The organism is Acetobacter tropicalis (assembly GCF_030644465.1).
Lineage (GTDB): Bacteria > Pseudomonadota > Alphaproteobacteria > Acetobacterales > Acetobacteraceae > Acetobacter > Acetobacter tropicalis.
The window spans coordinates 918,455-1,033,797 of sequence record NZ_JAUYUW010000001.1; the positions used below are offsets into that span (position 1 = coordinate 918,455).

The window sequence follows — 115,343 nt, forward strand, 5'->3', positions numbered from 1 at the left end:
AGAGTCTTGCCAAGGCGGAAGCGCAATGGTCCGCCTATGAGGTGGCACAGAGTGAAGCTGCAAAAGGAGGATCCTCGGCGGCACTGTCCTTTGACACTCTGACGGCCGCTCAGTCTGCCCAGTTGCTCAGCATGCGGGATGTCTCCGCCCAGTTTCGGGCTGGGCAGATTACGGTGCAGGACTATCGCGCGGCACTGCGTGACATTGCAGCCTCGTACGCCACACTTGGCACTGCCGCTGAGGCAGCAACCCATCAGATGGCCTCTGGCCTCCGGTCGCACATTGACAACCTGACCGGTGTGTCATCCGGCTCGGCCGACACATCGGATAAACAGGCTGATTTTGAAGCGGCCGCTGAAGCTGCTGACAAACTGCGTGCCAAATGGGTGCCATTGGCCCGTGCGGAACAGGATTATGCAAAATCCCAGCAGGAACTGAATACACTCCTGCGTGCGGGCATTCTCGATATGGGCGAATATGAAGCCTCCATGGCGCGGATCACGTCCGCCTATCAGGCTCAGAAAACGGCCATTGTCTCCACCGCCCAGGCGCAGCAGGATGCGCTCCGCACGCAGAACGAAACCACTGCCGCAGGTGCTCAGGGCAAGATCAATGCCTGGGCTGGTGTGTCCACACCCGAATATGGTCAGTCCGATGCGCGGCAGGCCGATTTTGAGGCGGCCGCGCAGGACGCAGAAAAACTGCGTGCCCAACTGGTGCCGCTGGCGGCCGCCCAGCAGGAGTATGCAGAGGCGCAGGAGAAAGCGGGCGCGGCCCTGGCAGCCAACATCATCTCCCAGCAGGAGTATGATGCCTATGTCGGCAAGGCCAGAACCACGCTGGACCGGCAGACGGCGTCTCTGTCCAGCAATGCTGGTGCCGCAAAACTGACCGCGTTTGAGCTTGGTATCCTAGCTGATGAAGCGCACAAGTTTTTTGACCAAGTCCTCGCTGGTGGAAACGCCATGCAGGCAGCCTTTTACCAGGTACCCAACATGGTGCAGATCATGGGCGGGTTCAGGGCATCCCTGACACGGGTTACAAGCGCCCTGATCGGCCCAGGCGCGCTGGTGGCTGGTCTGGGTGCCGGTGTGGCGGCCATCGCCGCCCTGGGCTACGCCTCGGAGAGCGAGCAGCAGCAGCTTGCCCAACTGAGCACCCACCTACGCGCCACCCGCACGGATTACGCGGACATGGCGACGGCTGCGGAAAAAGCCGCCCGCAGTCTGCATGAGTCTGATAGTGACCTCTCCCTGTCAGACAGCCGCACGGCCGTGCAGACCATTGTCTCCGTGCCAACCGTGGATAGCAGCCAGATTGAGCGTTACATGACGGACGCCCGCAATCTGGCCGCCGTCATGGGGCAGACTGTGCCAGAGGCCGCCAAAACCATGGCGTCCGCCTTGCAGGATCCTGCCAAGGCGGCTGAAGAGTTTGCCCAGCAGGGCATGCCCGGTTTCAACGCTGGTCTGGTGCTCATGGTCCAGCATATGGAGCAGGCAGGCAACCGCACGGGTGCTCTGAATACCGTTCTTAAAGTGCTTGAACAGACCACGAAAAATGCGGAAGAGCAGGCGCTTACACCGTTTCAGGCATCCCTGAAAGCCCTGAAAGACGAAACCGGCGGCGTGGGAGACGCCGTAGTCTATTCCTTCCAGCATATGGGCGATGGCATTGTTGGCATGGCCACGGCCGGGATCAATGCCCTGACGGACCTTATCGGTCTGGTGGAGCAGATCCCTGGCAAAGTTGAATCTGTTGCAAGCGGGATATGGGACACGGTCAAGGAGGGCGGCTCGTGGCTGGAAAATGGAGTGGAACGTGGTCTTGATACTGTCGGGGCCACCGGTCTGTCGTCCCTTATGGACCGGGGTTATTCTTCTGATCCTGTCTTTTCTATGCCCACCAATACCAACGCCACAGGTGTATCTGGTGGCAGTCAGACATCGGCAACAACGGCTGCGGTAGAGGCCCAGACGGCAGCGACCACAAAAAACACCGCAGCCTGGGAGGAAAACAGGAAGGAAATTGACGCCATGGCTGGAACGGATTCCAGTCTGGGCGGCCAGATTTCCGATCACCAGCGCAAAATTCAGGGCCTTACGACTGCTATCTCCAAGCTGAAGGCGATGGGGCCGATGCAGTATGATCCTAAAAACCCTGAAGCCTACAATGCCACACTGAAAAACCTGACCGGCCAGCTTCAGGCTGAGCAGGTTGCCCTTGGTGGGTTGCGTGGGCCGTTTGCGGATCTGATTGAACAGCAGGACCGCGCTGCCCAGTCTGCGGCAGCTCTGACGGGCTATGACAGGGCCATGGTGGAGGCATCCCAGCAGGCGGACGATGCTGCACGCCAGCTTTCGGGAGGTCTGGCCTCAGCCAGCGAAAAAGCACTGGTGCAGGCTGCTGCTGCCCGCACTCTGGCAGCAGAATACACAACCGGCACGGCCGTCATGCAGCGCAATACGTCCCTTCAGGGGCAGATTTCTGATGCCTGGTCCAGAGGTGGTGCTGCTGCGGAGCATGCGACCAATTATGTGCAGGCATATACGGATGCGCTGGATCATTACAAGGAGGGTAGTACCGCCTTTGCGGAAGCTGTTGGGAAACGGACAAAAGCCCTTGATGAGCAGTATTCTGCTGCACAAAAGGTTCAGTTGGCACAACAGACTTATGCAAATGACAATCAGGTCAAACTGTTTGAGGCAGAGACCGACACGATCGGCATGAATGCGGATGCCCGCACCAAACTCATCAACCGCATGCAGGCCGAACAGGAGCAACTGCAAAAAGGCAATTCCCTTCAGGACGAGTCCGTGCAGAAATATCTGGAAAGTGTTGACGCACTTTCAGATGCCACGGCTGCTTACCAGCACCATCAGCAGGTGGTTCAGGATGTTACCGGCAGCCTAGAGAATATGACCGATCAACTGACAGATGGTGTCACGCAGGGATTCTTGCAGGGTACATCCAGCGGCATGTCTTTTAAGTCTGTCCTCAAAGGAATTGAGGTGCAGATTGCGGCCATGATCGTAAAAATGGCCCTGATTAACCCGCTTCTTAATAAGATTGACGGTGGCACTCGCACCACTCTGGATGACGTCAATCAAATGTTTGGGCAGCAGAGCGCTGGGTCTGGTGGTGGCCTTAGCAATGATCAAGTCCAGCAATATCTGAGTGATAACGGATCCTCCAAAACTGGGGACTCCGGCATGTCATCCAGTGATGAGATGAGCTTGTTTGGCAACACAGAAAGTCATGCCGGTCTCTCCTCATCGGGTCAGGCTACAGCCTCAAATGGCATGAGTGTCAGTGATATTCAGAATCTTTTCGGGTCTGGCTCATCCTCGTCTGCCAATGCGTCTTCCGGCTTTGGCTCCGTGTCAGATATGTTTTCCGGCAATGGCGGCCTGATGTCGGATAGTGGGCAGGATACAGCCAGCACCGCAGGAGGGGTAATGTCTCTGGCCGGGGGAGTGATCGGCGGTCTGGCCGCAGGGTATGGCCTTGGCAAAAAGGCATCCAATCTCACCGGCGGCGGTCAGGGTGGCAAAATCGGTGCGGCAGTGGGTGCTGGTATTGGCACTGCCGTTGGCACCGTATTTGGTGGGCCTGTTGGCGGCATGATCGGGGGCACTGTCCTGGGCGCAATCGGCGGTATCATCGGTGGCCTGTTTAACAAAACCCACCGTATATACGATAGCGTTATCGGGTCAGATGGTCAGCTTGCCATTGGTGGCACGCGCTCCAAACATGCAAAAGACGATGTGACCGCAGGCCTCACAACGGATCTTGCCAGCGTCAATGCCACATATGCCGATGCCGGGATTACCGTGTCTGATGGCAGTTATGGGGAGGTGGGGCACTACCACAAAGGGAAAAAACACCGCTCCACGGCTCTGACAGACCTGCTGCCCAACATCACACTGCAAAGCGATGATGCCAACGAGAACCTTGCTCTCCAGCAGTTGATGCCCAAAAGCTTTGACAGTGTCAGCAGCTATACGCAGGCCATTGATAGCATCAAGCAACTGGCGGATACGCTGGATGCCCTGCATGTGTCTGTCGCCAAATTTGACGATCAGACGCATATCACCGTTGGTCACATCAGTGGCTACACGGGGGACCTGGGCAAGGTGCTTGCCGGGTTTGATGGCAAAACCATCTCAACCGATGCTCTGCAAACCCAGATCAGCACCCTCAAGGAGCTGCTGGATATCACCAATAACGGGGCACAGAGCCTTGTTGGCCAGGTGGCGGATCTGCGGGATAAATACCAGCAGGCAGCAGACCAGGCCAAGGCCTACGGGCTGGATTATCAGGTGATCCTGGACAAGGGCAACGCCGTGGCCCAGCAGATGCTGGACGCGGAAAACACCAAACTGACCCAGTCTGACCAGTCCGTGCAGGGCAGATACCTTGCCGCGGTCGGGGATCAGGAGGGTGCGGATCTGGTCAATTTTGACGTGTCAGCCGATCAGCAGCGCCAGAGCCTGCGGGATGAGTGGCGCAGTTATCTGGGGGACAGCTATGCTGACAGCCAGACCTATGCTGCCCAGATGGCAGACCTGGACAAGACGCTGGCGGCCGAGCGCCTCAAGATCCAGACCACCTATGCCGATCAGGCGCTTGCTGCCCAGCAGCAGGCGGCACAGGCAGCAGCGGAAAAGCAGGCGGAATATCTCTCCGAGGCACAATCCTCGGTGGCGTCTGCCTTTTCCAGCCTTGCGGATTATGTGCAGGGTCTGGGCACGTCCGATGCCTCGCCGCTGTCCGTGCAGGATCAGTACAAACTGGCCAATGATAATTTTGACACGGATTATCAGGCAGCCATGGGCGGGGATTACGATGCGCTGACGCGCCTCCAGTCAGAGTCCCAGACAGCTCTGTCCGTCGATAAGCAATGGCTGGGCTCCGGCACGGATTACAGCAAGGCCTATCAGGACATGCTGACCAAATTGCAGGACATCGGCAATCTGGGCGCTGACACCTTTACGGCCAGCCTCGCCAAGCAACTGGCGGAAAAACAGGTGGACACAATGCTCCAGGTCAAAGCCGAAATCAAAACTATGAACGCGACCCTGCAACAGTTGATCCGGATGCAGGCCGTGGGCGCAAGGCAACAAAAGGCAGCATAAAATGGCAGTTATCCGCACGGTAGAGCTGGACATTGTCCAGCCTGCCGCTGGCACGCTTGCGGCCACCTATGGCCACGGCACGCGGGCACATGGCACATTGCGCCGTCATGCTCATAATCCAGAGGCCACGGACACCATCCGCTACTCCGATTGTGGGTATGTGGATGAGGCTGGCATACCGTATCCGCCTTATGTGACGGATGCGTTTGCGCTGGACCGGGGCCTGACCCTGACGGCGGATGCCATGGGCGGTGCGCTCTCGGCCGGGTCCATCACGCTGGCCAATCCGGGTGGCGTGATGGACAGCCTGCTGACCACCCGCGTCAATGATCATCTGCCGGTACGGATCCACACCGGCAGCAAGATCTGGGATGGCGTGCGGCGGGTTTGGAAAGATCCTGCCAGCACCAGCCTGCGGCCTGTGTTTGCCGGTCTGGGCAAGAGCTGGCGGCCGGACCGCACATCTGTGGTGATTGACCTGCTGGACGCCACCTACTGGCTGGAGGGCAGCATGCCGGTCTCCGTCTATGGCGGGGCAGGCAAACTGGATGGAGACAGTAACGTGGCAGGCAAGGGCATGCCACGGATCCGGGGAACCGTGTGCAATATCACGCCCGTGCTGATTGATAGCGTCAATTATGTCTATCAGATCTCGGATGGCCCGGCCTCCATCACGGCGCTGTATGAGGGCGGGTATCCGGGTGGCATCGCCTCGGCTGGTACGGTGGCGGATATCTATGCCTCCAGCCCCAGCCCAGGCACCTACACCGTGCAGACCGGGTCCGCTGGCACCTGGCTGCGGCTGGGCACCAAGCCTGTGTATGGCATCACGGTGGATGCGGTAGGCAAATTCCGCTCCGGGGCCGCACCTGCCAACGTGCTGGATATCCTGCGGCAGATGCTGCTGGAGGATCTGGTCATGCCTGCGGCGTATCTTGATGCGGCATGGCCGGCCACGTCCTCGATCGCGCCCTGGCCGGGTGGGTGGTATTGGGATGGGTCAGCAACCATTACCGGCAAGCAGGCGGTCAGCACGCTACTCAGCGGGCTGTGCATCACCCTGGTGCCAACCCGCACCGGCACGCTGCGGCCCATCCTGCTGACAGCGCCGGATCCATCTGCCACGCCGGTGGCGGAGCTTAATGCGGATCTGATCACGGAGATTGCCGCCGCAACACTGGACAGCTCGCTGGACCCGCCAACATGGCGCTGGCGCATTGGCTGGCAGCACAATTTTACCACTCAGACCACGGGCTCCAATCTGCACCCGCAGGCCCCGGCCGCGCGGCAGGCCATCATCGCGGTGGCGGATCGGGCGGCCATCTGGTGGTCTCCAGACATCAAGGCATACTGGCGGGTACCCAATGACCCGGCACTCGTCACCACGGCTCTGGCCCGCCAGACGGATGCCACCCTCATTGCGCAACGCCATGGAGCGCTCTGGGGCAAGCAGAGGCGTCTCTGGGCGGTCACCATCCCGCAGGATCTCGCCTGGGGAATTGATCTGGGCTCTGTGGTTGGCATTTCGGCCCCGGCACCGGGGCTGGAAGACAGGCAGCTAGGGCGAGTAGTGAGCGAGCAGATCCGCTCAACCGAGCAGACCGTCACCTTTCAAATACTGGTTTAAACTCAATGGAAAATTGTGGACTGGGCTGGGAGAACCGCGTGCTCGACGCGGCGCTCACGGCCTCTGCGCAGGTCTCGGCGTTGCCGGTGGAAAACCTGCGCAACCAGCAGGGGGCGGCAAGCCTTGGCTGGCGTGTGCCAGGCACAACGGCAAAGCTGACCATCAGCCACCCGCCTGCTGGCCCCTGGCGAGCCTTTGGGCTGTTTCGTACGAACCTGACGGCCGGGGCCAGCATGACTGTCTCCGTTCTGTCCGGCGGCAATACGGTCTGGCAGGGCACGGCGCAGGCGGTGGCCAATGGCCAGATCCTGCTGGTGGCACCCACGGCCGTCACGGGTGATACGGCCACTATCATTATTAATGATAGTGGCAATCCAGACGGGTTTTTATCCGTGCCACTGGCCTACGCTGGCCCCATCTGGCAGCCAGTGCGCAATTACAGCACGGAGAGCACGGCAGACCGCACGCTGGGGCAGGACAGTGTCACAACCCTGGGTGGCGCTGAGTTTGTCTCGGCCCGCTGGTATCAGCGCAAGCTGAGCATTGCCCACCAATCTTATGGCGATGCGGACACCGTTGTCCTGGACAGGATCCTGCGTGTGGCGGCCACCGGGCAAAACATCCTGTTTTTGCCGGACCCATCCGCCACTCCGGCTGATCTTGCGGCAAAGGCGCTGTTTGGCCGCCTGAGTGGCAATGATCTGTCCAATCCCTTTGGCGCTGCTGACCGGCATGCCCTGACTTTAACCCTCACGGAGCGCCTGTAATGGCACCACAGCTTGGCAACTATGTCCTGGAGACAGCCACAGCGCCCGGCACGGGCAGCTTTACCCTCAATGGTCCAGCCACCGCCAGACGCAGTTTTTCGGCCGCCTTTCCGGGGGGCGGATCTGTCTTTTACTTTGCCGACGATGGGTCCAGTGCCGAATGGGGTATCGGCACACTCACAATCGGTACGCCCAGCACGCTCTCGCGCACCACCATCATTGGTACCACAAGCGGGGGCACATCAGCTCTGAACTTTGCCGGTGGCGTTGAGGTCTATAACGAAATTCCTTCTGAATATCTGCCAATTTTCGGTCAGGATGGCTCTCTTATTTTACAAAAAAGCCTCACCGTAGTCGGCCCGGTGCATGTCGGGTATGGCTCCGGTTGGTTCGGCGGGACCAATACAGGTGATTTCCGTTGGACGGCTGCCCTGACTGTTGGCAATCCGTCCAATAGCGCGAATTCCGCATTTACTTGCGGGATGCAGATCACGGACGTGATTGGAGATCCAGATAATAACCGCTCCGGGATGAATTTCCTGGGCTATAATTATCAGGGCAAACGCTATGATGTGTATGTTGCATGGAACGGAAACATCACGACTGTTAAAGGGCCTGTTGCTTTTCAGTCAGATGTCGCCAATGTCCAGGGCAATCTCACCAATGCCCAGTCCAGTCTGCAAGCCAATATAGATGGCAAGGTCAGCAAGGGCGGGGATGCCATGTCAGGGGGGCTTACCATCAATGCCTCCGCTGGCCTGACTGTCAACAATGGCTATATGACCGGATATGGCACATGGGGCGGCAATCTTGGCACTGCGGGCAATAATCCGTGGGCTGGGCAGTTCATATCCAAATACAATGATTCGTATTCCGGCGCATCCATCTTCTGCCACCGCACGTTGGTCGGATCGTACGAATACGCCTCATTGCAGGTTAAGGGGGCAGATGGAAATTGGCATGAATTGCAGTTCCGCTCCAGCGATAACCGTCTCTATACTGCCAGCGGCAATGTGTTTGCCCTGACATCAGAGATCCCGACGGATATTTATTCGGGCACATCATTCAATCATGATTTTTCCACCAGTGATGACCGGATCATCAACCTGCCATATGGCAATATCCTCCAGTGCTTCCGGGTGGATAACGTCTCATCCGGTCGCATCAGCTTCCCGCAGGCGTTTTCCGGTGCGCCACAATCCATTCAGGTGCAGGCCGTCACAGGCGGCGTGATCGCGCATTATCACTGCGTCTGGGAGCCTGATGCATCGGGTTTCACGCTCAATCTCTACGGCTCTTATGATGCCATTTATGTTCAGGCAAAAGGCAAAAGATAATCATGACAGAAACAGCTTTGACGGGTGCGGCCCTGATCGCCTCTGCCTATCCGGCCCGCTACTATGCACAGTATGACAGGGCAGCCACCGGCATCACGCTTGTGACCAGTCTTGTTGATACGCAGGCTGATGATGCCCGGATCAACGCCCTGCCAGCAGCAGCCGATATGATCGCTCTCACGCCAGCGCAGTGGTCTCTGGCGCGGGGTGCCCCGTCTATCCATGTGCAGGATGGCAAACTGCTGCATCCGGCACGCTATTATGCCAGTTTTGATCTCTCGGCCGCACAACCCACGCCGGTGCTGGGCTGGTACGATACCTGGGCCATGAGCAACGTTGCCAGTGTGCCCGCGGCCACAGACATGATTGCAGTCTCTGCCGGGGATTGGGCAGATATTACCACATTCCGGAAACCGAATGGCCGGGGCGTGCAGGATGGCGAGATCGTCGACTACACGCCACCCATTCCGCTTTCGGTCCAGGCGCAGACAGAGCTGGCTTGGATCCAGCAGCAGGAATCCCGCGCGTTTGTCCGGGGCCAGAAATTCACGGCCGAGATGCTGGCATATGCTGATACGATTGAGGTCATTGCTGATGGCACGGACACCACCAGCACAAAACTGCCGGACAGGCCGGCAAATATCATGAGCTGATACAGCGTCCTGCTGTTGTTTCTGCCGCCCGGTGAGGCGGCTTTTTTTATGCCTGCGGAAAGGGCACAGATGCCTGATACCAATTATCCGCCCGGTGATCTGATCGGCCGGGGTGAGTTTGCCATGATGGATGGTCGCATGCGGACCCTTGAGAGCGACATGGCTCTGGTCAAGGCCAAACAAGACGAAGCAAAATCAGACGTTGCCAGCATCAAAAGCGGCATCGCCACCATTCAGGCGGAGCTTAAAACCATGCGCGGCTGGAGGCAGTTTTTGATCACCGGCGGCATTGGTGTCGGCTGGGGGCTTGTCCAGGGCATCATGCATCTGCTCGGCTGGGGCAGCGCTCCATAACTTGCGAGTTTGCGCACGTTCGCAAATTGCCCTGCTGACAACCAGCAATGGCCCATCTGTAAACCAGACCTCCAAAACTCGCCCAGATACTATGCAATATAAAATGGCAGTTTTCTGAGGGCATTTTGCATTGGCGGACTAATCCTAGCCTTACCGCCTGTAAACTCGTCCACCCCGGCCGCCACTGAGCGGCCTTTTTTATACCTGGAAATCAAAATGAATGACTCTATCGCTCTCGCGGCTGCACTGGCGCGCGAATACGAGGGCCTGTCCCTGCGTCCGTACATCTGTCCGGCCGGTTACTGGACCATCGGCTACGGCAACCGCTGCCTGGCCGACGGGTCCGCCGTCACGGCGCGCACGCGGCCGATTGCCAAACAGCAGGCGGAGGATCTGCTGCTGTTTACCCTCGCAGGCCTGCGGACAAAATTACGCGCCCTGATCCATGTGCGGATCACGCCCAATCAGGAGGCAGCGCTCCTGGACTGGCAATACAATCTGGGCACCTCGGCCATTGCCGGATCCACGCTGCTGCGGCTGCTCAACTCCGGGCAGACCATCGCGGCCGGAGAGCAGTTGCTGCTGTGGGATCACATGCACCGCAACGGCCATCTAATCCGCGAGCCTGGTCTGACCAGGCGCAGGCTGGCCGAGTGGCATCTGTATGTCGGCGCAACTGGTGCCGGATCCTCAGCACCGTCCAGCCCTACTCCCTCCAATCCCACTGATGATCTCAACGCGGCCGAGCTCGGCCGCCTGAAAGAAAACGCATGAAACTCTCAAAAATCGGCGCTTATCTGCGCCAGCCTACCACCCTCATTGCCATGGCTCTTGTCATTGGCACGGGTATCGCTGATTGGTTTGGCGAGCTGCCAGAGGGCACATCCATTGCCTTGCTGGGCGCAGCCCTGCCTCTGCTGGCTATCTCTGACACCAGTGGCATCCTGGCCAAGCTCTCAGCAGATCGGGACGGTCTGGCTGCCATTGTGCATGCGCTGACCACCCATAAGGATATCGGCCCGGCCGCCATCAAGGTGGCATCCGATACCGTGCCAGGTGGGGCGCTCCTTGCGGCCGCTGCCGCCGTAGTCCAGCAGCAGGCTGCCACTGCTGCCCCAACAAAAAAGGCCAGCGGAATCGGCGGCGGTGCTGCTGGTCTGCTCCTGCTTGTTGGCCTGTCCGGCAGCCTGGTGGCATGCAGCGGGGATCAGCTCATCCAGCGCAAGCAGGCAGTCTATAGCCTGAGCCTGTCTTACTCAGCCGCAGCCCAGATGGCGGCCGACTATGAGCACAACGTGGCGGCTGATCCTGCCGTGGTCGCCAAGATCAAGCCAGCGTTTCAGCGGGCACATGATCTGATTGCTCCGCTGGATGATGCGGCCGCCAAGGGTGATCCGCTGCCGCAGGCTGCCGTTGAGGCAGCGCAGGCCGCGCTCGATGCGGCCCGCAAGCTGCTGCCGTCTACCACTAACTGACCATTTTCCCGGCGTCGGGAAAATGGTTGTAAAGGGTGTCCACAGTATGGACCCCCTTTTTACAAGCCGCGAAAACTGGCAGAAAACCAAGGAAAACAGAAGATGAACTATACTCAGATCGCCATCTCGGCCGTAGAAGCTCTGGTCCAAAACGGCCCCACGATTGTGGAGGATATTACCGCCCTGCTGCGCCCGATCAAAGAGGGGCGGGAACCAACTGCTGATGAATGGGCGTTTGCCCGGCAGCAGTTGGATGCAGCTAATGAGGCCGTGCAGGCTACTTGAGTTTAAGGGCCGCATTAAATGCGGCCCACGTCTCTACTTTTTTTGAGAAATAGCCTCTGCAAAGGCCGAGAAGGCGAATTTTATCTCAAACTCTGGTCCATTGCGAGGCCGGTTCCCTACAAAAGCCATTGCAACACCCTTAAGATCAAGAAATAGAATTCCGTTCAATTCATTTTTCGATAAGAAAATCAGATCATCAGATAGGTGTTGATCTACTATTATACTTTGAAAGCAAAAATTTTGTGGCTTATTTGGAAGTGATGACGCTAATTTAACTTCCGAACGTATTCTTTCAATATCATTTTCATTTAATCCCATTAACTTTAATGCTTTTATAATATTATAATTCTTAGTATAATTATTTTCAAATATCGATATTTTTCCAATAAGTGCATTTATATCAGTTTTGAGACTTCCTCTTCCTCCAACGGCCGCCTGCAAAGATTTCAGCGCAAAACTTAGCCCTGCTGGTTCATTTGCTCTAACTGCATTGAGGCTACATAAAGGCATCGGCAATCTGGAGGGATCCATACCGGAGTGACATATAGGAAGCGTGGGTATTTCGATATCGCCATTTCTCACATTAATTGCATTCCGAATCCAGATCGCGCCTAATTCAAAATTTATCCAATTTTTATTCACAGACTTCGGGCTAATTAGGTAAATAGCCCCAACACAGTTGATTAAGCCATTTTCAATTTTTTGTAGGAAATTAGTTCCGGCAGGAATACTCGTGCCATCAGACGAAACGAATACGTCAACAAAGCCACCAAACTCATCTTCAATAGCCTGCTTAATGTATAAAGCTATCTCCTGCTCTTCATGTATATGGGATAAAAATATGCTTTTCTGACTCATACCATTTCTTTCCTTTTATATTGCGATAGATAAATTATGCTGTATTGGTTAATTTTTCCACCAAATACCAACATATAATACTTTTAATTTCTCCATTTCTGCAAAATCAATAAACATGTTCCTCCTAATACATCCTTACGCTTATCCCATCTTTTTCATCGGGAAGCCAGTGTTCGTCCTAAATCGCCTATAACAGTTGGTTACTGCCACAACCAAAAGTTTGATCCAGATTGCTTGGCCTCATCCTACGGACTTATTAGGACTCCAGCATACTGGCTGTATGATTCGCTGAGTCTACTTACGGTCTTCTGATGATGTTGCACCGTTGGCTGTCGCAGCGGCGTAACAATGGATGACATCAAGATTGCACAAAAACATTTAAGCTGAAGACTGGTTCAGTGCCTCTATCTGAGTTTTACAAAGCTTACATAAGTTATTGATAAATATAGCTTCACTTTTGTGGAGATTTACACTCTACCCATTTGATATAATTGAATTATTCCACTCCCCTCAGCTCCACCATCGCCTGTCTTAATTCTTTGATTTAAAACGTTTTCCCTGAAAAATTGTAAACTTGACCGTCGTGTTTTTAGTGATGCCCAAGTTCTTTGGCTTTTTAGGTGACTTCATTTTAATGGGGATTATAGTGCCGCTTAGAAGCGAAGGGACTGCCCTTACTTTAATTTCGAAATAAACGAATAAGCAGGGCTCTGTTCTCGTGCGCGTTGAGATGTTGAGATGTTGAGATGTTGAGATTAAGAACAGGCTCGAAACCACCTGCTATAAAAAATGCCTGCATGGGCGGTCCCATACAGGCATGATGTCAGCCCGTTTCAGCAGGCCACCTGAAAAACAAATTCAGGCCTGTTCAATATTGTCTTGCTTCACGCCGTGTCCTGCATAGGCCCCCATAATAATGCCGGGCAACACGAATGCGGCTGTGAAAGCAGCAAAACTGATATCATGCAGCCCCAAGCCGAACAGAATAAGATCCACCCCGAAAAAAATGATAGCGCCGTACAAGCCCATATCCATGCCTCCAATGTGCGCCAGTGGGAAAAGCGGCTTTTTTCACCAGCCTTTTTGGCCACAGGCAGCATAAAAAACATGAAGTTTCCGCGCCTCCATCTATGCAGGAAACGCAGTAACCTCTGTTTTTGGAGGCTACTCTTTTTTCTTGATACGTCAATTCTGTATTTTATACCTGAAGTAACAGAACAAATTTGGTCTTGTTTTATATCACACTATATTGATTTATTTTATTTTTAAATAATTCCTATTTATTCGTTTTTTGGATTAAATTCTGTTTTTTTAGCCGTTTTCCTTCCAGATCAGGCGGGAGCATCATTTTATCGCTTCCTCCACAAATGCGCCATTTTATCACCACATATCCCTTCCTATCATGGCTCTATGGAAAGGTGCCTGCACGGTGCCTCTCCCTTTGATGACGACATAAGGCATTTGGAATGAAAAAAGCTTTGCTGGCCACGGCCCTTACTTTTGGAATGTTCACGGCGGCAGGCTCTTTGGCCCGGGCTGATGAAACTTCCGCGCCGCCGCCACCTCCGCCGCACCATGGCATGTGCCACCCGCACGGCCACATCCTCTCTCTGGATGGCGTTAAGCTGACATCTTCTCAGAAAAAGAAGATCAAGGCGATCATGGAAGCAAACCGTCCAGACCCCAAAGCGGATATGGAACAGGAACACGCCATTCATGAACAGATCCGCACACTACTGACCACACCAGGTCAGGTTGATACCAACCAGCTCACAGCGCTTACGCAGCAGTTGGATACCCTGCGCACCAACCGCGAAACCCAGCACCTGCAAAAAGAAGTGCAAATTCATGATGTGCTGACCAAAAAGCAGCTTGCTCAGATTGCTGCCAAGAAAGAAGAAGCACCCTGCCTTCCGCCGCCCCCGCCGCCTGCCCCTACTGCCCCCGCAGCGGACAAGTAAAACCACAAGAAAGGCTGCCTCTCGGGGCAGCCTTTTTAATGGCACGCAGGTTTTCTCCGCTCCACGGTATCGGCGCGAACCAGACTAGCGCGTCTCTTCCATATGAATATCCTCCGCATGCAGATCGGGCATATCGTCTTCTTCCGGCCTGCAGGGAATAGTTTTAACGTTTCTCTGGCTCTGCGCGGCGTCCTCCTCATCCTCAGTAGGCGGTTTGTGCCGATCAAAGCCATTCTGACGGAACCCATCATCCTGCCCCAGGGAATGACCGGGACCGCCTGTAAAGCCACCCATGGCCTGCTGCATACCCATACCGGCAAGGCCACCCGCCACACCCCCTACACCGGGTATGGCATTCAGGGCCATTGGCATGGCACCCCCCACTGTTTTTCCTACACTGCTGAGAAATGTGCCGTGCATGCCATGACGGGCCTGGCCTGATGGCCCTTGCTGGCAGACACTCTGTGCGTCATCATGCCGATGAGAGGCGCATCCCGCCAGAAACAGGCAGACACACGCAAGGCCCACGGCCGGATTTTTGATCATTCACACGCCTGACAGTTCGTTTTTGTACCAGATCGACGTGCGGGAGCATTGTGACGAAAACAGGGCTCTTTCTGTCAGACTACGCTACAAGACGCACATATTTGCCGCAGGAGTATCTCCCCCATGCCAGAAGAGAACTGGACCGAAGAAAACCCCGAAGATGCCGAAGCGGATGCGCGGGCAGATGCCATTTTCCGCGAGGCAGGTATTCCCGCACCCCAGCCAACAAACCGGAGTTTTCTGGTGGCGGTGATCCTCCCCGTTATTGTGACAGGCGTTTTGCTGATTGCCGGATTATGGATGTTTGCTGGCCCGCTTGGCCTTTATAATTGACGTGGGCTTCCTGATTTTTTCATCCCGGCCTTTATTGCCTCTGGTTCTGCCATAAATTTTTCGTTGTCCTACCGGATGCTTCTTTTCTCATACGCTTTTTGGAGATGTTATTCGTGAAACCGAAAGCCCTCACTGCCCTTTCTGCTCTTCTGGCAACGTGTACTCTGGCCGCCTGCATGCCTCCGCCCCCTGGAGGCGACAGAATGGGTGGTCCTGGTGGCCCCGGCGGAGGGGGAAATGGTGGCAGACATGGCGGACATTACAGTGGCCGGGAAGGCGGCGGCCCTGGTGGCGGCTACGGAAACCAGCAGGGCGGCAGACAGTCTGGCCCCTATGGCAGCATGGGCGGCGGCGGTTACTGAAGCAGTATTTCCACAAAAAAGCCTGCCCTCCAGCACGGAGTGGCAGGCTTTTCCACACGATTTTCAGGCTAGCGCAGCCGTATCAACGCCCTGCCTTTTTATCCGGATCTTCCTGTGATGGCGGATCACTGGCCGGAAAACTTTCTTTCAGAGACTCATCAAGTTCACGCTCTTTCTTTGATGGTTTCTTCTCTTTTTCAGTTTTCGTCATAATGATACCTCCCGCGTTTTTAACGCACGGAAAGTCATCCTGCTCCACATTAGCGCGTACACACTTTTGCGAGGCCTTTTTACCTCCCCCTGAAACAACCCTCACAAAACGGGCGCTCTTACGTCATAAAGCAACGTACATGCCCCATTCTGTCCAAACAAGCCTCATCAGGCCGATGTGTGTAACGTAAATATGTCTGCCCTCCCGGCCTATAATCATAATTACACCATGGTTCATTTTCTGGTTTTCAAAACATCCTTTGTGAATAGATGATATTTTCATCCATCCCTTTATTAAAATCATCCTGATCCATAACGTCCGCCTGAACGCTGGCAAACAAATTGGCCAGCGGAAAGGATATTACGAGATGAAAAAAGCACTTATCCTCGCTGCGGCCTTTGGGCTTGCCCTGCCTGCCATGGCACAGGCTCAGGATGACTCTTCCTATCAGTCCCAAAACGGTCATTTCTCCCATAATGGTGAATCTGGTGAACGCGGGCATGGCACTGGCAGCCAGTATGGTGACCGGGGCCCGATGAGCGGCATGCAGGATATGCAAAGCATGGGGAGCAATTCTGATAATCGGCGGGGCGGCAACATGGAGCGTATGGGCAACATGCGCGGTAACCGTGAAGAGGGAGACAGTAACGGTGGCAGCCACCGGAAGAACAGGAGAGAACGGGGTAGCCACAACCACCAGTCTCGCAGCGATAACGACCAGCAGGACGGCAACCAGCAGAACTGATCTACTCCTCCAGAGTTTCCCTCAAGAAAGGCGGCTTTACGGGGCCGTCTTTTTTAAAATGTGATTTGTATCAAAACAGATACACCGCAATCAGACCGATACGCGGCAAATACCAAACGCAAAACATGCGCTTAGGGCTCACAAAAACACCCACCGAAGGCAGCGACACCTATCCTTCTATGTTGGAGGAACTCCATGCTGCAACGCCACAATACAGCCTCAAAAACAGGCCACCGTTTGCATGAGGGCATTTTCCCCCTGCACGACAGAATGCTCCCTTATGCGAAGGAAAAACGGGTGAAAACACAGTCTATTGCGGCATTTCTGGCAACCGGCATCCTGATGCTTGGTTCGCCTGCTTTGGCGCAGCAGTTTGGTCCAGGTAACCAGCGCGGAGGCTTCTATCAACAAGGCGGCCGAGACATGCGCGCTACTCCCCCGCCCCCACCGCGTGGTGGACCGGGCGGCCAGATGAGGCATGGCCCCAGAGGCGGCCGAGGCGATAACTTTGATAATTATGACATGAACCGCAGATGGCAGCGCGGGGACCGTTATGACGGCCCATACAGTGACCGCTGGGTTGTTAATAACTGGCGCGGGCGGCCCGGTCTGTGGGCTCCACCTTCCGGTTACCGCTGGCTCCAGTATGGCAATCAGTTCCTGCTGACCAGCATTGCCACGGGTGTTATTGCGGGGGTGGTGAGCGGAGCCATTGCGTCTTCCATGGCTCCTTAATTTTTTCTCTCCCACAAAGGCTACCCGCTCCGCGCGGGTGGCCTTTGCATCATGGCCTGTAAAAGCAGGAAATAAAAAAATCCTTACATATCCTGGTGTGTCAGGCTACCGCCTTCACCAACCAATTTCATATGTCATCTTCTACTGTGCGTTGTTTTTGTAATTCTGAGATCATTTGAAGATGCTGTTTATACTCCTCATAATGCTCAGGGGCCGCGTGGACAAAATGCGGGTCATCCATATGCGGCACACGCCCATGATGCCCGAAATTGACCAACCGTGCTTCCATAAGATGAATTTTGCCCAATATATCCGCCTGAATGGCGATAACAGCAAGAGAAGACCCGATAAAAGGGCCTAGCAGATAAATCCACAAGCCATTCCAGTTACCTGCAAACAGATCTGGTCCGAACGAACGCGCAAAATTGGCACTGTTGCCGGAAATCCAGGCGGTAAGTGGATTCATCACAAAAAAGAAGATCCCTCCAATCCAAGGGGTGATCCACTTGAAACGCGGATGCGCCGCCAACCAGTATAGTGTGGCAATCAACAGACCCGTAACCAGTATTTCAGAACCAAGCGCAAACCAGACAGGCACGCCCGTATAAGGCACGGTCGCGCCGTAATGCACGGCCAGCGCATGCACTTTCCATGAAGAGAGAAAATATCCTGCGCCATAAACAAGCGCTGTTCCCAAAACAGCACCGATAATCTGAGAAATGATGTAACCCAGCGCATCAATCCACACGATTTTTTTTGAGAGCATGAAAGCCAGTGTGACTGATGGATTAAGATGCGCCCCGCTGACCTTGCCAAAGGGGGTCATTGCCGCGACTGTTCCAGCCAGCCCGAAACATAATCCGCACAATGCCGCCTGAATGGCAGGATGCAGAGCGAGATGATCCCCTATCCATGAATGGGGTGCTGAGAGCAGAATAACGCAGGCAAGCCCGACCACCATGAGCACCGCAGTGGCAACCATCTCACACCCATAAAGCCGCCAGTGAAAGGGGCGTTCAGGATGCGGCTCCCCCGCCAGCGGTCGATCATGAAAATGAATGTGGAAATGCGGCCAGTGAATGTGGGGTAATCGGATATGTGGAAGGTGGAAGTGCGGCAAATGAAGATGCGGCAGAACGTGGGACCAATCTCTTTTCTTCTCGTCTTGTGGCATCTTGCATTCCAGTAATATTCATACAATACGCACATTCTGAATATCTGCGCTGTGTGCGTCATGATTGATAGAGAATATGGTTATTATAATCATAAATTTCAACATAACGTTTTCTTGATAAACATTATGATTACAATACTTATTTACTATTATTATTGATATAAATCCGCCGTGATTATTTTGCCCCCCTGTTTTCGAGACATACCTTGCTCTGAACTCTTCATGCACGCTTATGCGGCCCACGTTGGCAGCCTGACATTCACGTGGAGGGTTTGCAGCCCGTATCCCGGCTTTTCTACCCGCAGCCATATTAATAAGTTGTGATGCTGATGTTACTTAAAAAGGAACGCCTTTAGAGCCCTCCAGATTGATGCAGCTTTTATCTTGGCTTCCGTCTTCATTCCAACCCTCCAACCAATCTGGGTAGGCGAAGTAAGCCTGACAGCACCTTACAGGAAGACGTTTCCTATCTCTCCCGGTACCGCTATCCTCACCGGCATTTAACAGGAGGTGAATTTGAAGCGTTTAATGCCGATTTTCTTTACTATTGCGGTTGCAAGCTGTGCGACCTTACCAAGCCCTGTTTGGGCGCAGGGAGCGAAATTAGATACCCCGAAACGTATCTATAATGGCCCTGTCTACCCAGAGAAACTGATCAAGAAAAATGCGATGGGTCACGTTGAGATCATGTCTGATATTGACACAACAGGGCGCAACGTAAATTGCCATGTGGTTTCCAGCACAAACTCCGACTTCAACGAAAGTGCTCTAGAATACTGTCGGCGCGAGAGATACGCGCCAGCAACCAAGGCCGGTGTTCCTATTGTTGAACGGAATCATCGCATGATTATGAATTTCAAGTTAGATAATTAGTTCAGGCTTTTTGGATAGGCGTCTTCCATGAACGATGCGGATTTGAAAAAGTGGATAGCGAAGAGTGTCCATTGAACATTGCGACACCCCTTCGTATTTCAGTGAGATGATGAATCGTTATGGCGTACATGGAACCATGGAACGTCTGGTTTTCCTCGCATGAAGCTTTTGGGATGGGCCTCCGAATGGTGCCAAGAAGCTAGGGTGTGTCGTCAGTTAATTCCAATGATGGCGGAGACGAATTGCACGGCTGCGAGGAAAGTTGACTTCAGCTTGTCATATCGTGTTGCAATACCCCTGAACTGTTTAAGTCTGGCGAAGAAGAGTTCGATGATGTTTCGTTTTTTATAAAGCGAGAAGAGGATTTTCCGTGGATTGCGTCGGTTTTTCTTTGACGGAATAACCGGTGTGATCCCCCGCTCTTCAAGCTTTTCGATGAGGGGATCGGCATCATAAGCCTTGTCGGCGATGAAGACCTCGGGATCGACTTCATCGAGCAATGGCTCTGCTTCTGTGATGTCGGCCCTTTGTCCGGGCGTCAGGGAAAGAGCCGCAGCCTTTCCCGCGGCATCGACAATGGCATGGATTTTCGTGGTCAGTCCGCCACGGGACCGCCCGGTGGCCTGATCCGCCCCCCTTTTTTACGGGCGCCCGCGCTATGCTGGTGAGCACGGACAATGGTGCTGTCGATCATCATGTATTCGTTGTCATGGTCAGCAGCCAGATGCCGGAAAATCCGCTCGATCACGCCGCCTTCGCACCAGCGACGCAGCCGCCGGTGCACGTTCTTCCAGTCCCCGAACCGGGCAGGCAGATCACGCCAGGGAATGCCTGCACGGTAACGATACAGCACGGCTTCGATAAACAGACGGTTATCCTCAGCCGTCCCACCGACATGACCTTCGCGACCCGGGAGAAGATCTTTTATTCGCTCCCACTGACCATCGCTCAAACCATACCGTCGCATTCACACTCTCCCCGTTCCAGAAACAGGAAGAAAACATCACAGATCAAACGGGAGTACAAGCTTCATAATCCCCCCGTTTAACTGACGACACGCCCTAGGGGACAAGTTTGAAGCTGACTGTCTGCCCGCTGGTCCAGCGGATGGACAGGTGCGCTCCGTCGTGCGCCGCTTCGGGCTGGTTTCCGCTGCGGGAGAGCTGGCCACGGCCTATGACGTTTTGCCGTGGGCCCGGGGTGAAGCCACACGAGCAGCAAAGGCCTGTTTCCAGTCGTGGCTGGAAGAACGCGACGGGACCGATGCCGCAGAAGACCGGGAAGCGATAGAGCAGGTCCGGGCCTTCATAGAACAGCATGGGGAAAGCCGCTTTGCTCTTTTAGGCGGACCAGATGGAGGGGTGGAAAATCCTCACAGCCGCACCGTCTCCCGTGTGGGCTTCCGGCGACTGATAGACGCGCCTGATGGGAGCCAGTGGGAATATCTGATCCTCCCTGAGATGTGGCGGAAAGAGGTCTGCAAGGGCATTGATGCAAACCGCGCGGCCAAGGTCCTTCTTGAGGCTGGATATCTTTTGCCGGGAGACGGGAAAAACCTGACCCGCTACCGAAGGATCCCGGGAGAAGGGCGCCTCCGTGTTTATGCGGTGTCCGGCTCCATTCTGGAAGGAGAGACAGCATGACGCGCTCTCCCAAAAGCAGGGCTGATTCCCAGTGTCCCGACCGTCCCGACCACGATTTCCACAAGTCGGGACAGCGCCACACGCGGGAAAGTGCCGGTAAACTGCCATTTTTGATGCCTGTCCCGACCGTCCCGACCGTCCCGACCGTTTTTTACAATGCCCGGAGGGCCTTGGCATGGTGAGCAAAGCACTATCCGGCTTGATGGCGTGGGCTGACGGACTGCCGGTGCCCCACGACAGTGCTTCGCCCGCTCCTCATCGAACGCATTCCGCCTCTCAAACAGACGCCGCAGCACTGATTAAGGAGCTGGATTTCCTTGGCTGTAAGATTGTCCTGAAGGATGGCGGCCCAGTCATACGGGGCGATAAGGCGGCCATCACACCTGATCTTCTGGACCTGCTGAAAGCTGGCCGTGAGCAGATTATTGAGCACCTGACCGCACAAGCCATGCCAGACCATGAGCAGAAAGCAGCATCGGAGCCACCGCAGCCGGACCCACTACCTACAGAGCATGACGCCCAATCAGGAATCCGCCGTGACCCTGAGACCGGCAAACTACACATCTTCGGAGATCCAGACCCGCACTGGCTGAAAGAACAGGGCTGGGAATGGAATGAACAGCGCCGCCGCTTCATCATCACAGCCAGCCCTGTGAAGGCAGACCATCGCCTTCATGCAGATGGTCCCTGCTCCCTTTGCGGCTTTACGCACTGGTGGCGAAAGGCCGGTGACACGTCAGAGGGCTGGACCTGCTCCGTATGCCACCCGGCGCCGGAGGGCATCGTCACCATTACACCCCAAGCCCTCCTCACTCAGAACAGTCTGGACGCCACAGCATGAACATTTCCTACACAACCGCCTCTGCCGTTCCTGGCATCATCGCTGACCCCGCGACGCTGGACCCGCAGGCCGTCCGCTGTCTGTGGATGCGCCCGGTTCTGGACAAGGACAGTAAAGCCGCCTTCCTCCCCTCCGTCGTCTTCAAGGACGGCACGGATTGTCCACTGGCCTGTGAAATGAATGATCTTCACGCCCGCCAGTTCTGTCAGCGTCTCTCTGCCATCTATGACTGGCCGGTGAAGGATGGGCGCGTTCTGGAAGCCAGCGCGGAAGTCGCGGCAGATCGTGCCTATGCATCCCTTGATGAGGGCGACCGTATGGAGAAAGACGGGCAAGGCTGGGTGAATGTGCCGGGGATGGGCCGCATGGCCGCCATACTCGCACATGATGCCGGCTTGCCCTTTGGTGTTGCCATTGAAGGTGTGACCGGGAAACTGGCGCTCCTGTTCGCGAGGATGGAAGAGCAGACAGTAATGCAGCCGCATGTTGTTAAGAAGAACCTGCGCGCTGCCACAGAAGCCGCTTGCGACAAACTGACAGAACTCTATGCCGACGAGCAGCGCGGCCCCGGAGCCTCTGAGTTATCGCCCGAGCGTCTGGGTGTGATTGTGGCGGATTACCACCATGCAAAAGGCAGCACGGACGAACTCTTCCAAAAGGGATTAACCGCAGCACTAGAGGCCGGAACAGAAGCATGGGCAAGCCAGAAGAACAGCCCTACAGAAATAGAGCATAAGACTATGGCGGTTCTGGATGCAGGCATCCTGCACTGGTTCAGGCTGACGGGCCGAAAGGTCGTGGGAGACTGAACAGAAACCACAGCTAAATATGTATGGGGTCTTCTCACAAGGAAGGCCCTTTTTTTATGTGGCTATGAATAGGGTGTCCCTACCCAAAAAGGCGATTGGATAGGCGACCGCATTTATTCGTTTTTTCTATATCAATATATAAATAACAAATCAGATGAAGCCTGCCTCTTTAGGTATTGTGAAATCAAGTGTCAGTTTTAAGAGGGGGAATAAGAGGGGTAAAATTTCCCTTAATGCAGCTAAAGTATTGTTTTTATTGTATTTTATCTTATTGAATGGCGGACCCGAAAGGATTCGAACCTTCGACCTTCGCCTTCGGAGGGCGACGCTCTATCCAGCTGAGCTACGGGTCCACGGGCCTTTCCCTAGCGCAAAGGCGGGATGCTGCCAAGCCCGTATTACGGCCAAAGAGGCAATTCCGCCAGAAAAAGCATCTGTCCGTAGAGCCTGAAGGCAAGAGCGCCAGCAAAAGCCCGGCTTTGCGTTCTGTCTCGCAAGGGGCGAGGAAATGCCTTCCCCTGTAAAAAGAGAGTGATACGCGTGCGGCCTTGCCACTGTTGGTGACGGTGCGTTCTCTCCTGAGTAAGCGCCCAATCAGGGCCCTGCGAGTGTGTCCATCTGGGCGGGGAGGAAGAGCGGCAGAGTGTTTTTCCCCCACCCGTTTTCTCCCACGCCCTGCGCCAGCCATGCGGCTGTGGCACTATCGCCACCAGAGGGCAGCCATGTATTTGGCGTGTTCATCCATCCCAGCATGTCCTGCGTCACCAGCTTGCCATTGCGGTCCCGCAGAAGCAGATGGTGGCCACCGGGAACCAGATCCAGCCGTACATGCGCGGGCATGCTGCGCCAAACTTCCGCCATGGCAGACGGCGGCACCAATTGGTCCTTGTCTCCGTAAACGCACAAGGTGGGGCCATGGATGTGCCGGGCGGCGCGGGCGCTCTGCTTCATGAGGGCCACCAACCCCTGCAAGGCTTCCAGCCGCGTAGCACGCAGGGTAAGTGGGTCATAATACAGACGAATCAGCGCGGCCATATTGTCACTGGCCACAACATGCACGGGCAGTTCTCTCCCTGTTACCAGATTTCTGGGAAAGAGAGTGGAGAGCACCCGCAGCGGAATATCGGCCCCCGCCCCCAGATTCCACACGGCAGGCGCAAGCAGCATCGTGCCGGCCACCCTTGGCGCTTCTGGCTGGGCCATGAGCAGAATCAGCACAGCGCCGCCCATACTTTCCCCCGCCAGATAAAGTGGGGCCTGCGGGTGTGTTTGCTGAATTTGCGCTATTTCCTCACGCACATCCGCCACCATGCGAACTGTTCCTGCCCAGCCCCCACGGAGGGGAGCCTGCCCAAAACCCCGTTGATCTGGCGCGATGACCGTAACACCGTGCTGAGTGAAAAACGGGGCCGGTGCCTCCCAAGCGTCCCGGCTGTCATTAAACCCATGCAGGGCCAGCAGGACTGCGTGTTCGTGCTGCTGTGCGGGCCAAACGCGCGCAGGCATACGCGCGCCATCAGAAAGAACAAAAGTGTGATCTGGCGGAACAAGCCGCGCCGCAGCCGCAAAGCGGGCTGGTGGCTTAGGTGGTGACGGTAGGGTTGTTGTGCATCCAGCCAGCCCGACAGCAAGCGCCGCCAAACCTACCCCGCCCCGCAAAAAAGAGCAGGCGACACCCGCGTGGCTTCTGTTGCGCCAAAACCTGACACTCAGAAGGCGCGTCAACCGGGTAAGACTGACGTGAACACATTCAAACTGCGCCACACCGCGCACAATCGGAAGGGGAGAGGCCTTCCTGAACGGAGCCTGCCCCGATTGCGCCCGATCAAACCGGGCGGGCCTGCATCCCGAGCGCACATGTCCCCGCACAGAGGCCACCCTAGCCCCATCTGTGCGGTGAAAGACCCTGCTGACACGGGAAAGAAACGGTAGAAAAAACAGCATGCTCACGCGGATGGGATGAGAGGGATGGTAGGAACTCGACCCTCAACCGCGTATCATCCCCGCCATATCAGCGCCAGTCATGCCCATGTGAAAACCATGCGGGGGCTGAAGGCTGCACGAACAGGCTGGCCGCACACCTCATGAAAAGAGTACCGTGCGCCAGAGGGAGGATTTGCGGAATGCTCATTCAGCCAACCAATCCGGTGCCTCATCCCCGGCTTGGGCATGTGGAAACCATTGTGGTGGATAGACGCAAGATTGCCTGCGATGGCGGCCTGGGCGCGCTTGGGCACCCGCGTGTCTGGTTGAAAATTGGTGGTCACCAGACCGTCTGCCCCTATTGCTCTCGGCTGTTTGTGCTCCAGCCCGGCGCGCATGACGACCACGGACATTAACCCGGCCTCCTGCCTGTCCACGCCTGCCAGCCCTTTTTATATTGCCGCTCCTCTGTGTGCGTGAGGATCTGACGCCACCTGTTTCCCGATGCCCTCAACGGACAACGGGGTAAAGCATCAGGCTGGCAGGGAAGCAGAAAAGGTCCTGATCCTTCTCATTGAAGGAGACGTCACACTTACCAACTTTCTTGCTTTGCACTTCGGTAGAAGGAGAAGGTGAGAACCTGTGGTGTCGATGGGGCTTACTGGTACGTTTCTTCGATGTCTGCCTATAGGTATTCTGGATACCCGAAAAATAGTTCTATCGTGCCAGACTGGGTCTGCCAGAAACAATCTGCATCCAAAGACATCAGATTAGAAAAACCGTTCTTAAAGAATGAGTTTTCGGAGAAATCCCTAAGTTGGAATGCAATACACTTTTTGCGTGTGAATAGAACGACTTGCCCCTGTGCCCATTGGATTTTGGCAGGGAGTGTCACCTCACGCGCTGCAAAGAATAGAGAAGAACTGAATTTTTTTATTGTCTAACTTACAAAAAATATTTTCGGACATCCCTTTTACGCAGAAGCCACACTCTGCGTAAAAGGGATCTTGCCTGAAAAATCAGGACGGCAGCAGGAAAGAACCGTCATCCAGTTCAATACCGCGCTGGGCAGCATGGGCACAGGTTGCGGTACGCTGGTCCTTGCCAAGGGTGTTCAGGTCAAGCAGACGGCCACCGCTGCCAACCAGCAGCAGGCCTGCCCCACCACTGGGGTATGTGGCATCAGACTGAACATCACCGCGTTTGGCCAGAGAACGGCCAAGGGACCGCACGGTTGTGTCGTCATCAATGCCGCGGGCATAGCAGTAATACATCAGCCCGGCGATATTGCCTGCGGTGGCGTTGTCAACCGTGGGCACACCATCATGGTCCAGCACGCCGGATGCGGCGTTTGATGCAGTCATGGGGGCTTCACTCCCCAACGTGGCGGTTGGTACAATAGCGGCTGGCGCGGGCGCCGTGTTCAGTGCTGTCTGGGCGTGTGCAGCGCCAGCAAAAGCCAGACCGCAGGCTGCCAGCAGGGCAACGTGACGAAACCCCTTCATGTCAAACCTCCTGATATATGTTTGTGCGCACTATCAGGCGAGGCCGCCATGCGGACAAGTGAGCTGCATGCCGGTCTGTTATGCGTGCTGTTTTCAGGAACTTATCGGTCCTGTTTCATGAAATTATAAAATTCATGAATGTCTGATTTCTGCAAAACGCATTAGGCAAAGGTGCTGTGCTTCTGCATCCTTACGCCACAGCGTGGAGAATGACTGACGGAATACTCTGTCTCCCCTTACGCTATAAGGAGCGAATTTCATGTCTGATCTTGTTGTTCTGGGGTTTGACCATACCAATGACGCCACACTGGCGTTGGAAGAATGCCGGAAACTACAGAAAGAATACCTGCTCGATCTTGAAGACGCCGTGGTGGTGGTGCGTGATGCCGAGGGCAAGGTGCATTTGCACCAGAGCATCAACCTTGAAAAAGCTGGTGCATCCTGGGGCCTTTTTTCCGGCGGGTTCTGGGGCGTGCTGGTGGGGCTTCTGTGCCTGAACCCGCTGGCCGGGTTTGTAGCTGGCAGCGTGGTGGGCGCTGGGGCTGGCGCACTGGCGGGCAAGCTCTCTGATTACGGTATTGATGATAATTTCATCAAATCTCTGAGCGAGACCATTCCGCCCAATACCTCTGCCCTGTTCATTCTGGTGCGCAAAGCGCAGCCTGAAAAAGTGCTGGCAGATCTTCAGAAGTTCAAGGGCCACGCCCGTGTGCTGCAAACCTCCCTTTCCCCTGAAAGTGAAGCTCAACTGAAAAACGTACTTGAAAAAGCCGCTGTGCCACAGCCTGCCGCCTGAAACCCCACAGGCCAGGTAAAGACACAACAGGAATAGGGTGACAGAAGCGGTGCCCTATGCAGGGGCATGAATCCTTTTGCCAGCACGGGAAGGGATTCATGCCTGCTGTTGTTCCCCTATGAATAATCAGGAATTTTGCAAGACCTTACCCTTTGTTTCCGGCAGACACATCACAATCAGCAAGACTGCGCCATACGCGCAGGCGGCGAATAAGCAGATCGCCCTGCCCAGCCCCATGCTCTGACTTAAAAAGCCGATAAGGCCGGGAAAGAACGCCCCCATGGCGCGCCCAAAATTATAGGCAAATCCCTGCCCGTTTGCCCGCAACGCCTGCGGAAACAGTTCGGACAAATACGCCCCCAGACCGCTATAGATGCCCGATGCAGAAAACCCGAGCGGGAAGCCTGCAATCAGCATTTCCATATTGGTGAGTGGCAGCAGCAGGTAGGCAATCACGCTGCACAGGGAAAGCACGGCAAAAAAGGAAAATGTGGGTTTTCTGCCCCAGGCATCAGCCAGAAACGCCCCGCACACATACCCCAGAAACGAGCCGATAATCACCACCATCAGATATTCACCCGTATGGATGACAGAAAGCCCATGCTCCCTTTCCAGATAGGTAGGAAGCCATGTGGTAATGGCGTAATATCCCCCCTGAATACCAAGGCACAGCAACGCAGAAAGCGCGGTTGTTCTGAACAAAGCGGGGCTGAATATGGCCCAGAACGGCTGAGCCTGCGCTTTCTGCCGCGTGGCCTGTAGTGCTTGGAACCCCGCAGGTTCCGGTACATGACGCCGCACATACAGCACCAGAAAGGCTGGCAGAATGCCCACCCAGAACAGGCTGCGCCACGCCAGATGGGGCGGCAGCACACTGAAGGCCAGCGCGTAGAGCGCCGCCGCCGCACCCCACCCCACGGCCCAGCCGCTCTGGATCAGCCCGACCGCCTTCCCCCGGTGTTCGGGCCGCACAATTTCCCCCACCAGAACGGAGCCTACGGCCCATTCCCCGCCAAAGCCGATACCTTGCAAGGTGCGGACAATAAAAAGCTGTGTGAAATTCTGGCAAAACCCGATGAGGCATGTGCAGGCGGAAAACCACAGAATGCTGGCCTGAAGCAGCCGCACGCGGCCAAACCGATCTGCCAGAATGCCTGCGCCCCATCCCCCAATGGAAGAAAACAGCAACGTGACTGTCACCAATGCCCCGGCAGAAGCCGCGTTGATGTGCCACTGCGCAATAAGCGTGGTAATGACAAAGGTGAAAATCATGTAGTCAAATGCATCAAGCATCCAGCCGCCAAAAGCGGAGAGGCAGGTTGCTTTCTCTGCACGGGAAAGCCCAGTCAGCCACGTCATACTGTTTTCCAGTTTTTCTTATTATTGGAACAGACGATTTTAAAAAGGTTTTACTACGGGTTCAGTCTGGCGTCTTTTGCGCAAAACCGTAGAGCACCGCAGGGTTCCGCACCAGAATATGGTTACGTGTCACATCATCCGGTGCCCATTCCGCCAGCATGGAAAGCAGGTCTGTGGTGTCTGGCATGTCACGCACGGCCACATGGGGCCAGTCACTCCCCCACACCATGCGCTCCGGGTTGGCGCGGATCAGCGCCTGTGCAAGCGGCGTGACCTGCCGCATGTCCTCAAGGTTCTGCACCAGACGGTACGCGCCGGAGAGTTTTACCCACCAGCCTTCCTCCGCAACGCATTTTTCAAGCGCCCGCAGTGCCCCAACATCCTGCGCAACGGAAGGCGTAAGATAACCCATATGGTCTATCACCACCCCGCACCCAAGGCGCGCAATGCGGGGCAGCAGTTCCAGCCCGCGCGCGACATCAATCAGAAACTGCATGTGCCAGCCAAAGGGCGCAATGCGTGCGGCAATCTGCGCCATGCTGTCCAGCGCTACACCACCACGAAACAGGGCGTTAATGCGCACGCCCCGCACGCCCTCAGCATGCATCTGCTCAAGTGCTGCATCGCTGACAGTGGCATCAATCACAGCCACGCCGCGCAGACGGTCTGGATGGCGCGCCAGCACGTGACGCATATAGCGGTTGTCCGTGCCGTAAATGCTGGGCTGCACCAGAACACCACGCTGCAACCCCAGCGCATCCAGCATGGCCAGATAGGCGGCTTCCGGCGCGGGCGGCGGCGTGTAGCTGCGGTCTGGCATGAAGGGGTAACGGGCGGTATCCTCCGCAATCACGTGCGCATGGGTATCACAGGCAAGATCAGGCACCACAAACGTGGGACGCTGCAACGTTGCAAAGGGTGCCGGGCAGGTTACGGTTTCATCCACAGGCGCAACAGAGGAGGGCATGGGCAGACTCACTCAAAAAAATCGAGCGGATTCAATCCGCTTTCCGGGTGTTATGACACAGCAGCTTAACAAGCGTTTCCCGCGCCACCGTTTTTATTTTCCGTAACAACGGCGTGAAGATCACCCCATCCGCATGCAAAAAAGACCTGTGCCCAACCTGCCCACAGCATTCGGTCCACTATCCGCCCGTTTCCGTCCGTTACAAGGATTGACGGCAGCCCCCTGTCTCAGCCTACAGTTGGTTTCTTTTTGTACCCTTTTCTGGAGCATCTGTGCATGGTTGCGTCACGGTCTTTTTCCGCCCTTATGCTGGCAACCACCCTTACGGCTTTTTCAGGCACCGGTGCGGCCCTTGCGGCCCAACCCTTACCGCAAGTTGGTAACGCGCAGATTACCGCCGTTGCCCACCCCTACGCCGCACCGGAAGAGGCCCCGCAGGCCGTGGAAAACGCCTTTGCCGCAGCCCGCAAGACCAACCGCAAGGTGCTGATTGATTTTGGCGCAAACTGGTGCCCGGACTGCCGCGTGCTGGCAGGTGTGCTCAGCCACCCGGCCATTGCGCCATGGGTGCAGGAAAACTTTGTTGTGGTCTCAGTCAATGTGGACCACTTCAACAAGAACATGGATATTGCCCGCAAATATGGTGTGACAGTCAAAGCCATTCCGGTGGCTCTTATTGTCACGCCAGAAGGCAAGGTGCTGAACGCGGATACCACGTTGGAACTGGGCAATGCCCGCACCATGTCCGCGCAGGCCGTGGTGGACAAACTGGCGGAATGGTCCAAACGTTCGTAAGCCTTCTTCTCTCCGGGAGGCAGCGTTTTCCCGGCAGCTTTTTTGTTGTTAGCCAGCACAGATCCAAAACGGTGCTGGCAGGCTGCATAGGGGGCCTACTACCCCACCCACCATTGGGTCCATCCAGGGCAGCGCGCACGCTTCAAAGCTATTGCACATGAGCCTGCGCGTATGCGGCCAGTTGTTGGGCGCGCTGCACCAGTTCCGGCACATTGAACCCCTTTTGAGACGCCGCCACATGGCTTTCCGTCTCCACCCCCGTTTCCACCAGTTCGCCCCAGTAGGGTAGGTTCATTTGTATGGCCAGTGCCAAATTGCAGGGGTTCTGATGCTGCTGGGGCACCAGCTCACACACCACCGTGCCGGGCCGACACCATGCCAGATTGGCCATACCCGCGCCTAACGCCCCCACAACCAACCGCGCTCGCGCAAACAGCCGCATCTGACCGGCCACACTCTGGGTTTCCGGCCTTACAATGGTAAACCCGACCTGCGCCAAAGCCTGTGCCAGATCACCCTCATTGGGCATCAGACGGTTGGCGGCACCTCCGCGTTCAATAAACAGATCAAGCGTTCGGGCCTCCTGCCCCGTCACCCCGGCCTGCGCCGCCAGCGCGTGATAGGCCTGACGGGATGTTGGCAGAATGGAAAAATCCGCTGCGCCGCGCACGCAATCTGTGTAAATCACTTTGCGGAAAGCATATTGCCGCCCTGGCTCTGTCAGGGTGGCACGGGCCGGATCAAACCCGTTCATCCGCACGGTTTCCTCCTGCCACTCTGTCAGATGGGGCAGGATCAACCCGCCTCCAAACCCGCTTTGGCGCAGGCTGAACAGGGTGGGCACGGTGTGCACAACCCAGTGGTAATAATTGGTGCTCCAGTGGTCAAAACAGGCGGCCATGGCGGCTTGCCCCGGTGGGGCGGGCACCAGATCCTCCTTCCGCACGGTCAGCTCCGCCACGGCCTGCTGTGGTTGCAGATAGGCGGTATCCATAATGGGCCGTCCATCCTTGAGAAACACCATCAGCGTGCGGTCAAGCACTACATCTTCAAGCTCGTACTGCCGCAGAACAAGAGGCTCTGAAACCCAGCCACGGAACAGGGAGCGCGCCCCCTCTGGCAGGAACCCATCGTCCACCAGCCCGGCTGGCTGTGGCTGCGCATTATCCAGCACCCGCACATTGGACGCCGCTTCCGCCAGCGTAAGAGGCGCAGAAACGGCTGACGCCACGGAAGCCTTGCGGCGGAACAATCGGGCAAAAGAAAACATGGGTACTGCTTTGGCTAAATGAGACGCACCAGCCCCACGAACGAACTGGCACCCCGCATATCAGGCGGGCTGACCGATTTTAGGCCAGCGGAACACCAGATAACAGCCCCTCTCCCTGCACAGTATAAGCCTATGAGAGGCCGGGCATGGCCCTACTGCCGGTTCTCTTCTGCTAAGGGGGGCTCATTATCCGCAACTGTGGCGTGCTCGTAACAGTCGGTCCTGTTGCCTGCGTGGCGACATCCTACAGCCAGCGCTGAGAACCGAAAGGACCCGCTTGAACAAGACACGGCACGCCGCCTGTCTGCTCAGACGCGTTTAGCCCCCCCCGGTTAGAAGAGCAGGATGTTCCCCGCAGAGGAAGGGGCCCCAATGGGGCCATTCCGCCATGGCAGCGCCACGCCCCGCAGACCGTCCGTGCAGCGTGTTTACCATGCCCCCAAGCCTGTGCCATTTGCGCGGCCGCGTTATCTGCACCAATTTTGTACGCATCCTCTGCCGTCCCTGGCCCGTTCTGGTCTATAAGAGAACCACATCTGTTTTTTCCTACTCGAAAGTCCGTGCATGCCTTGCCGAGCCCTGCCCTGCTCTGTTCCGCCTGATCAAACCGCTGCCCCGCGCACGCGTGCTGTGTTGCGTAGTCTCTGGGCCGCAGGGGCCTGTGCCCTGCTGGCTGCGGTTACCATGGTGGCGGCAGGAGCCTGTCTGCCGCAGGCACAGGCGGCGGAAAGCGCGGCAGTCAGCACCGAACACAGCGTTGCCACACTGATAACCAACAGTGACACGGCAGACGGCAGCACGCCCCTGCGTGTAGCGCTACGCCTGAAGCTGCAACCGGGCTGGCACACATACTGGCAGAACCCCGGTGATGCCGGAGAGGCCACGGCAGTCACCATAACGGCGGAAGGGGGGCTGACTGGCAAAACCGACGCCATCCAGTGGCCCACACCTCAACGCATCCGTGATGCCTCACTGATGTCCTATGCCTATACGGGCGATGTGGTGTTGCCGCTTTCCCTGTCGTTGCATGCGGCAAAAGAGGCTGCTTCTGCCGAAAAAACCTCCGCCACAGGCGCAGATTCTGGCACGGGTGCCCCCACCACGCTTAAAGCACATGCAAGCTGGCTGGTGTGCGCCAGTGTCTGCGTGCCGGAGGAAGCAGACCTCAGCCTGCCTCTGGCGGCAGGCGCACCACATCCTTCCGCTCAAACGCCCCTGTTTGAGGCCGCTACGCAGACCACGCCGGTTCCTTCGCCTTATACCGCTACCCTTGCCGCAGATGGCACGTTGCGCGTGAGCGGGCAGGATCTCTCGCCCCGCGCAGTGAAGGAAGCGTGGTTCATGCCAGACAAGCCCGGCCTGATTGATCAGGCGGCCCCGCAGAACGAGGCCGTGCAGAACGGCGCTGTGGAACTGCACCTGAAACGCCTGCCCGACCTTGCATCAACCCAATCCCTTTCCGGCATTCTTGTTCTGAAAGACGCAGCAGGCAGCGAACACGCCCTGTATCAGACCGCCAAGCCCGCACCGGGTGACGCAGCAGGGACGCCCCCCCGCGGGGGAAGCACCACAGCCGCCACCAGCCTGACACAGGCCGGGTTTGGCCAGCAGGTTGTATTTGCGTTTCTGGGGGGGCTGATTCTGAACCTGATGCCCTGCGTCTTCCCCATTCTGGCCATGAAGGCTCTTTCCGTCGCCAAACTGGGCAAGGCGGAACGGCGCACACAGATTACCAGCGCAGGGTGCTATGCGCTGGGGGTGATGGTCACGTTTCTGGCCCTTGGCGGGTTGATGATGGCGCTGCGGGTGGCCGGTGCAGCAGAAGGCTGGGGCTTTCAGTTCCAGTCTCCGGTGTTTGTCACGCTCATAACATGGCTGCTGTTTGGCATGGCCCTGAACCTGCTGGGTGTTTTTGAATTCATGCCGGTATCTGGCGGGGTTTCAGGCACACCCAAGCACGGCCACTGGCATGATGTGCTGACGGGTATTCTGGCCGTGGTGGTGGCAACGCCCTGCACCGCCCCGTTCATGGGGGTGGCGATTGCCGGTGCGCTTTCCGGGCCGCCGGTTGCGGGGCTGGCGGTGTTTGCCGCCATGGGGTTGGGGCTGGCTGCCCCTTACCTGCTGTTGACCGCCATACCGGGCCTTGCTGCCCGCATGCCGCGCCCGGGCCCGTGGATGCAGTATCTGCGCCAGTTTCTGGCCTTTCCCCTACTCGGCTCCTGCGTCTGGCTGTTGTGGGTGGCGGCGCTGGAAGGCGGAGCCTCCGTTGTGCTGCTGCTTGCCACCGGCATGGTGCTGCTCAGTTTTGCCGCATGGCTGTATGGCGTGGCGCAGACCCGCTTGATCCAGCAAGGGCACACGCGCACCAATGCCGCCCTGCATGGGCTGGCGCTTCTGGGGTTATTGGGCGCACTGGCGCTTATTCCCGCCCTTCTGCACCAGCAGGGTTCTGCTGCGGCCAGCAGCCCACAGACCTCTGCCCTGCCTAAAGGCGTGGAGCCCTTCAGCACCGCCCGGTTTGAGGCCCTGAAGGCCGCAGGCAAGCCAGTGTTTGTGGACATGACCGCCGCATGGTGCATTACCTGTCTGGTGAATGAACGGGTGGCGCTGGATGTTCCCGCAACCCAGCAGGCATTTGCAAAACAGGGCATTACCGTACTGCGCGGAGACTGGACCAACCATGACCCCGCCATCAGCGCTTTTCTGAAAGAACGCGGGCGTGATGGGGTGCCGCTTTACATCTACAGCCCCGCCCACGGGCCGGAGGTCACCCTGCCGCAAATTCTGACACCGGGGCTGGTGATCAGCACACTCGAAAATCAGACAAAGTAAAAAACAGTAGGGCGTGGCGGGAGAGGGTAAACTACTCTCTCCCGCTTCCGCATTTAGGGGTTTCTAAAAACCCTCCTTTGGGGAATGGGTGACAAGCATAACCCTGTGGTAATCCTGCGCTTGGGAGATTCAGAATAGGGTTTTCAGAGCCTTACCCCTTCCACTCTTCACTCTTCACTCTTCACTCCGCGCTAGTGGTTACGCCCGGCCGGAGCAAGTGATGGGGCGTAAAAACTGCTTTTTCTTCCACAACTATTATCAACAGGCATCTTGCAAAAGGGATGATCTCAAACGCAAGAAGATCGGCCTGATACACCTGATGGGCCAGACAGCACCTTCAAGCAGCTTGGCATGCCCCCCTTAAAACCCCGTCTGAAGTGAGAAATAGGCACCCGTCTGGGTGCGGTAGGTTGCGATGGTGCCCAGCGATACATAAGCGGCTGTGATATTCAGGTGTTTGTTGACAAAATAGCTGGCGTACACGTCAAACCAGTTGCTTTCCGGCGTGAAGTTCTGGTTACGCGGTTTGGTTCGATATTCCACCCCCACCACAAGCCCCGGAATAAAGGACGGCAGATACCCAAGGGAACCTTCAAACTGCGGGTAATAATTATCGTTCCTGTCCCCCCCAAAGCCCAGAATACCCCACTGGTTGCCTTTGGTCAGCCGCAGGGTGGTATCAACCAGAATCCCTATTTTTGGGAAAAGCTTGGTAACAGCAACATAAACATCCGCGCCATCTGTATGTTTGGACCCCACGGCATGAATGACCTTGGCGTCTCCATCATGTTTGTACATGGCCCCGACTGACACCTGCGGCAGAAGTGTTTTATCCAGAACATGACCAAACAGACGCACCTTGATGCCGCCTGTATCCAGATCAAACTGATAGCCCCGGCCAATGCCCAGCTTGGCGCCCGTGCCGCCAGTCTGGAAGAAATTGTGAGAATAGGAGAGTTCAACGCGGTCATAAAACCCCATCAACGCCCCCACGTTCTGGTCCGTATAGTTGGTGACATTCACATAACTGTAGTGAAACGCCATACCCATGCTCTTTTTACTACCATACCCCCCAATGGTGGCCCAGCTTGCAATACCGCCACCGCTTGACCCTTCCAAAGAACTCAGCCCGCTGGTGCCCAACGTTCTCTGCCCATCAAAAAGCGCGTTGAAGGAAAGCGGATCAGGCTGACCCGCACCATCTTCCACCGAAGCAGGCTGTTCCGTTGCCGGATGAAGGGACACCGTCGTGCCTCTGGCAGCGGACGCACGCCCCACCGGCCGTTGGTTGCCTGTAGCCGCAACGGCTGCCGCTGTGCGAGATGTGGCCGCAACAGGTGCAGCGGTGGCAGCAAAGGCAGGCGCCAAGCCTGCCCAGATCGTAAAGAAAGATGCCGTAAGAACGCCACCAGCCCGCCCGGCATGCAACGTGGCAGAGAAAGGAAGCCTCTCCTCCCTTTTTGACGTCTGTTGTGAAAAAATGCGCCTGTGACTATGGTTTGTGACCCTGCTTTTTACGGACATCTCTCTCTCCCTTGGCGGGAACAGGCTACATAGCGGTTGCTGTCACTTGGCATCACGTGTCCGTTTATGGCGTAGCGGAAGAGAGGCAGACGGCCTTTGATCTCCTCATTCTGTGCGTATATGTTATTCAGTAACCGTAACAAGCGCCCTGAAAGCCACAAAAACCCTTACCTTGCCTTCTCAGAGCAGCGTGCAACCTACCCGCCGCACGCCACGCAGATGGCGCAGGGACACATACCAAAAAGACCGGCTTTTTCCCTTTTCCATGCTCTTTTTGCCACGTCAGGAGCATGCTGCCCTTCATACAGGCACGCTGGCTGGAACCGGTTGAGGCCTGAACGTTCGCGTTTGAACACCCCTTTCCCCACCTGTTACGGCTGAGGTTGCAAATCCATTCTAACAAAAATGTTATATTATAACATTTGAGCCTTTTGGAAATCTCGCTAGTCTATAAAAAACTCAATAAAATCCGATGAAAAGTCTGATCTGCATGCCGCGTACCCCGTCTTCTCCTCCCGATCGTGCTCTAGCTTCCGTGCTTGTGCTGGCTACGGCGCTCTCCGGCCTGTGTGGCACGCCTGAAGCAGATGCCGCCGCAGAAACATCCAGCACGACTAAGGAAGAAACAACGCGCGAGCAGAAAAAAGAAGACACAGCCCCTGCGCACCCGGAATATGTTACCGTAAAAAGCCACACCACCGCAGATGGTACCACAGGCCGCACCGCAGGCGGCGGCCTGATGCCGCAACAACGCGCGCCCCATGCACAGAGCGGCCTGACGCGGGATTATATTGCCCGCCAGAGCCCTACCGAAAGCCCGACTGCCATGATCGCCGCCCTGCCCGGTGTGATCTATTCCGCCAATGACCCGCTCGGCACGAATGATGACCAGCAGGGGCTTTCCATCCGCGGGCTGGACCAGACAGAAATCGGGTATCTGTTTGAAGGTGTGCCCGCTGCCCCGCCGCTTTTCCTGATGCCTTACACCTCCGCCACGGCAGATACGGAAAACATCAGTTCCGTCACCCTCACACAAGGCGCGGCGGAAGCCACGGCACCGCTTTACAACGCAGTAGGCGGCCAACTGAGCGTGCACATGATCAAACCGCGCAAAACAGCAGGCGGTTTGATGGATCTTTCTTACGGGTCCTATGCGCTCAACCGTGAATTCCTGCGGCTGGACAGTGGAGAAATAGGGCATACAGGCGTAACCGGCTTTGCGTCCTTTTCCTACCGCAACGCCAACCAGTGGCGCGGGGCCGGAGACAGCCCACGCTACCATGTGGACAGCCGCCTGTTACGGGAATGGGGCAAGGGCAGTTCTGCCTCGCTCATTTTTTCCTTTAACCGGCAGCGGCAATATTACCTGCGGGCTCCTACACTTACGCAGTGGCATGCCAGTGGCACCCAGTTCAATTATTCATCCCGTTATACGGAAGGTGACAGTTCCTATTACCTGTTGCAGGAAAACGCCCGTGCCCAAACCTTGCTGACAGCCCCGCTGGAATTCAGGCTGAACCGGCATTTCCATCTCTCGCTTACGCCCTATTTCATTTATGTCGCGGGGTATGACGGGTTTGGCACCACGCTTGACCCGCAGCACAGCTATCAGGGCAACCAGCCTGCCGGGCCGCTACAGGCCAGTGCAGGCCCCCAGACAGGCCAGATTACCGCTGTTGCAACGGATACCTTCAAGCAGGCGCATTCCGGCATCACGGCTTCCCTGCGCTGGGATGCAGGCCGCAACAGCCTGACAGGCGGCGCGTGGTATTCCTATTATGATTACTCCAATCCCTCGCGGTATGCTGCCGTGGATGCAAATGGAGGGGTTTCCAACATGCGGGGCTATTACCCTATTCTGACTGCATCAGGAGAACCGCTGACATCCTATAACTCGCATCTGGTGCAACAGGTTAATGCCCTGTTTGTGCAGGACCGTTTTCATGCCCTGTCCAACCGGCTGACGCTTTCCGCCACGTTTCGCGCCATTATGGTAACGCGCACCATCAGCAATCAGCTTGCAGGCGCACGCTACCGCAACGGGGCCAGCTATTTCTCGCCCCAGCCACAGCTTTCCGCCAGTTATGATCTGACACCGCAGGACCAGATCTTCCTGAACGGGACAACAGGGTTTCGCGCCCCCTCCGGCATTTCCAGCTATAATGACCGCTTCAACGTGGTCACCGGTGCACAGACCCGCAGCGCCACCAGTGACACCCGCCCCGAATACTCCATTGGCGAGGAAGTGGGCTACCGCCACACCGGGCTGGTGAACGTCTCCGCTGCTCTCTTCAATTACAACTTCACAAATCGCCAGATCAGCACAACAAGCAACCTGAATGGTGCGTTGGTGACGGAATCCCTCAATGGTGGGGGGCAGACAGCCCGCGGCGCACAGCTTGAGGTAGGGCTCAAGCCCTGGCACCATTTCAGCCCGTACCTCTCGGGCCAGTATATTCACGCCACCATAGACAATAACCTGAAATCCGGCATGGATTACCTGCCCACACGCGGCAAAAAAGCTATTCGTACACCCGATTTTTCCGGCACTATTGGCCTGTCCTATGATGACACGCATCTGTTTGGACAGTTCACGCTCAATTACGTGGGGCCCACCTATTCCACCTTCATGAATGATGAACGTATTCCGGGCTTTGTTACGGCCAATCTCAGCATGGGTTACCGGCTGCGGCAGGTGGGCTTTGCGCGTTCTCCCCAGATCCAGCTCAATCTGATCAATCTTGGCCAGTCGGGTTATCTGTCCGGGGTAAACAGCGTTTCCGCCAATGCCCGCACCACGCAGGGCGTTTACGGCACCACCATTGCCGGAAGAGCCCCCACCTATTTTGTCGGCGGTGGTTTTGCAGGGGTCGTCTCCGTCTCGACAGGTTTTTAAAGGCAGCTTGAAAAGTAACTATGGAGGGGTTGGAAACCCTCCAGCCCATCCTTCTTATGCGCAAGAACATCGCTGCGTTGTGGGGACTTCATAAAAGCCTCTTGAACCTCATATGCTCGAACCTCGCCTTGCACCTGTTTGTCATCAGAGCCAGAGGACAAAGTCTATCCTCAGATCGTTCTTGCTCATGTTTCCGGTCGGCTTTTAAACGCCAGCAAGGGATCGTCCTGCCTCTTCGCTATGCTGCTTTGTGGAACAGACGCCACAACGGCAACAGGAACTGACCAAAGCCACCCCCGATACAGAAAGACCACAGACGCTCCGCTCCCCCTCACGCTAACGTCTCTCTGATGGCGCAATAGGTCCTCTCCCTCCGGGCGCAGTGCGGCGGCTGTCCTTGCCCTGTGTGGGCTAAGGCATGCGCGCATGTTGTGTGAACGCTGGACATCGAGGCGAAGGGCGCATATCCCAAACGCATGCTTTTCTTCCCTGCACGGCCGTGTCCGGCAGCCCTTCAGCCGGTAGCCTTATCATGACCCAATCTGACGCACCTCATCTGGTTCTGGTGGATGGCAGCGGCTTCATCTTCCGCGCCTTCCATGCCCTGCCCCCCATGACCAGCCCGCACGGCGTGCCGGTAAACGCCGTGTATGGCTTCACCAACATGCTGGCCCGATTGCTGCGCGAACATGTTGGCACGCATCTGGCGGTCGTGTTTGATGCCGGGCGGCACACCTTCCGCTCAGACATCTACCCGCAATATAAGGCGCACCGGCCGGAACCGCCCGAAGATCTGCGCCCGCAGTTCGGGTTGATCCGTGATGCCACGCAGGCCTTCAACGTGCCCGGCATTGAACTACAGGGCTGGGAGGCAGATGATCTGATCGCCTCCTACGCCACGGCGGTCCGGAAGATGGGCGGCACCTGCACCATTATCTCCTCCGATAAGGATCTGATGCAGTTGATCGGCCCCGGCGTGTGCATGCTGGACCCCATCAAACAGACCCCCATCGGCCTGCCAGAAGTGGAAAAGAAGTTCGGCGTGCTGCCTGAAAAGGTGGTGGACGTGCAGGCCCTGATGGGGGACTCCACAGATAACGTGCCCGGCGTGCCCGGCATTGGGCCCAAGACAGCCTCCGCCCTGATCAATGAATTCGGCACGCTTGAAGCCGTGCTGGCCGCCGCGCCGGAGATGAAAAAATCCAAGCGGCGGGACATGCTGATCGAGCACGCGGATGCCGCCCGCCTCTCCCGCCAATTGGTGGAACTGGCGTGTGATGTGCCCCTGCCCATGCCGGTGGAAGAACTGGGCGTGCGGGAGCTGGATAAACCCGTTCTGGCCGACTGGCTGGAAGACATGGGCTTTGGTTCCGTGCTGAAACGGCTGGGCATGGGGCATCCTTCGGGCGCCCATGCACACCGGGCGGCGCACGCTATGGTTCAGGCATCTGTCAAAGGGGCTGCGGCACCAGACGCAGCCCCTGCTGCTGCTGGCCCCAGCGAGGCCGCAACCGCCGCCATGGCAGCCGCCTATGGCCCGTATGAAACCGTGCGCACGGCAGAAGCCCTGCAAAAATGGGTCAGCGCCGCGCAGGAAGCGGGCCTGTGCGCCGTGGATACGGAAACCGATGGGCTGGACCCGCTGCACGCCAACATGGTGGGGCTTTCCCTTGCCACGGCGCCGGGCAAAGCCTGCTACGTGCCGCTGCGGCATGAAGGCACGCTGGAAGAACCGGCAGGCGAACAGCTTACGGCAGACGCGGCACTGGACATCATGCGCCCGCTGCTGACGGATGAGAGCGTGCTGAAGGTGTTTCAGAACGCCAAGTTTGACCTGCTGGTGTTTGACCGTGCAGGGCTGGACTTCAGCACCATCGGCCCGGTGGATGACACCATGCTGATCTCCTACGCGCAGTCCGCCGGGTTGCATGGGCAGGGCATGGATGAGCTTTCCACCCTGCACCTGGGCCATTCCCCCATCAGCTATGACAGCGTAACCGGCACCGGCCGCAACCGTATTCCGTTTGCGCAGGTGCCCGTGGGCCGCGCCACGCAATATGCTGCGGAAGATGCGGATGTCACGCTGCGGCTGTGGCATGTGCTGCACCCCACCCTGCGCACCAATCAGGCGCTGGCGCTGTATGAGCAGATCGAACGTCCGCTCTCCCCGGTGCTGGCGGCCATGGAAAAAGCGGGCATTGCCGTTGACCGGGCGGAACTGGGCCGGTTGTCCGAAGATTTTGCGGCCCGTATGGCCGTGATGGAAAAAGACATCTACGAGACCGCAGGCCGTGAGTTCAATGTGGGCTCCCCCCGCCAGCTTGGCGAAATCCTGTTTGACGAGATGGGCCTGAAAGGCGGCAAGCGCGGCAAGGCTGGGGCATGGAGCACGGATTCCTCCGTGTTGCAGGATCTGGCCGATCAGGGCCACGCCCTGCCGGAAAAGGTGCTGGCATGGCGGCAGCTTGCCAAGCTGAAAAGCACCTATACGGATGCCCTGCTGCGCCAGACCACCACGGAAGACCGCGTGCATACGTCCTTCCAGATGGCCATCACCACCACAGGGCGGCTTTCTTCCAACGAGCCGAATTTGCAGAACATTCCCATCCGCACGGAAGAAGGTGGGCGTATCCGGCAGGCGTTTATTGCGCCCAAGGGCAAGAAGCTGGTGTCTGCCGACTATTCACAGATCGAACTGCGGCTGCTGGCGGATGTGGCGAACATTCCGGCCCTGCGGGAAGCCTTTGCGCTGGGGCAGGATATTCACGCCCGCACGGCGTCCGAAGTATTCGGTGTGCCGCTGGAAGGCATGGATGCCCTCACCCGCCGCCGCGCGAAGGCCATCAATTTCGGTATCATCTACGGGATCTCGGCCTTCGGGCTGGGGCGGCAGCTTGGTATTCCGGCAGGGGAAGCACGTTCCTATATTGATGCGTACTTCGCCCGCTACCCCGGCATCCGGGATTATATGGAGCGCATGCGCGAGGAAGCCCGCCTGCACGGCTATGTGCTCACCCCGTTTGGCCGCCGCTGCTACGTGCCGGGTATTCAGGAAAAAAGCGCGGCCCGCAGGCAGTATGCAGAACGGCAGGCCATCAACGCCCCACTTCAGGGGGGGGCTGCGGATATTATCAAACGCGCCATGGTACGCCTGCCACGCGCCCTGAAAGACGCCGGGCTCTCCGCCCGCATGCTGTTACAGGTGCATGACGAACTGCTGTTTGAAGCAGATGAAGCCGAAGCGGAAGCCGTGGCCGCTCTGGCCCGTGAGGTCATGGAAGCCGCAGCAACACTTTCCGTACCGCTGGTGGTGGAAACCGGCATTGGCCGCAACTGGGCAGAGGCACATTAAGACATGACTCCTTCTGAAAAACGCTTTGCACTGATTGGCGTTGCCATTTTGGCCGTTGCCGGTGCGGGCAGCTACATGGCCACCCGCTTTGCCATGCACCACGGCCCCACCCTGAGCACCTATGGCAATGAGGTTGGTGGGTCTTTCCGCCTGATGGACGCCACAACCGGCACCATGACGGACCAGACCTTCCGTGGCCGCTGGATGCTGGTGCTGTTTGGCGCCACCCACTGCGCACAGGATGCGTGTGAACCCGCCCTGCGGAACATGTCCGCCGCGCTGGACAAGGTGGACCCCGGCAAGCGCAAGGCTGTGATCATTTTTGTCAGCCTTGACCCGGACCGTGATGATGCAGACCGCCTGCGCCAGTACGGTGCGGCCATTGGCCCGCGCGTGGTGGCTGGCACCGCCGCCCCGCGCTCCTTGGAAGCACTGACGCAGGAATATCACGCAAAAATTGAAAAAGTGGATGACCCTGAATGGCAGTACACCATGCGCATGTCTCCCCGCTTTGTAGTGATGGACCCGGATACCCGCTATAAGGGCACTGTGGACGCCAACCAGAGCGCGGATGAAATGGCCGAGCACCTCGCCACCATCATGAAGCCGCAGGAGTAGGCTGTTAGCCGCCCTCCCGTTACCCGTCTTTCTGGTGAAAGGGGTTACGGGCCACGCCTCTCCCTAAAGGAGCAAAGTTGAGGGTTCGAAAAACCCACCTTTTTCAGTCACGACGGAATCATAACGTCTTGATACCGCTCGTGACAGAAAGGCCCGGATAGGGGTTTTCCGAACCCGCCAAGAGCACCGGACCGTCTGCAGGAAACAAAAACGGCAGCATGATACAGCGGCGTCTTATTTCACATAATGCACGGGCTTCGGTCTCCGCTGTGGGACTTTCGCCTTTATCGGCGGTCATTGAGGCAGCGTGCGGCTCTCACCTCCGCGCTCATGGCCGAAGGCGGCGGGTTGGTAAGGCGGCTCTTTGTGCGATTACGGGCATCATGCTGCTGGCCTCAAACGGGGAGGCTGCGGCCTCCGCCACGCCTGCTTCCGCTCCGTTGCCCCACAGTGGGGGCACCTTGCGTCTCACGGCTCAGAGTTCCGGTGGCACGCTGGACCCGCAGGTGGCGTATATGTCCCTCACCCGGCAGATTGAAACGCCGGTGTATGATACGCTGCTGGCCTATCCCAAATTCTCCGGCCCCGGCGCGCTGCCGGTTATTGCCAATCTGGTGGAACAGGTGCCCACGCCGGAAGAAGGGGGCCTGACCTACCGGCTCACACTGCGCAAGGGTATCCGCTTCTCCAACGGCCAGCCGTTGGGGGTGGAGGATGTTGCGGCCTCCTTCCGCAGAGTGTTCAAGGTCGGCAGCCCGACCGCTGGCCCGTATTACAGCCATATTGTGGGGGCGGACGCCTGCCTGAAAGACCCCGCCCACTGCACACTGGCAGGCGGTGTGGAAACAGATGCCGCCACCCGCAGCGTGGTGTTTCACCTCAGCACACCAGACCCGGATTTTCTGGAACATCTGGCATGGGGGCACGCCGCCATTCTGCCCGCCAGCACCCCGCCGCATGACATGGGCAATAGCGCGCCACCCGGCACCGGCCCCTACCGCATAACGGCTTATGACCCCACCCAGTATCTGGAGATGGAACGGAACCCATATTTTCAGGAATGGGCGCATGAAGCCCAACCCGCGGGCTACCCGGACCATATACGCCTGACCTTCGGGCTGGAGCCGGAATCTGAAGTCACGGCCATTGAAAACAACCAGTATGACTGGATGTATGAGGACGTACCGCTCGACAGGCTGGGCGAAGTTGGCTCACGCTATGCCGCACAGGTGCAGCTTTATACATTGCTGCTGTATTATTACGCGGCCCTGAACACCACACTGCCGCCGTTCAATTCCCTCAAGGCGCGGCAGGCGCTGAATTACGCCGTCAATCGCCATGCCATGGTGATCTATCATGGTGGCCCTGCCGTAGCCGTGCCGCTCTGCCAGCTTCTGCCCGAAGGCGCGCCGGCTCATCAGTCGTCCTGCGCCTACACCAAAGGAGCCTCACCCGAACATCCCGCCGCGCGATGGCAGGCCCCGGACCTTGAAACCGCCCGCAGGCTAGTGCGGGAGAGTGGCACGGCAGGGCAGAAAGTCACCATCGTCGCGCCGCTGGATGGGCGCTACGGCTCCATGGCCATGGAACTGCGCAGCACGCTTGCCGCCATCGGGTATGATGCCGTGGTGCGCAGCATGACGCAGACAGTGCAGTTTCCCTACGTTCAGAACAGTGACAATCACGTGCAGGTCGCGCTGACAGGATGGCAGGCGGATTATCCTTCCGCCGGAGGCATCCTGCACACGCTGTATTCGTGCGAGAGCATCCACCCACATTCCGATAACTCGCTGAACATGTCCGCCTTTTGTGACCCCACCATTGAAGACCAGATGCAGCACGCCGCCACCCTTGCGCTGACTGACAAACCCGCCAGCGCACAGGCATGGGCAGCAGTAGACCGGGCACTGATGGCACAGGCGCCCTCCGTGCCGCTGGTGCAGATCAAACGGGTTACGCTGTTGTCAAAACGCGCGCGTAACGTCATCGTAACACTCAATGATGAAATTCTGCTCTCCCAGCTTCAGATCCAATGACGGCTGATTGTTCTTCTGCTTCCGGCACGGGTGTTCCGGTGCCCGCACCCGCGCGCCCGGCTGGCCCCTGGCGCAAGGCGGGCCGCACGCTGCTGCGCAACCGCTCCGCCATGGCAGCGCTTGGCGTGCTGGTGTGCATGACCATCGCCTGCCTGCTGGCCCCCCTCTATGCGCACGATGTGGCGCGGGTGGACCCGTTCACCTCCAACGTGGCAGGCAGCATAATGCTTGATGGGCATGAGGTGGACATCATGCAGCCCAATGATAACCCGCTGCATCTGGGCCTGAGCCCCATCGGGCCGACGGGCCACGCCGCTTACCTGCTTGGGGCGGACAGTCAGGGGCGCGATGTTGCGGCCCGCCTGCTGTATGGGGGCCGTAACTCGCTGCTGATTTCCGCCTGTGCAGCGGTGCTATGCCTGCTGCTGGCCGCCACCGCAGGCATTGCCGCCGGTTTTTTTGGCGGGCTGGTGGATACCGTGCTCTCCCGGTTGATGGATATCATGTGGGCGGTGCCGGTCTATCTGTTCGCTATCTCGCTTTCCATTGTTACGGTCAGTCAGGGCCTTAAGCTGGGGCCGTTCGTGATCGAGGCAGATAATCTGCTGATCCCCATTGTCATTATTGCGCTGGTATATGTGCCCTATGCCGCGCGGCCCATTCGTGGCCGTGTGCTGGCATTGCGGCAGGCGGAATTTGTTACGGCGGCGCGCTGCCTTGGCGTGCCCCGCTGGCGCATTGTGCTGTTTGATATCCTGCCCAACGTGATGACAACGCTGGTGGTGCTCGGCCCGCTGCTGATGGCGCTGGCCCTGCTGGCGGAAAGTGCGCTCTCCTTTCTCTCCATTGGTGTGCAGGCCCCTGCGGCGTCCTGGGGCACCATCATTCAGGATGGCGAAGGGCTGATCTACACGCGCCCCATGGTGGCCGTGGCCCCCGGCCTTGCCATTGTGATTGTGGTGCTGGCGCTGAACATTCTGGGCGATGGCCTGCGGGACGCGCTGGATGTGCGTGATGCCGCACGGCGGTCTTCATGAAGGAGCGCACGCCATGATCACTGCCCTGCTGCGCCGCCTTGGGCAGACAGTCTTTGTGCTGTTCGGTATTTCCGCGTTGGTGTTCTGCGTGTTCTTCGCAACACCCGGGGCAGACCCCACCGCCCGCATTGCCGGGCGCAACGCCTCCCCCCAGACCATGGAGAAAGTGCGCAAGGAATACGGGTTCGACCGCCCCTTGCCCGTGCAGTACGCCACCATGATGAAGAAACTCTTCATCACGCGCGATCTGGCCTCCTACGTGGACCGTGGCGAACTGGTTGTGCCGGAAATTGCCCGTGCGGCTCCGGTTACTCTGTCTCTGGTATGCGGGGCGGCGCTGATCTGGGTGGTGGCCTCCATTGCCATGGGCACGCTGGCCGCCGCCATGAAGGGCACATGGGTGGACCGTGGGCTGATGATGCTGGGGCTGATTGGCATTTCCATGCCGGTGTTCTGGCTGGGCCAGGTGGCCAACCTTATTACCCAGAGCCGCTACCATGATACGTGGCTGTTCTCCTGGGTGCCGGGGCTGGGCTACGTGCCGTTTACGGAAAGCCCGCTCGGCTGGTTCAAGGCGCTGGTCATTCCGTGGGTGGTGCTGGCCGTGATGTTCATTGGTATCTACAGCCGCGTGCTGCGGGCTGATCTGGTGGCGCTGGCGGGTGAAGACTTCATGCGCACGGCACGGGCCAAGGGGCTTTCCCCCACCCGTGTGCTGCTGCGCCATGGGTTGCGCACCTCCATGGTCACATTTGTCTCCCTCTTCGGGCTGGATTTCGCGCAGCTTGTGGGCGGCGGCGCCCTGCTGACGGAAGTGGTGTTCGGGCTGCCGGGCGTGGGTCGGCTGACCTATCAGGCGCTCACCAATCTGGACCTGCCGCTGATCATGGCCACGGTCATGTATTCCGCCGTGTTTGTTGTGCTTGCCAATGCAGTGGTGGACAGCGTTTACCTGCTATTGGACCCAAGGGTACGTGATGCCAGATAACTTTCCTTCCGCACCCCGTCAGCCCTCCCCCACGCAGCACACCGCCGCGCCGCTGCTGGCGGTGCGTAACCTGTGCGTCAGCTTTCCCTCCGGCGGCAGGATGATCCCCATTGTGGAGAATGTTTCCTTCACACTGGCGGAGCGGGACATCTTGGGGCTGGTGGGGGAATCCGGCTCCGGCAAATCCGTAACCGCCATGGCGCTGATGGGGCTGATAGACAGCCCCGGCGTGCAGATCACCGGCTCTGCCCTGTTCCGGGGGCAGGAACTGGTGGGCCTGCCGCAAAAGCAGTTGCGCCGCCTGCGCGGGCGGCAGATTGCCATGATCTTTCAGGACCCCATGACAGCCTTTACGCCAGTCTACACCATAGGCTGGCAGATTGATGAGCAGATCCGCGCGCATGAACGCCTCTCCCGCAAGCAGGCCCGCGCCCGCACGGTGGACCTGCTGGCAGAAATGGGCGTGCCGGACCCTGCCCGCACGGCAGACCGCTACCCGCACCAGCTTTCGGGCGGCCTGCGCCAGCGCGCCATGATTGCCATGGCGCTCTCCTGCAACCCGGCACTGCTGATTGCTGATGAACCCACAACCGCGCTGGACGTGACCGTGCAGGCCCAGATTCTGGACCTCATCCGTGGTCTGCGCACCGCCTATGGGTCTTCCGTCCTGCTGATCACGCATGACATGGGCGTGGTGGCGGAAACGTGTGACACGACATTGGTACTGTATTCCGGCCGGGTGGCGGAAACCGGGCCGACACAGGCGCTGTTTGCTCAGCCGGGGCACCCTTACACCGCCGCATTGCTGGCCTCCATTCCGCCGCTGGATGGCCCACGCCCAGAGCGCCTGCCAGCCATTGCCGGTGCCCCGCCCGTTCCGCCGGAACGCCCCGCGGGTTGCGCCTTCAGCCCCCGCTGCCACTACGTGCATGAAGCCTGCCTGCCCGCCCCTCCACCGCCGCTGGTACCCGTCGGCCCACATCAGAGCGCTGCCTGCGTGCTATCCACGGAGGGCACGCCGTTGCCCCCACGGCTGATATCGGCATGTGCTTCAGCCGCTGCGTCCATACGCCATCAGGCAGCTCCCACGCCCCCGCCGTCTCATGGGGAGGTCTCCCCATGAGTGTGCTATCCTGCACTCTCTCCTCCATGCGGGAGCACACGGCATGAGTGCTTTTCCCGTGTCCTCTCCTGAACAGGGTGGCGCGCCGCTGCTGAGTGTGCGGGCGTTGCGCAAGACCTATTCCCTCCCACGGGGGCAGACGCTCAAGGCAGTGGATGGCGTTTCGCTTGATGTTCTGCCCGGTGAGGTTCTGGGGCTGGTGGGTGAGTCCGGTTGTGGCAAATCCACGCTGGGGCGATGCCTGCTGCGGCTGACGGATGTCTCCTCCGGCCAGATCACGTTTGAGGGGCAGAACATCACCCATCTGGGCGAGCGCGCGTTGCGGCCCCTGCGCCAGCGGATGCAGATGGTGTTTCAGGATTCCTACGCCTCGCTCAACCCGCGCCGCCGCATTGGTGATCTGCTGGCCGAGCCCCTGCGCGTGCATCCCGGCCCGGACGGGCGCAAACGGCCTGCCGCTGCCATCACCGCCCGCCTGCATGAGTTGATGGACCTTGTCAGTCTGCCGGTTGCCGCGCTGGACCGCTACCCGCATGAGTTTTCAGGCGGCCAGCGGCAACGCATCAACATTGCCCGTGCGCTGGCGCTCTCTCCCCGGCTGGTGGTGGCGGACGAACCCGTTTCCGCGCTGGATGTGTCCGTGCAGGCTCAGATTGTGAACCTGTTTGCTGATCTGCAAGCCCAACTGGGGCTGACCTACGTGTTTGTGGCGCATGATCTGGCGGTGGTGCGGCAGATTTCCACCCGCGTGGCGGTCATGTACCTGGGCGCTGTGGTGGAACTGGGTGAAACGGATGACGTGCTGCATCACCCGGCCCACCCCTACACCGCAGCCCTGACGCAGGCGGTGCCCCGCCCGGTGGTGGGCGCGCCCCGGCACCCGCCCCTGCGCGGCGATATTCCAAGCCCGGTGGCCCGGCCCTCCGGCTGCCGTTTTCATACACGCTGCCCCATGGTGCAGGACCGCTGCCGCGTTGAAGACCCTGCGCTGCATACGGTGCGCCCCGGCCATCAGGTCGCGTGTCACTTTCCACTGGCGGCGGACTGAAAGGGCCAGTATGCAGGGGCTTCCCTGCGCCTGCCGGAGAAACCCTGAGCCCGCATGTTCCGCTTTTCTGCTTTAAGTGCCTGCCTGCGCTTTTACAGTTCTCTGATGGTGATTGCCGTCATTTTTCTGGCGCTGGATGCTGGGTCTTTCGTGCTGCGCCATCTTCTGCCTGACGGCCCCCGCCTCCGCAGGCTGGGGCGGGCGTGGCTGCATGGCGTCGCGCGGCTGGCTATCCGCTATCTTCAGGCAGCGGGCATTGTGGCGTGTGATATGGATGCATTGGCCCCGCTGCGCACGGAGCACAACCTTGTGCTGGTGGCCAATCATCCCTCTCGGTTGGATAGCCTGATTCTGGCTGCCGCCCTGCCCAACATGACCTGCGTCACCAAAGCCTCCATCTGGGAGCGCCCCACCTTGGGCAGCACGCTGCGCACGGCGGGCTACCCCCGGCATGACAGCCTTTTGCGCCTGATTGGCCCCGCCAGCCAGAGCCTGAAAGAAGCGGGGCAACTGCTGCTGTTTCCGGAAGGCACACGCTCCCGCCCCGGTGCGGAACCTGGTGCGTTTCAACCCGGCTTTGCTGCCATTGCCCAGCGCACACGGGCAGACGTGCAGCCATTGCTGATTGAAACCAATTCCCCATATCTGTCACAGGGCTGGCCCTTTCTGCGTCGCCCGCCCCTGCCCATGCGCTACCGCGTGCGCCTCGGCCCCCGCTTTCCCGCCCCGGCACGAGATGAAGCCAGCGGCCGCGCCTTGGTGGACGCCGTTGAAACCCTGCTGAAGCAGGAACTGAGCACACCCAAAGCAGACTTCTAAGATCTGCCAGAAGAGGCCGTTTAAAAGACTTTTTGAAAAGTTGAGGATATCAGTCCGGTTGTCTTTCAACAGCGAAACAGGGTCGGTTTCGCTCAGATAGTCCCATTGGAAGCCGATAGAACCGGCATTTCAGGCTTAAACGCTCGTTGTGCCGGGCAAACGCTGGCTTTTCACATATGAAACGCCTTAGTCGCCCTTATCTCCATATTCTTAAACACCGTTCTATTCTTGTCAGGCCAAAAGAGATCTTGAAAGAACCTTATGGGGTATGACCACAAAAGTAGCGCCCCCCATTCCCTCAGCCCCAGCTAATGCCTAGATCGCGCCCTCAATCTCGGTCACGCGAGAGACGCACTCGCGGAAATCCTTCGCTTTTTCCATAAAGCCCACCATGCTGATGACCCATGTGTCCTCATCTCCTGTGGGGAAGCCAATCACCAGCCAGCCGCTATGTGAGAGACCTGTAAACAGGATACGCAGATCATCCATATCCAGCGTGGTGGAAAGCGTGTCATTCGCGCCGAACATGGTATAGCTCTGCTGCCATTTTTCGGCTTTTGCGCTCTGGAAGATCAGCTTGATGTTCTCGCCCGTCATGTCTGGCCAACTGGTTTCCTCCACCATGAGCGTATGGTGCGGGTAGGTGCGCTGGCCTGTCAGCAACGCCAGTTTACGCCCATCGCTGAATGTACCTTCAAGCTGACAGAACGCGCCGCCATCCTTGCTGTCAGACTGTTTGACGTCCCACGTCCCGGCATCCGGCACCACCACTTTGGGAGAAGGCTCCGCCTGCTGCGCGCTGGAGGCCGGTGGCGGCTTCTGCGCCCACGCAGCCCCGCCGCTGGAGACCAGCAGAAAAAGACACCCCCCTAAAACGCTCAGTCTGGTCATGCTCTTACGCTCCCGTCATGCCGCTATGGTAGAGGCCGCACCTGCTGTTTGACAATCAGGGAATGATGGACAGATCAAAAGACCAATGGACCTTCCAGATCCAGCACCGGCTTGGCGCCCACATGTTCCACCCGCTGCTTGCCCTTTGCACCCAGTTGATAAAACCGCAGGCTGTCCTTGCTCTCATCTGCCTCCGCCAGCAGACGGTGCCGCAACTCCGCCCATTGGGCCGGGTCAACCTCGCACTCAAACACGGAATGCTGCACACGCTGCCCGTAATCCAGACACGCACGGGCTACACGCCGTAACCGCCTTCTGCCTGCTGCGTCCTGAGTGTTCACATCATAGGTTATTAAAACCAGCATGACTTATTTCCAGATAAACGCCGGGTAGGCATCCAGATCTCCCCTCAGATGACGGGCCAGAAGCAGTGCCTGCACATGGGCCACCAGGCCGAACGTCATGCTCTCGTTCAGGAAAGGGTGACGCACTTCCTTCTTTTTTCGTTCCTGCCAGGCTGTCAGCACCGTTTTACGCGCGTCATCCTGCAAGGTCACGCCTCCGCCTTCATGGCACACAAAATCTTCCGCCCTGATCTGCCCCCGGTTGATAAGGCTCAGCGCAACCCGATCAGCCAGAACAGGACGCAGTTCTTCCATAATATCCAGCGCCAGACTGGCTCTGCCTGGTCGATCAGCGTGCAGAAACCCCACCTGCGGGTCCAGCCCCACGCTCTCCAGTGCGGAACGGCAATCATGCCCCAGCAAGGCGTATAAAAAAGACAACAGGGCATTCACCCGATCCAGCGGTGGTCTGCGCGACCGCCCGCCAAAATGGAACGCCGGATTATCTGAACGCACAAACCGCGGAAAAACGCCAAAATATACTCGCGCAGCCTCACCTTCCACACCACGCAAAGTTTCCATATCCGTCACGCGCACAATGCGCCGTGTAGTATCTGTCAACCATGCTTCCGCTGCCTGAAGAGCTTGCGTCGCCTCCGCCGGAAGAGAGGCCCCGTAATCACGCAAGGTTCGCCTGACCACCGTACGCTGGTTGGCTACCTTTGCCGCCACCACATGACGGGCAATGGCGATACTCCGTGCAGGATCATCTGCAACACGATACTGCGTGCGCCGCAACAGCACATTGCCAGAACGTGGCCCTTCAACCCGCGCCAGAAACCGCCCATATGGCGAGAGGTAGGAAAACGCGATACCTGCTTCCGCACAGGCAGCCAGCAATGCGGGCGAAGCCCCTATGTGGCCAAAACACATGATGCCTTCCAACAGATGCAATGGTGCGCGGCCACGCTCCTTGCCCTCCACCTCCACCACAACATTTGCCCCATCTTTTTTCAGCCAGGCATTTTCAGTGGTAACATAAATGGTGTTCAGGTGCTTACGCATCAGCCTTCAGCTTTCCAGAGTTTTCAGAAACCAGGCATGAGCAGATGCCTTTTTCTCCAACCGGCGCGGCTGACACATTTCCTCCAGAGAGCACTGCCCACACGCCTTGCGCCACACGGGCGGCGGTGTTTGCCCGGATGCAAACAAAGCCTGTACGGTCTGCGCGATATCCCGCGTCAAAGCGCGCAAGTTCTCATCAAACACAACAATGGTGCGCCTGTGCGGCCTGCCATAAAACAGCGCCCCTTCCGGCACCGGACAGCCGAACATTTCTTCCAGGCACAGGGCCTGCGCGCAAAGCTGCACCTCATCCGCCCGATGCGGTTTGGGGCTGCCCCGTTTGTATTCTACCGGGTAAGGTCGGGCCATCTCTCCCTTGCCGTGCAGTTCCACAACATCCGCCTTGCCAAACACCCCCAGCAGGAAAGAGCGCAAAGGCACGGCCCGCAGGATTTTCACACCCCGCCTGCGTTCAGGTAGTCCGGCATCCACCGTTTCATGCAGGATGCGGCCTTCCGCCGTGGCACCATTTTCCGCCCATTGTTGTTCCACGTGAATCAATGCGCACTGGCGCGGGCAGAACAGGTAGTGCTGCAAAGCCGAAATGGGAACAAGGCGGTCTTCCTCCTCCCGCGCTTTCGGCTCTGGCATCATGCTGCGTTACCGCTCGATGATTTCAACACCATCAGGCAGGTTCGTGCTGTCTATTTCAATGCGGTAATCATTCCAGTAGCGGGCGGGTGGCCAGTTATCCATGGCCGGGTTGTGGCTGGACGCATGGTCCACCTGATAGCTGGAGCCCTGATAGGTGCGATAGGTCTTGACCCGATCAAACAGATCCTGCGCACGGGCGTTGCCCAGAGCGCTTGCATGTTTGAAAACAACCAGCTTGCGGGTGGCCATTTCACCCCGCGCGGCGGACCGATCCGTTTCAAACATGTTGCTCAGAGCAGACCACAGCAGTTCCAGATCATCCTCGGAAAACCCGGTGCCCTTTACAGGATGAGACGCCAGCGGTGCGGACACAAACCCATGCACCCGATACAGCCCATAAGGCACAATATGCTTGCGGCCCATGGTGCGACCACCTTTTTTCTCGGCATCGGCCTCGGTTGTGGCAGCCATACGGGTGATGGAAATTTCAAGCGGCACAACAGGTTCTACAGAATGAGCAAACGTGAATTGCACTGGCCCACGCACCTGTCCTGCATTAACCCCCGTGGTCATGACTGCGCCAAAAGTGCGGATATCCCAGAAGTTGGCGCACATCCACTGGGTCAGCGCGCGTGCTTTTTCCACATCTTTGGGCAGCTTTTTCAGCTCTTCATCCTTCTTGGCTTCCGGAACAATGGCCGCCCACGCGCGCTTGTTCTGAACGTTCAGCGTGGCCCCTTCACTGACGTAAATTTCAAAGCCGGCTTTATCACCCTGAACATCGGCAATGTAATTCCGCACCTTGCGCTTGAGCGCCACATCTGACACCAGCCCCTTGTTGGTTTCCGGGTCCAGCCGCGGCAGGTTGCCTGCGTCCGGGTCTCCGTTCGGGTTGCCATTGGTGACATCAAAATACAGGACAAACTCATAGCGGTTTGTAACGGGTGCTGCGGTGCTCATGCGTTGTCTTCTTCTTCTTCAACACCCTGTTCGGGAAGGGCTTGCCCGTCTTTCTGTCCGGCCAGTTTGGCCTTACGCTGCTGGTAATACCCCAGAGCAAATTCCCCCTGTTGTTCCAGCGGCAGAGAGCGCGGAAAGGAAAGAGGCTCCGCCGGTTGAATACGGTCGAATATTTCTTCCAACTCTTTTTCAATCAGGATTGCCCACCCCGGCAGTTTTTTCCGCAACGCTGCCAGATGGTTCTGCCCGTTGCGAATAATAACAGGGAAAATACTGGCAGGCGTTGCGGATGCTGCCCCGAAATATTTATCGCGCATGGTGGTGTTCAGCCCACCCAATGCGCCCTTCTGCGCCAGTTCATACACCGCGAACAGGCGGCCAAGCTGGTATCCTACATTCGGATAATCCCGATTCAGGCTCACGGGTATGCTCTCCTTTTCTGAAAGGCTTGGGTTGGTTTTACGCTTTTTCCGTTGCAATACAGCGCGGATAGCAGCGGCGTGCCAGCCGTTTTCGGGGTTATCGCCTGCCCGCAACCGCATGATGGTGGCGGAAAGCCATGTGCGCGGATAAAAGCCACCCGAAAGAATGGCCTGCATCAGATCTCCTGCCAGATGCGCTGGAATGTTCTCAAATTTTTCCTGCATGGCAGTTGTTTTGGCGAGTAGAAGTGCAGGAGACGGCAATTTGCGCCATGGCGCTGGCTCCAACGCCATATCCTGATAATGCAGGGCAATATTGCGCACAAAAGCCCCGAAGGAATCAGACAACCAGAAACGCACCGAAACACGCGCGGCATTAGGAGCCAGACCGAGCACATGAAAGCGCACTCCTTCGGTCAAAAATGGCCAAACCTCATCTGGCCTACGGCCTCTGGCAATACTTTCGAGTGCATCACCAATTTTGCGGCTTTCGGTTTCATCCAGATTTTCAACGGCCAGCAGATGACAGCCAAGTTCATCAGCCTCTTCCGCCACCTTTGCATCTGCGGCATCTGCCCAGAACACAAGAGTGGCATCGCCTATGGGGCGAGAAAGGCGGTTACGGCTCCCTTTCTGCAACATGCGGTTCAGCGCGGTGCCATACTGAAACGCCGCTAGTTCCGATGTAGGGGCATTCTCCCCCTGCGCCTTACCATAGGATGTAAAAGCATCATTATTGAAAGAGACCAGCGCTGCACCAGCAGTTTGTGCTCCCTGCACCCCTTTGACGACCGGATGCAAACGCGCAGGCGCGCAATGCTGACCTGTTACCAGACAGAAACTCTCTTCAGGTTCGCTTCCTCCTGTCTGCGCCAACTCAGCCACTAGTTTCTTGGCTGCCGGACGTTCATGCAGACGTTTTCTGTCTCCATCCAGTTCGAACATGATGTTCGCGTCCAGCATGTCCGGTGTGAACGGCGCAGCATCAAACCGAGCAGGAGACCAGCTTTGCAAAAACGCCTTAAACGCCAGTAAACCTTGGTCCTGCGTTTCCCCTATCTTTTCCAAGTTATCCTGCACAAAAGCCGCATGTTCCTGCGCCGTGCGTTTGCCCTCGCCTGCTGTTCGCCCCAGCACATAGGCTGATTTATCCCATAGAAAATTGGGAGATATTCCAGCAGTGCGTTTGACTGCGGCAGGTACTTTCATAAGGGTATCAAAAGGCTTTTTACCATCATGGTTGCGAAGATCCTTCACATCCACCACGTTTCCAGCTTTATTCAATACAATGGACCAGCCGAATTTTTCCTGGCTCCAGCCTAGCTCTTCCGCATCTGGCATGCGTTCATAAAACCGGACCAGCGCCTGCAATGGCCCCTGACGGATTTCCGTTTTCATGCTGCCAGTTCCGGGCTGTCTGCTGAGGGCACCTCAATCACGCCATTGCGGATATGGGCACGGAAAAACCGTGATACATTGCCATGCGCAAAATCAATATCATGCAGCATCCACCCAAGATCTATATTCTCCGCCGCATCCTCCTGCGCCAAAAAAGTGGATGTTGGCAGTGGCGCGCCATCCGGCAACAGAGCGAAGTCCGCTGCAAATTCCCGCGTACCCAGACACGGCCGATGAAAGCACTGTCCGGCTTCTGCGCGCCGATTGAATATACTGATATGTTTTGCCGCTGTTTCACCCGGACCAGCTTTTTCTGTCATGGTAAAATGGGCTTCAATCACATAAGCCACATCCAGCAGGATAGTTGCTGCCCGTTGCTGCCGGTTTTCTTCAACAGAAAGCCCCAGCCCATCCGTACGTCCTGCCTTCATGGCCGTGGCGGCATTGCGGGCGTTGGCTTTGGCCCCAACCTCATTGCGCCGGATGGTGCCAAACTGAATAGGCTTCAATACATGAACACGGTCAATATGCCACCGGATGGCAGGCTTCCAGTGAATAGCTTCAAGTATTCCACGTGCTGCCGATGGTGTGATCACATCATAGCTGACACGTTCAGACTTGAACTCAGGACGGGTAAAACAGGCGCGTTCGCCCCAGATATGTAGTCTTACCCCCATAGAACCCTCATACCATCACCATTACATTAAGATTAAATGACCGATTTTAGAAAAATTGTAAAACAAATATTTTTACATCCCTTTAATAATAATAGAAATTTTTAATTTATTCCGCTGATTTATACCCCAACCAGGAAAACAAATATCGAATTTGTAAAATCACTTCACACCCACACTGGCAAACAACCTCACCTCATCTGCCAAAACAAACACACTTGCTTTACTCCCCAGTACCTTGGTAAGGGAGTCACACAGAAAAACACATCATAATATAAAGCACATATTATGAATAACAAACCATCATGGTGGGTTAAAAAAACTCCTCCCCGTGCATATGTTCGCACCTTCGCTCTTACCATCAAAATCTCACTTGTGCTTCCTATCCCTTCCGCTTTGGTTGATGTGGCGCCACAAACATTTACTTCGGGACATAACGCCCCTTGGACAGCAAATGCTCCACCTAGCTATCAATACCCCCAAAGCTTTGTCGTTCAAGTTATCTAGTCGCTTGAACGTGGATTGAAACATAATTTGCGCATCATGGTATGAGATCCTGAGTTACCCTGAAGGGTTTATACTTTTCGGGATCACCAGATATTGCTTTCTTCCGTTCTGTAGGACGGGTCTTTCAGTTCAAGGCCGGTTTCCATGCTATACAGGCTGTTATTGTCCGCCTCCAACACCACAAAACGATCTCCATACTGCTCCTGCCGCAAGACACGGCACAGACCATCCGCCACAAACTGCATACGCACTTTTTGGGGAACAGGAACCGTATAATGTTGAAGTTTACGTAGAGCACCAGCAGGCGGATAGTCCGCATACTCCAGCTCTGAGATCAGAGTGCGTGCCGTTTCATCCCACTGGATAATAATAGGCTCCAAGGCTGTATCAATCATACGAAACGCGGCTGAAATGGTAGCAAAGGAAAACGTGAAGCTGCCAACGGTTTCAGCAATATCGGGCAGAATGGAAAAAGATGTGCTGCGGCCTCTCCCGTTCGGCAGGGTAGCGGCATCCAGAGCCTGATACCCCTTGTTGTAGTAAAGTTCCTGAAAATAGGCGTGTACGGCTTCTAAACTGAGCGGGTCCAACCCTCTCCGTAGCACGGCCCGCGTAGCCTCCCAAAACGGTATCATGGACCGCAGCATACGTAATTTTGGCAAGGCAGGAGGCTCTGTAGGCTCAGACAGAGTCTGGAAGGCAGGATCAAGGGCTTCAAACACAACAGTCCGCCCAAGCCCTTTCATACGCCCTTCCCGGTTGCATCGCCCTGCGGCCTGAGCAATGGAGGAAAGTCCCGCCGCCGCACGCCATACTTCTGGGAAATCCACGTCTACACCGGCTTCTATCAAGCTTGTGCTCACCAGCCTGACCGGCCTGCCCGCTTTGAGATCCTCTCTCACTTCCGCCAGAATTTTACGGCGATGCATGGGGCACATTAGCGTTGTTAGATGTCGTGCGCCCGGCATCTGGCCAATGTGGGCATAAAGTTCCTGCGCATGGGCGCGAGTATTGACAATGCACAGCATCTGCTCGCACTGCTCAAACTGCCTGGCTATTTCCTCATCCGTTACGGGTGTCTGGTTCCATTCAACCTGCACCCGCTTGAGTTGGGTATATAAATGTTCTGGATGCGGAGCCAGTTCACGCTGCCCGTCTATGGCGAACCCTTGCCGGGGAGCGCCTTCCCGCTGGGGCGGCAGAGCGTCGTCACATTTACGCAAGGCGGATTGTGTGGCGGTGCACAGCACAACGCTGGTTTTATACTGGTTTGCCAGTTCCTCCAGAACCGCCATACACGGGCGCAGAAGCGGCAAAGGCAGAGTTTGCACCTCATCAAGCACAATCACGCTGTTTGCTATATTGTGCACTTTACGAGATCGGCTGGTCCGGGCGGAAAAGAGGCTTTCAAAAAACTGCACTGTCGTGGTGACAATAATTGGCGCATCCCAATTTTCTGCATCACGCCGCAGTTTGTCCAGCCCGTCTCGCCCCTCATGCTCGCTATCATTCTCACTATTCGGGCCGGGGCCATCCCAATCAAAATTGGAATGGTGCTCCAGAATATCATCGGGCAGGCTCAACGCCTCCCGAAAAACCTGTGCAGTCTGCTCGATAATAGACGTATAGGGAATAACATAGATCACGCGCCGCAAGCCGTGCCGCAAGGCATGTTCCAGCGCAAAACTGAGCGAGGTCAGTGTCTTGCCGCCGCCTGTTGGCACTGTCAGGGTAAAAAGGCCGGGCTTTTCCTCTGCTTTTTTGATTGCATGGTCCAATATTTCTGCCCGCATAATATTGAGCGGCGTATCGGTTTTCCGACGGCTGGCCATATAGGCACGTATGGCCTCCACATGGCGCGCGGAAAGTTCTCCGCCTCGGGCTGGCGGCGGCAAGCCTTCTGCCTGAGCATAAAACCGTTCTGTTTCCAGAAAATCAGCATCTACCAGACAGGAAAACAGCATGCGCGTTAAAAAATACTGATAGAACCCCGGATAATCCGATTTCTCTTTCAGGCTGTTTCCTGGCAAAAGCTGTTTGCGTTCCGGCAAGGAAAGCGCCAGCGTTTTCCATTGCTCATAGCATTCAAGAGGATAATGTTCTTTATCCAACCGCGCCAACAGGGCTGAAGGGCCGTCCTCATACCGGCCTTTCACAGCATTGGCCAACCCTGCATGGTGCCCCGCGATAACAAACGCGAGTAAACGCCCCAGTTGCTGGCCATATAACGTTACAGCCTCACGTGCCCCCGCCGTGCTGTGATCTGGTCCCTTCTGGCTGACTTCTGAACTGATATAAGCCTGATACGCCGCAGATGCTTTACCAATATCATGCAAAAGCCCCGCAGCCCGCGCGAGCATGGCCAGTCCGAATGGCTGTGCAAAAAGCGCCCCTCTTTGCGCGACACACTCAAGATGCTCTCGCAAAGGTTCCCATCGCGCCTTGTCTGCAGGGGCAGGGAGAGAGTGCGCGTAAAGAACCACTGACCTCCCTTCCCCTCAGGTATCACTTATTCTTAATAAAATGTAATCATTCAGAATGACCTGTCACCATTGCTTATTAAGCAATCCTTACCTCCAATTTGCGCATAGATGCCCTGAAGCCCGTAAGAGCTTTAGTTCTCTCCTCCCGGCTTACGCCAACGCGCCTGCATGTGGCCCGCCAGAGAACATGACCAATTCGTGCTCTCCCCCCATATTTCTACCCACGGCCCGCATGGGAAGCGACGCAGTTAATATCGCACTCGGATGCATCGACAACGTTTCTATCCACGCTCCCGCACGGGGAGCGACTACGTTCAAAATCAACCTGGTCCCATTGCAACTCCAGTTTCTATCCACGCTCCCGCACGGGGAGCGACCAGAAGCTCGCGCAGTACTCACCAAGGCACGCGGAGTTTCTATCCACGCTCCCGCACGGGGAGCGACACCCTTCCATAGCCAGCATAGACCTTTTTCTGGGGTTTCTATCCACGCTCCCGCACGGGGAGCGACCAAATCCTGCCGATTTTGTGGGCCGTAGAAAGCGTTTCTATCCACGCTCCCGCACGGGGAGCGACTCACTGGGAATCTCCCTTCTACTGACGCAATGCTGTTTCTATCCACGCTCCCGCACGGGGAGCGACGGCATTTTTTGTTCCGGCAACCAAAGAAATGCCCGTTTCTATCCACGCTCCCGCACGGGGAGCGACCTTTCAATAATGGCTTTACCATCAGAGGCTAGAGTTTCTATCCACGCTCCCGCACGGGGAGCGACTAAAGAAAGCGAAATTATAAACCCAAAAACTAAAGTTTCTATCCACGCTCCCGCACGGGGAGCGACTATGTTGTTTCGCCAGTATCGTTATTGATAGCACGTTTCTATCCACGCTCCCGCACGGGGAGCGACCATTATGCCTTCCGCTGTCTGCTGTTCCTTCATAAGTTTCTATCCACGCTCCCGCACGGGGAGCGACGCTGTAAGTTTAGCACCTGTCTGGGGCTGGGCGGAATGCGCTTTTTGCGCGAACTGGCGGTTACGAGTGCTGCTGCTGAACGCTTTGGGATCAGCGTGTTTGAAAAAATTCTTATTTTATAATGAGTTGACGCGTGCGCGACCCTGCCGGGATTTTGATGGGTGATCAGGGTTCGCGCGACGGATGCGTAACACCGGGAATACCGCCTTGGCGCAGGCGGTTGCGGAGCCATTGGGCGGCAGGACCATGAGGATGCTTCTTGTGCCACACGGTGACAAGAGGGGTCAGGCGTTCTCCGGCATCGAACTGGAGGTTGGGGGCCACAATATCCGGCGCTGTGGGAGAGGCCGCCAGCACATGGTCTGAGACAAATGCCCAGCCTATATTGTGTTTTACCATTTCCAGAATAACCCAGTGGCTTTCCACCCACCAGACATCCGCCGCCACGCGCAGGCTTTGGCGTGTCTGTTCGCGCCCACGGGTGGCCACCAGAATCTGGCGGTAGCGTTTCAGGTCTTCCCACGTTACCTGCCTGTGGGCCAACGGATGAGTACGCCCGCACACCAGCTTAAGCGGCACATACCCAATGGCCTGAAAGGCAAGCTCCGGCTGCGGGTGGTCCTGCTGCCACATCACGCCCAGGTCCGCCACGCCCTCCAGCACAAGCTGGCCGACATCTTCCATAAGCGGAAACAGGATTTCCACCTGCACATAGGGAAAATTCTTTGCAAATTCAGAAAAAATCGTGCCCAGTGCATGTTCGGGGTAAAGCTGATCTATGGCCACCACCAGCTTGTTTTCCACCTGCTCTTCCAAAGAATGCGCAACCCCTATCAGGTGCTCGCGCCGTTCCAGCACCACGCGGGCTTCTGGCAGCAGGCGCAGACCCGCCTGCGTAAGCACAGGTTGACGGCCAGAGCGATCAAACAGCATCAGCCCCAGATCCACCTCCAGATTACTGATCTGGGTGCTGATGGCAGACTGCGCCTTACCCAACAGGCGGGCTGCCGCAGAAAAAGATCCCTTTTCCGCTGCCGTAACAAATGCCTGCAATTGATCCAGAGAAACGCTCATCTATCATTTTTCCAGATAGGTTCTATCTTTCTTTTCTCTGGGTAGGAGATAGGTTGCGCGCATGTCAACGCTCGATTCTGCTCCCGCTCCTCTGCGCTCCCCGTCAGACCGTGTGCGCCACGCCCTGCTGTTTGAATGTGTGGCACTGGCGCTGGTTATTCCCGTGGGGGCGTATCTGTTTGGCCTGCACACGGAAGATATGGACTTTATTGGTGTCGGCAGCGCCATAACGGCCACCGCGTGGAACTACATATATAATCTGGGGTTTGATCACGCCCTGCGCCGTCTGACAGGCTCGGCCCGCAAAAGTGTTGGCGTGCGCGTGCTGCACACGCTGCTGTTTGAGGCCGGGTTGCAGGTTGTGCTGCTACCCGCCATTGCGTGGTATCTGCGTATCAGTATTCCGCAGGCATTTTCCATGAGCTTTTCGCTCGCGCTGTTTTATCTGGTTTATGCGTTTTTCTTCAATATTGCGTATGACTGGGTTTTTCCTGTTGCCGTCACCCGCGTGCCCCCTTCTGCTCTGCCCATTGCCAGCGAGTAAAGCGCCCGAGTGGATGTGACCCTCCCGTAACGGTTTTACGTTGAACACGGGCAGGATACGCTTTTACAGTGTTTCTGTTTTTACAAGACACCAGCCACACGGGACAGCCACATGCCGTATCCACCCCACGCGTCCTTTGCAGACCGCGTTGTTGCTGTGCTGGATAAAGCCGCGCTGGGCGTTACGGCGCCATTCAGGCGGCTGGGCCTGATGGACTTTTCCGCCACACCGCAGTTGAAAAAAGCGCCACCCCTCTGGGTGGTGCTCTGTGTGGCCGGAGCAGAAACGCTTCTCTACGCCGTAGCACTTCTCGGCCCATTCAAAGCCGTGCACTCCGTAGCCAGTGCGCTGCTGGTGCTGTCCTGTGTTTTTGTAGCGCATGTCAAAAACCATCATGCTTTCTACGCCAAGGGTGGAGCAGACCGCACTCCGGCGGAACAACAGGTCGTGTGGCAGGGACGAATGGCGATGCTGGCAACCACCGCGATTCTTTCCACGTCCGCGCTAATTGCGGTAACCATCATTCTCGCGCGCTCTCCCGGCCCGGTGGATGGCATGGCTCTTATGCCCCCACTTGTCATGACACTGCTTTACACGGAATGCATGGCCTTTCTTTCGCTCGTTATTGTGCTCTCACGCCATGATCATGCGGCAGGCTCCTCCCAGCGCGTTGTGACCTCCAAGGCGTGAACCTGTAGAAAACCTGCCCGCTACAGGAAAGACTCGCTTTTTTGCAGTAACCACCTTGGTTTTCTGCCACCCGCCCCCACATAGCGGTTGCCAGCCTGCTTTTTCTGCCTGTTCCACAGCCGCACGCAGCCATCCTTTCCCTACCGGAAATGCTCAGCCCATCGGAGCCTCTTTGCCCCGTGTGAAGAACTTGCAGAAAGTACATTGCGAATAGTTCTCATTCGTGTATGGTCACGATGTCAGACTCAGAACGGGACGATCTTGATGGTCATCTGCTCTTGTAATCGCTTGACGGACAAAGATGTGGAATCCGCCGTTGCTAGTGGGGCTACCCGCCCGCGTGAAATTTATGCCTCCAAAGGCTGCAAAGCCCAGTGCGGCAACTGCGTGCCCGGTGTGGTCTGCCTTCTGCGTGAAGCCCGTATGAAACAGGTGCAGGCCGGCCTGATTCAGCAGACAGCCTCTGTCGCCGCCCTTTCCGCCTGAAACACCGTCCTCCCGCTTTCTTCACAGCTCTATTGCTTGCCTGTTGGGGCCACATCTGGCACGGCTGATGCCATGAACAGGCATATTCTGGTTATGGGCGCAGGCGCGTGGGGCTCCGCACTGGCGCTACACATGCACCGCACAGGGGCGCGTGTGCAGGTATGGGCGCGCAATCCGGCATCCCGCCTGCCTTCAGGGGCCATGCCCCGCCTGCCAGACTGGCCTCTCCCTGCTGACGTAACTGTGTCTGACACCATTCCCGCCAAACCGGACCTTATTCTGGTTGTTGTGCCGGTACAGCATCTGGCGTCTGTTCTGCCGCTGCTACCGCAAGGCGTGCCCGCCATTCTGTGCTGCAAGGGGGTGGAGCGTGCCTCCCAAACCTTCCCGTTGGATGTTATGGCACGGGTGCGGCCTGAATGTCCCGGCGCAGTCCTCTCCGGGCCTAACTTTGCGCACGAAATTGCGGCAGGCCTACCCGCCGCCGCCGTGGTGGCCGCTCCCCGCATGGAGCAGGCCCTGACATGGGCTGCTGCCGTTTCCTCCCCCACATTCCGGCTGTATGCGAGTGACGACTGTACCGGCGTACAGTTAGGCGGCGCCGCCAAAAACGTTATTGCCATTGCTGCAGGAACCGCCATGGGCGCTGGCCTTGGAGAAAACGCCCGCGCCGCCCTTATCACACGAGGACTGGCAGAAACCGGACGGCTGGCGGCGGCATTGGGCGGCCAGCCCGCAACCCTCGCCGGTCTGGCTGGTATGGGAGATCTGGTGCTCACCTGCACGGGGGTGGCCTCCCGCAATTATCAGATGGGGCTGGCTCTGGGCCGTGGCGCTGGTGCGGAGGATGCAGCCGCCGCCCTGCCCGGCGTGGCTGAGGGTGTAACAACCGCCAGCGCCCTGCTGGGGCTGGCCCGCGCCCATGGCGTGGCAGTGCCCATTATTGAAACCGTGTCGGATTTTCTGGCAAAAACCCTAACCCTTGAAGAAGCCCGCAGCCGCCTGCTGGACCGCCCTCTTAAGGCTGAATGACGGAGCCGAGGCGCAGCGCCCTATCCCTGCGCCATATTCATGGCTGATACATGGCCCCTTGCATGCAACTTAAGGCCACCTACATCCTTATACGTCACGCCTGACCGTGATGACACGGTATTTTAATGGTGAAAAAAGGACGGGTTTTATGAGTAAATCAGCTCCCGCTACCAAAGCAATTGATGCCAAGGCCGCTCATGTCAAAGAATATCTGGGCACGCCAACAGACCTGAAAGCCGATGCTGTAAAAGAAGTATCGATTGGTCTGGCTGATACACTGGCGGATGTGTTCGCCCTTTATGTAAAAACCAAGAATTTCCATTGGCATATGAGCGGTCGCCATTTCCGCGATTACCACGTGCTACTGGACGAACAGAGCAATCAGATTTTTGCCATGACCGATCCGCTGGCCGAACGCGCCCGCAAGATTGGTGGCACCACCCTGCACTCCGTTGGGGAAATTGGCCGTCGCACACAGATTCTGGATAATGACGCCCTGTACGTCACCCCGGAAGACATGCTGGCCGAGCTGCGGGATGATAACCTCACCCTCACCAAGCAGCTCCGCAAAGTGCATGCGCTGTGTGATGATGCCAATGATGTGGCAACCGCCAGCCTGATTGAAAACTGGATTGATGAAACAGAGCGCCGCACATGGTTCCTGTTTGAAGCCACCCGTCCAGCCTTTGGAAAAAACGACTGATCAAGAAACGTTTCTTTACAATCTGACATCAAAAAAGCGGGAGCTTTCGGGCTCCCGCCTTTTTTACATTCTGTGCAATGGTTCTGCCATTACGGACAGGAAACCGGAAACAGTCCTGCCAGCACGGTTCACGCCGGTTGTGCTTACACGCGCTGGAAGAATGCACAGCGGTCAGGCAGACACCCTACCCTGTGGTGGCAGACGAACTTTTCTGAAGGCGCACACCAGCAGAAACACGCCCACCAGCACAGATGTCAGCCCGATAGCCTGCGTAACAGGCGAAAGCCACCCGCCATGCCCTGCAAGGCTGACCGAGACAGGCACCAGTGCGGTTAAAATACCAGCCCCTGCCAGCAGAACACGGTCACACCGCTGACTGCCCAGCAGAAAAGCGGCCACAACAAACACACAGAAAACAGCATAATAAAGCTGCATAACCGCCGAGTATGTTCCCCCTTGCGGCAGAAACGGTACAGCGCAGAAAACGGCGGAAATTCCAGCCACACCCCCCAAAGCACAGCCAGAGGTCAGGCAGGCCAGAAAACGGGTGCCGCGCGTATCTTCCACGCGGCCACTTTTACGCTCCTGTTTCTGACGGGAGGCCACCCATAGCCTGTTGCCGGTATAGAACAGAAACGCGCCCCCCAGCCCCAGTACAACATACCCCCACCGCACGGCCACACCACCAAAACTGCCAAAATGCAGGGCAAAAAATGTGGTGATAATGGAAAAGCCAGTGGATTGATGGCCCGGAAGATAATCCGTGGAGGTCACTCTGCCCGTATAAGGATTAACCTCAGCAAAACCGCTGACAGGCCCCCGCATACTGTAACGCGGATCATGCCCAGCCACACTCAACACAAGCCCCGCCCCCGGCCGCTGCGTGTAATTCAGACTATCCGGCACAAAGCCAGATGCCTGCCGGGCCAGAGCCGCTAAAATCTGCTGCGGAGGCAACGGCAAAGGCTGGGCAGGTTCAGGGGAAGCGTCACCTTGTGTCAGATTTGGCTGCCCACCCTGAGCCGCCGGAGCGGTATCGGATGATCCTGCTTGTGGGCGCCCCGGATGCACACCCGTAGGGTCTGCGCCGCCATGCTGGCCGCGCGCCCCATGGCCCGCACCAGCCTGCGTGTGGTGAGAAACGTGATTACCGCCCAGAAGGAAATGCTGCGTTACAAAAATGGGCTCATGGAACGCAAACACCACTGATGTCAGCGCCATGATGAGATGAAACGGCAGGGAAAACACACCCAGAAGATTGTGCATGTCCAGCCACATTTTTTTACTATTGCGGCCCAGACGAACAGCAAAAAGGTTTTTTGCCAAACCCGGCAGAAACGCAATAACGCCAGAAATCAGCGCCACGGCATAAAGCAGCGCTACCGTGCCCATCAGATACCGGCTGACCATATGGGGCAACGGCAGGCCAACCTGCTGGTGCAGTTCATCCACAAAGTGTGCTACTGCCGACGGATGGCGCTGAACCATGATCAGTTCACCCGTCTCGCTCAGGCTCACTTGTGTCGTAGGTCCGCCGCGCCCGTGGGCACCGGGTTTAGCGGCAGACCATGAAAACTCCCCCTGCCCCGGCGTGGCGGCTGGCAGGGCAATACTGTAATTGCGTGCGGCTTCCGGATGGGCGGAAAACAGCTTTTCCATCAGGGAAGGCATGCGCTCCAATGGGGTAGGAGCCGGACGCGGCGTGGCGGAAGAAGCCCATTCCTGCAACGGTTGCTCAAACATCGTGATGGCCCCGGCATAAAAGGCCACAAACAGGAACAACCCGGCAATAATGCCCACCCAACTGTGTGCATCCCGATAGGTGCGGACAATATCACCCCGAATTTTCATGATGCCAGCCCCCGAATGGCAAAAAACAGGCCCCACACCAGCACATTGGCAACGGCCAGCACGCCCCAGGCCTGCCTCCCGGAACGGAAAAGAAAGCACGCACCCAAAAGGCTGCACCATACAGGAGGCACCAACCACAGCAGGAACTGGGCAGACAGCGTGCGGGGTGACCCATCAGCATGGCACAGCACCCCCACTACCCCCATGATACCCACCGTCAGCACCGCGCCAGCCACAACGGCAGCCGAGACCTTGGGGAACCAGTTGCGGCTGGAAAGGGGTTCGGCTTTTAACAAAGCAGATTGTGTGCTCATGGGTTTTTCTTCCTATTTATGGCCAGCGCCAAACCCAGTGGCAGGAGGGACCACACAGCCATAAGCAGGGTCACCACCATGAAAACTGCCGTGGCGGGGCTTCTGGCCTGAAGCAACAGGACAAGTGCTCCACACACCAGCACACTCCCGGCCAGCAGGCACAGGCGGGCGTTAGGCGGCCGCACCAGCAAAAGCTGATTGCGGGATGCCAGATAACACAGCATGCCGCCCACCACTGCCAGCACACTGGCTCCGATCAGGAAAACATATGTGCTCACCAGCGATATTCCAGTCGCGCTGTCAAGCTGCGTCCCTGCCCATAATAACAGGCGGAAATACCGGTGCAGGTTGAAACAAAGCGTTTGTTGGCAATGTTGCGCAGATTGACTGAAAACGACAGATGATCGTACTGCGAATGCGCCACCCCAAAATCATACCGCAGAAACGAGTCAAACACTGTATAGCCGGGAATGGAGAGTGTGTTGTTGGTGTCACCATAGCTATGGCCCGTGTAACGCACGCCGCCGCCTACCCCTAGCCCCGCAAAAAAGCCGTGCCGGAACCGTTGATCCACAAACAGAGAGGCCATCCATTTGGGGGCCTGTGGCAGATAATTGCCCACCTGTGATGCTGTGTTGGACTGCGTGACGCGGGCATCGCTCCGGGTGCCGGTGAAAATAACGGCCATATCCCACGGCAGGGTGGCGCGGCCTTCAAGTTCCAGCCCACGCACCCGGCCTTTTCCGGTTTGCACAAGGCAGGTTGCGTTGCCGCATAGGGTGCCGTTGGGGTCTGGCGTTGTCATGTTTGTCTGGGTGATCTGATACCCGCCGAAGGTGACATAAATGCTTTTGCCGTACTGGTAGCGCAGACCAGCCTCATACTGGTCCCCTTTGGTGGGCTTGAACGGCACACCATTCAGGGCCGTTGAGGGATCAGAAACCTGAGGCTGGAAGGATTGCGCATAGCTGAAATAAGGGGCCAGCCCGTTATCAAACAGATACACGCCCCCTGCCCGCCACGTAAACGCATCTGAACGGGTATTGTAGCGCTTCTGGGTCAGGATGTTCAGGGTTTCATCCCGCGCCCAGTCCTGCCTGCCGCCAATGGTCACACGCAGGCGGTTGAACTTGAGCTGATCCTGAAAATAGATGCCGTTCTGCTGGCTGAGGGTGGAGGTGTAAATCTGCGGAGCCAACGCATTGGCGTAGCCTGCGGAACCACGTTTCACGGGGTCAAAAATATTGAGCATGGGCAACACAAGGGAGGAGTTGACCAAATCCCGGCTGTGCTCCCAGTTGGTGTAGAAATAATCCGTGCCCGCCAGCAGCAGATGCCGCACCGGGCCGGTGGTTACATGCCCTTCAAGCTGGGTATCCGTCGCCACACCCTGCGAGCGTCCACGCCCTTCCACCGCGCGGCGGTTTACCGTTTCTCCGGCAACACACCCGGTAATGGAAGGGGGACAGGCCTTGAGCGTATCACCGGAAAGCACGGTGGCACGGTAGAGTGTATCAATATAGGTGTAGCGGGTATTATTGCGCACGGTCAGGTATTTGCTGAATTTGTGCTCCAGAAAAGAGCCGGCCAACGCCTGATTACGGTCAAATGTATCCCAATCCGGCTCACCAATATTGGCATTATTGGCAATATGGCGGCCTTTGGACGAATACAGCGTGCCCGTGGCTGGCATAAACTGGAAGGTGGAACCGCCCTGATCGCGCTGATACTGGGCCAGCAACGTCCATGTGGTGTGCGGGGTGATCTTCCATGTCAGACTGGGCGAGACGTAGTAGCGCCCCAGCATGACATCATCCACCTGCGTGCCGCCATACCGCGCCAGCGCCACAACGCGCCCCAGCACCGTGCCCTGATGGTTGAGCTTGCCAGATACATCGCCCGAGGCCTGCCCCTGCCAGTTATCCATGCCGGTAAAGCCAGCACTTTGCAGAAAGAACTCGCCTTCGCTTTTTTCCGTGGGGCGCTTGGTGGCCAGGTTCACCACGCCGCCCGGGGCCGTCTGCCCATACAGTGCGCCAGACGGGCCTTTCAGCACCTCAATCTGTTGCAGCGCGAACGGGTCAAACGATGTGCGGGTCCATTGCCCGCCAGAAGGCAGGCGCAGACCATCCACAAAGTTGTTGTTTGACGAAAACCCGCCAGCACCAAAGCCACGAACCGACACTTCATCCACACGGCTATCAATACCCGAGGGCTCGGACTGCACCCCGGCTGTATAGGCCAGCGCATCCGCAATGGTGGGGGACGCACGCAGTTCTATTTCCTCGCGGTTCACGATGGAAATGGACTGAGGGGATTCAATAATGGGTGTACGTGTTTTGGTGGAAGCCGAGGCATGCGAAAGCCCTGTGGCAGTAACCGTAACCACCTCGGACTTAGCCGCAACCGCACTTTCTCCCCCTGATGGGCGAGGAGAGGAGCCCGGAGCCCCAGTAGTTGAAACTGCGCCCGCACCTGCTGCGGTGGGGGGTGCTGCAAGACCTGCCTGCGTTTCCTTGCTGGCTTTTGCACTGCGGGCGATCAATGGGTCCGCCAGTGCTTCTGCACTCAAGCCCCCCACGCTCATCACCACCAGAAGAAGGCCACCCGTCCTACACGGAAAACACATTGCTGACTCGCACCCTACACATTGCACCGGGGCTGCGCATTAACTGTAACTGATAATCATTGTCAACTAAAAGGCGGCATTCTACCCATTATTTCATATTACCTGTTGGTAAGCTCTGTAACCGGACCCCGTCTGGCCCCTGCAACATTCAGGGACGCAGAGACCGCACATTCAAGGCCGCTTCATGATGATAGGGCCTATGGCTCTTGCTTACTATTTGGCTCAAATCTTAATCGGGAACGCATAATGTTGTTCCCTCATTCAGGACCGCATCAAAGATCTTTTGTGCCCTCTCCACATACGAAATTTTTTGAAACCAAAAACCAGGAGGGAACTCATAAAAATGGAGAAAAAAATAAGCACCCTCCTGAAAATATTACTCATCCGAAAACACCTACTCCCCAGCAAATCACTGCTAAAATTCCAGCCGGGGAGAGACTATCTAAAACGTGAAAAATGCTCTCAAAATTTTAAGAAAGCCCTATTCTTCATCTTTCAACCGCTAATGGGGTCAGCCCCTTTGGGTTGAATGCTCGGGCTTTCCGGGGCCTCTGCGCCCTTTTCCTGCTTGTAACGGGCGTAATATTCATCCGCCATGCGGCGCAGGGCTGTGCCGATGCTCGCGTATTGATACTCGTTCAGGTTGGCGAGGGACGCACGGGCGGATGGCCTGCGCACGGCAAAGCCAATGCCGGGCAGCAGCACAACGCCTGTTTCCTCTGCAATGCGGAACAGGATGGTTTCATAATCCACGCGCGTTATCAGCCAGCGGGCAAAGCGGGTGCCGTAAAGCTGGGTGGCCACCTTGGCCATATCAATCAGGGTGTAATAATGCGTGCTGCCAGCATCATCCGGCGCGGAAACGCCCAGATCGCGGTACAGGGCCAGTTCCCGCCGGTGCAGCAGGTTTTTCAGGGCGGCCTTGTAAGCATCCCGTCCGTCCATTAGCGCAAAAAGGGAGAACAGGGTCATCTGCACCTGTTGCGGGGTGGAAAGCCCTGCGGTGTGGTTCAGCGCCACGCTGCGGCTATCCGCCACCAGACGGTCAATAAACTTCAGGCCACGCACATCGGGGGTCAGAGAGGCATAGCGTTTGTCCAGCGCCTGTTTCTCATCTTCCGGCAGGGCCGCCAATGCGCGGTCCAGCACGTTCTGCACATGGGTTGCCACAACCCCAAGCCGCCAGCCGGTGGAGCCAAAATACTTGGAGAAAGAATAGACCAGAACCGTATTGTGTGGGCAAATACTGTAAAGAGAGCGGAAATTATCCGCAAACGTGCCGTAGACATCATCCGTGACAATAATCAGATCAGGCCGCTTGGTTTTGACAATCTCGGCAATGCGGGCCAGCCCGGCATCATTGATTTTGACAGACGGCGGGTTGCTGGGGTTGACCACCAGAAAGACTTTTACGGCGGGGTCCAGCAGTTTATCCAACTCGCTGTCTGGATATTGCCAGCCACATTCAGGCGCAGCGTTAATGGCCACTTCCTGCAACTGGTAATCCCGCAGTTCCGGTATTTCCACATACGGGGTGAAGACCGGCATGCCGATGGCGGCTTTATCGCCGGGTTTGATCAGCCCGTTTTCCCGCAGGGAGGCAAAAATATAGCTGATGGCCGCCGTGCCACCTTCCAGCGCAAACAGGTCCGTTGTGGCTTCCGGCATGGCGCCACCGGCCATTTCCCGAATAAGGTAATGGCGCACAATCTTTTCTGCATATTTGAGCATGCGCGGCGGGGTTGGATAATCACACCCCAGAATGCCGGCCACCACTTCCTGCAAAAAACCATCGGCAGAAAGGCCAAGCTGATCCCGCACATAGGAAAGCGCACGGCGTAGAAACGCAACGCCGGGTTCATCCTTATGGGCGGCCACAAAGGCGTTGAAGCGTTCTTCTATGCCATCACGCCGGGGCACCCCCCCTACCCCTTCTGCCATATAGGAAAAGGAAAGTTCTGATTCCGCCGTTGCAAACAACCCCAACTGGAAGAACCCTTGCCGGGGCGTTGTGGCCAGAAAATTCGGGTTGCCGCGCCCCGCATCCAGCATGGTGTGCTGCGCCCGCCCGGAGGCAAGCTGGATGAGCAGATCCTTCAGTTCAAAGGGGCTGAGGTTGCGAAACTTCTCGTACTCTGCGGGCATAGCCATTGGCCTCTTTTGTTCTGAACTGGCAACACGGGCGTGCACTATAGAGGGTTCCGGTGCGAAAAAAGCCACCACAAAATGCTGAGCAGTCATGTGTCATAACAAACAGGCCTGAGCAGGCTTTGCGTCTTCGCAACTGCATTCTGCAAGCCGAAGGTTAGAAACACAGGACCGGGCCGGTTGAAAAACGCCCCGTGAACAATGCCCCCCTCAGGCCTGAAAACGGGAGAAGGGCCAAAGCCTGCGCAACCCCTGCCCGATCCACGCATAACCGCTGACAAGCACAATACCCAGCAGCACGCACGCAGCACCCTGTAGAAAACCGGGCTCAAGCGGATCATGCAGCAGCCAGTAGCCCAGCACGACCCCAAACAGAGGCGTCATGAACGCAAGCACCCCAATGCGGGATGCCTGATAATGCCGCAGCAGCCAGAACCATGCCAGAAAAGCCGCAAAGGAAATAAGGGTGGCTTGAAACACCACGCTGCCAACCAGCCGGGGCGTAAGGGTAAAGGTGGTCTGCTGCAAACACACTGCGCTGACCAGCAGCAGAACAAAAGCGGCCACAAGCTGATACATCAATGTCTGTTTGGCTGAGACATACGCAAGCCGGGACACACGGATCACAACCGTTGTCATGCCCCACGACGCACCCGCCATCAGCGCCAGAAAATCGCCCAGCATCTGGTAGCCATGGGCGGCGTCCGCCGAGCCCCCCTGCCCGAAAAAGGCCAGCGCAATGCCGCTGAACGCAAGCAGTATCCCCACCCACTGAAGCGGAGCCATGCGTTCCGTTTTTTCCAGAACATGCAGCCCAAGGGCGGCAAAAATGGGCGATGTGTATAAAAATACCGTGGTACGGGAGGCCGATGTGTAGCGCAGAGCCTCACCGGCCATCAGATATTCCAGAGAAAACAGGACCCCGGCCAGTAATCCGGGTTTCCATATGCCGTTCGCCAACAGGTTCAGTTTTTCGCCACGGCAGACCATGTAAAGCCAGACCAGCAGGGCGGACAGGCCGGACCGCAGGGAAATTTGCAGGATGGGCGCCATATCGGGCGCTGCGACCTTGAGCACAATCTGCTGCAACCCAAAGCACAGACACAGGACAGCCGTCAGGCTGACGGCAAACATATCCAGCGGCTTGCGTGCATCCATGACCGAAACGCCTCCCTTCTTGCGGCTTACTGCCGCCGCACCCTATCGCGCCAGAGGGTTTGTGAAAACGGAAATTATCTTACCCTTTCTTCCGCTTTCTGCGGCCTGCACCTGTGGCAGTCGCCCCGCAAGATCAGATTTCATCCTTGGGTTTGAGTGGCGCGGAAAGCTGGGTGGCCACGGCCAGAAGAACTGCCGTTATGGGGGAGGCAAAAATGAACCCCCACGCCCCCAGAAACGCCCCGAAAATGGTCTGGGATAAAATGGTGAGCGCAGGCGGCATGCTCACGGCCCGTTTCTGAATGAATGGGGACATGACATAGCCCTCAAAAGTCTGGATCACGGCATACAGGCCCAGCACCAGAAGCGCCTCCCGCCCACTGACGGAAAGCCCGATCAACAGCGCGGGCGTGGCCCCCAGAAATGCACCCAGATACGGAATGAAATTGGACATGCCCGCTATCAGCCCAAGGGGTAATGCCAACGGCATACCTATGGCCCACAGACCCCACCAGGTGAGAAAGCCGACCACTGTCATATCCAGCATCTGCCCTGCCACCCACGCGCCCAGCGTATGGCCGATGGTGTGCAGCAGCTTACGCGCCAGTGGCCGATGCCCTTCCGGCACCAGCCGCAACACACCGTTGGCGTACAGCCGGGGGGAAAGCGCAAAATAGATACCCGCAATCACAATCACGATCAGCGTGCCGACCGAGCCGAAGGTGGAGGTCAGCACATTGGTCATGGACCCGGCAAAATCCGCGCCAAGGCTCCGCGCCCCCGGCCCCGTCTGGTTTCCACCCATGGATTGCGGAATATGGTCCATAACCAGATGACCCAGCGCATCATTGTTCAACGTATCCCGCAGGGTGCGGATCTGTGTTTCCAAAGCCGTGCGCAAATGGCTGGCCTGCACCATGATATCCGGCCCGGAAATATGCACCAGCAGCGTAAGCGCGCCTGCAATCACCATCACCAGCACAATCACGGATAACCATTCCGGCAGGCGCAACAGGTGGGTAATCCATTGCGCTGCCCCGTGCAGCACAACCGCCACCAGCGCAGAGGCACACACCACCATCAGCACAGGCCCGCCGGTGCTGATAAGCAGGAAAAGAATGGCCAGCACCACCACTGTCAACGCCAGCCGGTAGAAGCGCCCCAACGTGCGCTCTAACGCGACAAGCGCCGCCGTGGCCACATGCAGTTGCGACGTGGGACTAAGGGGGGATGGTGTGTGTTGTGAAGGATCAGCCCCTTCCGGGGGAGGAGATAGCTCCACCATAATGCCTGCGCTCCTGCTGCATGATCGCCAGCCACAGGCACGAGGCCGATCCGGCTGAAAACGCCGCGATCTTGCGCCGGTTTAGCGCCCCAGACCAGCGCACACCTGCCTCACATCATCGGGACACTGGAAAAAATGGAGAAAACCGGGCATGAAAGAGAGATCAGACCAGCCATTCCGTGTGCTCCCCCTGTAACCCTTGGCCACTTCTCCCATATACAGGAGGCAGGATACGCCTATTGAGGATGAGATCCGCACCCGCTATGGCGAACATTACCCCCCAAGGGGCAGCGCAAGCCGCCCTTCCCTCTGTTCGAGTTCATGCCTGATGCCAAAACCAGAAAGGACGACCGCCCCCTTTGATATGGCGAACCCCTGCCTTGAGGGGAAAAAACGCCGGTGTGGCCGCCCTACCCCGCATGATACAGAACAACTGGACCAGTATCTGCTGGAGATAGCCGCCGGGCTGTTTGTGCAGTATGGCTATGCCGGAACCTCGGTGGACCAGATTGCCCGCAAGGCCTCTGCCAGCAAACAGACCCTCTACCGGCGCTATCCCTCCAAGGAAGAACTGTTCAAGGCGGTTATCACCAATCTGACGGCCTCCGTTCTACGCACCATAGAAGAAACACCCCTGCATAACCCGTTGCAGGAACTGCGCTACGTGATGAGCCTGCTGCTGGACCTTATTCTCCAGCCGGAATCTCTGGGTACCTATCGTATCCTGATTTCAGATGCATACCGCTATCCGTCCCTGATTGCACATGCCACCAACACCATCGGCATGCCCATTCATAACTGTGTGGTGCGGCTACTGAAGGCCGCAGAAGCCGCAGGCCAGATTGAACCCGGCAATGCAGATGACACCACAGCCAACCTGCTATGCGGGCTGATTACCGGCCAACCTCTGGAAGATGCCTTGTTCGGCCTGAAACCACTGGAATGCTGTGTGGAACGGCTGGAGTATTTTGAACGCGGCTGGGCTCTCTTTCTGCGTGCTGTGGGCGGAAAGCAGGAAACATGCCCCATAGCCGCCACCCCACCAGCCGCGTTCCCCTACAAAAAAACCGCCGCATCCTGACCGCTTAAGTCCGGAGCGACGGCTTCTAAAGCTGCGTGACTTGAAGGGTTCGAAAAAAGCTCTCTCCGAGTTTTTCTGTCACGAGCACTCTTAATAGGTCACGATTGTGGTGTGACCGGAAAAGAGGGATTTCTCGGCCCTCCATTTTCCAGACAAATGGTAGCTTTGCAGGAGCAGTGTTCAGGCACACGCCCCAGACAGCCTGAACTAAGGATTGTGATCCGCCCACTCTATCCCTATCAGCTTCGGGCTGATGCCGCATACCTTGGCATACCGCACCAGCTCCTTTTTCACTTCCTTTCCGGTGAGAGCCCCGCCGCCATTCAGCGCGTTACGGACGGAGGCCGAGTGCCTGTTCCATCAGCGCCACGTTGCGCAGGTTGGCTTTGAACGCGGCATCAAACAGATCTCCTGCCACAGGTACGGTATCCACCAGCGTTTCCAACACGATATTGGCAACCATCCGGCCCAGTACTGATGTGGGCAGGCGCATACGCCATGCCTCCCACACAATATAGAGCGAGACCATTCCCATGATCACGCTCCCCCCTACGGGTAGCAGACCCACTATGGCGTCCACCCCCAGCCGGAAGCGTGTTCCCGGCACGCGGAAGGCCGCGTCCAGCAGCCACGCAAGCCGCTGCACCCGGCGCAGGCGCTGGGCTGTCTCAGCCGTAGAAGAAGAAGCAAAACCGTTTCCGGCAGTCGCATGAGCGTATGTCATACCCATGCAGATGGGCGAACGCAGTGTCCATTTCAAGAGGCGCGACAGTGTTTCCATGTCCCTGCCCGTCCGCCCGCATTTTCGGCTTTCGGCTTTCGGCTTAAAGCGGGAATGGTGGGTGGCAGGCGGCAAAGGGTTTTTCCTTTATCCCAGCCTCTCGTTAAATGGGAAGCGTCCGCCTGAGCTTCCAAGTTATCACCCCAAAACAGCAAGCTCTAATCAGACAGGATGAAAATCAAGCGCCAGACCGTTCATGCAATAGCGTTCACCTGTTGGTGGTGGACCGTCAGGAAACACATGGCCGAGATGGCCCTTGCATTTGGCACAATGTACTTCCGTGCGGATCATGCCGTGGCGAGTATCCCGGGTGGTTTCCACAGCGCCTTCAAGAGGGGCGAAAAAGGACGGCCACCCGCTGCCACTTTCGTATTTGGCATCAGACTCAAAAAGAGGCATGCCACATCCGGCACAGTGGTAAATCCCGGCCCGCTTCTCATCATTCAGCGGGCTGGAACCGGGGCGTTCCGTGCCATGCTGGCGCAGAATACGCTCCTGCTCCGGTGTCAAAGGCTCCCGTGGTCCACAGCCAGAGGATGTGCAGCTTTCCGGTTTCTCTGAAACTGCCATATCTCACTTATCCTTTTTGTCTCTCCGCGCGATGCAATGCCGCATGGCCCGTATTCTTTTCCAATATAGGGTGGCGGGGCCTCGGTGCAAAATACCAGTCCCACTTTCCCGGCAACCTGACACACCCGCCAGCGTCCGGTCGGCGCGTAACCAGCAGGCACGTCCAGGTTCCCTACATCCAACGCAAGACCTCCGCGTGCAACGCGCTCCTCCCTCAGGTGTTCCATCGTGATGTGTGGAGGAGCGCAGCCCTCCGGCAAGTCTGGGCCCCGCCACCGTTACATCGCCCCATACCGGTTGTCAGGGCCCAGACTTGCGGGCACTCTGGCTCCATGAGTGCTGAAAAACCCCGTCCATCCGTGTCTCCTGTTCTTGTGCTGTTCCGGGACGATTTCCGTCTGGCGGACCATCCCGCCCTCTCAGGCGCATGCGCCACGGGGCAGCCCGTTCTGTGTGCATTTGTGCATGACCCGGAAACCACACGCGGGGACGCCATTGGCTGGTGGCTGGCCAAGGCCCGCACAGCCCTTGAAAACGCGCTTTCTGAACAAGGAGGCACACTGCACCCCCTTTCCGGCAACACCCCGGATAGTGTCGCCGCGTTTGTAAAAGCTGCTGGTATTGAAAGCGTGTTCTGGAACCGCCGTTATGACCCGACCGGCAAGGCGCAGGACACGGCCCTCAAGGCTCATCTGGAGCAGCAGGGCGTGAGCGTCCACTCCTCCGCTGCCCGGCTTTTGCATGAACCGTGGACCATTCGCACCGGGGCGGGAACGCCTTACCGCGTCTTTACCGCGTGGTGGAAAGCCGCCCGCGCCATGGGGGAACCTGGCCGCTGCCTGCCCGCTCCGCAGCATATCCCCTTTGCCGCTCTGCCCAAGGCCGCGCAGGCACTGACTGCGCACGCCGTGCCGTCAGTCCCGCCGCTTCCAGAAGGGGCGGATGCTGCGGAAGCCGACTGGCCGTGCACGGAAGCCGACGCGCAGGAGGTTCTGGCCACATTTGTTGACGATAATCTGGCCCATTACATTCAGGAGCATGACCGGCCCGACAAGGATACAACCTCCCGCCTCTCGCCCTATCTGCGGGCGGGGCTGCTGTCTGCCCGGCAGGTGTGGCATGCTGTACGCGCCGCCGCCACTACGCCTGCTCTGGCAGAAAACGCCGAGAAATTTCTTAGCGAACTCGGCTGGCGGGATTTTGCCTGGATGCAGCTTTTTTATGAACCTGATCTGGCATGGCGTAATCTGCGCCCGGAATTTGACCATATGCCATGGCAGAAAAGCCCCGCCCTGCTTGCTGCCTGGCAGCAGGGCCAGACGGGTTATCCGCTGGTGGATGCGGGCATGCGCCAACTATACGCCACCGGCTGGATGCATAACCGCGTGCGCATGGTTGTGGCCTCTTTCCTGACCAAACATCTGCTGACAGACTGGCGAGAAGGCGAACAGTGGTTTCAGGCCCGGCTGGTGGATGCAGACCCGGCCCAGAACGCCATGAACTGGCAATGGTGTGCTGGCACGGGCATAGATGCCTCACCTTGGTTCCGTATTTTCAACCCGGTTGGACAATCTGAAAAATTTGACCCTACAGGTGCATATATCCGCACATGGGTACCAGAATTACGGCAGATGCCGGACAAGCTGATCCACACCCCCTGGAAAGCGGATGCTACCCTATGCCGCCAGATTGGCTTTACCCCCGGCAAGAGCTACCCCAACCCCATAGTGGACCTTAAACTTGCCCGTGGCATTGCGCTTGAATGCTGGAAAAACCTGCCAGCCCGCAAGGAGAGCGGGGGTTAGATCAGCCCACGCTGGCGGGCAATCTCTGCCGCGCGGCTGGTGCAGGTAGCAGCCAGTTTGTGGCGGGCCACGCGCAGGTAAAGGCGCACTGCGGGTTCTGGCAATTTAAGGGAACGGGCAATGTCCTTGCCCAGCAATCCCTCGGACGCCAGCTTCAGGCAGTCCCGCTCTGGCTGGGAAAGGTCCAGCGCGGCTTCCTGCGCCACATGGGCCAGCCGGGCAAAGGCTTCATGCACATACACGCCTATTGTCTGATAATCCCGCACGTAGGCCATCCGGTTGACCCCGGCAAAAGCGGCGGGGTCCGTGCTGGTAATGGTGAACAGGGCGGTCTGCCCTTCCACACCCCGCACCGGCAGACTGAGGGCGGCCTTCCCCAACCCAAAGTCATGGGCATCATCAAACAGTTTTTTCTGGGCCGTATTCTCAATGCTCAGATCCCGCCATTCAAACGGCAGCATTGCTTCCTTACCCAGATGCACCACAGGGTCCACTTCCATGTATCCCTTGCGCAGATAATGCGTAATCCATTCTTCAGGGTAGGTTGTAAAACCGGGCTGGAGATTACCCTCCTCCCGGCCGAGGTCTCCCATATAATGGTAAACGATATGAAACAGGCCGCCCTTTTGCGGCAAGCTCTGCACAATCGTGTTCAGTTCCGGCAGGGAAGCTGCCTGCGTGATTTCTGTCAGCATCTCCTGCAACACCACAGGGCGCATCTGCCGGGAGGATGATTTCAGTTTCAACATAAGCGTTTCCTCTGCTGCCTTGCATGGCGGCTGCCGGGGGTTATCCTTATCAGCGCGTTAGAATGGCATGGCCTGGCGTTCCGCCATATGGCGCAGTGCCAGAGGGGAAACATCCCACAACCCCAGGCATAGCTCCCCGTCTTCCTCGCTGGTCTGTGCAAGCGTGCTGGGCTCCCACCCGATACGCCGGAACAGCCGCCCCATGTTCTTGCCGTAAATACCGATAATCTGCTGCACACCGTTTTCCAATGCCGTGCGGCACAGGGTTTTTGAGGCATCAATGGTGCTGGCACGCCCTGCCGGGCTTATGCTGTCTCCTATACCGCATAGGCAGCTACATTCCCACACATGCGAGCTGGCAATATCGGGGCACGGTTTAAAACGGGCCTGAAAATCACAGCGCAGCATGGTCGGCCCGGTGGTGGGCAATACCCGCATGGAGGCCGAATGTTCCCCCTGCTCATTCAGGGACACAATATAAAGCGGGTTATGTTCGCGGTCGAACGTGTCTTCCTGCGGGCGGGCAAGAAAAGGAGATGTCGCGCTATCCCACCCTTCGGCCTGCATGGCACGGGCCTGCATCATCTTGTTATACGCATCAGCATACTGATGCCGTTGCGCGTGAGAGAAAACATACACCATGAGCCCGTCGCCCTGATCAAAATCTGGGGCACTATACTGCACTGGTTCAGACGCGCTCAATGTATCAAACTGGACACACATCTATAAAATAAACTTTATTTACACCTTAACGAATGTGAAATCCCACCGGAATACGCCCCACCATGGGGGCGGATGCTGGGGCGGCGCAGTGGAGACCACGGGCGGCGGTCAGTGCCTGTGCATCCAGATCATCATACCCGCTGCTCTGCGTCAGCCGGGTTCCGGCAATGGTCCCATCCGCCGCCAGGGTAACCTCCACCACGGCCTCCCCTTCTTCATGCAGATGGCGGGCCATGGGGGGATAATGTGTCTGCGGTGGAGTGCAGACCAGAGTGCGAGCACCGCTCCCTTTGGCGACATGCGCAACAGATGCCGCCGCCGCAGACGGACCATGAGAGGCCTGCGCTGCCGCAACGGACGGCGCGGCCTGAGCCTGAGCCTGAGCCTGAGCCTGAGCCTGAGCCTGAGCCTGAGCCTGAGCCTGAGCCTGAGCGGACGCCACCTTGGCAGGCTGCGCAACAGGAGACGCCGCAGCATTTGCCGCGTGAGTGGGCATTGATGCCCCCGCCATGGACGGCGGCACTTTATTGGCTGGCATCGTGTGGGTAGCGTGAGGCGGGTGCTGATGCTCGTGTGGAGGCACCGGCTGCGGCAAGGCAAGCGGTGCAGGCACGCCCTCCGCTGGCAAGGCGTCCGTCATGGGCGGAACGGACGGAGGGAGCGCGGGCGTGGGTGCGGCTTCCAGCGGGGTTGCAAGCGCCTCTTCCGGCATAGCCATAGCGTGCTGAGGCTGCTCAGCCGGATGATGCATGGGATGAGCCTCACGGGGCAAGGCTGGCGGATGCTCCGCTGGCGTGGATGGCTTCGGCTCCTCTGATGAGTGAGGCGGTACTGGCATGGGTTCGGGCGGATGTGCGGTCTCTGTCTGCGCCGCAGCCGGGGCCGGGGTGCTGGCGGGCGTTTCAAACACCATCTCCACAGCTTTCTGCCCCGGTGCCTGAGGAGGAAGCGTGTGCAATGTCACCAGCAGGCAGGCGGTAATCACCCCATGCCCTGCCACCGCCGCCACAAAGGCCAGACGCCCGGCGCGCCGGGTGGCGCGCTGGCGGGCGGAGAACTCCGCCCCCTGCGGAAATGCCAACGGAGGACAGATTTCAGGCGCGCGCACGTCTAGCGTCAGCCCACCATTGTCCTGCCCCAGTCTAGCCTGCGGTTTCACCCGTCCGCGTTCCTTATTTTGTTGCCCTGCTTTTCAGGGCCTGCCCCGCCCATACCCAAACTGCAAGGCTGATCCCCACCACGGCCAGTCTGGCCCCGACTCCTCGCCTTCATGCTGGCGGATCAACCACCAGTGCCAGTTCTACGCCCACTTTCCATGCCGTCCGCCTGAGCGTTTTGTGCAATTTTATCGCTCTGCCAGCCGCCTTCAATCAGAAAGATCACATTCTCGGCAGCCACATGTTTGACACAAAGCCTGCGGCAGACAAATAAAGAAAGATGCACGCCCACACGGGCCAGTCCTTACAGAACCGCACACACTGGAGTCCCGGCCGCTCTGATGTTTCGCCACACCCACCCTTTACAGACGCTGCTGAAATGGCCGCTGGTGGTGGTGACACTGGTAGGCTTTCTCGGCCTGCTGGCGCTTCAGAGCTTTGCACAACCGGATGAACTGCCCCGCGCAACCATAGCCCGCCTGCTGGGCGTAGATATTGCTGCCCGCATGACCATGCCTGATGAGGACATGGATGCAGCCTCCTCCGGTACCGCGTTCTCAGGCACGGCCCAGAGCAGTTCGGCCCTTCATGCTGGTGGAGAATTTTCCGCAAGCCACTCCCCCAAGGCCTGGTCTTCTGGCGGCGATGCCGCATGGGAGCCGTCCTCTCAGGCATCTTCTCCACCAGCAGCGGTCCATCGCCCGGCATTACGGAGCACCAACCAACACCACCACATGATGGCGGCGCAGGCCCGGCAGATGGCCTCCGCCATGGCCAACAAGGCGACGCAGCCGCATTCCGGCCACCACCATGGGGCGGAGGGGTGTCCGCTCTGCCCGCTGCTCTCGCTGCCAGCGGCGCTCCCCATGGCCGTCCTGCTGGTGCCCCCGCCCGTTCTGCGGTGGATGCGGCGCGGCAGCCATGCCTCCACCCCACGCGCACCGCCCAGCGTTCCGCTTGGCCTGCCGCCCTCCCGCGGGCCTCCTGCCTGAACAAAGCCTCTTCGCGCCCTTCCGGCCCTACGACCGGAAAAGGGTTCTGCACGCTTTGTTTTCAGGATTGTTCTTATGATCACGCTTATCAACCCACGCCGCGTACCGGCGTGGGCGTGGGTTATTGCCGCAGCGTGCGCGGCCCCCACCATCTCCGCCGCGCAGGCGCAAACAACGGCTGCGCAGGTCAGCGCCAGCCAGAGCAACGCGGCCTCTGGCAGTTCTGTTGTCACCCTGCCCCGGCTGGATATCTCAACGGATGAGGAAGAGGAAACCTCCCTCTCCGATGCCCCGCTGACAGCGTCCTCGCCCGATGCCAGCTCGCAGCGCATGTCCCGGCTTTCCAGCCCGGATGTGTCCTCGCTGTTCCGTAACCAGCCGGGGTTCAGCTCCTATGGCGGCGGGCGGCTGGCCAACCTGCCCGTGCTGAACGGCATGGCGGATGATCGCGTCGCCACTATTGTGGATGGCGTGCGCATCTCTCCCGCCTGCCCCAACCACATGAACCCCGCCCTCTCCTACATTGATCCAGACAGCGTGCAGACTGCCACCAGCATTGCGGGCCTGACCCCTGTCAGCAGCGGGGGCGACAGTCTGGGCGGCACCATTGATGTGGAACGGGCAGACCCCCGTTTTGCCCGCAAGGGAAAAATTCTTGTGACAGGCCGGGTGCGCGGTACCTACCGCAGCAATGGCGGGGCCTACGGGGCTTCAGGTTCCGTCACGGTTGCCAACCATCTGCTCAGCATCCGCTATACGGGTTCTTATGATCAGTCCGGCAATTATCGGGGGGGCGCGGGCATGGGCACCGTGCACTCCACCAATTACCTGACCTATAATCACGCCGTAACGGTGGGCCTGCACAAGGACAACCATCTGGTGGCCATTACCGTGGGGCAGCAGGATACCCCGCGTGAGGGCTTTGCCAACCAGTATATGGACATGACCAACAACCGCTCCACCTTTGTAAACGGCAAATATACCGGATCATTTGACTGGGGCACGTTTGAAGCCCGTGGCTACTGGCAGCGCATTACCCACGCCATGGACATGCTGGCGGACAAGGGCGGCCATTCCGCCACCACCGGCATGCCCATGAACAATGACTCCCGCCTGGCGGGTTATTCGCTCAAGGCCACCATACCGCTGGGGCGTTTCCACACGCTCAAACTGGGCAGCGGGTTTGACCATGTGGGGCTGAATGACTGGTGGCCCCCGCTGCAAGGCAGCATGATGATGGGGCCGGACACCTACCACAACATCAATAACGGCCACCGCGACCGGCTGGGCCACTATGCCGAGTGGGAAGCCCACTGGACGCCGCGCGTTTCCACCCTGCTGGGGTTCCGCAATGATCTGATCATGATGAACACGGGAGACGTGGCCCCTTATTCCTGGACCGGCATGATGAACATGACGGACGCCATGGCCGCCCGCGCCTTCAACGCCCGCAACCGGGGGCGGACGGATGTGAACTTTGATGTCACCGCCATGGCCCGCTGGAAGGTAACGGACAGCTTTACGCTGGAAGGCGGCTACGCCCGTAAATCCCGCGCGCCCAACCTGTATGAACGCTATGCGTGGGGCCGTGGCACCATGTCTTCCAGCATGATCGGCTGGTTTGGCGATGGCAACGGCTATGTGGGCAACATGGATCTGAAGTCAGAAATCGCCAACACGGCCAGCGTGACGCTGGACTGGCATGACCCCACTGCCGCCAACCGCTGGGGCCTGACGGTGCAGCCCTATTACAGCTACGTGCACAATTACATCAACGTGGTGCAGCTTCGCACCTTCACCAACGGGCACCATCTGCTGCAATTCGCCAACCACAATGCCCAGACCTACGGCATTAACGCCTCCGGCCATTACACGCTGTGGGACACAGCACAATACGGCAAGGGTGAAGTCACCGGCGTGCTCAACTGGGTGCGTGGGCAGGATGAAGTCACGCATTCCGGCCTGTACCACATGATGCCGCTTAACGGCACGGTGGCGGTGCATGAAACGGTTGGTCACTGGACCGGCCGGGTGGAGATGAACTTTGTCAAACCCAAGGACACGGTGGACTGGCTGCGCGGCGAACCCCGCACCGCAGGCTATGCCCTGCTAAACCTTGGCGGCAGCTACACATGGAAGATGCTGACGCTGGATGCCGGAATTGATAACGTGCTCAACCAACCCTACTACCTGCCGCTGGGCGGTCTCTCTCTGGGCGATACACGCTATATCGGCACCACCCGCGCCCTGCCGGGCATGGGTCGCTCCTTCAACGTGAGTCTTTCCGCCACGTTCTGAAGCCACACCTTCCCTGCCTGCGCGGAGAAAGAGCCCGCAGGCAGAGAGTGAAACCGCCTTTACGGCAGCCCCGCACCGCCCCGGTTCCACCTCCACCTGATATTAGGAGGATGCTGGCACCGGTGCGGCCTGTGCAATCAGCTTTTTCTGTTTGAGGTCATCCCACAACGCGGGTGGAATTGAAACCTCCATGGAGCGTGCGTTGGCCTGCATCTGTGCCGCATTGCGAGCCCCCGGAATAACGGCAGCCACACCGGGATGCGCTGCCGCGAACTGAAGCGCCACCGTACGCAGATCAACCCCATGCTGTTTGGCGATAGCCTGCATTGCTGACCGCTTACGCGCCATTCCGGTCGGGATGGTCGCTTGATAGTCATACCGATCACGCCCCGCCGCATAGCCTGCGTTCAGGGGTGCCCCCACCACAACCGAAATGCCGCGCGGTGCAAGGGCGGGCAATGTGTGCGCCAGAGCCTCATCATGCCGGAAGAGCGAATACTGCGTTGCCAGCAGAACAATGTCCGGATCACCAATCTCAATGGTCCGCAGAACAGCCTGCGGCGTATTTACCCCCAGCCCCCACGCCTTGATCAGTCCTTCCTCCCGCATTTTGGTCAATGCGGGAATGGCGCCTTTGGCGGCCTGATCGAAATAGGTTGTCCATCGGTCCCCCATGTCCTTGTTCTCAGGCGAGAGGTCATGAATATAGACAATATCAATTCGGGAAAGACCCAGCCTCTGCAAGCTATCTTCCACAGAGCGCCGCACACCGTCCGCACTGTAATCATAACGATAGGCAAAGGGGGATGGGTCATGCCACATGGTGCCGGCAGGTGGTTGAGGAGCGGCTGTCAGCAGGCGCCCCACCTTGGTGGAAAGCACAAATTCATCCCGTGGCCGCGTATGCAGAAAATGACCGAAACGCCGCTCGCTCAACCCCAGACCATACCAGGGTGACGTATCAAAATAGCGAACGCCAGCCTCCCACGCCGCTGCCAGTGCGGCCTGCGCCTCCTCATCCGAGCAAGCCGCAAAGCCATTGCCGATCGGCACCCCGCCAAGGCCCAGACGTGTGGGAGGGCGAAAGCGCTGGCCTGTTTGCGCTACATTGAGCGGCAGCGCGTTACGTGTCACGCGCCCCATGGTGGGAGTGACATCGCCCGGATTCTGGGAGCCCTGCGCCTGCCCCGACCGGGGCATCAGGGCCGCGGCACCGCCCAGAGCAGACAGGGCGAGCAGAGTGCGTCTGGTAGCTGTCATCGCGTCCTCACATCATCTGTATGGTCTTTTAATGCTTTCTCTCGATGATGGTTCGATACGATCAACGCATGATGGCCAGAAAAGCATACCATCAAACGGCAAAAGCGCGCGGCCTTCATCATAAAGACCACGCGCTGCCCGTTAGCAGATAGTTTTGAAAAAGGCTGTTTTCAGAAGAGACTTACCAACTGTACCCTATGCTGGCCTGTGCGTTGCGGCGTTCTCCGTAATAACAGTATTGTCCATCAGACCCATAGGCAAAGCAGTTGGCGATATAATGCCGGTCAAAGAGGTTACGCACACTTGCTGACGCCTTCCACCCCCGAAGTGAGTGGGAGAGGTTTGAAAGATCATAGCTGACGGAGGCATCAAACAGGGCATATTGCGGCAGCCACACGCTTCCGTAAGTAGCTTCCCCACCATAGACCTTTGCCGAATAGCGCATGCCACCACCAACCCCCAGACCTTTCAGAGACCCAGACGGCATGGTGTAGAACGCAAACAGGGAGGCATTTCCCTTGCCCGACTGGATCAAGGGTTTTCCGGTTGCGTCATCCTTGACCTTCTGGACGCTGACGGCGGCCGTCAGCATAAGGTTACGGAAGGGTTCCGCGTGGGCTTCAAACTCAAACCCGTCCGAATGAACCAGCCCGCTTTGCACGCTGTAACCCGTGTTGGGAACGGAAACCAGCACATTGCTCTGTTCAATATGGAAGCCAGCGGCTGTCAGCAAAACAGATGTTCCGGGAATCTGATATTTCAGCCCCCCTTCAAGCTGTTTGCCAATGGATGGACTGGCCTGATGCTCTGTTGTGCCGCCATCATTGGAGACATTGCCCGATTGCGGCTGGAAGGACGTGGAGTAACTGATATAGGGCGCAAGACCGAAATCAAAGTGATAGAGGCCAGAGGCGCGCCATGTAATCTGGCTGGCATTCTGCCGGGTATCAGTTTGGTTAATAGACTCGATCTGACGCGAACGGTACCAGTCATTACGGATACTGCCTGTTACAATAAAGCGTTTCCAGCGAAGCTCGTCCTGCCCATAAGCACCAATCTGGTGGGAATTGGTCACGTAGTTCTGATAAGGGTCCAGATTGGGAATGATCATGTGATAATCGGGGTGCAGCACGTCCAGATCAGGCGCATCGGCGTAGGCTTCCGCATCCCTTGCCTTCTGCTGCATGTAGTCAAACCCGAACATCAACGTATGGCTCAGCGGGCCGGTGCGCACATGCCCCTTGAATTGACTGTCAAACGCCAGATTATAGGTATGCTCCTGCGTGCCGTAGGCAGAGCGGGACAGCATTTGGCCACTGGTGCCATCATCACTATCATAATAGCCATTATTATAGACACTGCGATATATGGTCCGGATATCATCATACCGGCCCCGCGTGCTGAAACTCCAGTCATCATTGAAGCGATGGTTGAAGATATAGGTAATGGCCCCCTGTCTGCGGTTAAATTTTTCTGAAGGCACGTCACCATCATAAAAATTGCGCGGCAGGAAACCATAGGATGCCCGCTTGAGAGACCCCACCAGCGGCAGACCGCCATAGGAACCGCTTTCCGGATCGTACTGATAATTCCCCAACAGTGTCAGGGTGGTTGGTCCGTCTCCCCCGAATGTAAAGGAGGGGCTGATGCTGAACCGTCTGCTTCCCGTCTTGCTCAGTTGTGTGTGCTGCCCATTCACGGTGCCGTAAAGCCGGTAGCGCACCTGACCATCATTTGTTGCAAAACCGCCAACATCAGCATCAACACGGTAGAGGTCGAACATGCCGCCGGTTGTGTTGACGCTTCCATAAAACCGTTGATCTGTCGGCAATTTACTTGATAGCGCTGTCAGGCCGCCGGGGCTGGATTGCCCGTACAGGGCTGACGCAGGCCCTTTGAGAAGTTCAACACGCTCAAGGCGGAAGGTATCGGTCTGGGCTACAGCAAAACCCGTCGGGCTATCCTGAAACTTCAGCCCATCAAGAAAGGTTGGTACAGTAAAGCCGCGCAGATCAAAAAGATCATAGCGTGTCCCTTCTCCACCACGTGTATCAGCAGTGATGCCTGCGGTGTAGCGCACGGCCTGATTGAGGGTCAGCACGCCACGCGTATCCATCTCGTCCCGCGTGATGACGCTGACAGACTGCGCTGTCTCGACGAGGGGCGTATTTGTTTTTGTGGCGGCAGAGGCAATGGTTGAGCTTTTACGGCCTCGCACTTCAACCTGTTCTGACTCTGCGCCGCGCTTTTTTGCCTTTCCGGTCGCGTGTTTTCCGGATGAAGCGGTTCCGGTTTCCTGAACCTCGTTGCTTTTTTTCTCCTGATCAGCCGCCAGAGCCGTATCATTCAAGGCGAAGAAAAAAAGAAGCGTATAGATGATCCTGCTGCGCTGCATACCCAACTCGTTTCATGACCAACTGCTCCCGCAGGCGGGGAGGTGATGGATATCTGTTTTTAAGAATGATACTTAGTTGCGCACATAACGGCGTTTGGAAGGTGCATCAAGCAACGAACCCGTCCTTGGCCCGAATGCGAGCACATTCTGCCTGATCGCCGATATCGGGCCTGCCTGAGACGGGAACCCGGCATAGGGTATGAGCGTAAAGATCAGGTTTGGGATGGTGGTTGGAGACACAGCAGAAACAGCCCCGCCACTGGGCCGGGGTCAACGCGCCCTCTGTTTCAGGGGCGCGATAGCGGTGCTGAGCCAAAGCGTAGCGTGCTGGGCGCAACGCCGAAGGTACGGTGGAACATGGTGCTGAAGCTGCCGGCATTCTCATAGCCAAGATCAAACGCAACTTCCGCGATCGACTGGCCAGCCGCAATGCGGGATGCGGCTTCTATCACACGCACCCTGCGCCGCCATGCGGCAAACCCCATGCCCATCTCCACCTGAAAAAGGCGGGTGAACGTACGCCGCGCCATGCCCGCCTCCCGCGCCCAGTGGTCAATATCGTGGCAGTCCCCCGGTTGGGCGATAATAGCCTCACACACCCGGCGCAGGCGGTGGTCCATCGGAAAAAGTACCCGCTCGGCAATGCGAGGTGCGCGGCCTATTTCATCAACTAGCAGCCGGGCGATGGCGGACATGCGCTCATCCATGGTGAAATCAAACCGCATGGCAATGATCTCATCCACAAGCCCGCGCATCAGGGAGGAGACATCAAACATCTTGCACGCAAGATCTGCCCCGATAAGGGACGGATCAACATAAATGACCTGAAACACCAGATCGGTCCGGCAGGTGGCTTCATGAAGCGTGTTGGCGGGAATCCACATCCCCTGACCGGGGCCGAGCACGAAACTGCCGGTTTGTGTATTGACCGTAACCGTCCCGGCTTGAAACACCGAGAGTTGCCCGCGGTCATGCGTGTGGAAGCCATCCACAAAGCCGCCAACATAGCAATCTGAAAAGCCCACAACAGGCGGTGGGTGGCGCGGAAGATCAGCCGTGCGTTTCATGATGCTACAATCCAACCCGTATGGTGGCAAAAATGTCCAGCGAGAGAAAAATAGCCCGTGCCTCATCAGCGTTCGTCGGGCGGATTATCATGCGTTGCCAACGTTCTGCCAAGGCCATTCCACCATTCAGAGGACAGACACTTCTCTGCCCCCATCCCAAGCCCTCACTTCCGATTGGGAAGACCCAACCAACCGCGCCGCACACTCCGCACCTGCCTGGCAGCATCCGGCCCGGCCACCCCATTGAAGCGGCGACAAGGGTTCGGGTTCGGTTTCTGCCTTTGCTTTAGTTTCTGCCTTTGTTTTATAACATACATAAGCACTGTTTCTGACGGTTGCTCTCTCCGCTATTCGCTCGGTACAGGGAGCCAAGACCGTGAACCTCCGCGCTCCAAAAAGAGGGACTGCGTGTGTCGATCTGGACCACACCCGAAAACGGACTCAGTCACAGCACTCAACGCGGCGGGATCGGCCTATATGATTCACGTGAAACCATCCTGCGTATCCCATAGGGCAGTTTTACCCACGGCCCCACAACTGGGGAATTGGCTGCCATACGTCTGCTCTGTTCCGCGAGAAGCTACCCCAACATGACGAGCCTGGACGCTTGCCAAGACACCACCCCCAGCATAGCGTGGGCTGACAAAATGGAAAGGATACCCTGATGAAGCTTGCTGAAGCCCTTGTTCTGCGTGGAGATCTTCAGAAGCGACAGGGGCAGCTTCATGCACGCATCAAACGGAATACATTGGTGCAGGAGGGAGAGCACCCGGCAGAAGACCCCAACGCCCTTCTGACCCAGTATGAAGAAAGCGCGCTGGAACTGCGCACCCTGATCTGCGCCATCAACCACACAAACGCTCATACTCCGTTTGAAAGCGGCACCATGACAGACGCACTGGCCGAGCGTGACCGCCTGCGCGCTCTGGTGAGCGTGGTGCAGGACATTGCCAGTGCCGCAACCGTCACCCGCGCGGCCCAGACACGTTCTGAAATCCGGTTTGTGCCCACCATGAACGTGGCGGCCCTGCAGAAGAAGGCAGACAAACTCTCGCGTGACCTGCGGGATCTTGATGTGAAAATCCAGTCCGCCAACTGGACGGTGGACCTTATGACGCTATGATACGCGCCGTCGGTAACTGAGAAACAGAAAAGCGTGTTCAACCCCCTCGGAAGGGTTAGACCGAGACTCCTGGGATGGCGAGGGGCCGCCTGCGGTTCAAATCCGAACACACCGCATGCCTTGCACCGAGCACACCAGAACAGAGCACTGCTCACACTTTACAACCATGAACAGGTTTCTGCTTTTTCAGTGAGGGTGGGTACGGGGACACAAAAAAAGGGCGGCCCGAAGACCGCCCTTTTCCTTATTGCACGGCGCGTAGCGTGGATCAGAAATCCGCCTTCACATGCTGGCTGGATACAAGCTTGAGAATGGTGTGGGCGCGCAGGGCTTCCGGCCCCCCTTCCGTGCCGTAACCGGAATCCTTGATGCCGCCAAACGGCACTTCCGGCACACCAATACCATGGTGATTGATAGCCACCATACCGGCTTCCACGGCCTCGCCCAGCAGGCGCTGCGTGCGCTCGTTACGGGTATAGGCATAGGCTGCCAGACCGTAAGGCAGGCGGTTGGCTTCCTTTACCGCATCTGCCAGATCCGTGAATTCAGACACAATGGCCAGCGGGCCAAACGGTTCTTCCTGCATCACGCGCATGGACAGGTTGGGGTCCAGCACCAGCGTGGGGGGGAAGAAGCAGCCCTCGTTGGGTAGAGGCGTTTCAGCCTGCCAGATCTTGCCGCCTTTGGCGCGGGCATCTTCCACCAGTTCCTGTAAGGCTTTTACGCGGCGGGGGTTGACCAACGGGCCAAGCGTCACACCATCATCCACGCCACGGCCAATTTTCAGGCTGTTCATGCGGGCCTGAAACTTTTCCACAAACGCCGGGGCAATGCTTTTTTCAAGCAGGAAGCGCGTGGGGGCAATACACACCTGCCCTGCATTACGGAATTTGGCCGCAGAAAGCCGCTCGGCCGCAACATCCAGATCCGCATCCGCGCAGACAATAACCGGCGCGTGGCCACCCAGTTCCATAGTGACGGGCTTCATCTGCGCACCAGCCAGAGACGCCAGATGCTTGCCCACCGGCGTTGAGCCAGTAAAGGAGATTTTCCGCACCACCTGATGCGCAATCAGATATTCCGAGATTTCAGCCGGGTCGCCATACACCAGAGAGACGGCCCCTTCCGGCACGCCTGCATCCAGAAACGCCCGCAGCAGTTCAGCGGGAGATGCCGGGGTGTCTTCCGGTGCCTTTACAATCACGGCACAGCCCGCGCCCAGCGCCGCGCCCAGTTTGCGGGCAATCTGGTTGATGGGGAAGTTCCACGGTGTAAACGCCGCCACCACGCCAACAGGCCGGTGCAGCACGCGCTGTTCTACATGGCGCACACGCGGCGGAATGAGCACATCATTCAGGCGGCGGCCTTCCTCACCAAAATAGTCAATGACACCGGCAGCGCCCTTGATCTCAAGAATGGCCTGCTCAAGCGGCTTGCCCTGCTCCCGGCTCATGATCCGGCCAATGCTCTGGGCGCGTTCACGCAGCAGATCGGCCGCCTTGCGCATGATCACAAACCGATCCCACGCCGTAAGGGCGCGCCAGGCATCAAACCCCTTGGCCGCGCCTTCAGCCGCCTGCGCCAGATCCGCCTTGGAGGCATGCGCCACCTTGCCGATCTCCTCCCCGGTGGCAGGGTCCTGCACCGGCAGGGTACGGCCGCCCTCAGCATCCCGCCATTTGCCGGATATCAGAAGCTGTACGTTCAAGAATTCATCTGACATGCGCATCTCTCATAGTCTGGACAAGCGAGCCACCATGACGCCGCCTTTTGGCACTAGCAGAGAGCACCATCAGCCCGCAGATGCAAGCGGGCACCCGTCTGCGGGTACGCCACGGCGCAGCACGGGAAACCGTCCGGGGTTTCCATAAGCAGGACGTGCCTGCTCCTCCGGCAACATCACGTGGCCCGGATAGAGTCACAACGCGCAACCAATCTTCCCGTTCCGGCTGTCAACCCCGGAATGACTTTTCCGCTTTTTTCATGATGTGACTGTGACACGAACGCCGCACACCCGCACAGAACGGCCTTTTTCATAAAAGTGTCACTCTTATTCAACGGCTTTCATTTTTATGAAGCAGGGGCTTCTAACCATCCAGGGCACAGCATTTTCATGCATTTTCTGTCTTCTCCCCGTCGTACAGCTCTGTGGTTGTTCTGTTCTCCACTGGCGTTTTCCGTGGCCCATGCGGCTACCCCCTCCAAAACGCATCATACGTCTCGCCATGCGGCGCAGGCAGTCCCGACGGCTACCCCGGCAGCCCCTGCCGCCACACCTGTGGCCACGGCACCCGCAGCCGTTACCTCGCGCAAGACTGGTGGCGCACGTAAGGCGACCCATGCCAGTGCGGAAGAACAGATTATTGCCACCGGCCGCCACAGCCGGTCCGAGCAGACGGTGGGCCATATTCAGATGCAGCGCACCCTGCCCGGCATCAACCCCATCAAGGCCCTGCAAATTCTGCCCGGTGTTGTGTTCAACAATGCGGACCCATGGGGCAATAACGAGCAGAACTCCTCCCTGTTCATCCACGGGTTTGCCAAAAACCAGCTTGGTTACACGCTTGATGGCATCCCGCTGGGGGATCAGGATTACGGGAACTATAACGGCCTCTCCCCGCAGCGCGCCGTTATCAGTGAAAATGTGGGCTCTGCCTCGGTCTCCACCGGCGCGGGCGCACTGGGCACGGCCTCCACCAGTAACCTTGGCGGCACGCTTGAATTCTCATCGCAAGACCCAAGGCACCAGTTGGGCGGCCAGTTGAACCAGACCTTTGGTAGCTGGTCCACCTTCCGCACCTTTGCCCGTATCGACACGGGTGATTTTGGCAACGGCAACTCCGCCTATGTCTCCTGGGCGCGGCAGGACGCCCGCGCGTGGGATTTTGCAGGCCATCAGGGCGGCAATCAGGTTAACGCCAAATTTGTGCATCAGGACGAGAAAAACAAAATCAGTGTGTTTTTTGACTGGTCTCAAAAAGTGGAACCCAATGAAGACGGCATTGTCATGCCCAACGGGGGCTCCCTTTACGTGCGGCCCTTCATGTATCCCAACCTGAATGAAGCCATCAAATATTATCAGAATTCGCCCGCCTATACCTCTGCGGGTCTGAACTACCGCAACTATTACTCCGCCGCGCAACGTCAGGATTACCTGATGTACGCCAACTGGCACCATGATTTCAGTGACAACCTGAAATGGGACACCAACATCTATTATCATCATGATCTGGGTGAAGGTGTTGTGGCAGGCCCCATTACGGCAGCAGGGCTGCCCACGCTGTTCTCTGCCTATTTCCCCAACCAGTCCTCCTCTCAGCTTTCAGATGTGTTTGGCGGCTCCGGCATGGCCACCCGCACCACGGAATACTGGGATAACCGGGGCGGTATTACCAGCACGCTGCGCTACCATGTTGGCCAGCACACCATTGAACTGGGCGGCTGGTATGAACGCAACAACAACACGCAGGCGCGGCGGTGGTATCCGTTTGATGTCAACAACCCCACCACCCCTTATGAGCGCCAGCAGAACGCCTTAATCAACCAGTACACCAACTATTTCTACACCAACACCTGGACCACGCATTTGCAGGATACGTGGAAGATTTCAAAGAACTTCACGCTGAATGCGGGTTTCAAGTCTGAACTGGTTTACACCAACGGCACCTTGCCCGTGGCGGGGCTTCCGGGCTCCCTTTCCCCCAGCACGGCCATAACCGTGCCCGGTGGTACCATTGCTTCTGTCCGGCCATTTCTGCCCGCCTTTGGCGCGTTGTGGAACATCACGCCGCATGAACAGTGGTTTGCCAACATTCAGGAAAACATGCGCTCCTTTGCGGCCTCCGGTTATGGCAACGCAACCCCATGGGGTGTTACCAGTCAGGCAGCGTTTGAAGACTTCAAGAACCACGGCAAACCAGAAACATCCTGGACATATGAAACAGGCTTCCGGACCAACCGGCACCTGAACGCCGGGCCTTTGACAAATATCAGCGGCCAGCTTGAATATTACCACGTCCACTTCTCAAACCGTCTGCTGGCCGTGGCCTCCACCCAGACACTTTCCTCCATTGTGGGCAGCGCCACCACACTGACCAACGTTGGCTCCGTCTCCACAGATGGGATGGATTTCTCCTTCACCGCGCAGTTCGGGCCGCATTTTTCATTTTATAACGCGCTGTCCTACAACAAATCCGTTTATAACGATAACTACATGAACGGCGCGAACGTGGTGCACACCGCAGGCAGGAACGTTGCGGGCGTGCCCAACTGGACCGAAAAATTTGTGGCCTCCACCCGCTGGGGCAATTTTGATGCCCAGTTTATTGGCGATGTGGTTGGCAAACGTTACACCACCTTCACCAATGATCTGCACGCCAGCGCTTACGCCCTGTTCAGCCTGAACGCAGGGTATGACATCAAGGGTATTCCGCATATCCGCTCCCTGCATGTGCAGGGCAACATCACCAACCTGACAAACGAGAAAGGCTGGTCCACCCTGAACACCAACAACGCCGCTGGCCAGTACACCGCCTTCCCCATTGCGCCGCGCATGTATTTCCTTACACTCAGCGCAACGTTCTAAGGGGTTTTATATGGCTGATTTCTCCCGCCGTTCCGTTCTGGCCGCCACATGCGCGGCCAGCGTTCTGGGCGCCACCCGTAGCTGGGCGGCTCCATCTCTGGTGCCAAAGCCACTTGTGTTCGCACACCGTGGCTGCTCTGCCCAGCGCCCGGAACACACGCTGGCGTCCTATGCAAAAGCCATTGCAGATGGTGCGGATTTTGTAGAACCAGACCTTGTGCCAACCAAGGATGGTATTCTGGTCTGCCGCCATGAAAGCAATATTGCAGAAACCACGGATGTTGCAGACAGGCCGGACTTTGCCAACCGCCGCCGCACCCTGAGCATTGATGGCCGGCAGCAGACGGGCTGGTTCACCACAGATTTCACGCTGGCGGAACTGAAAACGCTGCGCGCGCGTGAACGCCTTGCCACCCTACGCGTGCACAACACCCGCTATAATGGCCAGTTTGATATTCCCACCTTTGAGGAAATGATCGACTTTGTGGCGGCGGAATCCGCAGCACGGGGCCGCGTCATTGGCCTGATACCCGAAGTAAAGAATTCCACGCATTTCCATGCGCTGGGGTTTGACCCGGAAGCCACTTTCCTGCGCATTGTTGCCGCACACCGTTACACTCAATTCGCGCCGCTTGAAGTGCAGTCATTTGAAACAACAAACCTGCGCCGCCTGAAAGACGCCGTAAAAGCCATCAACCCGCAGGCTCGGCTGATGTTCCTGATGGGCGAACGCAACCAGACCCCGCCTGATCTTGCCGCCAAAGGACAGAAAACGACCTTTGGTGATCTGATGAAACCGGATGGGCTGAAAGATATCCGCATCTATGCTGATGTCATCGGCCCTTCCCTGACAGACCTTATCCCGCGTGACGCACAAGGCGCATGGCAGGAACCAACCACTCTGGTGGATGACGCCCACGCCGCAGGCCTGCTGGTGCATGCCTATACCTGCCGCCCGGAAAACAAGTTTTTACCACGCCAGCTTCGGAACAGTGAAGGAGACGCCGCCCGCAATGTGGAAGGCTCCATAGCCGAAATACGCCGCTATCTGGATATGGGGCTGGACGGTTTCTTTACCGATGACCCCGCCCTCGGCCGCAAGGCTGTGGATCGCATCTGATGTGATCTGATCTCACACCCATCGGCTGGCCACAGAACGCACCACCGCTTCTGTGGCCTTTTTTATGATACGAGAGCAAGAAAGTGGCCGTGGACATGCTCCTTCAACGGCCAAAGACGGTCTCCCCTTCAGACCAACGCAATACTGCACTTTGCCTGTTTTTATTCTGACGCATTCTCTCGAATACCAAAAATACTTATCCCGCCATCTCACTATAACCCAAAGTTATGTAACGCAGAACAATATGAAATTGCCGTGAAACGGGCTTTGCAGGAAATATATTAAAAACCCGGAACAAATAGTACCCAACCTGTCCGTCCTGCATAGCCCTTTCTCTGGAGATGTTCTGATCATGCGCTGTAAAACCCTACGGAACATCCTGCTGCATTCGGCATCCAGCTTCAGTCTGTTTGCTATTTTCTCCCCGCTTCAGGCTGGCCTGGCGCACGCGGAAACGGCACAGGCGCCAACTGCTCCTGCCACGCAATACAGCACGACCACATCCAAAAAAACCACGCAGAAAAGCCTGCTTCACGTTGCGGATCAGCAGGAAACCCGCAGCACATCTCCTGAAAACGTGGTTGTTACGGGCTCCATGTTGCGTTCTTCCAATAACTCCAATGCCAACCCTGTGCAGATTATTACTGCAAAAGATATTCAGCGAACCTCTGCCACCACACTGTCCGATTATCTTCAGCGCCTGCCGTCCATGGGCAGCGGCGGCAGCTACAACACCACAACCAATGGCGGCGGCGGTATTGCCTGTCCGGATATCCGCAATCTGGGTGCCTCGCGCGTGCTGGTTCTGGTAGATGGCAAGAGGCAGGTTCAGAACGGAGGTTCAGGCTCATCCTGCGTGGATCTGAACATGATTCCGGTTTCCATGGTGCAGAGTGTGGAAATCCTGAAAGATGGCGGCTCAGAACTTTATGGGGCTGATGCTGTTTCCGGTGTCATCAACATCAAACTCAAGCACAACATGACCACGGGCAATATTACCGTCAAAGGGGGAATCACCCAGTACGGCGATAACCGCACGGGCATGATTTCCGGCATCAAGGGCTTCAATTTCGATCATGACCGCGGCAACATCACCATTGGCGGCCAATATCTGAGCCAGGGCCCCATCATGCAGCGGGACCGGGACTGGGCCTATAACCCGCAGATCAACAACCCCGCTCCCGGTGGCTCTGTTGTGTATGGGTCTGGTATTACGCCCACCGCCACAGCCCTTGTTGGCGGCCAGCAACTTCGGCCCGATGGTAAAGGGGGCTTTGCGCCACTTACTGCCGCCCAGCGCTACAATTACGGGCCGGAAGGCACGCTGTATCAATATATGCAAAGCGGCACCCTGACAGGGGATGCGCATTATGAGATCAACAAACATCTCAATCTGTATGCCAATGTGCGCTACACCCACAAAACATCCCAAGCGCAACTTTCCGCCCAGCCTCTTACGGGAAGCGTGGGGGCAAACTCTCTGCCATCTGCCTTCGTGCTGCCAGCAGATAACCCCTATAATGCGTGGGGAAAGGACGTAGGACTTTACAAACGGACGGTGGAATTCGGACCACGTTCGTACGATTCCGCCAATGATTCCTATCAGGTTATTGCCGGAGGTAGCGGTACTATTATTGGCAACTGGCAGTACGATGCCTCCATGTCCTACGGCATGACGCAGAACACCCTGCGCACGCAGGGATTGGTGAATTACGCCAAAATATTGCAGGAGCTGGGTGTTTCACAAAACGGCTCTTCCATCGGGTATGACCCCTCCGTCTGCACATCACAGGCAGGGTGCACCCTGTTTGACCCGTTCCAGACCTGGCCCAAAGAGGCTGTTGATTACGCACGGCATACGGAAATTGACCATTCCACCTACCAGTTGCGCGACTTCAACCTCCGTATCAACAACAATGATGTCGTCAAACTACCCTACAAAGGGGGTGGGAACGTTGGCATTGCGCTGGGCATGGAACACCATAGCGAACAGCTTTCCTACCACGCGGACCCGGAAGTACAGGCTGGCAATATTGCAGGTTCCTATACCTCCAACACAGGCGGCGGCTTTAACGCAACGGAAGTGTATCTGGAAGGCAAGTTGCCGCTTTTGCATAATGTGGCCTTTGCCAAGGATCTGACTGTTGACGCACAGGGCCGCTGGTCCCGCTACAATACGTTTGGCGATACGGAAAACTGGAAAGTCAGCATCAACTGGGCTCCCATCAGGGATATCCGCTTCCGCGCCACCCTGGGCACCTCCTTCCGCCAGCCCAGCGTGTATTCTCTTTATGGTGGACAGGCAGTTGGTTTTCCCGCCGCCATAGACCCATGCACACGGCCTGACTATTACGGCGCAGCAGCAGCCACTGTTGTTGCCAACTGTATGAAAGCCGGAGCCGTGCCCGGAAAAGTGACACAAGCCTATTCCAACCAGTTGCCCAGCCTGCAAGGCGGAAACCCAAAACTGGGACCAGAAATTGGCCGAACCTACACGTTTGGCACCGTCATTACGCCACGGTGGACACCGGGGCTCTCGCTATCGGTTGAGTACTGGCATACGTCACTCAAGAACACCATTGGCTCCGTAGGCACCCAGTATATTGTGGACCAGTGCTACACGGGCGCTTCCCCCGGCTATTGCGCCAACATCTCCCCGCGTGACAGCAACGGGCAGATTACCATGGTGAACGCCACCACGCAGAACCTTGGCCAGATGACCACAAATGGCATTGATTTTGATCTTGATTACCGTGTGCGCCTCAGCCGGGTGGATGTGCTGACCCTCAGCAACAACCTTCAGGGGCTGGTAGGCTACAATGTTCAGCCCTATGCAGGTTCTTCCTTCAGAAACGGCACAGGCCGCCTCTACTACACCGGGGGCGGTGCTTATGCCGGAGCCGGTGTAGGCCACCCACGCATTACGGATTACGCTACGGCCACATGGTCACACAAAGCGTTCAGCCTGTCTTACATGATGAACTACACCAGCGGCATGCGGCTGAATAATGGCTCGGTTGATCTGACACGGTCCTCTGCGGGATCATGGAATGTTCCGGGTATCTTCACACATGATGTCACGCTGGGCTACAGGCTGAAGGACTGGAATTTTGTAGCTGGCGTCAATAACATTCTTGATAAAAAACCGCCGTTTGTGCCCGATGGCGTGATCAATACCGATCTGGCAATGTATGCTCAGAATACCATCGGGCGTTATGTCTTCCTTCAGGCGGGTCTGGACTTCTGAGCACAGAGCGCCCTCGCCTCCGCCCCGCTTCCGGCAAGCCCGCGCGGGACCACATCCCTCTTTATGTGGTCCCGCAAACATCGCCCGGTTTTCATTTCGGGCAGGACATGCTGAACGGAAACGGGTTGGCCATTGCGCCACCCGTGCTCAGGGAAACAATGGGCGTCACTCCGCTTTCCCTGAAATGGCTCGGCAACGCCATGCTCCCGCCCTAGCCCTCATCGCGCGGTGTTTCTTTCAGCACCAGGGGCAATCCGGCCGCTACAAACAGAACGCGCCCTACCTGTGCGGCGAGTGTCTGGTGTAGAAAACCCGCTTCATCCCGAAAGCGGCGGGCCAGTTTGTTTTCCGGCACAATGCCCAATCCTACCTCATTCCCCACCAGAACGGTCGGGGCCTGACGTTCGCCCAGAGCCGCCAGCAGGTTTTGGGTTGCGGCGGGAATATCGTGCTCTTCCAGCAGCAGGTTGGTCAGCCACAGGGTCAGGCAATCCAGCAGCAGGGGCTGGGTGGCGTGGGCACGGAGCACGTGGGCAACGTCCACCGGCTCCTCCACCGTTATCCACCCTTCCGCACGGCCGGTTTTATGGTGGTCAATGCGCTCCTGCATCTCGGCATCAAACGCGCGGCCTGTGGCCAGATATACCCATGGCGCGGGCAACGCGGTAATAAGCGCTTCCGCATGGCGGCTTTTGCCGGACCGCGCACCACCCAGAACCAGTGTGGCCGCGCGCAGCCCTCCCTTCTCCTGCGCGGGCTGTTCCGCCACATCCGGCGCGGGGGAGGCAGAAGACTCCTCCTCGGGCATGGTCTGGCTGGCCGATGGCATACCGGGGTCCGCCTTGAGCCTGAGCGTGTTCATACGCTATCCGCTTTCTGCTTCCGTTTGCATGGGCGCGTATAACAGCACACAATAAGGCCATGCCACCACTTTCCACCCTCTCCCCCCCGCAAAGCCTGTTCTCCAGCATGTCGGACCTGCACGCCGCCTGCCAGCACTTGCCCACGCCGGATACTGCCTGCCAGCAGGCCATTGCCATGCGGGAAGCAACGCTGACCAAACCGGCCGGCAGCCTTGGCCAGCTTGAGGGCCTTACCGCATGGCTGGGCGGCTGGCAGCAGCGCAGAACGCCCCGGCTTGAAAATATTCTGGTGCTGGTGTTCGCGGGCAACCATGGCGTGGTGGCGCAAGGGGTCTCGCCATGGCCGCCGGAAGTGACAACGCAGATGGTGCATAACTTCCGCCAAGGTGGCGCGGCCATCAACCAGCTTGCACGGCAGGCACAGGCAGAACTGCGTGTTGTGCCGGTGCATGATCTGGCCCCCACGGCAGATTTCACCACCGGCCCCGCCATGACGGAGATGGATTTTCTGAAGGCCGTGCAGACCGGCTACAACGCTGTGCCCGAGGAATGTGATCTACTGTGCCTTGGCGAGATGGGCATTGGCAACACAACGGCGGCCGCAGCCCTTGCCGCAGCCCTGTTTGGTGGAGACGCCATGCTGTGGGCCGGGCGCGGCACGGGGCTGGATGATGCAGGCGTGCGGCACAAGGCCCGCGTGATTGAAACCGCGCTGACCCACAACGCCGCCCTGCTGGGTGACCCGCTTGAAACCGCCCGCGCACTGGGCGGGTATGAACTGGCAGCCCTGCTGGGGGCCACGCTGGCAGCCCGCCACAAAAACGTGCCGGTCATGCTGGATGGGTACGTCTGCACCGCCGCCGTGGCACCTCTGGCCCGGTTGGCCGAGCACGGCTTGGCCCATACATGGCTCTCCCATTGCTCGGCAGAGACAGGGCACGCCCGGCTGGCGCGGGCGGTAAGGCTGCGCCCGCTGCTTGATCTGGACCTGAGACTGGGCGAGGCCTCCGGTGCGGCGCTGGCGGTGCCCATTGTGCGGGCGGCGTTGGCCTGCCACACGGGCATGGCCACGTTCACGCAGGCGGCGGTCTCCGAGCGCGCATGACACGCACCGGCCCCTTTGCCGAGAGCCTGTTCAGCCGTATCCGGCTGGATCTGGCCTGCGGCATCGGGCTGCTGACACGCCTGCCCATCAACGGGTTGCTCAGCGCCCGCCAGCGCGCCCAAAGCGGACCATGGCCGCTGGCCCGTTCCCTGTGGTGCTGGCCACTGGTGGGGGGGGCCGTGGGCGCGTTCACCGGCAGCATGGCATGGGGGCTGGAAGCCATGCATGTGGCCGCCCTGCCCGCCGCTGGGCTGGCGCTGGCGGCACAAAGCGCCCTGACCGGCGCGTTTCATGAAGATGGTCTGGCCGACATGGCGGACAGCTACGGCACGCACGCACGGGAACGCAAACTGGAGATCATGCGGGACAGCCGCATTGGCAGTTATGGCGTTCTGGCCCTGTGCCTGAACCTGTTGGTGCGTGCCGGAGCCATGGCGGCCTTACCCGCCCCGGCCCTTGTTGGCGGGCTGGCGCTTGCCGGTTTGCTCAGCCGGGCCACACTGCTCTGGCTGCCGCGTTTACTCCCGCCTGCCCGGCCAGATGGGCTGGCGCGATCCCTCTCGCCGCTGCCCCGTGGTGCTTTTGCAGTAGCACAGAGTTTTGCTCTTTTGCTCGCAGCCCTGCTGATGACCGGCCTGATAAACAGCGCCTCACAGCAGCCGGTGCTGCCGGAAAACCAGCCTCTTTTCTGGCGATTGGCACCAGCGCTGGGTCTTGTCATCAGCGCGGCGGGGCTCTCTGGTTGGCTGGTTGCGCGTTCCGCCCGCAAGCATCTGGCAGGCTATACGGGTGATGTGCTGGGGGCGGCCGCCACTGTGGCAGACTGTCTGGTTCTGGCTGCCCTGACTATCCTATTCCACAATTGACACTCCCCTCCGCGCCGTTCACCATAGGGCATTGGTTTTGGGGAAGCCGGTGAGACTCCGGCACGGTCGCGCCACTGTAACCCGTTTGGTCAGCCTCAAGCTGATCAGGCTGGAAGTCAGACCTCCGAAACAGTCTGTTTTCCACCGCGGAACGCGTTTTTACCAGCGGAGCCTGATTCTTATGCCTCACCCCACTCCTCATACCCGTGCACGCGCAATTGCCCTTCCGGCTCCGGTTGCCATTCCGGTTCAGGCCCTGCTGCCATGGGCCGTGTTCGGGCTGGTTCTGTCTGTTGTGCTGCTGTATTTTGTTGGGGCGGAACAGGGTGCCATCTCCCTGATCTCCGGGCAGGAAGTGCATGAATTTGTGCATGATGGGCGGCATCTGCTCGGCTTTCCCTGCCACTAAGCCGCATTTTTTCCATTCATGATCGCTGGACGATTACTGGGCCGTGGCATGCTGGCTGGCTGCGCGGCCGCAGCGCTTGCCTTTCTGTTCGCCCGCATTTTTGGCGAGCCACAGGTTGCCCTCGCCATTGCGTTTGAAGCCTCCCGCCACGCGGCGGAAGCCACCCATCATGCTGCGGAGCCGGAATTGGTCAGCCGCACGGTGCAGGCCAGCTACGGGCTGCTGACGGCTGTTGTACTGTATGGCACCGGCTTTGGCGGTCTGTTTGCGCTGGTGTTTGCCTATGCCTACGGGCGGCTGAATCTGTGGTCTCCTCGCGCGCTGGCGCTGCTGCTGGCCGGGGCCGGATTCCTGACCGTGGTGCTGGTGCCAGACCTGAAATACCCGCCCAATCCGCCCGCCGTAGGGATGCACGCCACGCTGGCGTTCCGCACCGCCACCTACTTTGCCATGATCGGCCTTTCCATTTCCGTGGCCGCTATTGCCACGCTGATTGGCCAGAAAATCACGCAGACGCGCGGCGCATGGACCGGCACCCTCTGCGGAGCAGGGCTGTTTATCGCGCTGATTGCACTGGTGCAGTTTGGCCTGCCCGATGTGAATGAAGTGCCCGATGGCTTTCCTGCTGTTGTGCTCTGGCGCTTTCGGGAAGCCTCCATTGGCATGCAGCTTGTGCTGTGGGGCACCATGGGCCTGCTGTTTGGCGCACTGGCCACCCCCGTCCTGGAAAATCGCACCGCCCCGTCCCGCCGATAATTTTTTATTCGGCTCAGGGCTCAGGGCTCAGGGCTCAGGGCTCAGGGCTCAGGGCTCAGGGCTCAGGGCTCAGGGCTCAGGGCTCAGGGCTCAGGGCTCAGGGCTCAGGGCTCAGGGCTCAGGGCTCAGGGCTCAGGGCTCAGGGCTCAGCTTCCTGAAAAATCCTTGGGATGCAAGATGACTTTCTCATCTATCCCCCGGTTCAGTTTTCTCCACCAAGCGGTGCGCCCATCATTCTTAATCGCCAGTCTCCGCCTTGCCGGGTGAACAGGCTGAGGGTGCCGGGGGCGCAATCCAGCTTTTGTGTCAGGGCACTGTCACCGCCCAGAACATGCACAGCCATGGCCCGCACCACGGCGGGGCGCGCCAGAAACAGGGCTGTGCCGTGCAGATCTGCCCCCTCCGCCCACGCGCCAATGCGGGCCTGAAACTGGCGCGCACTTTCACCCCCCGGCGGTGCGAAATCAGTATCTTGCAGAAGTGCAGCCAGTTTTTCCGCAGCAATATCCCGTAGGGCCTGCCCGTGCCATGCGCCATAGGCGCGATCGCACAAGGCTGGCACACACTGCACCGCCAGAAGCACACCCTCTGGCGAGACAAGACCCGGCACCTCAACATCGTCCGCCGCCAGCACGACCGATGGCCGCACGTCTCCCCCGCCCCATTGCGTCAGAGAAGACACAAGGCTGGGGCCGTGACGGAAAAACCCACGCTCATCCCGCGCCGGAAGGCTGCCCTGCCGCACCGCCTGCGGCAGATGCGCTGCCACGCCATAAAGCCGGAGCGGCTTGGAAGACCGTGCTGATACGGGTGCACTGGCCGTCATTTCTGCTGGTCACGCCAGGCACGCAGAGCGTCTTCCAATCGTTGCCAGGCATCATCTGTGCCCGGCAGCCCAATGCGCAGGCGGCCCGGTTGATCGGGGAAGATGCGGGTAACAACGCCGTGCTGGCATAAATGCCGCCACAAGGCCGGTGCCTGCGGAAGTGTGACCAGCGTGAACAGACTGGCCTGCCCGAAACACGGCAACCCGGCCTGCCGCAACAGTGTGGTCAGGCGGGCATGGGCGCGCTCCGCCTGCTGGCGGGCGTGGTTCAACCATGCCGTATCACGCAACGCCTGCCGCCCGGCCGCCAGCCCCACGCAGCCCACCGGCCAACTGCCCAGCACGGCCCGCGCCTGCGCCGCCAAAACCGGCTCCGCCAACAGAAAGCCCAGCCGCACACCGGGTAGCCCATACGTCTTGCCAAAGGAGCGCAATACCACCAGCGCGGGGTGCGGCAGCAAGGGGGCAACTGTCTGGGTGCCAAAATCAGCAAAGGCTTCATCCACCACCAGCAGACTGCCATGCTGCCCGCACTGGTCCGCCAGCAGCCGCAATTGCGCCGCAGGTATCTCCCGCCCATCCGGATTATTGGGGTTGCACACCACGCACACCGTACCGGGCTGGATTGCGGCTTCATGCAGATGCTCCGGCGCATCCACCTGCGTCACCGCTATACCCTGCCCCTGCCACGCCAGCCGGTGGCCGGAATAGGTTGGCCCCAGCAGACACACACGCTGCGCTGGCAGCACAAACGGCAGCAAGGCTATCAGATTCTGGCTACCAGCACCGCTCACCACCATCGCGGCATCCACCACACCATAGGCCTGTGCGGCGGCGGCGCGCAGATCGGCTTCCTCATCCTCTTCGGGCAGGCGGGTGAAAGCAGCGGCTTCCGGCACCGCAAGCGGATAGGCAAACGGGCTGATACCGGTTGAAAGATCAAAAAAAGGCCGGGGCGCGGTGGGAAAATGCTGCATCACCGCCCGCACCTGCCCCCCATGGGCGGGGATATCGGGCAGTCCATCGCTCTGCGGGGCTGCCGCATAATCCGGAAGACCGTCTCGCGCTGCTGAACCTGTTGAACTGACCGCACCTTCTGGGTCTGTCTGCGGCATACCGTCACCCTTTGCGCCTGCCTGCGGAAGAACGGTAGCCCCTACCATGCCAGACACAGCGGAACCAACACAGGGGCACTCCGTTGGCAGGAGCATCGGGGCTGCCGCACAAAGCCCGATGGAGCGAATACTGCTGGCAAGGCGGGTGTGCCAGGCTGTAGCAATGCGGCATATGTGTTACCACCTTCTTGCGCCATGGGCTGGCCGCGTGTGCGTCCGCTCTCCCGTTCTGGCGGCTGGTATGAGTGTTCCTGCTCGTCCGGCCTGAGTTGTGAGCCTCCTGCCCGCATGCTGTTCTTTCCTCTCGTCACCACTCTGCCTGTGGCCGCACTGGCCGCCATACTGGAAAGCCTGTGGGGCTACCCGGCCGTTCTGCTGGAGGCCATCGGGCATCCTGTCATGTGGATTGGCACGTTGATAGACAGGCTGGACACGGCCCTCAACCTGCCTGAATACTCCGAGCGCAAACGCCGCTGGATGGGGATACTGGCGCTGGTGGTGATCGTGCTGGTGCCGCTTACTGTTGTCAGCCTTGTGCTTCAGATCGGGTATGCGGTGTTGCCTCCCCCTGTCATGATTGTAGTGCAGGGTGTTCTGACCACAGCGCTGGTGGCGCAGAAATCTCTCTGGACACATGTGCGGGCCGTTGGCACAGCCCTGCGGCGTGAAGGGCTGGCGGCAGGACGGCAGGCTGTGGCGCAGATTGTGGGGCGGGACACCCGCGTGCTGGATGAAGCTGGCGTGGTGCGGGCCGCACTGGAAAGTCTGGCCGAAAATTTTTCAGATGGTGTGGTGGCGCCGCTGGTATGGGCCGCGCTGTTCGGGCTGCCGGGGGCGGTTTTCTATAAAGCCGTCAACACGGCGGACAGCATGATCGGCCACCTTACCCCACGCCATGCCGCCTTTGGCATGGCCGCCGCCACGGTGGATGACATGATCAACCTGCCTGCCTCCCGCCTTGCGGCCCTGTGCCTGATCTGGGCCGCCCCGGCGGAACGGCGCGCGCAGGCCAGAGCCGCCGTACGGCGGGATGCACCGGGCCACCGCTCCCCCAACGCAGGCTGGCCGGAAGCCGCCATGGCCGGTGCGCTCGGCCTGCGGCTGGCAGGGCCGCGCCAATATGGTGGCACACGGGTGGATGATGTGTGGATGGGCGATGGCACCCCCAACGCCACGGTGGATGATCTGGACCGCGGGCTGGTGCTTTACAGACGGGCGTGTGCCCTGCTGAGCGTGCTCTTGCTGGCAGCCGCCGTACTCTCCATGATTGCGCTATGACCACACACGCTTCTGAGACACCATCCCTGTTCCCCCCCCTGTTCCGCACCCAGCTTGATCAGCTTTTTACATGGCGGCGGGACGTGCGCCATTTCCGCACAGACCCGGTTCCTGACGCCGTGCTGGACCACCTGCTGCACACCGCCTGCCTTTCTCCCTCCGTCGGCCTTAGCGAGCCATGGCGTTTTGTGCGCGTGGAACACGCAGACCGCCGCGCCGCCATCCGCGCGAATTTTGCCCGGTGCAATACACAGGCCCTTTCCGGCCACGGCGGGGAAGATGCCCAGCGTTACGCTACCCTCAAGCTGGCGGGGCTGGATGATGCACCGCACCAGATTGCCGTGTTCTGTGATACCGCCCCGGAACAGGGGCGCGGGCTGGGCCGGGGCACCATGCCGGAAACCACGGTGTGGTCTGCCGTCATGGCCATTCATACGTTCTGGCTGGCCGCCACGGCACAGGGCGTTGGGGTGGGGTGGGTTTCCATCCTGAACCCGCAGGAGGCCGCAAGCACCCTGTGCGTCAACCCCAACTGGCAGTTTCTGGCCTATCTGTGTGTGGGCTATCCGCAGGAACAGGCGGATACGCCAGAACTGGAGCGCAAAGGCTGGGAACAGCGCAACCCCGCCCGCAGACAATGGATCATGCGGTAAACAACGGGCTTAGCCTGCAAGAAGACATTTGAAAATCTCTTGCCCGGATGAAGAGATTTTCGCCTTTTTCCCGCATTCTATGAGAGTATTCCGTAGCGCCATGGTGGGCGATTGAAGGATCGCTCAGGTCCATCTGTCGCACTTTTTTCTGTGCGACGCTGCGCGCCTTTCTGGGGGGATGGGTGCCATGGGTGTACACCCAAAGGTGGAGCATCCTGCCTTCCGGTTCGCCGTGTCTGGCCGCTCACCGTCCCAGCCAGCCTTCGCGTGGTGGCTTTTTGCGCACCCTTTCCGTTCAGGTTTTTGAGGGTACGGTCTGCCCTTCCCCATTTTCTGACAGATGTGTCATTTTTTTTCTGTCAAAACCGGAACGTATGGGGTAACATTACAAAAAGTGAAGGGAAACGTGCTTGCCACGGTGTGTTGCCACAAACGCAACCGCATTTCCTTCTTAAATAAAACTTTAATATCTGTTGTGTGGGCAATATTTTTTAGAAAAACCGATAGATAGGGGCTAGATGTCTTTTTTGTTATAATTACTGTTTTGTAATCATTGATTCAGATCAATGTCTCTGCCCGCCAAACACCGTCAGACAGACCTCACTCTCTTTTGCAAGAGTACATTCCCGAAGGACCAGGCGTGACCTCTGCCGTTTCACAAAACAGGACTAGCAAGAAAAAGCTGGAAACCCGGTTGCTGATTGGCACTGCCATTTTCTGCATGTTTAACAAACCCGTTCTGGGCTGGGCGGATGATGCACAGGAACTGGCGGCTATCAAGGCACAAATGCGCAAGCTGGCCGCACAGGTGGAGGCCATAGAACAGCGTCAGGCCCACAAACAGGGACTCCCCAAGTCAACACGCACCGCCTCCACCCGCGCAGGGCGCGTGGGTTCCACCAACACCATCACCGCAAGCAATGGCGGGTTCACGGCTCAACCGCAGGGCCTTTCCTCCGGGCCGGTTGATCCGTCCATCCGGTTTTCGCCAGATATGGCGCCCCCGCGCACGGCAACAGCCGGGCTTCCGTTCAAATCCCAGACCGCAGGCGGTGGCCCGCTGGGGTTTCAATGGATGCCTGAAGCGGATGATCCGCAAAAAACACGCTCCAATATTGATCTTTCTTCATCAAGCCCGCAGGCCATTACCCAGACGGCGGTGGATACGCTGCCGCCCATTTTCAGCATTGGCGGCATTTCCGTGCGCCTTGGTGGGTTTGTTGAACTCTCCAACATCTGGCGCAGTTCCAACATGAGCAGCGGCCCCGCCACGGCATGGGGCAATTTTCCGTACGCAAACAGCCCCAACCATGGGCTGGATGAAGAACGGCTTTCGGCACAGCTTAGCCGTATGTCCGTGCTGATGGAGGCCAATCCTTCCAAATCCGTGCGGCTTCAGGCTTATGTGGAAAGTGACTTCGCAGGTGCTGCGGGCACCAGTAACAGCGTGCAGATCAGCGGGTACACCCCCCGCCTGCGGCAGGGCTACTTCACCTTTACGGAAAAAGACTGGGGCTTTCATCTGCTGATGGGGCAGGCCTGGAGCCTTGCCACCAACTACGCCAAGGGCATTCTGCCCCGGCAGGAACAGCTTCCCGCCGTAACGGACAACAACCAGATTCCGGGTATCAGCTTTACCCGTGTGCCGCAGATCCGCATTGGCAAGGACTGGAACCAGAAATACTGGCTGGGCCTTTCCATTGAAGACCCGCAGGCAACTGTCGGGTTTTCCTCCTCCTTCGCGTCAGGCGATACACTGCCCGCCGCTTATGGGCAGGCCCATGGCGCGCGGGTGTATTATTCCAATCCGGGTGGTGTTCTACTCAATTCCGCCACGCAATATACCGACAACCCGGTGCCTGACATTATTGTGAAAGGGGCAGCGGATACCTCCTTCGGGCATTATGAAGTGTTCGGGCTGGCGCGCTGGTTCCGGTCTCTTTCTGTGGCGCCCGGTGCCTCCACCACCAAGAAACACACCACTTTTGGCGGCGGTGTTGGCGCGGGCATGACCATGCCGCTGGGCACCAAAAAACTGCAACTGGCAGGCAATGTTCTGGCCGGGGATGGCATTGGCCGCTATGGGCCAAGCCTGCTGCCAGACACCACCTTCAATGGCCGCGGCCAGCTTTCCCCCGTGCCGGAAATGATGGGATCTCTGGGGTTGATCGGGCATCCCACCTCCTCCGTGCTGCTCTATACCTATGGCGGTGTGGAAACGGCAGGACGCAAGCGGTACATGGGGGCTGATGGCCACCAGTACGGCTATGGCGTGACAGATCTGGATCTGGGTGGGTGCGATATTGAATTTGGCACCTGTAACGCCCAGACGCGCACCCTCGCCTCCCTGACGGCAGGGGGATGGTGGCACTTCATGCAGGGCCACTACGGCAGTGTAATGGCTGGCCTGCAATATACCTATATTCGGAAATTTGCCTTCCGGGGCAATGATGGTGCCGGAAACAGTGTTTACCCCACAACAGAGGGCAACACGGTTTACGTTACCTTCCGGTATCTTCCGTTCCAGTAAGTGGGATCTCACGATCATCCACCAAGGAGAAAGAAAAACATGTCTTATACTGTAGGCACCTATCTTGCCGAACGTCTCTCACAGATCGGGCTCAAGCACCACTTTGCCGTAGCGGGTGATTACAACCTTGTGCTGCTTGACCAGCTTCTGATGAACAAGGATTGTGAACAGGTTTACTGCTGTAACGAACTGAACTGCGGTTTCTCCGCAGAAGGCTACGCCCGTGCAAACGGCGCAGGTGCCGCAGTTGTCACCTTCAACGTTGGCGCGTTTTCCGCACTGAACGCCATTGGTGGCGCAAATGCTGAAAACCTGCCGGTTATTCTGATTTCTGGCGCACCGAACTCGAACGATCACGGCAGCGGCCACATTCTGCACCACACCATTGGCGTGCCGCATTATGGCTACCAGTTGGAAATTGCAGAAAAGCTGACCTGTGCTGCTGTTTCCATCACATCAGCCGAAGATGCGCCGGAAAAGATCGACCATGCCATCCGCACCGCGCTGCGTGAAAAGAAACCGGCTTACATTGAAATTGCGTGCAACATTTCCGCACAGCCCTGCGCCGCACCCGGCCCAATCAGCGCCGTGCTGGATGAGCGTCCGTCCAACAAGGACACACTGGATGCCGCCGTGGCAGCCGTGGCAGCCTTCATTGAAAAGCATGAAAAACCCGCCATCCTGATCGGCAGCCGCCTGCGCGCCGCCGGTGCGGAAGAAGCCGCCATCAAACTGGCGGATGCTCTGGGGTGCGTTGTGGCCACCATGGCCGCGGCCAAAAGCTTCTTCCCTGAAGATCACCCTGGTTATGTGGGCACCTACTGGGGCAGCGCCTCCACCCCCGGCGTGAATGAAATCTTCAACTGGACAGACAGCATTATCGCTCTGGCCCCCATCTTTAATGATTACTCCACAGAAGGCTGGACCGCATGGCCCAAAGGCCCGAACGTGGCGGTGCTGGACAAGAACATTACCAAACTGCACGGCTATTCCTTTGACAACATCCACCTGAAGGAACTGCTGGAAGCGCTGGCCGAGCACTTCAAGAACAAGCCGAAGAAAGACTCCACGCTGGTTCAGTACAAGCGTGTTCACAACGGCACCATTACGGAAACCGTTGGCAGCGGCGATGACAAACTGACCCGCGCTGATATCCAGCACGCCCTGCAGGGTATTGTCACGCCTGACACCACCATTGTTGGTGAAACCGGGGATTCCTGGTTCAACGTGGTGCGCACCAAACTGCCGCGCGGTGCCCGTGTGGAATTTGAAATGCAGTGGGGGCACATTGGCTGGTCCGTTCCCGCAGCGTTTGGTTACGCCGTAGGTGCACCGGAACGCCGCACCATTCTGATGGTGGGTGATGGCTCCTTCCAGCTGACCGCGCAGGAAGTGGCACAGATGATCCGCCGCAAGCTGCCGGTGATCATCTTCCTGATCAACAATGCCGGGTACACCATTGAAGTTGAAATTCATGATGGCCCGTACAACAACATCAAGAACTGGGACTACGCTGGCATTATCAGCGCGTTCAATGCGGAAGATGGCAAAGGCAAGGGTCTGCGCGCCACCACGGCGGGTGAACTGGCTGATGCCGTAAAAGTGGCGCTGGACAACAAGGAAGGCCCCACCCTGATTGAATGCGTGATCCCGCGTGATGACTGCACGCCGGAGCTGATTTCCTGGGGCCGCCACGTGGCCGCAGCAAACGGCCGTCCGCCTGCAAAATAACTTAACCGGCTGTGCCCATGCTCCCGCCACTGGCGGAGCATGGGGGCATCCCCGCTGAGATACCGGAATTTTTCATGTCGGCTTCCAAAACGCCCAACACCACGCCGTTGCCGAACAGTGCACAGGCTGGCCAGCCGCAAAAAATACAGCCGCTTTATGTGCTGGCGTGGTTTTTGTGTGCGTTATTCTACTTCTATCAATACGCCATCCGCTCTGCCCCCGGCATTATGCAGGATGAGCTGACACAGGCCTGGGGCAACAGCCATCTGGGGCTGATGATTGCCTCCTATTACATTGTGTACGCACTGGCCGCGCTGGCCGTGGGTGTGCTGCTTGACCGTTATGGCGCGCACGCCACCATGCCGATTGGAATTGCCATTACCAGTGTTGGCTGCCTTATCTTTGCGCAGGGTAGTGTGGCCGCAGGCATTGGTGGCTATGTCATTCAGGCGCTGGGGGCCATCTGCGCGTTTGTTGGGTCATCCTACGTGGCGGCGCGTTATCTGCCTGCCCGCACGCTGGCCCTGTTTGTGGGGCTTACGCAGTGCCTTGGCATGGCCGGCGCAGCTTTCGGGTCCAAACCCACCCGTATTCTGATTGACCCCAACGGCTCCTTTCATATTCCATGGCAGACAGTCTGGCTGGGCTTTGGCGTGATTGGCGTGTGTCTGGCCATTGCCACATGGTTTGTCATGCCGCGCGATTCAGGTGATAGCGCCGCCCACCACGGCCATCTTTCCGCTGCCAACCTGTTCAAGCCGTTCCGCATCATCTTCAGCAACCCGCAAAGCTGGTTTGCCGGGATTATTGGCGGCCTGCTGTTTGTGCCCACCACCATTGGCGCACTGGGCTGGGGCGCTTCCATGCTCAACAAAGGTGAGCATGTAACCATGGCTTTTGCCGCATCTGATGTGTCCATGGTGCCCATTGGCTGGGTGATTGGCTGCCCGCTGCTTGGCTGGATTTCTGACAAGATCGGCCTGCGCAAGCCGGTGCTGATTGGGGGCGCTGTGGTGCTGCTGGCGGCCTCCCTCTGCGCGCTGTATGTGCCGGTTGGTGTTCTGCCTCGCTATTCCGTGGCGCTGGTCATGGGCATTGCCTCCGGGGCCGCTATGATCCCGTTCTCCTCCATGAAGGAAGTGAACCCGCCGGAAGTCAAAGGCACGGCTGCGGGCGTCATGAACTTTCTGGTGTTCGGCACAACAGGCGTTATGTCTCCGCTGGTGTCCGCCCTGATGTCTGGCGGCGATACGGACAGCATGGCCCTGTTCCACCGTGCCTTCCTGCCGCTGGTGGTCGGGATTGTGATTGCTATTCTGCTCTCCTTCCGCCTGCAGGAAACCGGCTGGAAAGTGCAGAAACAAGGCTAACGTTCTTTTTCTAAAGCCCACTTCAAAAACGGGCACCTTTCTACAGGCACGGACCATCCGGGGTAGCCCTCCGCCCCGATGGTTCCGTGCCTGTTTTTGTTTGTGAGGCCGCCCTCTGCTTTCTCATCCTTTTGAAGCCGCCAGCCCCAGCCCGGACAAACTGGCCCCCGCGCAAAAGCATGGGGCCTGAGCCGAAAGCGGACGACAGGCACAGCCCGCCATCACACCGTTAGCAGTCGGGCCTCGCGCGCCATTGGGCCTCAGCGGAATGGCATTTTGGCAGACAGGGAGACTGGGAGACAGGGAAGCAGTCCTTTCAACAGGACAGACCTGATGCTCTCCGCCCTGCCGGCACAGAGTGCCTCCCTCTCCGCCAGTGCCTTATATCAGCGTGCGTTTGCTGAAATTTATCGTCGCTTTTCAGCTTCACATCAGAATGTGCCCACTTCGTCTCGGGCCAGCAATACAACACGTGTTCAGGCGGGCACAGGTTGGCGTCTTACGGAATGAAGCGTTCAGCCCGCAGGCGTTCAAACACATCAAAGAAAGACGCAGAGGTGGCCTGATAACGGGTGAAACCGGCCAGGCGGCTTTTGGTCATATCCGTCACACATTCCACAGGGCGGCCCAGATCGGCATCCGTGTGCCAGGCAGAGGCAAGACGGGCCAGATCAGGCTCGCGCAGCGTGTATCTGGCGCTGATCTCCGCCCAGGTTGCGGCCTCGCCAGCCATGCGGGGTTCAAGCGGCGTTGTTTCCGTGGGCATGGGGGCGGCTTCGATGCCGAACCATGCCGCAATCTGGGGCCAGAGCCATTTCCAGCGGAACACATCCCCGTTGACCACATTGAAAGCCTCATTCCGTCCGGCGGCGGATGTTGCGGCCCACAGCAGATGCGCAGAAAGCTGGCGCGCATCCGTTACATCGGTCAGACCATGCCACTACTGCACGGCAGAACCGGGAAACACGAACGGGCAGCCTGTCTCCCGGCAGAGCGTGGCATACACGGCAAGCGTGCTGGCCATGTTCATTACATTGCCAATGGCGTAGCCAATCACGGTATGGGGGCGATGCACGCTCCATGTAAAACCGTGTTTTTCTGCGGCCTGATACAGTTCATCTTCCTGCGTGTAATAGAAATTTTCCACATCCAGCCGGGGCATGGATTCACGGAAAGGCGTTTCTGGTGCTGCCCCTTTGGCATAGGCTTCAAACGGGCCAAGGTAGTGTTTAAGGCCGGTTACAAGGGCGGCATGGGCAATGTCCGCTGGTGCTGGCAGGGCCTCAAACACGTTGCGCACCATGGCCGCGTTGGCAATGCAGTTTTCACGCTCCGTGGCGCGGCGTGTCCATGTGCAGAAAAACACGTGGGTTGGGCGAACCTCCGCCAGAGCGGTGCGCAGGGCCTCCACGTTCAGCAGATCAGCCGCCACGGGCAGACTGCCGCCGTCCTGCCGTGGGGTGCGGGCCAGACCATGAACCACCCATCCTTCCGCCAGCAGACGGTTGGTCAGCGCCTGCCCGATGATACCGGTTGAACCGACCACAAGAGCACGATGTGCCATATTGGTTTTTCCCTATTGCAACACTCAGAATACCCGCGCCAGCCAATGCTTGCACGCCGGGCCTGAACAGAGAATGGCGGCTTGCCTCTGATCTCACAATACGGCACTCTTTTGTGCCCCGGATACCAAAAGGTTCCCATACCGCCATGCCTGAACTTCCCGCCGCCTACCGCACCGCCCCGTTTGACGAGCACTGCGCCCCGCGCCGCCTGTTGCGGCTGTTCAACGGCAAATGGACCACCATGGTGTTGCATACACTGCATCTGCTGGGTGGCTCCTCCCGCCCCGGCCACCTGCTACGCAGTATCCCCGATCTTTCCAAAAAGATGATGACGCAAACCCTGCGCGAGCTTGAACAGGCGGGCCTCATAGCCCGCACGGTGCAGCAGATCATGCCGCCCGTTGTGGAATACAGCCTGACAGAAATGGGCCAGAAATTCATTGAACCCATCGAAATGCTTTACCACTGGGGCATAGAACACGCTGACCTTCTGGACCGCGTGACCGCAGCCCAACATACCGCAAAAGCCGCTATGAAAAATCAGCTGGAAAAAACTCTCCAGCCATAAACGTCCCATCAAATTGAGGCACAGAAAATTCGCGTCAGAACATCCAGTGACGTAACCTTAGTGCCGACCATAAAACACTCATGGTAGTAATACAGTTGTATTTTAAGGCATTAGAGGGCTTACATTAGCAGATCGTTCGGACAACGCTTTACGTGCTGCCAATTCTCAATTTTACATTTATAGGCGCCAAAGTAAGTTCATGACGTTCCTTACCCACGCTCTCTACCTTCTAAGCATCAAACAAATGATGACGCATGTAGAGTTGGGAAACCATCATCCACAAGCGCCTTAATACATGTATATATCCGCGAGAGATAAAATATTAAAACCTATTAATCAAATAAATATTACAAAAATTCTGAAGTAAATACTTTGTCTATATACTGAAAATAGAAATTTAACTAAACAATGAAGAATTTGTTGGTGTTTCTGCTTGTCGTATACGCTGAACGGTATCTAATGCGCTACGAAAACAAGGATGAACTTGTATGTCATCAAATGTTGGGTTACGTGCTCCTGCTTCATAACTATAATAGGTTTTACTTCCTCCCGCGCCCCCCAAAATAAAATCACCAATAATTCCAACATCGTAAAATATTTTAAGTAAAGCTCTTACATTTTTTGTTTTTACAATATTTTTATACCAATCTTCATCTATAGATACATTTTCAAAGATATTTTCAAACATTTCCTCTATTTCGTTATATTTTAAATGGTATTTTTTCCGCCTTAATTTCGAAGACCAGTAATCAGTTATTTTTCTTAAATCTGGATACTGATTGGAAAATTCTGCACATACATCTTCTAATTTCATTGATGAATATTCTGATTCTGCAGATTTCATCACTTCTGGA

At 57.8% G+C, this 115,343-nt stretch carries 97 protein-coding genes, 1 tRNA gene, 1 pseudogene and 1 CRISPR repeat array (2 of these 100 running past the window's edge); of the genes and pseudogenes, 55 read left to right on the forward strand and 44 right to left on the reverse strand.

The genetic code is table 11. The features are described from left to right. The 9 genes from QWU00_RS04145 to QWU00_RS04185 form a co-directional block, all read left to right on the forward strand. A protein-coding gene (locus QWU00_RS04145) for a phage tail length tape measure family protein (RefSeq protein ID WP_304651024.1) crosses the window boundary here: on the forward strand, nucleotides 1-5,138 show its 3' portion. Its footprint begins 322 nt before the window's first position; the window shows 5,138 of its 5,460 coding nt (coding positions 323-5,460); its start codon lies beyond the left edge, outside the window; it ends in the stop codon at nucleotides 5,136-5,138. A gap of 1 nt (nucleotide 5,139) precedes the next feature. Next, a complete protein-coding gene (locus QWU00_RS04150) occupies nucleotides 5,140-6,765 on the forward strand; it encodes a hypothetical protein (protein WP_035379091.1) in 1,626 nt (541 codons plus the stop codon). Between the two features lie 38 nt (nucleotides 6,766-6,803). Further along, nucleotides 6,804-7,532, forward strand: coding sequence for a hypothetical protein (locus tag QWU00_RS04155; RefSeq protein WP_238706733.1), 729 nt, complete (start codon nucleotides 6,804-6,806; stop codon nucleotides 7,530-7,532). Continuing rightward, the gene (locus QWU00_RS04160; protein ID WP_052051258.1) at nucleotides 7,532-8,869 is read left to right on the forward strand and encodes a hypothetical protein; all 1,338 of its coding nucleotides are present in this window, start codon (nucleotides 7,532-7,534) and stop codon (nucleotides 8,867-8,869) included. Before QWU00_RS04155 ends, QWU00_RS04160 begins: the two co-directional genes overlap by 1 nt. A gap of 2 nt (nucleotides 8,870-8,871) precedes the next feature. After that, a complete protein-coding gene (locus tag QWU00_RS04165; RefSeq protein ID WP_238706732.1) occupies nucleotides 8,872-9,522 on the forward strand; it encodes a hypothetical protein in 651 nt (216 codons plus the stop codon). Nucleotides 9,523-9,591: 69 nt separating this feature from the next. Further along, nucleotides 9,592-9,876 (forward strand): hypothetical protein, encoded by a 285-nt coding sequence (locus QWU00_RS04170; RefSeq protein ID WP_150395740.1) that lies wholly within the window; start codon nucleotides 9,592-9,594, stop codon nucleotides 9,874-9,876. 216 nt (nucleotides 9,877-10,092) lie between these two features. Continuing rightward, nucleotides 10,093-10,650, forward strand: a complete 558-nt coding sequence (locus tag QWU00_RS04175) for a lysozyme (RefSeq protein ID WP_187668698.1) — start codon at nucleotides 10,093-10,095, stop codon at nucleotides 10,648-10,650. Then, nucleotides 10,647-11,351 (forward strand): hypothetical protein, encoded by a 705-nt coding sequence (locus QWU00_RS04180; protein ID WP_150395712.1) that lies wholly within the window; start codon nucleotides 10,647-10,649, stop codon nucleotides 11,349-11,351. Before QWU00_RS04175 ends, QWU00_RS04180 begins: the two co-directional genes overlap by 4 nt. A gap of 102 nt (nucleotides 11,352-11,453) precedes the next feature. Next, nucleotides 11,454-11,636, forward strand: coding sequence for a hypothetical protein (locus QWU00_RS04185; RefSeq protein ID WP_231551618.1), 183 nt, complete (start codon nucleotides 11,454-11,456; stop codon nucleotides 11,634-11,636). A 33-nt stretch (nucleotides 11,637-11,669) separates the two neighbouring features. On the opposite strand, the gene QWU00_RS04190 is transcribed toward QWU00_RS04185, so the two are convergent. After that, entirely contained in the window at nucleotides 11,670-12,494 is an 825-nt protein-coding gene (locus QWU00_RS04190; RefSeq protein WP_035378601.1) for a toll/interleukin-1 receptor domain-containing protein, read from the reverse strand. Nucleotides 12,495-13,352: 858 nt separating this feature from the next. Beyond that, entirely contained in the window at nucleotides 13,353-13,523 is a 171-nt protein-coding gene (locus tag QWU00_RS04195; protein WP_169794909.1) for a hypothetical protein, read from the reverse strand. 437 nt (nucleotides 13,524-13,960) lie between these two features. Here QWU00_RS04195 and QWU00_RS04200 point away from each other — a divergent pair, with 437 nt between their 5' ends. Further along, a complete protein-coding gene (locus QWU00_RS04200) occupies nucleotides 13,961-14,455 on the forward strand; it encodes a Spy/CpxP family protein refolding chaperone (protein ID WP_035378602.1) in 495 nt (164 codons plus the stop codon). 84 nt (nucleotides 14,456-14,539) lie between these two features. On the opposite strand, the gene QWU00_RS04205 is transcribed toward QWU00_RS04200, so the two are convergent. Beyond that, nucleotides 14,540-15,001: a hypothetical protein gene (locus QWU00_RS04205; protein ID WP_035378604.1), complete on the reverse strand. Its 462-nt coding sequence runs from the start codon at nucleotides 14,999-15,001 to the stop codon at nucleotides 14,540-14,542. 123 nt (nucleotides 15,002-15,124) lie between these two features. Between QWU00_RS04205 and QWU00_RS04210 the strand changes: the two genes are divergently transcribed. Together QWU00_RS04210 and QWU00_RS04215 are read left to right on the forward strand one after the other, a co-directional pair. Then, nucleotides 15,125-15,334, forward strand: a complete 210-nt coding sequence (locus QWU00_RS04210) for a hypothetical protein (protein WP_035378606.1) — start codon at nucleotides 15,125-15,127, stop codon at nucleotides 15,332-15,334. 113 nt (nucleotides 15,335-15,447) lie between these two features. Beyond that, nucleotides 15,448-15,696, forward strand: a complete 249-nt coding sequence (locus QWU00_RS04215; protein ID WP_150395713.1) for a hypothetical protein — start codon at nucleotides 15,448-15,450, stop codon at nucleotides 15,694-15,696. An 82-nt stretch (nucleotides 15,697-15,778) separates the two neighbouring features. Here QWU00_RS04215 and QWU00_RS04220 read toward each other — a convergent pair whose 3' ends face one another. Continuing rightward, complete coding sequence (locus QWU00_RS04220) at nucleotides 15,779-15,907, reverse strand: hypothetical protein (RefSeq protein ID WP_254906877.1); 129 nt, start codon at nucleotides 15,905-15,907, stop codon at nucleotides 15,779-15,781. A gap of 367 nt (nucleotides 15,908-16,274) precedes the next feature. Between QWU00_RS04220 and QWU00_RS04225 the strand changes: the two genes are divergently transcribed. Further along, nucleotides 16,275-16,652 carry a hypothetical protein gene (locus QWU00_RS04225; protein ID WP_035378611.1) on the forward strand — a complete coding sequence of 126 codons (378 nt, stop codon included), beginning with the start codon at nucleotides 16,275-16,277 and terminating at the stop codon, nucleotides 16,650-16,652. Nucleotides 16,653-16,847: 195 nt separating this feature from the next. Beyond that, entirely contained in the window at nucleotides 16,848-17,387 is a 540-nt protein-coding gene (locus QWU00_RS04230; RefSeq protein WP_231873651.1) for an RcnB family protein, read from the forward strand. Nucleotides 17,388-17,514: 127 nt separating this feature from the next. Here the strand turns inward: QWU00_RS04230 and QWU00_RS04235 are convergent, their stop codons facing one another. Continuing rightward, nucleotides 17,515-18,483: an MIP/aquaporin family protein gene (locus QWU00_RS04235; protein WP_231551619.1), complete on the reverse strand. Its 969-nt coding sequence runs from the start codon at nucleotides 18,481-18,483 to the stop codon at nucleotides 17,515-17,517. Nucleotides 18,484-19,077: 594 nt separating this feature from the next. Between QWU00_RS04235 and QWU00_RS04240 the strand changes: the two genes are divergently transcribed. Further along, nucleotides 19,078-19,434, forward strand: coding sequence for an energy transducer TonB (locus QWU00_RS04240; RefSeq protein ID WP_150395714.1), 357 nt, complete (start codon nucleotides 19,078-19,080; stop codon nucleotides 19,432-19,434). A 212-nt stretch (nucleotides 19,435-19,646) separates the two neighbouring features. Here the strand turns inward: QWU00_RS04240 and QWU00_RS04245 are convergent. Next, nucleotides 19,647-20,401, reverse strand: a protein-coding gene (locus QWU00_RS04245) for an IS5 family transposase (RefSeq protein ID WP_304651025.1) whose coding sequence is annotated in 2 segments (ribosomal slippage) — nucleotides 19,647-20,062 and nucleotides 20,062-20,401 — 756 coding nt in all. Because the reading frame shifts where the segments join, the coding sequence is not laid out codon by codon here. A 148-nt stretch (nucleotides 20,402-20,549) separates the two neighbouring features. Here QWU00_RS04245 and QWU00_RS04250 point away from each other — a divergent pair. From QWU00_RS04250 to QWU00_RS04260, 3 genes are all read left to right on the forward strand, one after another. Continuing rightward, nucleotides 20,550-21,077: a hypothetical protein gene (locus tag QWU00_RS04250; protein ID WP_035379931.1), complete on the forward strand. Its 528-nt coding sequence runs from the start codon at nucleotides 20,550-20,552 to the stop codon at nucleotides 21,075-21,077. Nucleotides 21,078-21,252: 175 nt separating this feature from the next. Continuing rightward, entirely contained in the window at nucleotides 21,253-21,918 is a 666-nt protein-coding gene (locus QWU00_RS04255) for a hypothetical protein (RefSeq protein WP_052051326.1), read from the forward strand. Continuing rightward, the gene (locus tag QWU00_RS04260) at nucleotides 21,915-22,727 is read left to right on the forward strand and encodes a hypothetical protein (RefSeq protein WP_035379929.1); all 813 of its coding nucleotides are present in this window, start codon (nucleotides 21,915-21,917) and stop codon (nucleotides 22,725-22,727) included. Before QWU00_RS04255 ends, QWU00_RS04260 begins: the two co-directional genes overlap by 4 nt. Before the next feature lie 276 nt (nucleotides 22,728-23,003). Here QWU00_RS04260 and QWU00_RS04265 read toward each other — a convergent pair. Both QWU00_RS04265 and QWU00_RS04270 read right to left on the reverse strand, forming a co-directional pair. Next, nucleotides 23,004-23,080, reverse strand: a tRNA-Arg gene (locus QWU00_RS04265). Nucleotides 23,081-23,321: 241 nt separating this feature from the next. Continuing rightward, entirely contained in the window at nucleotides 23,322-24,386 is a 1,065-nt protein-coding gene (locus tag QWU00_RS04270) for an alpha/beta fold hydrolase (RefSeq protein ID WP_392388278.1), read from the reverse strand. Nucleotides 24,387-24,850: 464 nt separating this feature from the next. Here QWU00_RS04270 and QWU00_RS04275 point away from each other — a divergent pair, with 464 nt between their 5' ends. Then, nucleotides 24,851-25,066 carry a zinc-finger domain-containing protein gene (locus QWU00_RS04275; RefSeq protein ID WP_006558838.1) on the forward strand — a complete coding sequence of 72 codons (216 nt, stop codon included), beginning with the start codon at nucleotides 24,851-24,853 and terminating at the stop codon, nucleotides 25,064-25,066. Nucleotides 25,067-25,669: 603 nt separating this feature from the next. On the opposite strand, the gene QWU00_RS04280 is transcribed toward QWU00_RS04275, so the two are convergent. Further along, nucleotides 25,670-26,155: a hypothetical protein gene (locus QWU00_RS04280; protein ID WP_006558839.1), complete on the reverse strand. Its 486-nt coding sequence runs from the start codon at nucleotides 26,153-26,155 to the stop codon at nucleotides 25,670-25,672. 259 nt (nucleotides 26,156-26,414) lie between these two features. Here QWU00_RS04280 and QWU00_RS04285 point away from each other — a divergent pair, with 259 nt between their 5' ends. Further along, the gene (locus tag QWU00_RS04285) at nucleotides 26,415-26,951 is read left to right on the forward strand and encodes a DUF1269 domain-containing protein (protein ID WP_035379926.1); all 537 of its coding nucleotides are present in this window, start codon (nucleotides 26,415-26,417) and stop codon (nucleotides 26,949-26,951) included. Between the two features lie 126 nt (nucleotides 26,952-27,077). Here the strand turns inward: QWU00_RS04285 and QWU00_RS04290 are convergent, their stop codons facing one another. Next, nucleotides 27,078-28,310 (reverse strand): MFS transporter, encoded by a 1,233-nt coding sequence (locus QWU00_RS04290; RefSeq protein ID WP_035379924.1) that lies wholly within the window; start codon nucleotides 28,308-28,310, stop codon nucleotides 27,078-27,080. A 61-nt stretch (nucleotides 28,311-28,371) separates the two neighbouring features. Beyond that, complete coding sequence (locus QWU00_RS04295) at nucleotides 28,372-29,277, reverse strand: amidohydrolase family protein (protein ID WP_035379970.1); 906 nt, start codon at nucleotides 29,275-29,277, stop codon at nucleotides 28,372-28,374. 276 nt (nucleotides 29,278-29,553) lie between these two features. Here QWU00_RS04295 and QWU00_RS04300 point away from each other — a divergent pair, with 276 nt between their 5' ends. After that, complete coding sequence (locus QWU00_RS04300; RefSeq protein WP_035379922.1) at nucleotides 29,554-30,072, forward strand: thioredoxin family protein; 519 nt, start codon at nucleotides 29,554-29,556, stop codon at nucleotides 30,070-30,072. Between the two features lie 148 nt (nucleotides 30,073-30,220). Here QWU00_RS04300 and QWU00_RS04305 read toward each other — a convergent pair whose 3' ends face one another. Further along, nucleotides 30,221-31,342: a glycosyltransferase family 61 protein gene (locus QWU00_RS04305; protein WP_052051325.1), complete on the reverse strand. Its 1,122-nt coding sequence runs from the start codon at nucleotides 31,340-31,342 to the stop codon at nucleotides 30,221-30,223. 564 nt (nucleotides 31,343-31,906) lie between these two features. Here QWU00_RS04305 and QWU00_RS04310 point away from each other — a divergent pair. Beyond that, entirely contained in the window at nucleotides 31,907-34,177 is a 2,271-nt protein-coding gene (locus QWU00_RS04310; RefSeq protein ID WP_081939039.1) for a protein-disulfide reductase DsbD family protein, read from the forward strand. Between the two features lie 360 nt (nucleotides 34,178-34,537). Here QWU00_RS04310 and QWU00_RS04315 read toward each other — a convergent pair whose 3' ends face one another. Continuing rightward, the gene (locus QWU00_RS04315; RefSeq protein ID WP_231551670.1) at nucleotides 34,538-35,545 is read right to left on the reverse strand and encodes a DUF3034 family protein; all 1,008 of its coding nucleotides are present in this window, start codon (nucleotides 35,543-35,545) and stop codon (nucleotides 34,538-34,540) included. Nucleotides 35,546-36,191: 646 nt separating this feature from the next. Between QWU00_RS04315 and QWU00_RS04320 the strand changes: the two genes are divergently transcribed. The 9 genes from QWU00_RS04320 to QWU00_RS04360 all read left to right on the forward strand — a co-directional run bounded on the left by QWU00_RS04320 (nucleotide 36,192) and on the right by QWU00_RS04360 (nucleotide 49,618). After that, the gene (locus QWU00_RS04320; RefSeq protein WP_231551669.1) at nucleotides 36,192-38,597 is read left to right on the forward strand and encodes a TonB-dependent receptor; all 2,406 of its coding nucleotides are present in this window, start codon (nucleotides 36,192-36,194) and stop codon (nucleotides 38,595-38,597) included. 532 nt (nucleotides 38,598-39,129) lie between these two features. After that, nucleotides 39,130-41,949 (forward strand): DNA polymerase I, encoded by a 2,820-nt coding sequence (gene polA, locus QWU00_RS04325; protein WP_035379962.1) that lies wholly within the window; start codon nucleotides 39,130-39,132, stop codon nucleotides 41,947-41,949. A gap of 3 nt (nucleotides 41,950-41,952) precedes the next feature. Beyond that, entirely contained in the window at nucleotides 41,953-42,567 is a 615-nt protein-coding gene (locus tag QWU00_RS04330; protein WP_035379916.1) for an SCO family protein, read from the forward strand. Nucleotides 42,568-42,785: 218 nt separating this feature from the next. Further along, on the forward strand, nucleotides 42,786-44,603 hold the full coding sequence (locus QWU00_RS04335) for an ABC transporter substrate-binding protein (protein WP_231551668.1): 1,818 nt from the start codon (nucleotides 42,786-42,788) through the stop codon (nucleotides 44,601-44,603). Next, the gene (locus tag QWU00_RS04340; protein ID WP_006559412.1) at nucleotides 44,600-45,640 is read left to right on the forward strand and encodes an ABC transporter permease; all 1,041 of its coding nucleotides are present in this window, start codon (nucleotides 44,600-44,602) and stop codon (nucleotides 45,638-45,640) included. Before QWU00_RS04335 ends, QWU00_RS04340 begins: the two co-directional genes overlap by 4 nt. Before the next feature lie 13 nt (nucleotides 45,641-45,653). Next, nucleotides 45,654-46,628, forward strand: coding sequence for an ABC transporter permease (locus tag QWU00_RS04345; protein ID WP_035379956.1), 975 nt, complete (start codon nucleotides 45,654-45,656; stop codon nucleotides 46,626-46,628). Continuing rightward, nucleotides 46,618-47,751 carry an ABC transporter ATP-binding protein gene (locus tag QWU00_RS04350; RefSeq protein ID WP_081939038.1) on the forward strand — a complete coding sequence of 378 codons (1,134 nt, stop codon included), beginning with the start codon at nucleotides 46,618-46,620 and terminating at the stop codon, nucleotides 47,749-47,751. The genes QWU00_RS04345 and QWU00_RS04350 overlap by 11 nt, the downstream gene beginning before the upstream one ends. Nucleotides 47,752-47,794: 43 nt before the next feature. Next, nucleotides 47,795-48,799, forward strand: a complete 1,005-nt coding sequence (locus QWU00_RS04355) for an ABC transporter ATP-binding protein (RefSeq protein ID WP_052051322.1) — start codon at nucleotides 47,795-47,797, stop codon at nucleotides 48,797-48,799. 54 nt (nucleotides 48,800-48,853) lie between these two features. Then, the gene (locus QWU00_RS04360; RefSeq protein WP_035379914.1) at nucleotides 48,854-49,618 is read left to right on the forward strand and encodes a lysophospholipid acyltransferase family protein; all 765 of its coding nucleotides are present in this window, start codon (nucleotides 48,854-48,856) and stop codon (nucleotides 49,616-49,618) included. 315 nt (nucleotides 49,619-49,933) lie between these two features. Here QWU00_RS04360 and QWU00_RS04365 read toward each other — a convergent pair whose 3' ends face one another. The 9 genes from QWU00_RS04365 to QWU00_RS04405 form a co-directional block, all read right to left on the reverse strand. Then, nucleotides 49,934-50,509, reverse strand: a complete 576-nt coding sequence (locus tag QWU00_RS04365; RefSeq protein ID WP_035379911.1) for a hypothetical protein — start codon at nucleotides 50,507-50,509, stop codon at nucleotides 49,934-49,936. Between the two features lie 74 nt (nucleotides 50,510-50,583). Further along, nucleotides 50,584-50,874 (reverse strand): CRISPR-associated endonuclease Cas2, encoded by a 291-nt coding sequence (gene cas2, locus QWU00_RS04370; RefSeq protein WP_035379909.1) that lies wholly within the window; start codon nucleotides 50,872-50,874, stop codon nucleotides 50,584-50,586. Nucleotides 50,875-50,877: 3 nt separating this feature from the next. Beyond that, nucleotides 50,878-51,918 carry a type I-C CRISPR-associated endonuclease Cas1c gene (gene cas1c / locus QWU00_RS04375; RefSeq protein ID WP_035379906.1) on the reverse strand — a complete coding sequence of 347 codons (1,041 nt, stop codon included), beginning with the start codon at nucleotides 51,916-51,918 and terminating at the stop codon, nucleotides 50,878-50,880. Nucleotides 51,919-51,924: 6 nt separating this feature from the next. Beyond that, nucleotides 51,925-52,572, reverse strand: a complete 648-nt coding sequence (gene cas4, locus QWU00_RS04380; protein ID WP_150395673.1) for a CRISPR-associated protein Cas4 — start codon at nucleotides 52,570-52,572, stop codon at nucleotides 51,925-51,927. Between the two features lie 6 nt (nucleotides 52,573-52,578). Further along, nucleotides 52,579-53,532 carry a type I-C CRISPR-associated protein Cas7/Csd2 gene (cas7c, locus tag QWU00_RS04385; RefSeq protein WP_035379902.1) on the reverse strand — a complete coding sequence of 318 codons (954 nt, stop codon included), beginning with the start codon at nucleotides 53,530-53,532 and terminating at the stop codon, nucleotides 52,579-52,581. Beyond that, nucleotides 53,529-55,352 carry a type I-C CRISPR-associated protein Cas8c/Csd1 gene (gene cas8c, locus QWU00_RS04390; RefSeq protein WP_035379899.1) on the reverse strand — a complete coding sequence of 608 codons (1,824 nt, stop codon included), beginning with the start codon at nucleotides 55,350-55,352 and terminating at the stop codon, nucleotides 53,529-53,531. The genes cas7c and cas8c overlap by 4 nt, the downstream gene beginning before the upstream one ends. Beyond that, nucleotides 55,349-56,029: a type I-C CRISPR-associated protein Cas5c gene (cas5c, locus tag QWU00_RS04395; protein ID WP_035379897.1), complete on the reverse strand. Its 681-nt coding sequence runs from the start codon at nucleotides 56,027-56,029 to the stop codon at nucleotides 55,349-55,351. The genes cas8c and cas5c overlap by 4 nt, the downstream gene beginning before the upstream one ends. A gap of 587 nt (nucleotides 56,030-56,616) precedes the next feature. Next, the gene (locus tag QWU00_RS04400; RefSeq protein WP_035379895.1) at nucleotides 56,617-59,016 is read right to left on the reverse strand and encodes a CRISPR-associated helicase/endonuclease Cas3; all 2,400 of its coding nucleotides are present in this window, start codon (nucleotides 59,014-59,016) and stop codon (nucleotides 56,617-56,619) included. Between the two features lie 277 nt (nucleotides 59,017-59,293). Then, a CRISPR array of direct repeats spans nucleotides 59,294-59,987; the repeat unit is 32 nt; unit sequence GTTTCTATCCACGCTCCCGCACGGGGAGCGAC. Nucleotides 59,988-60,152: 165 nt separating this feature from the next. Further along, complete coding sequence (locus QWU00_RS04405) at nucleotides 60,153-61,061, reverse strand: LysR family transcriptional regulator (RefSeq protein ID WP_035379893.1); 909 nt, start codon at nucleotides 61,059-61,061, stop codon at nucleotides 60,153-60,155. Nucleotides 61,062-61,122: 61 nt separating this feature from the next. Here QWU00_RS04405 and QWU00_RS04410 point away from each other — a divergent pair, with 61 nt between their 5' ends. From QWU00_RS04410 to QWU00_RS04430, 5 genes are all read left to right on the forward strand, one after another. Further along, a complete protein-coding gene (locus tag QWU00_RS04410) occupies nucleotides 61,123-61,605 on the forward strand; it encodes a PACE efflux transporter (protein ID WP_035379891.1) in 483 nt (160 codons plus the stop codon). Between the two features lie 111 nt (nucleotides 61,606-61,716). Beyond that, complete coding sequence (locus tag QWU00_RS04415) at nucleotides 61,717-62,295, forward strand: hypothetical protein (RefSeq protein WP_035379889.1); 579 nt, start codon at nucleotides 61,717-61,719, stop codon at nucleotides 62,293-62,295. 264 nt (nucleotides 62,296-62,559) lie between these two features. Beyond that, nucleotides 62,560-62,781, forward strand: coding sequence for a (2Fe-2S)-binding protein (locus tag QWU00_RS04420; RefSeq protein ID WP_035379887.1), 222 nt, complete (start codon nucleotides 62,560-62,562; stop codon nucleotides 62,779-62,781). 72 nt (nucleotides 62,782-62,853) lie between these two features. Continuing rightward, on the forward strand, nucleotides 62,854-63,813 hold the full coding sequence (locus QWU00_RS04425; RefSeq protein WP_035379951.1) for an NAD(P)H-dependent glycerol-3-phosphate dehydrogenase: 960 nt from the start codon (nucleotides 62,854-62,856) through the stop codon (nucleotides 63,811-63,813). A 148-nt stretch (nucleotides 63,814-63,961) separates the two neighbouring features. After that, nucleotides 63,962-64,516, forward strand: a complete 555-nt coding sequence (locus QWU00_RS04430; RefSeq protein ID WP_035379885.1) for a Dps family protein — start codon at nucleotides 63,962-63,964, stop codon at nucleotides 64,514-64,516. Nucleotides 64,517-64,687: 171 nt separating this feature from the next. Here the strand turns inward: QWU00_RS04430 and QWU00_RS04435 are convergent, their stop codons facing one another. From QWU00_RS04435 to QWU00_RS04465, 7 genes are all read right to left on the reverse strand, one after another. Then, complete coding sequence (locus tag QWU00_RS04435) at nucleotides 64,688-66,367, reverse strand: PepSY-associated TM helix domain-containing protein (RefSeq protein WP_035379883.1); 1,680 nt, start codon at nucleotides 66,365-66,367, stop codon at nucleotides 64,688-64,690. Beyond that, the gene (locus QWU00_RS04440) at nucleotides 66,364-66,681 is read right to left on the reverse strand and encodes a hypothetical protein (RefSeq protein WP_045541654.1); all 318 of its coding nucleotides are present in this window, start codon (nucleotides 66,679-66,681) and stop codon (nucleotides 66,364-66,366) included. The genes QWU00_RS04435 and QWU00_RS04440 overlap by 4 nt, the downstream gene beginning before the upstream one ends. Further along, nucleotides 66,678-66,959, reverse strand: a complete 282-nt coding sequence (locus QWU00_RS04445; RefSeq protein WP_052051321.1) for a hypothetical protein — start codon at nucleotides 66,957-66,959, stop codon at nucleotides 66,678-66,680. The genes QWU00_RS04440 and QWU00_RS04445 overlap by 4 nt, the downstream gene beginning before the upstream one ends. Further along, on the reverse strand, nucleotides 66,956-69,310 hold the full coding sequence (locus QWU00_RS04450) for a TonB-dependent siderophore receptor (RefSeq protein ID WP_035379879.1): 2,355 nt from the start codon (nucleotides 69,308-69,310) through the stop codon (nucleotides 66,956-66,958). Before QWU00_RS04450 ends, QWU00_RS04445 begins: the two co-directional genes overlap by 4 nt. A gap of 495 nt (nucleotides 69,311-69,805) precedes the next feature. Then, entirely contained in the window at nucleotides 69,806-71,455 is a 1,650-nt protein-coding gene (locus QWU00_RS04455) for a bifunctional aspartate transaminase/aspartate 4-decarboxylase (RefSeq protein WP_035379947.1), read from the reverse strand. Between the two features lie 213 nt (nucleotides 71,456-71,668). Further along, a complete protein-coding gene (locus QWU00_RS04460) occupies nucleotides 71,669-72,616 on the reverse strand; it encodes a DMT family transporter (RefSeq protein ID WP_035379877.1) in 948 nt (315 codons plus the stop codon). A gap of 133 nt (nucleotides 72,617-72,749) precedes the next feature. Continuing rightward, complete coding sequence (locus QWU00_RS04465; RefSeq protein ID WP_231551667.1) at nucleotides 72,750-73,901, reverse strand: AI-2E family transporter; 1,152 nt, start codon at nucleotides 73,899-73,901, stop codon at nucleotides 72,750-72,752. 364 nt (nucleotides 73,902-74,265) lie between these two features. Between QWU00_RS04465 and QWU00_RS04470 the strand changes: the two genes are divergently transcribed. Beyond that, the gene (locus tag QWU00_RS04470; RefSeq protein ID WP_081939037.1) at nucleotides 74,266-74,982 is read left to right on the forward strand and encodes a TetR/AcrR family transcriptional regulator; all 717 of its coding nucleotides are present in this window, start codon (nucleotides 74,266-74,268) and stop codon (nucleotides 74,980-74,982) included. Nucleotides 74,983-75,313: 331 nt separating this feature from the next. On the opposite strand, the gene QWU00_RS04475 is transcribed toward QWU00_RS04470, so the two are convergent. Beyond that, nucleotides 75,314-75,706, reverse strand: a complete 393-nt coding sequence (locus tag QWU00_RS04475; RefSeq protein WP_035379941.1) for a DUF4112 domain-containing protein — start codon at nucleotides 75,704-75,706, stop codon at nucleotides 75,314-75,316. A gap of 219 nt (nucleotides 75,707-75,925) precedes the next feature. After that, nucleotides 75,926-76,333, reverse strand: coding sequence for a peptide-methionine (R)-S-oxide reductase MsrB (msrB, locus tag QWU00_RS04480; RefSeq protein ID WP_035379875.1), 408 nt, complete (start codon nucleotides 76,331-76,333; stop codon nucleotides 75,926-75,928). A 332-nt stretch (nucleotides 76,334-76,665) separates the two neighbouring features. On the opposite strand from msrB, the gene QWU00_RS04485 reads away from it, so the two are divergent. Further along, nucleotides 76,666-78,138, forward strand: coding sequence for a cryptochrome/photolyase family protein (locus QWU00_RS04485; protein ID WP_035379873.1), 1,473 nt, complete (start codon nucleotides 76,666-76,668; stop codon nucleotides 78,136-78,138). Here QWU00_RS04485 and QWU00_RS04490 read toward each other — a convergent pair. The 4 genes from QWU00_RS04490 to QWU00_RS04505 form a co-directional block, all read right to left on the reverse strand. After that, nucleotides 78,135-78,887: a helix-turn-helix transcriptional regulator gene (locus QWU00_RS04490; protein WP_035379871.1), complete on the reverse strand. Its 753-nt coding sequence runs from the start codon at nucleotides 78,885-78,887 to the stop codon at nucleotides 78,135-78,137. The two genes, QWU00_RS04485 and QWU00_RS04490, sit on opposite strands and share 4 nt — an antisense overlap. Nucleotides 78,888-78,944: 57 nt before the next feature. After that, the gene (locus tag QWU00_RS04495) at nucleotides 78,945-79,529 is read right to left on the reverse strand and encodes an acyl-homoserine-lactone synthase (RefSeq protein WP_035379869.1); all 585 of its coding nucleotides are present in this window, start codon (nucleotides 79,527-79,529) and stop codon (nucleotides 78,945-78,947) included. Between the two features lie 106 nt (nucleotides 79,530-79,635). Then, nucleotides 79,636-80,769 (reverse strand): energy transducer TonB, encoded by a 1,134-nt coding sequence (locus QWU00_RS04500; protein WP_035379867.1) that lies wholly within the window; start codon nucleotides 80,767-80,769, stop codon nucleotides 79,636-79,638. Between the two features lie 122 nt (nucleotides 80,770-80,891). Then, nucleotides 80,892-81,053 (reverse strand): hypothetical protein, encoded by a 162-nt coding sequence (locus tag QWU00_RS04505; protein WP_169794907.1) that lies wholly within the window; start codon nucleotides 81,051-81,053, stop codon nucleotides 80,892-80,894. Nucleotides 81,054-81,108: 55 nt separating this feature from the next. On the opposite strand from QWU00_RS04505, the gene QWU00_RS04510 reads away from it, so the two are divergent. Then, a complete protein-coding gene (locus QWU00_RS04510) occupies nucleotides 81,109-81,759 on the forward strand; it encodes a DUF2946 domain-containing protein (RefSeq protein ID WP_035379865.1) in 651 nt (216 codons plus the stop codon). 75 nt (nucleotides 81,760-81,834) lie between these two features. Beyond that, the gene (locus QWU00_RS04515) at nucleotides 81,835-84,057 is read left to right on the forward strand and encodes a TonB-dependent receptor (protein WP_035379863.1); all 2,223 of its coding nucleotides are present in this window, start codon (nucleotides 81,835-81,837) and stop codon (nucleotides 84,055-84,057) included. Nucleotides 84,058-84,159: 102 nt separating this feature from the next. On the opposite strand, the gene QWU00_RS04520 is transcribed toward QWU00_RS04515, so the two are convergent. The 3 genes from QWU00_RS04520 to QWU00_RS04530 form a co-directional block, all read right to left on the reverse strand. Continuing rightward, nucleotides 84,160-85,317 carry an aldo/keto reductase gene (locus QWU00_RS04520; protein ID WP_035379861.1) on the reverse strand — a complete coding sequence of 386 codons (1,158 nt, stop codon included), beginning with the start codon at nucleotides 85,315-85,317 and terminating at the stop codon, nucleotides 84,160-84,162. 181 nt (nucleotides 85,318-85,498) lie between these two features. Then, nucleotides 85,499-87,712 (reverse strand): TonB-dependent siderophore receptor, encoded by a 2,214-nt coding sequence (locus QWU00_RS04525; protein ID WP_035379860.1) that lies wholly within the window; start codon nucleotides 87,710-87,712, stop codon nucleotides 85,499-85,501. Nucleotides 87,713-87,999: 287 nt separating this feature from the next. Next, complete coding sequence (locus QWU00_RS04530) at nucleotides 88,000-88,779, reverse strand: AraC family transcriptional regulator (protein WP_006559132.1); 780 nt, start codon at nucleotides 88,777-88,779, stop codon at nucleotides 88,000-88,002. Nucleotides 88,780-89,443: 664 nt separating this feature from the next. Between QWU00_RS04530 and QWU00_RS04535 the strand changes: the two genes are divergently transcribed. After that, a complete protein-coding gene (locus tag QWU00_RS04535) occupies nucleotides 89,444-89,902 on the forward strand; it encodes a DIP1984 family protein (RefSeq protein WP_035379859.1) in 459 nt (152 codons plus the stop codon). Between the two features lie 268 nt (nucleotides 89,903-90,170). Here QWU00_RS04535 and QWU00_RS04540 read toward each other — a convergent pair whose 3' ends face one another. Continuing rightward, nucleotides 90,171-91,625, reverse strand: coding sequence for an NAD-dependent succinate-semialdehyde dehydrogenase (locus QWU00_RS04540; RefSeq protein WP_035379939.1), 1,455 nt, complete (start codon nucleotides 91,623-91,625; stop codon nucleotides 90,171-90,173). A gap of 390 nt (nucleotides 91,626-92,015) precedes the next feature. Between QWU00_RS04540 and QWU00_RS04545 the strand changes: the two genes are divergently transcribed. The 4 genes from QWU00_RS04545 (at nucleotide 92,016) to QWU00_RS04560 (ending at nucleotide 99,069) form a co-directional block, all read left to right on the forward strand. Beyond that, a complete protein-coding gene (locus QWU00_RS04545) occupies nucleotides 92,016-94,487 on the forward strand; it encodes a TonB-dependent receptor (protein ID WP_035379938.1) in 2,472 nt (823 codons plus the stop codon). A gap of 10 nt (nucleotides 94,488-94,497) precedes the next feature. Beyond that, the gene (locus tag QWU00_RS04550) at nucleotides 94,498-95,607 is read left to right on the forward strand and encodes a glycerophosphodiester phosphodiesterase family protein (protein ID WP_035379858.1); all 1,110 of its coding nucleotides are present in this window, start codon (nucleotides 94,498-94,500) and stop codon (nucleotides 95,605-95,607) included. 352 nt (nucleotides 95,608-95,959) lie between these two features. Next, complete coding sequence (locus tag QWU00_RS04555) at nucleotides 95,960-98,854, forward strand: TonB-dependent receptor plug domain-containing protein (RefSeq protein ID WP_081939036.1); 2,895 nt, start codon at nucleotides 95,960-95,962, stop codon at nucleotides 98,852-98,854. Nucleotides 98,855-98,919: 65 nt separating this feature from the next. Then, nucleotides 98,920-99,069, forward strand: a complete 150-nt coding sequence (locus tag QWU00_RS04560) for a hypothetical protein (protein WP_304651026.1) — start codon at nucleotides 98,920-98,922, stop codon at nucleotides 99,067-99,069. On the opposite strand, the gene cobU is transcribed toward QWU00_RS04560, so the two are convergent. After that, nucleotides 99,066-99,716 carry a bifunctional adenosylcobinamide kinase/adenosylcobinamide-phosphate guanylyltransferase gene (cobU, locus tag QWU00_RS04565; RefSeq protein WP_231551666.1) on the reverse strand — a complete coding sequence of 217 codons (651 nt, stop codon included), beginning with the start codon at nucleotides 99,714-99,716 and terminating at the stop codon, nucleotides 99,066-99,068. The genes QWU00_RS04560 and cobU overlap by 4 nt on opposite strands. 107 nt (nucleotides 99,717-99,823) lie before the next feature. Between cobU and cobT the strand changes: the two genes are divergently transcribed. The 4 genes from cobT to QWU00_RS04585 all read left to right on the forward strand — a co-directional run bounded on the left by cobT (nucleotide 99,824) and on the right by QWU00_RS04585 (nucleotide 102,853). Further along, nucleotides 99,824-100,822, forward strand: coding sequence for a nicotinate-nucleotide--dimethylbenzimidazole phosphoribosyltransferase (gene cobT / locus QWU00_RS04570; RefSeq protein WP_392388277.1), 999 nt, complete (start codon nucleotides 99,824-99,826; stop codon nucleotides 100,820-100,822). After that, a complete protein-coding gene (locus QWU00_RS04575) occupies nucleotides 100,819-101,688 on the forward strand; it encodes an adenosylcobinamide-GDP ribazoletransferase (RefSeq protein ID WP_035379855.1) in 870 nt (289 codons plus the stop codon). Before cobT ends, QWU00_RS04575 begins: the two co-directional genes overlap by 4 nt. Nucleotides 101,689-101,869: 181 nt before the next feature. Beyond that, entirely contained in the window at nucleotides 101,870-102,097 is a 228-nt protein-coding gene (locus tag QWU00_RS04580) for a CbtB domain-containing protein (RefSeq protein ID WP_035379935.1), read from the forward strand. 21 nt (nucleotides 102,098-102,118) lie between these two features. After that, the gene (locus QWU00_RS04585; RefSeq protein WP_035379933.1) at nucleotides 102,119-102,853 is read left to right on the forward strand and encodes a CbtA family protein; all 735 of its coding nucleotides are present in this window, start codon (nucleotides 102,119-102,121) and stop codon (nucleotides 102,851-102,853) included. A gap of 202 nt (nucleotides 102,854-103,055) precedes the next feature. Here QWU00_RS04585 and QWU00_RS04590 read toward each other — a convergent pair whose 3' ends face one another. Together QWU00_RS04590 and cobD are read right to left on the reverse strand one after the other, a co-directional pair. Beyond that, the gene (locus tag QWU00_RS04590; protein WP_052051204.1) at nucleotides 103,056-103,679 is read right to left on the reverse strand and encodes a histidine phosphatase family protein; all 624 of its coding nucleotides are present in this window, start codon (nucleotides 103,677-103,679) and stop codon (nucleotides 103,056-103,058) included. Further along, nucleotides 103,676-104,890 (reverse strand): threonine-phosphate decarboxylase CobD, encoded by a 1,215-nt coding sequence (gene cobD, locus QWU00_RS04595; RefSeq protein ID WP_222941948.1) that lies wholly within the window; start codon nucleotides 104,888-104,890, stop codon nucleotides 103,676-103,678. The genes QWU00_RS04590 and cobD overlap by 4 nt, the downstream gene beginning before the upstream one ends. A gap of 192 nt (nucleotides 104,891-105,082) precedes the next feature. On the opposite strand from cobD, the gene cbiB reads away from it, so the two are divergent. The 5 genes from cbiB (at nucleotide 105,083) to QWU00_RS04620 (ending at nucleotide 112,356) form a co-directional block, all read left to right on the forward strand. Beyond that, complete coding sequence (gene cbiB / locus QWU00_RS04600; RefSeq protein WP_035378456.1) at nucleotides 105,083-106,072, forward strand: adenosylcobinamide-phosphate synthase CbiB; 990 nt, start codon at nucleotides 105,083-105,085, stop codon at nucleotides 106,070-106,072. After that, on the forward strand, nucleotides 106,069-106,725 hold the full coding sequence (gene bluB, locus QWU00_RS04605) for a 5,6-dimethylbenzimidazole synthase (protein WP_035378454.1): 657 nt from the start codon (nucleotides 106,069-106,071) through the stop codon (nucleotides 106,723-106,725). Before cbiB ends, bluB begins: the two co-directional genes overlap by 4 nt. Before the next feature lie 721 nt (nucleotides 106,726-107,446). Then, a complete protein-coding gene (locus QWU00_RS04610) occupies nucleotides 107,447-109,255 on the forward strand; it encodes a hypothetical protein (RefSeq protein WP_035378524.1) in 1,809 nt (602 codons plus the stop codon). A gap of 39 nt (nucleotides 109,256-109,294) precedes the next feature. After that, nucleotides 109,295-110,986 (forward strand): alpha-keto acid decarboxylase family protein, encoded by a 1,692-nt coding sequence (locus QWU00_RS04615; RefSeq protein WP_006559524.1) that lies wholly within the window; start codon nucleotides 109,295-109,297, stop codon nucleotides 110,984-110,986. 74 nt (nucleotides 110,987-111,060) lie between these two features. Further along, entirely contained in the window at nucleotides 111,061-112,356 is a 1,296-nt protein-coding gene (locus QWU00_RS04620; RefSeq protein WP_045541697.1) for an MFS transporter, read from the forward strand. Nucleotides 112,357-112,855: 499 nt separating this feature from the next. Here QWU00_RS04620 and QWU00_RS04625 read toward each other — a convergent pair. Further along, a pseudogene (locus QWU00_RS04625) lies at nucleotides 112,856-113,920 on the reverse strand (SDR family oxidoreductase). Nucleotides 113,921-114,066: 146 nt separating this feature from the next. Between QWU00_RS04625 and QWU00_RS04630 the strand changes: the two are divergent. Then, nucleotides 114,067-114,489, forward strand: coding sequence for a winged helix-turn-helix transcriptional regulator (locus QWU00_RS04630; protein ID WP_035378452.1), 423 nt, complete (start codon nucleotides 114,067-114,069; stop codon nucleotides 114,487-114,489). Between the two features lie 397 nt (nucleotides 114,490-114,886). Here QWU00_RS04630 and QWU00_RS04635 read toward each other — a convergent pair whose 3' ends face one another. After that, a protein-coding gene (locus tag QWU00_RS04635; RefSeq protein WP_035378450.1) for a P-loop ATPase, Sll1717 family crosses the window boundary here: on the reverse strand, nucleotides 114,887-115,343 show its 3' end. 995 nt of this gene lie beyond the right edge of the window; 457 of the gene's 1,452 nt are visible here — the last part of the coding sequence; its start codon lies off the right edge, out of view; the stop codon is at nucleotides 114,887-114,889.

Excerpts from the sequence above, each read along its gene's own strand:
- QWU00_RS04575 (WP_035379855.1), top strand. The coding sequence starts at position 100,819 with ATGACACGCACCGGCCCCTTTGCCGAGAGCCTGTTCAGCCGTATCCGG.
- QWU00_RS04230 (WP_231873651.1), top strand. The coding sequence starts at position 16,848 with ATGCTGCAACGCCACAATACAGCCTCAAAAACAGGCCACCGTTTGCAT.
- QWU00_RS04615 (WP_006559524.1), top strand. The coding sequence starts at position 109,295 with ATGTCTTATACTGTAGGCACCTATCTTGCCGAACGTCTCTCACAGATC.
- QWU00_RS04405 (WP_035379893.1), bottom strand. The coding sequence starts at position 61,061 with ATGAGCGTTTCTCTGGATCAATTGCAGGCATTTGTTACGGCAGCGGAA.
- QWU00_RS04205 (WP_035378604.1), bottom strand. The coding sequence starts at position 15,001 with ATGATCAAAAATCCGGCCGTGGGCCTTGCGTGTGTCTGCCTGTTTCTG.
- QWU00_RS04260 (WP_035379929.1), top strand. The coding sequence starts at position 21,915 with ATGAACATTTCCTACACAACCGCCTCTGCCGTTCCTGGCATCATCGCT.
- QWU00_RS04350 (WP_081939038.1), top strand. The coding sequence starts at position 46,618 with ATGCCAGATAACTTTCCTTCCGCACCCCGTCAGCCCTCCCCCACGCAG.
- QWU00_RS04180 (WP_150395712.1), top strand. The coding sequence starts at position 10,647 with ATGAAACTCTCAAAAATCGGCGCTTATCTGCGCCAGCCTACCACCCTC.
- QWU00_RS04530 (WP_006559132.1), bottom strand. The coding sequence starts at position 88,779 with ATGAAACGCACGGCTGATCTTCCGCGCCACCCACCGCCTGTTGTGGGC.
- cas7c (WP_035379902.1), bottom strand. The coding sequence starts at position 53,532 with ATGAGCACCGCAGCACCCGTTACAAACCGCTATGAGTTTGTCCTGTAT.
- QWU00_RS04210 (WP_035378606.1), top strand. The coding sequence starts at position 15,125 with ATGCCAGAAGAGAACTGGACCGAAGAAAACCCCGAAGATGCCGAAGCG.
- cas8c (WP_035379899.1), bottom strand. The coding sequence starts at position 55,352 with ATGAAAACGGAAATCCGTCAGGGGCCATTGCAGGCGCTGGTCCGGTTT.
- QWU00_RS04365 (WP_035379911.1), bottom strand. The coding sequence starts at position 50,509 with ATGACCAGACTGAGCGTTTTAGGGGGGTGTCTTTTTCTGCTGGTCTCC.
- QWU00_RS04440 (WP_045541654.1), bottom strand. The coding sequence starts at position 66,681 with ATGAGCACACAATCTGCTTTGTTAAAAGCCGAACCCCTTTCCAGCCGC.
- QWU00_RS04335 (WP_231551668.1), top strand. The coding sequence starts at position 42,786 with ATGATACAGCGGCGTCTTATTTCACATAATGCACGGGCTTCGGTCTCC.
- QWU00_RS04430 (WP_035379885.1), top strand. The coding sequence starts at position 63,962 with ATGAGTAAATCAGCTCCCGCTACCAAAGCAATTGATGCCAAGGCCGCT.
- QWU00_RS04580 (WP_035379935.1), top strand. The coding sequence starts at position 101,870 with ATGCCTCACCCCACTCCTCATACCCGTGCACGCGCAATTGCCCTTCCG.
- bluB (WP_035378454.1), top strand. The coding sequence starts at position 106,069 with ATGACCACACACGCTTCTGAGACACCATCCCTGTTCCCCCCCCTGTTC.
- polA (WP_035379962.1), top strand. The coding sequence starts at position 39,130 with ATGACCCAATCTGACGCACCTCATCTGGTTCTGGTGGATGGCAGCGGC.
- cobU (WP_231551666.1), bottom strand. The coding sequence starts at position 99,716 with ATGAACACGCTCAGGCTCAAGGCGGACCCCGGTATGCCATCGGCCAGC.
- cobT (WP_392388277.1), top strand. The coding sequence starts at position 99,824 with ATGTCGGACCTGCACGCCGCCTGCCAGCACTTGCCCACGCCGGATACT.
- QWU00_RS04630 (WP_035378452.1), top strand. The coding sequence starts at position 114,067 with ATGCCTGAACTTCCCGCCGCCTACCGCACCGCCCCGTTTGACGAGCAC.
- QWU00_RS04320 (WP_231551669.1), top strand. The coding sequence starts at position 36,192 with ATGCCGCGTACCCCGTCTTCTCCTCCCGATCGTGCTCTAGCTTCCGTG.
- QWU00_RS04520 (WP_035379861.1), bottom strand. The coding sequence starts at position 85,317 with ATGACAGCTACCAGACGCACTCTGCTCGCCCTGTCTGCTCTGGGCGGT.
- QWU00_RS04285 (WP_035379926.1), top strand. The coding sequence starts at position 26,415 with ATGTCTGATCTTGTTGTTCTGGGGTTTGACCATACCAATGACGCCACA.
- QWU00_RS04150 (WP_035379091.1), top strand. The coding sequence starts at position 5,140 with ATGGCAGTTATCCGCACGGTAGAGCTGGACATTGTCCAGCCTGCCGCT.
- QWU00_RS04410 (WP_035379891.1), top strand. The coding sequence starts at position 61,123 with ATGTCAACGCTCGATTCTGCTCCCGCTCCTCTGCGCTCCCCGTCAGAC.
- cbiB (WP_035378456.1), top strand. The coding sequence starts at position 105,083 with ATGCTGTTCTTTCCTCTCGTCACCACTCTGCCTGTGGCCGCACTGGCC.
- QWU00_RS04330 (WP_035379916.1), top strand. The coding sequence starts at position 41,953 with ATGACTCCTTCTGAAAAACGCTTTGCACTGATTGGCGTTGCCATTTTG.
- QWU00_RS04610 (WP_035378524.1), top strand. The coding sequence starts at position 107,447 with ATGTTTAACAAACCCGTTCTGGGCTGGGCGGATGATGCACAGGAACTG.
- QWU00_RS04450 (WP_035379879.1), bottom strand. The coding sequence starts at position 69,310 with ATGTGTTTTCCGTGTAGGACGGGTGGCCTTCTTCTGGTGGTGATGAGC.
- QWU00_RS04340 (WP_006559412.1), top strand. The coding sequence starts at position 44,600 with ATGACGGCTGATTGTTCTTCTGCTTCCGGCACGGGTGTTCCGGTGCCC.
- QWU00_RS04175 (WP_187668698.1), top strand. The coding sequence starts at position 10,093 with ATGAATGACTCTATCGCTCTCGCGGCTGCACTGGCGCGCGAATACGAG.
- QWU00_RS04360 (WP_035379914.1), top strand. The coding sequence starts at position 48,854 with ATGTTCCGCTTTTCTGCTTTAAGTGCCTGCCTGCGCTTTTACAGTTCT.
- QWU00_RS04475 (WP_035379941.1), bottom strand. The coding sequence starts at position 75,706 with ATGACATACGCTCATGCGACTGCCGGAAACGGTTTTGCTTCTTCTTCT.
- cobD (WP_222941948.1), bottom strand. The coding sequence starts at position 104,890 with ATGCTCCTGCCAACGGAGTGCCCCTGTGTTGGTTCCGCTGTGTCTGGC.
- msrB (WP_035379875.1), bottom strand. The coding sequence starts at position 76,333 with ATGGCAGTTTCAGAGAAACCGGAAAGCTGCACATCCTCTGGCTGTGGA.
- QWU00_RS04415 (WP_035379889.1), top strand. The coding sequence starts at position 61,717 with ATGCCGTATCCACCCCACGCGTCCTTTGCAGACCGCGTTGTTGCTGTG.
- QWU00_RS04300 (WP_035379922.1), top strand. The coding sequence starts at position 29,554 with ATGGTTGCGTCACGGTCTTTTTCCGCCCTTATGCTGGCAACCACCCTT.
- QWU00_RS04425 (WP_035379951.1), top strand. The coding sequence starts at position 62,854 with ATGAACAGGCATATTCTGGTTATGGGCGCAGGCGCGTGGGGCTCCGCA.
- QWU00_RS04200 (WP_035378602.1), top strand. The coding sequence starts at position 13,961 with ATGAAAAAAGCTTTGCTGGCCACGGCCCTTACTTTTGGAATGTTCACG.
- cas4 (WP_150395673.1), bottom strand. The coding sequence starts at position 52,572 with ATGATGCCAGAGCCGAAAGCGCGGGAGGAGGAAGACCGCCTTGTTCCC.
- QWU00_RS04170 (WP_150395740.1), top strand. The coding sequence starts at position 9,592 with ATGCCTGATACCAATTATCCGCCCGGTGATCTGATCGGCCGGGGTGAG.
- QWU00_RS04590 (WP_052051204.1), bottom strand. The coding sequence starts at position 103,679 with ATGACGGCCAGTGCACCCGTATCAGCACGGTCTTCCAAGCCGCTCCGG.
- QWU00_RS04525 (WP_035379860.1), bottom strand. The coding sequence starts at position 87,712 with ATGCAGCGCAGCAGGATCATCTATACGCTTCTTTTTTTCTTCGCCTTG.
- QWU00_RS04465 (WP_231551667.1), bottom strand. The coding sequence starts at position 73,901 with ATGGTGGAGCTATCTCCTCCCCCGGAAGGGGCTGATCCTTCACAACAC.
- QWU00_RS04225 (WP_035378611.1), top strand. The coding sequence starts at position 16,275 with ATGAAAAAAGCACTTATCCTCGCTGCGGCCTTTGGGCTTGCCCTGCCT.
- QWU00_RS04345 (WP_035379956.1), top strand. The coding sequence starts at position 45,654 with ATGATCACTGCCCTGCTGCGCCGCCTTGGGCAGACAGTCTTTGTGCTG.
- QWU00_RS04460 (WP_035379877.1), bottom strand. The coding sequence starts at position 72,616 with ATGGATGCACGCAAGCCGCTGGATATGTTTGCCGTCAGCCTGACGGCT.
- QWU00_RS04470 (WP_081939037.1), top strand. The coding sequence starts at position 74,266 with ATGGCGAACCCCTGCCTTGAGGGGAAAAAACGCCGGTGTGGCCGCCCT.
- QWU00_RS04455 (WP_035379947.1), bottom strand. The coding sequence starts at position 71,455 with ATGCCCGCAGAGTACGAGAAGTTTCGCAACCTCAGCCCCTTTGAACTG.
- QWU00_RS04190 (WP_035378601.1), bottom strand. The coding sequence starts at position 12,494 with ATGAGTCAGAAAAGCATATTTTTATCCCATATACATGAAGAGCAGGAG.
- QWU00_RS04620 (WP_045541697.1), top strand. The coding sequence starts at position 111,061 with ATGTCGGCTTCCAAAACGCCCAACACCACGCCGTTGCCGAACAGTGCA.
- QWU00_RS04255 (WP_052051326.1), top strand. The coding sequence starts at position 21,253 with ATGGTGAGCAAAGCACTATCCGGCTTGATGGCGTGGGCTGACGGACTG.
- QWU00_RS04420 (WP_035379887.1), top strand. The coding sequence starts at position 62,560 with ATGGTCATCTGCTCTTGTAATCGCTTGACGGACAAAGATGTGGAATCC.
- QWU00_RS04490 (WP_035379871.1), bottom strand. The coding sequence starts at position 78,887 with ATGTTGAAACTGAAATCATCCTCCCGGCAGATGCGCCCTGTGGTGTTG.
- QWU00_RS04535 (WP_035379859.1), top strand. The coding sequence starts at position 89,444 with ATGAAGCTTGCTGAAGCCCTTGTTCTGCGTGGAGATCTTCAGAAGCGA.
- QWU00_RS04355 (WP_052051322.1), top strand. The coding sequence starts at position 47,795 with ATGAGTGCTTTTCCCGTGTCCTCTCCTGAACAGGGTGGCGCGCCGCTG.
- QWU00_RS04290 (WP_035379924.1), bottom strand. The coding sequence starts at position 28,310 with ATGACGTGGCTGACTGGGCTTTCCCGTGCAGAGAAAGCAACCTGCCTC.
- QWU00_RS04280 (WP_006558839.1), bottom strand. The coding sequence starts at position 26,155 with ATGAAGGGGTTTCGTCACGTTGCCCTGCTGGCAGCCTGCGGTCTGGCT.
- QWU00_RS04495 (WP_035379869.1), bottom strand. The coding sequence starts at position 79,529 with ATGGTGTATGTTTTCTCTCACGCGCAACGGCATCAGTATGCTGATGCG.
- QWU00_RS04220 (WP_254906877.1), bottom strand. The coding sequence starts at position 15,907 with ATGACGAAAACTGAAAAAGAGAAGAAACCATCAAAGAAAGAGCGTGAA.
- QWU00_RS04515 (WP_035379863.1), top strand. The coding sequence starts at position 81,835 with ATGATCACGCTTATCAACCCACGCCGCGTACCGGCGTGGGCGTGGGTT.
- QWU00_RS04185 (WP_231551618.1), top strand. The coding sequence starts at position 11,454 with ATGAACTATACTCAGATCGCCATCTCGGCCGTAGAAGCTCTGGTCCAA.
- QWU00_RS04545 (WP_035379938.1), top strand. The coding sequence starts at position 92,016 with ATGCATTTTCTGTCTTCTCCCCGTCGTACAGCTCTGTGGTTGTTCTGT.
- QWU00_RS04540 (WP_035379939.1), bottom strand. The coding sequence starts at position 91,625 with ATGTCAGATGAATTCTTGAACGTACAGCTTCTGATATCCGGCAAATGG.
- QWU00_RS04295 (WP_035379970.1), bottom strand. The coding sequence starts at position 29,277 with ATGCCCTCCTCTGTTGCGCCTGTGGATGAAACCGTAACCTGCCCGGCA.
- QWU00_RS04160 (WP_052051258.1), top strand. The coding sequence starts at position 7,532 with ATGGCACCACAGCTTGGCAACTATGTCCTGGAGACAGCCACAGCGCCC.
- QWU00_RS04435 (WP_035379883.1), bottom strand. The coding sequence starts at position 66,367 with ATGAAAATTCGGGGTGATATTGTCCGCACCTATCGGGATGCACACAGT.
- QWU00_RS04485 (WP_035379873.1), top strand. The coding sequence starts at position 76,666 with ATGAGTGCTGAAAAACCCCGTCCATCCGTGTCTCCTGTTCTTGTGCTG.
- QWU00_RS04165 (WP_238706732.1), top strand. The coding sequence starts at position 8,872 with ATGACAGAAACAGCTTTGACGGGTGCGGCCCTGATCGCCTCTGCCTAT.
- cas5c (WP_035379897.1), bottom strand. The coding sequence starts at position 56,029 with ATGGGGGTAAGACTACATATCTGGGGCGAACGCGCCTGTTTTACCCGT.
- QWU00_RS04310 (WP_081939039.1), top strand. The coding sequence starts at position 31,907 with ATGCCTTGCCGAGCCCTGCCCTGCTCTGTTCCGCCTGATCAAACCGCT.
- QWU00_RS04510 (WP_035379865.1), top strand. The coding sequence starts at position 81,109 with ATGTTTCGCCACACCCACCCTTTACAGACGCTGCTGAAATGGCCGCTG.
- QWU00_RS04550 (WP_035379858.1), top strand. The coding sequence starts at position 94,498 with ATGGCTGATTTCTCCCGCCGTTCCGTTCTGGCCGCCACATGCGCGGCC.
- QWU00_RS04275 (WP_006558838.1), top strand. The coding sequence starts at position 24,851 with ATGCTCATTCAGCCAACCAATCCGGTGCCTCATCCCCGGCTTGGGCAT.
- QWU00_RS04305 (WP_052051325.1), bottom strand. The coding sequence starts at position 31,342 with ATGTTTTCTTTTGCCCGATTGTTCCGCCGCAAGGCTTCCGTGGCGTCA.
- QWU00_RS04195 (WP_169794909.1), bottom strand. The coding sequence starts at position 13,523 with ATGGGCTTGTACGGCGCTATCATTTTTTTCGGGGTGGATCTTATTCTG.
- cas2 (WP_035379909.1), bottom strand. The coding sequence starts at position 50,874 with ATGCTGGTTTTAATAACCTATGATGTGAACACTCAGGACGCAGCAGGC.
- QWU00_RS04555 (WP_081939036.1), top strand. The coding sequence starts at position 95,960 with ATGCGCTGTAAAACCCTACGGAACATCCTGCTGCATTCGGCATCCAGC.
- cas1c (WP_035379906.1), bottom strand. The coding sequence starts at position 51,918 with ATGCGTAAGCACCTGAACACCATTTATGTTACCACTGAAAATGCCTGG.